The organism is Thermochromatium tepidum ATCC 43061 (assembly GCF_009664085.1).
Lineage (GTDB): Bacteria > Pseudomonadota > Gammaproteobacteria > Chromatiales > Chromatiaceae > Thermochromatium > Thermochromatium tepidum.
Window position 1 is genome coordinate 2613289 of the sequence record NZ_CP039268.1, and the last position, 115343, is coordinate 2728631.

Annotated in this window: 103 protein-coding genes, 1 other RNA gene and 1 pseudogene (2 of these 105 only partly in view); 39 read left to right on the top strand and 66 right to left on the bottom strand. The window is 63.3% G+C overall.

The window, feature by feature from the left end; translation table 11 throughout:
- The 14 genes from E6P07_RS12120 to minE all read left to right on the top strand — a co-directional run.
- On the top strand, positions 1–428 hold the 3' portion of the coding sequence (locus E6P07_RS12120; protein ID WP_153975847.1) for a PilN domain-containing protein. The gene continues 157 nt to the left of window position 1, outside the view; only the last 428 of its 585 coding nucleotides appear in the window; the start codon falls outside the window, past its left edge; its stop codon occupies positions 426–428.
- A gap of 72 nt (positions 429–500) precedes the next feature.
- Positions 501–1100 (top strand): type IV pilus inner membrane component PilO, encoded by a 600-nt coding sequence (locus E6P07_RS12125; protein WP_153975848.1) that lies wholly within the window; start codon positions 501–503, stop codon positions 1098–1100.
- Entirely contained in the window at positions 1100–1618 is a 519-nt protein-coding gene (locus tag E6P07_RS12130) for a pilus assembly protein PilP (protein WP_153975849.1), read from the top strand. The genes E6P07_RS12125 and E6P07_RS12130 overlap by 1 nt, the downstream gene beginning before the upstream one ends.
- A 94-nt stretch (positions 1619–1712) precedes the next feature.
- Complete coding sequence (locus E6P07_RS12135; protein WP_246172845.1) at positions 1713–3956, top strand: type IV pilus secretin PilQ; 2244 nt, start codon at positions 1713–1715, stop codon at positions 3954–3956.
- A gap of 79 nt (positions 3957–4035) precedes the next feature.
- Entirely contained in the window at positions 4036–4560 is a 525-nt protein-coding gene (gene aroK / locus E6P07_RS12140) for a shikimate kinase AroK (protein WP_153975851.1), read from the top strand.
- A 2-nt stretch (positions 4561–4562) separates the two neighbouring features.
- Positions 4563–5630, top strand: a complete 1068-nt coding sequence (gene aroB, locus E6P07_RS12145) for a 3-dehydroquinate synthase (RefSeq protein WP_153975852.1) — start codon at positions 4563–4565, stop codon at positions 5628–5630.
- 145 nt (positions 5631–5775) lie between these two features.
- Positions 5776–5872, top strand: an RNA gene (ffs, locus tag E6P07_RS12150) — signal recognition particle sRNA small type.
- A 71-nt stretch (positions 5873–5943) separates the two neighbouring features.
- A complete protein-coding gene (gene dnaX / locus E6P07_RS12155) occupies positions 5944–7560 on the top strand; it encodes a DNA polymerase III subunit gamma/tau (RefSeq protein WP_153975853.1) in 1617 nt (538 codons plus the stop codon).
- A 139-nt stretch (positions 7561–7699) separates the two neighbouring features.
- Positions 7700–8023, top strand: coding sequence for a YbaB/EbfC family nucleoid-associated protein (locus E6P07_RS12160; protein WP_153975854.1), 324 nt, complete (start codon positions 7700–7702; stop codon positions 8021–8023).
- Between the two features lie 4 nt (positions 8024–8027).
- Positions 8028–8624 (top strand): recombination mediator RecR, encoded by a 597-nt coding sequence (gene recR / locus E6P07_RS12165; RefSeq protein ID WP_153975855.1) that lies wholly within the window; start codon positions 8028–8030, stop codon positions 8622–8624.
- A 24-nt stretch (positions 8625–8648) separates the two neighbouring features.
- Entirely contained in the window at positions 8649–8993 is a 345-nt protein-coding gene (locus E6P07_RS12170) for a histidine triad nucleotide-binding protein (RefSeq protein WP_153975856.1), read from the top strand.
- Positions 8994–9148: 155 nt separating this feature from the next.
- On the top strand, positions 9149–9928 hold the full coding sequence (gene minC, locus E6P07_RS12175; RefSeq protein WP_246172847.1) for a septum site-determining protein MinC: 780 nt from the start codon (positions 9149–9151) through the stop codon (positions 9926–9928).
- Positions 9929–9955: 27 nt separating this feature from the next.
- Positions 9956–10765 carry a septum site-determining protein MinD gene (gene minD / locus E6P07_RS12180; RefSeq protein ID WP_153975857.1) on the top strand — a complete coding sequence of 270 codons (810 nt, stop codon included), beginning with the start codon at positions 9956–9958 and terminating at the stop codon, positions 10763–10765.
- Between the two features lie 3 nt (positions 10766–10768).
- Positions 10769–11047 carry a cell division topological specificity factor MinE gene (gene minE, locus E6P07_RS12185; protein WP_153975858.1) on the top strand — a complete coding sequence of 93 codons (279 nt, stop codon included), beginning with the start codon at positions 10769–10771 and terminating at the stop codon, positions 11045–11047.
- 18 nt (positions 11048–11065) lie between these two features.
- Here minE and dapE read toward each other — a convergent pair whose 3' ends face one another.
- The 3 genes from dapE to dapC are packed head-to-tail and all read right to left on the bottom strand — an operon-like array spanning position 11066 to position 14297.
- The gene (gene dapE / locus E6P07_RS12190; RefSeq protein ID WP_153976227.1) at positions 11066–12205 is read right to left on the bottom strand and encodes a succinyl-diaminopimelate desuccinylase; all 1140 of its coding nucleotides are present in this window, start codon (positions 12203–12205) and stop codon (positions 11066–11068) included.
- A gap of 19 nt (positions 12206–12224) precedes the next feature.
- Positions 12225–13046, bottom strand: a complete 822-nt coding sequence (gene dapD, locus E6P07_RS12195; RefSeq protein WP_153975859.1) for a 2,3,4,5-tetrahydropyridine-2,6-dicarboxylate N-succinyltransferase — start codon at positions 13044–13046, stop codon at positions 12225–12227.
- Positions 13047–13088: 42 nt separating this feature from the next.
- A complete protein-coding gene (gene dapC / locus E6P07_RS12200; protein ID WP_153975860.1) occupies positions 13089–14297 on the bottom strand; it encodes a succinyldiaminopimelate transaminase in 1209 nt (402 codons plus the stop codon).
- A 207-nt stretch (positions 14298–14504) separates the two neighbouring features.
- On the opposite strand from dapC, the gene hemH reads away from it, so the two are divergent.
- Positions 14505–15605, top strand: a complete 1101-nt coding sequence (hemH, locus tag E6P07_RS12205; protein WP_153975861.1) for a ferrochelatase — start codon at positions 14505–14507, stop codon at positions 15603–15605.
- 110 nt (positions 15606–15715) lie between these two features.
- Entirely contained in the window at positions 15716–18334 is a 2619-nt protein-coding gene (locus E6P07_RS12210; protein WP_153975862.1) for a Stf0 family sulfotransferase, read from the top strand.
- 3 nt (positions 18335–18337) lie between these two features.
- On the opposite strand, the gene E6P07_RS12215 is transcribed toward E6P07_RS12210, so the two are convergent.
- The 15 genes from E6P07_RS12215 to rsmG all read right to left on the bottom strand — a co-directional run bounded on the left by E6P07_RS12215 (position 18338) and on the right by rsmG (position 35962).
- Positions 18338–19765 (bottom strand): autotransporter outer membrane beta-barrel domain-containing protein, encoded by a 1428-nt coding sequence (locus E6P07_RS12215; protein WP_153975863.1) that lies wholly within the window; start codon positions 19763–19765, stop codon positions 18338–18340.
- A gap of 48 nt (positions 19766–19813) precedes the next feature.
- Positions 19814–24754: a glycosyltransferase gene (locus E6P07_RS12220; RefSeq protein WP_162008641.1), complete on the bottom strand. Its 4941-nt coding sequence runs from the start codon at positions 24752–24754 to the stop codon at positions 19814–19816.
- 73 nt (positions 24755–24827) lie between these two features.
- The gene (gene glmU / locus E6P07_RS12225) at positions 24828–26192 is read right to left on the bottom strand and encodes a bifunctional UDP-N-acetylglucosamine diphosphorylase/glucosamine-1-phosphate N-acetyltransferase GlmU (protein WP_153975865.1); all 1365 of its coding nucleotides are present in this window, start codon (positions 26190–26192) and stop codon (positions 24828–24830) included.
- Positions 26193–26284: 92 nt separating this feature from the next.
- Positions 26285–26710: a F0F1 ATP synthase subunit epsilon gene (locus E6P07_RS12230; RefSeq protein ID WP_153975866.1), complete on the bottom strand. Its 426-nt coding sequence runs from the start codon at positions 26708–26710 to the stop codon at positions 26285–26287.
- 10 nt (positions 26711–26720) lie between these two features.
- A complete protein-coding gene (gene atpD / locus E6P07_RS12235; protein WP_153975867.1) occupies positions 26721–28103 on the bottom strand; it encodes a F0F1 ATP synthase subunit beta in 1383 nt (460 codons plus the stop codon).
- 65 nt (positions 28104–28168) lie between these two features.
- Complete coding sequence (gene atpG, locus E6P07_RS12240; protein ID WP_153975868.1) at positions 28169–29032, bottom strand: F0F1 ATP synthase subunit gamma; 864 nt, start codon at positions 29030–29032, stop codon at positions 28169–28171.
- A 127-nt stretch (positions 29033–29159) separates the two neighbouring features.
- The gene (gene atpA, locus E6P07_RS12245; protein ID WP_153975869.1) at positions 29160–30701 is read right to left on the bottom strand and encodes a F0F1 ATP synthase subunit alpha; all 1542 of its coding nucleotides are present in this window, start codon (positions 30699–30701) and stop codon (positions 29160–29162) included.
- A 13-nt stretch (positions 30702–30714) separates the two neighbouring features.
- Positions 30715–31254, bottom strand: a complete 540-nt coding sequence (locus E6P07_RS12250; RefSeq protein WP_153975870.1) for a F0F1 ATP synthase subunit delta — start codon at positions 31252–31254, stop codon at positions 30715–30717.
- An 8-nt stretch (positions 31255–31262) separates the two neighbouring features.
- Entirely contained in the window at positions 31263–31733 is a 471-nt protein-coding gene (locus tag E6P07_RS12255; RefSeq protein ID WP_153975871.1) for a F0F1 ATP synthase subunit B, read from the bottom strand.
- Positions 31734–31816: 83 nt separating this feature from the next.
- The gene (gene atpE, locus E6P07_RS12260; protein WP_105074832.1) at positions 31817–32068 is read right to left on the bottom strand and encodes a F0F1 ATP synthase subunit C; all 252 of its coding nucleotides are present in this window, start codon (positions 32066–32068) and stop codon (positions 31817–31819) included.
- 94 nt (positions 32069–32162) lie between these two features.
- Positions 32163–33032: a F0F1 ATP synthase subunit A gene (gene atpB, locus E6P07_RS12265; RefSeq protein WP_153975872.1), complete on the bottom strand. Its 870-nt coding sequence runs from the start codon at positions 33030–33032 to the stop codon at positions 32163–32165.
- Between the two features lie 13 nt (positions 33033–33045).
- Positions 33046–33423: an ATP synthase subunit I gene (locus tag E6P07_RS12270; RefSeq protein WP_153976228.1), complete on the bottom strand. Its 378-nt coding sequence runs from the start codon at positions 33421–33423 to the stop codon at positions 33046–33048.
- Positions 33424–33540: 117 nt separating this feature from the next.
- On the bottom strand, positions 33541–34473 hold the full coding sequence (locus tag E6P07_RS12275) for a ParB/RepB/Spo0J family partition protein (protein WP_153975873.1): 933 nt from the start codon (positions 34471–34473) through the stop codon (positions 33541–33543).
- 27 nt (positions 34474–34500) lie between these two features.
- Positions 34501–35295 (bottom strand): ParA family protein, encoded by a 795-nt coding sequence (locus E6P07_RS12280; RefSeq protein WP_153975874.1) that lies wholly within the window; start codon positions 35293–35295, stop codon positions 34501–34503.
- Positions 35296–35302: 7 nt separating this feature from the next.
- Positions 35303–35962: a 16S rRNA (guanine(527)-N(7))-methyltransferase RsmG gene (gene rsmG / locus E6P07_RS12285; RefSeq protein WP_246172849.1), complete on the bottom strand. Its 660-nt coding sequence runs from the start codon at positions 35960–35962 to the stop codon at positions 35303–35305.
- Positions 35963–36082: 120 nt separating this feature from the next.
- Here rsmG and tnpC point away from each other — a divergent pair, with 120 nt between their 5' ends.
- Positions 36083–37528: an IS66 family transposase gene (gene tnpC / locus E6P07_RS12290; protein ID WP_153975875.1), complete on the top strand. Its 1446-nt coding sequence runs from the start codon at positions 36083–36085 to the stop codon at positions 37526–37528.
- A 75-nt stretch (positions 37529–37603) separates the two neighbouring features.
- Entirely contained in the window at positions 37604–38785 is a 1182-nt protein-coding gene (locus E6P07_RS12295; RefSeq protein ID WP_153975876.1) for an ATP-binding protein, read from the top strand.
- Positions 38786–39140: 355 nt separating this feature from the next.
- Here the strand turns inward: E6P07_RS12295 and E6P07_RS12300 are convergent, their stop codons facing one another.
- The 4 genes from E6P07_RS12300 to E6P07_RS12315 form a co-directional block, all read right to left on the bottom strand.
- Entirely contained in the window at positions 39141–40982 is a 1842-nt protein-coding gene (locus tag E6P07_RS12300; protein WP_211363119.1) for a response regulator, read from the bottom strand.
- A 107-nt stretch (positions 40983–41089) separates the two neighbouring features.
- Entirely contained in the window at positions 41090–42550 is a 1461-nt protein-coding gene (tilS, locus tag E6P07_RS12305; protein ID WP_153975877.1) for a tRNA lysidine(34) synthetase TilS, read from the bottom strand.
- A 26-nt stretch (positions 42551–42576) separates the two neighbouring features.
- Complete coding sequence (locus E6P07_RS12310) at positions 42577–43536, bottom strand: acetyl-CoA carboxylase carboxyltransferase subunit alpha (protein WP_153975878.1); 960 nt, start codon at positions 43534–43536, stop codon at positions 42577–42579.
- A gap of 129 nt (positions 43537–43665) precedes the next feature.
- Positions 43666–44445 carry a metal-dependent hydrolase gene (locus E6P07_RS12315; RefSeq protein WP_153975879.1) on the bottom strand — a complete coding sequence of 260 codons (780 nt, stop codon included), beginning with the start codon at positions 44443–44445 and terminating at the stop codon, positions 43666–43668.
- A gap of 151 nt (positions 44446–44596) precedes the next feature.
- Between E6P07_RS12315 and E6P07_RS12320 the strand changes: the two genes are divergently transcribed.
- The 3 genes from E6P07_RS12320 (at position 44597) to E6P07_RS12330 (ending at position 47007) form a co-directional block, all read left to right on the top strand.
- A complete protein-coding gene (locus E6P07_RS12320) occupies positions 44597–45487 on the top strand; it encodes a carbon-nitrogen hydrolase (protein WP_153975880.1) in 891 nt (296 codons plus the stop codon).
- A gap of 93 nt (positions 45488–45580) precedes the next feature.
- A complete protein-coding gene (locus tag E6P07_RS12325; RefSeq protein WP_153975881.1) occupies positions 45581–46690 on the top strand; it encodes an anthranilate phosphoribosyltransferase in 1110 nt (369 codons plus the stop codon).
- Positions 46690–47007 (top strand): non-heme iron oxygenase ferredoxin subunit, encoded by a 318-nt coding sequence (locus E6P07_RS12330; RefSeq protein WP_153975882.1) that lies wholly within the window; start codon positions 46690–46692, stop codon positions 47005–47007. The genes E6P07_RS12325 and E6P07_RS12330 overlap by 1 nt, the downstream gene beginning before the upstream one ends.
- Before the next feature lie 28 nt (positions 47008–47035).
- Here E6P07_RS12330 and E6P07_RS12335 read toward each other — a convergent pair whose 3' ends face one another.
- Complete coding sequence (locus tag E6P07_RS12335; protein ID WP_153975883.1) at positions 47036–47641, bottom strand: DUF2726 domain-containing protein; 606 nt, start codon at positions 47639–47641, stop codon at positions 47036–47038.
- Positions 47642–48004: 363 nt separating this feature from the next.
- Entirely contained in the window at positions 48005–48433 is a 429-nt protein-coding gene (locus E6P07_RS12340; RefSeq protein WP_153975884.1) for a hypothetical protein, read from the bottom strand.
- A 170-nt stretch (positions 48434–48603) separates the two neighbouring features.
- On the opposite strand from E6P07_RS12340, the gene E6P07_RS12345 reads away from it, so the two are divergent.
- Complete coding sequence (locus E6P07_RS12345) at positions 48604–50943, top strand: coiled-coil domain-containing protein (RefSeq protein WP_153975885.1); 2340 nt, start codon at positions 48604–48606, stop codon at positions 50941–50943.
- A gap of 21 nt (positions 50944–50964) precedes the next feature.
- Here the strand turns inward: E6P07_RS12345 and E6P07_RS12350 are convergent, their stop codons facing one another.
- Positions 50965–51858, bottom strand: coding sequence for a type VI secretion system-associated FHA domain protein (locus tag E6P07_RS12350; RefSeq protein ID WP_153975886.1), 894 nt, complete (start codon positions 51856–51858; stop codon positions 50965–50967).
- 42 nt (positions 51859–51900) lie between these two features.
- On the opposite strand from E6P07_RS12350, the gene E6P07_RS12355 reads away from it, so the two are divergent.
- Complete coding sequence (locus E6P07_RS12355) at positions 51901–54606, top strand: bifunctional serine/threonine-protein kinase/formylglycine-generating enzyme family protein (protein WP_162008642.1); 2706 nt, start codon at positions 51901–51903, stop codon at positions 54604–54606.
- Positions 54607–54660: 54 nt separating this feature from the next.
- Here E6P07_RS12355 and gltX read toward each other — a convergent pair whose 3' ends face one another.
- The 9 genes from gltX to pyrG all read right to left on the bottom strand — a co-directional run bounded on the left by gltX (position 54661) and on the right by pyrG (position 63935).
- On the bottom strand, positions 54661–56076 hold the full coding sequence (gltX, locus tag E6P07_RS12360) for a glutamate--tRNA ligase (RefSeq protein WP_153975888.1): 1416 nt from the start codon (positions 56074–56076) through the stop codon (positions 54661–54663).
- A 111-nt stretch (positions 56077–56187) separates the two neighbouring features.
- Positions 56188–57111 (bottom strand): ATP-binding response regulator, encoded by a 924-nt coding sequence (locus E6P07_RS12365; protein ID WP_153975889.1) that lies wholly within the window; start codon positions 57109–57111, stop codon positions 56188–56190.
- On the bottom strand, positions 57104–58189 hold the full coding sequence (gene truD, locus E6P07_RS12370) for a tRNA pseudouridine(13) synthase TruD (protein WP_153975890.1): 1086 nt from the start codon (positions 58187–58189) through the stop codon (positions 57104–57106). The genes E6P07_RS12365 and truD overlap by 8 nt, the downstream gene beginning before the upstream one ends.
- An 8-nt stretch (positions 58190–58197) precedes the next feature.
- Entirely contained in the window at positions 58198–58677 is a 480-nt protein-coding gene (gene ispF / locus E6P07_RS12375) for a 2-C-methyl-D-erythritol 2,4-cyclodiphosphate synthase (RefSeq protein WP_153975891.1), read from the bottom strand.
- A gap of 87 nt (positions 58678–58764) precedes the next feature.
- The gene (ispD, locus tag E6P07_RS12380) at positions 58765–59469 is read right to left on the bottom strand and encodes a 2-C-methyl-D-erythritol 4-phosphate cytidylyltransferase (RefSeq protein WP_153975892.1); all 705 of its coding nucleotides are present in this window, start codon (positions 59467–59469) and stop codon (positions 58765–58767) included.
- Positions 59466–59768: a cell division protein FtsB gene (gene ftsB, locus E6P07_RS12385; protein WP_153975893.1), complete on the bottom strand. Its 303-nt coding sequence runs from the start codon at positions 59766–59768 to the stop codon at positions 59466–59468. The genes ispD and ftsB overlap by 4 nt, the downstream gene beginning before the upstream one ends.
- Before the next feature lie 62 nt (positions 59769–59830).
- Positions 59831–61111, bottom strand: coding sequence for a phosphopyruvate hydratase (gene eno, locus E6P07_RS12390; protein WP_153975894.1), 1281 nt, complete (start codon positions 61109–61111; stop codon positions 59831–59833).
- A gap of 353 nt (positions 61112–61464) precedes the next feature.
- Positions 61465–62298 (bottom strand): 3-deoxy-8-phosphooctulonate synthase, encoded by an 834-nt coding sequence (kdsA, locus tag E6P07_RS12395; protein ID WP_211363121.1) that lies wholly within the window; start codon positions 62296–62298, stop codon positions 61465–61467.
- The gene (gene pyrG, locus E6P07_RS12400) at positions 62295–63935 is read right to left on the bottom strand and encodes a CTP synthase (RefSeq protein WP_211363122.1); all 1641 of its coding nucleotides are present in this window, start codon (positions 63933–63935) and stop codon (positions 62295–62297) included. Before pyrG ends, kdsA begins: the two co-directional genes overlap by 4 nt.
- A 265-nt stretch (positions 63936–64200) precedes the next feature.
- Between pyrG and fnr the strand changes: the two genes are divergently transcribed.
- Complete coding sequence (gene fnr, locus E6P07_RS12405) at positions 64201–64968, top strand: fumarate/nitrate reduction transcriptional regulator Fnr (RefSeq protein WP_153975895.1); 768 nt, start codon at positions 64201–64203, stop codon at positions 64966–64968.
- On the opposite strand, the gene dnaQ is transcribed toward fnr, so the two are convergent.
- The 3 genes from dnaQ to E6P07_RS12420 are packed head-to-tail and all read right to left on the bottom strand — an operon-like array spanning position 64969 to position 66887.
- Positions 64969–65691, bottom strand: coding sequence for a DNA polymerase III subunit epsilon (dnaQ, locus tag E6P07_RS12410; RefSeq protein WP_153975896.1), 723 nt, complete (start codon positions 65689–65691; stop codon positions 64969–64971). It abuts the gene before it with no gap.
- Position 65692: 1 nt separating this feature from the next.
- On the bottom strand, positions 65693–66133 hold the full coding sequence (gene rnhA, locus E6P07_RS12415) for a ribonuclease HI (protein ID WP_153975897.1): 441 nt from the start codon (positions 66131–66133) through the stop codon (positions 65693–65695).
- Positions 66126–66887: a class I SAM-dependent methyltransferase gene (locus tag E6P07_RS12420; protein WP_153975898.1), complete on the bottom strand. Its 762-nt coding sequence runs from the start codon at positions 66885–66887 to the stop codon at positions 66126–66128. The genes rnhA and E6P07_RS12420 overlap by 8 nt, the downstream gene beginning before the upstream one ends.
- 182 nt (positions 66888–67069) lie before the next feature.
- Here E6P07_RS12420 and E6P07_RS12425 point away from each other — a divergent pair, with 182 nt between their 5' ends.
- Entirely contained in the window at positions 67070–68497 is a 1428-nt protein-coding gene (locus tag E6P07_RS12425) for a transglycosylase SLT domain-containing protein (RefSeq protein ID WP_153975899.1), read from the top strand.
- A 178-nt stretch (positions 68498–68675) separates the two neighbouring features.
- On the opposite strand, the gene E6P07_RS12430 is transcribed toward E6P07_RS12425, so the two are convergent.
- The 7 genes from E6P07_RS12430 to E6P07_RS12460 form a co-directional block, all read right to left on the bottom strand.
- The gene (locus tag E6P07_RS12430) at positions 68676–69737 is read right to left on the bottom strand and encodes an extracellular catalytic domain type 1 short-chain-length polyhydroxyalkanoate depolymerase (RefSeq protein ID WP_153975900.1); all 1062 of its coding nucleotides are present in this window, start codon (positions 69735–69737) and stop codon (positions 68676–68678) included.
- A gap of 83 nt (positions 69738–69820) precedes the next feature.
- Positions 69821–70582: a phosphate signaling complex protein PhoU gene (phoU, locus tag E6P07_RS12435; protein WP_153975901.1), complete on the bottom strand. Its 762-nt coding sequence runs from the start codon at positions 70580–70582 to the stop codon at positions 69821–69823.
- A 19-nt stretch (positions 70583–70601) separates the two neighbouring features.
- Positions 70602–71447 (bottom strand): phosphate ABC transporter ATP-binding protein PstB, encoded by an 846-nt coding sequence (gene pstB / locus E6P07_RS12440; protein ID WP_425505136.1) that lies wholly within the window; start codon positions 71445–71447, stop codon positions 70602–70604.
- A 53-nt stretch (positions 71448–71500) separates the two neighbouring features.
- Entirely contained in the window at positions 71501–72811 is a 1311-nt protein-coding gene (gene pstA, locus E6P07_RS12445) for a phosphate ABC transporter permease PstA (protein ID WP_153975902.1), read from the bottom strand.
- Positions 72804–74195 (bottom strand): phosphate ABC transporter permease subunit PstC, encoded by a 1392-nt coding sequence (pstC, locus tag E6P07_RS12450; RefSeq protein WP_153975903.1) that lies wholly within the window; start codon positions 74193–74195, stop codon positions 72804–72806. Before pstC ends, pstA begins: the two co-directional genes overlap by 8 nt.
- 87 nt (positions 74196–74282) lie before the next feature.
- Positions 74283–75326: a PstS family phosphate ABC transporter substrate-binding protein gene (locus E6P07_RS12455; protein WP_153975904.1), complete on the bottom strand. Its 1044-nt coding sequence runs from the start codon at positions 75324–75326 to the stop codon at positions 74283–74285.
- 121 nt (positions 75327–75447) lie between these two features.
- Positions 75448–75873, bottom strand: a complete 426-nt coding sequence (locus tag E6P07_RS12460; RefSeq protein WP_153975905.1) for a hypothetical protein — start codon at positions 75871–75873, stop codon at positions 75448–75450.
- An 85-nt stretch (positions 75874–75958) separates the two neighbouring features.
- Between E6P07_RS12460 and E6P07_RS12465 the strand changes: the two genes are divergently transcribed.
- On the top strand, positions 75959–77143 hold the full coding sequence (locus tag E6P07_RS12465; protein WP_153975906.1) for a glycosyltransferase: 1185 nt from the start codon (positions 75959–75961) through the stop codon (positions 77141–77143).
- Here the strand turns inward: E6P07_RS12465 and E6P07_RS12470 are convergent.
- The 7 genes from E6P07_RS12470 to E6P07_RS12500 all read right to left on the bottom strand — a co-directional run bounded on the left by E6P07_RS12470 (position 77119) and on the right by E6P07_RS12500 (position 81852).
- Positions 77119–77361 carry a hypothetical protein gene (locus E6P07_RS12470; protein ID WP_153975907.1) on the bottom strand — a complete coding sequence of 81 codons (243 nt, stop codon included), beginning with the start codon at positions 77359–77361 and terminating at the stop codon, positions 77119–77121. The genes E6P07_RS12465 and E6P07_RS12470 overlap by 25 nt on opposite strands.
- 92 nt (positions 77362–77453) lie before the next feature.
- On the bottom strand, positions 77454–78227 hold the full coding sequence (locus tag E6P07_RS12475) for a queuosine precursor transporter (protein ID WP_153975908.1): 774 nt from the start codon (positions 78225–78227) through the stop codon (positions 77454–77456).
- A 7-nt stretch (positions 78228–78234) separates the two neighbouring features.
- Positions 78235–79017 carry a PP2C family protein-serine/threonine phosphatase gene (locus tag E6P07_RS12480; protein WP_153975909.1) on the bottom strand — a complete coding sequence of 261 codons (783 nt, stop codon included), beginning with the start codon at positions 79015–79017 and terminating at the stop codon, positions 78235–78237.
- Between the two features lie 27 nt (positions 79018–79044).
- Entirely contained in the window at positions 79045–79791 is a 747-nt protein-coding gene (locus E6P07_RS12485) for a DsbC family protein (RefSeq protein WP_153975910.1), read from the bottom strand.
- Between the two features lie 12 nt (positions 79792–79803).
- Positions 79804–80286, bottom strand: coding sequence for a YajQ family cyclic di-GMP-binding protein (locus E6P07_RS12490; protein ID WP_153975911.1), 483 nt, complete (start codon positions 80284–80286; stop codon positions 79804–79806).
- Between the two features lie 109 nt (positions 80287–80395).
- Positions 80396–81289, bottom strand: a complete 894-nt coding sequence (gene xerD, locus E6P07_RS12495; protein WP_153975912.1) for a site-specific tyrosine recombinase XerD — start codon at positions 81287–81289, stop codon at positions 80396–80398.
- A complete protein-coding gene (locus tag E6P07_RS12500; protein WP_246172851.1) occupies positions 81271–81852 on the bottom strand; it encodes a methylated-DNA--[protein]-cysteine S-methyltransferase in 582 nt (193 codons plus the stop codon). Before E6P07_RS12500 ends, xerD begins: the two co-directional genes overlap by 19 nt.
- 117 nt (positions 81853–81969) lie before the next feature.
- Between E6P07_RS12500 and E6P07_RS12505 the strand changes: the two genes are divergently transcribed.
- Positions 81970–82404, top strand: coding sequence for a YcgN family cysteine cluster protein (locus tag E6P07_RS12505; protein ID WP_153975913.1), 435 nt, complete (start codon positions 81970–81972; stop codon positions 82402–82404).
- A gap of 17 nt (positions 82405–82421) precedes the next feature.
- Here the strand turns inward: E6P07_RS12505 and E6P07_RS12510 are convergent, their stop codons facing one another.
- From E6P07_RS12510 to E6P07_RS12530, 5 genes and pseudogenes are all read right to left on the bottom strand, one after another.
- Positions 82422–82892, bottom strand: a complete 471-nt coding sequence (locus E6P07_RS12510; RefSeq protein WP_246172852.1) for a U32 family peptidase C-terminal domain-containing protein — start codon at positions 82890–82892, stop codon at positions 82422–82424.
- A 109-nt stretch (positions 82893–83001) separates the two neighbouring features.
- Complete coding sequence (locus E6P07_RS14245; RefSeq protein WP_425505137.1) at positions 83002–83205, bottom strand: zinc ribbon domain-containing protein; 204 nt, start codon at positions 83203–83205, stop codon at positions 83002–83004.
- Positions 83206–83260: 55 nt separating this feature from the next.
- Positions 83261–84100: pseudogene (locus E6P07_RS12520) on the bottom strand (U32 family peptidase); the annotation flags it as partial.
- 410 nt (positions 84101–84510) lie between these two features.
- The gene (locus E6P07_RS12525) at positions 84511–85659 is read right to left on the bottom strand and encodes a ChaN family lipoprotein (protein ID WP_153975914.1); all 1149 of its coding nucleotides are present in this window, start codon (positions 85657–85659) and stop codon (positions 84511–84513) included.
- A 28-nt stretch (positions 85660–85687) separates the two neighbouring features.
- Positions 85688–86821 carry a glycosyltransferase gene (locus tag E6P07_RS12530; protein ID WP_153975915.1) on the bottom strand — a complete coding sequence of 378 codons (1134 nt, stop codon included), beginning with the start codon at positions 86819–86821 and terminating at the stop codon, positions 85688–85690.
- Positions 86822–87062: 241 nt separating this feature from the next.
- Between E6P07_RS12530 and E6P07_RS12535 the strand changes: the two genes are divergently transcribed.
- Positions 87063–89636, top strand: coding sequence for a trypsin-like serine protease (locus tag E6P07_RS12535; protein WP_162008643.1), 2574 nt, complete (start codon positions 87063–87065; stop codon positions 89634–89636).
- A 185-nt stretch (positions 89637–89821) separates the two neighbouring features.
- On the opposite strand, the gene E6P07_RS12540 is transcribed toward E6P07_RS12535, so the two are convergent.
- The 6 genes from E6P07_RS12540 to cysS form a co-directional block, all read right to left on the bottom strand.
- Positions 89822–91768 carry a transglycosylase SLT domain-containing protein gene (locus E6P07_RS12540; protein WP_246172853.1) on the bottom strand — a complete coding sequence of 649 codons (1947 nt, stop codon included), beginning with the start codon at positions 91766–91768 and terminating at the stop codon, positions 89822–89824.
- A 193-nt stretch (positions 91769–91961) separates the two neighbouring features.
- Positions 91962–92357, bottom strand: coding sequence for a type II toxin-antitoxin system VapC family toxin (locus tag E6P07_RS12545; protein ID WP_162008644.1), 396 nt, complete (start codon positions 92355–92357; stop codon positions 91962–91964).
- A complete protein-coding gene (locus E6P07_RS12550) occupies positions 92354–92614 on the bottom strand; it encodes an AbrB/MazE/SpoVT family DNA-binding domain-containing protein (protein WP_153975918.1) in 261 nt (86 codons plus the stop codon). The genes E6P07_RS12545 and E6P07_RS12550 overlap by 4 nt, the downstream gene beginning before the upstream one ends.
- A gap of 102 nt (positions 92615–92716) precedes the next feature.
- Positions 92717–92953, bottom strand: coding sequence for a hypothetical protein (locus E6P07_RS14250; RefSeq protein WP_425505167.1), 237 nt, complete (start codon positions 92951–92953; stop codon positions 92717–92719).
- Between the two features lie 797 nt (positions 92954–93750).
- Positions 93751–94131, bottom strand: a complete 381-nt coding sequence (locus E6P07_RS12555; protein ID WP_153975919.1) for a c-type cytochrome domain-containing protein — start codon at positions 94129–94131, stop codon at positions 93751–93753.
- A gap of 214 nt (positions 94132–94345) precedes the next feature.
- Entirely contained in the window at positions 94346–95731 is a 1386-nt protein-coding gene (gene cysS, locus E6P07_RS12560; RefSeq protein ID WP_153975920.1) for a cysteine--tRNA ligase, read from the bottom strand.
- 184 nt (positions 95732–95915) lie between these two features.
- Here cysS and dxs point away from each other — a divergent pair, with 184 nt between their 5' ends.
- The 4 genes from dxs to E6P07_RS12580 all read left to right on the top strand — a co-directional run bounded on the left by dxs (position 95916) and on the right by E6P07_RS12580 (position 100724).
- Positions 95916–97820: a 1-deoxy-D-xylulose-5-phosphate synthase gene (gene dxs / locus E6P07_RS12565; RefSeq protein WP_153975921.1), complete on the top strand. Its 1905-nt coding sequence runs from the start codon at positions 95916–95918 to the stop codon at positions 97818–97820.
- A gap of 4 nt (positions 97821–97824) precedes the next feature.
- Positions 97825–98601 (top strand): hydroxyacylglutathione hydrolase, encoded by a 777-nt coding sequence (gene gloB / locus E6P07_RS12570; protein WP_153975922.1) that lies wholly within the window; start codon positions 97825–97827, stop codon positions 98599–98601.
- A gap of 282 nt (positions 98602–98883) precedes the next feature.
- Entirely contained in the window at positions 98884–99987 is a 1104-nt protein-coding gene (locus E6P07_RS12575) for a hypothetical protein (protein WP_153975923.1), read from the top strand.
- On the top strand, positions 99984–100724 hold the full coding sequence (locus E6P07_RS12580) for an OmpA family protein (RefSeq protein ID WP_153975924.1): 741 nt from the start codon (positions 99984–99986) through the stop codon (positions 100722–100724). Before E6P07_RS12575 ends, E6P07_RS12580 begins: the two co-directional genes overlap by 4 nt.
- A 15-nt stretch (positions 100725–100739) precedes the next feature.
- Here E6P07_RS12580 and E6P07_RS12585 read toward each other — a convergent pair whose 3' ends face one another.
- Together E6P07_RS12585 and E6P07_RS12590 are read right to left on the bottom strand one after the other, a co-directional pair.
- The gene (locus tag E6P07_RS12585) at positions 100740–101732 is read right to left on the bottom strand and encodes a glycosyltransferase family 2 protein (RefSeq protein ID WP_153975925.1); all 993 of its coding nucleotides are present in this window, start codon (positions 101730–101732) and stop codon (positions 100740–100742) included.
- Positions 101729–103870: a glycosyltransferase gene (locus E6P07_RS12590; RefSeq protein WP_153975926.1), complete on the bottom strand. Its 2142-nt coding sequence runs from the start codon at positions 103868–103870 to the stop codon at positions 101729–101731. The genes E6P07_RS12585 and E6P07_RS12590 overlap by 4 nt, the downstream gene beginning before the upstream one ends.
- A gap of 233 nt (positions 103871–104103) precedes the next feature.
- On the opposite strand from E6P07_RS12590, the gene hypB reads away from it, so the two are divergent.
- The 5 genes from hypB (at position 104104) to E6P07_RS12615 (ending at position 109707) form a co-directional block, all read left to right on the top strand.
- A complete protein-coding gene (gene hypB, locus E6P07_RS12595) occupies positions 104104–104982 on the top strand; it encodes a hydrogenase nickel incorporation protein HypB (protein WP_153975927.1) in 879 nt (292 codons plus the stop codon).
- 99 nt (positions 104983–105081) lie between these two features.
- Positions 105082–105573: a hypothetical protein gene (locus E6P07_RS12600; protein WP_153975928.1), complete on the top strand. Its 492-nt coding sequence runs from the start codon at positions 105082–105084 to the stop codon at positions 105571–105573.
- Positions 105574–105740: 167 nt separating this feature from the next.
- Positions 105741–107777, top strand: coding sequence for a glycosyltransferase (locus E6P07_RS12605; protein ID WP_153975929.1), 2037 nt, complete (start codon positions 105741–105743; stop codon positions 107775–107777).
- Positions 107774–108676, top strand: coding sequence for a glycosyltransferase family 2 protein (locus E6P07_RS12610; RefSeq protein WP_153975930.1), 903 nt, complete (start codon positions 107774–107776; stop codon positions 108674–108676). Before E6P07_RS12605 ends, E6P07_RS12610 begins: the two co-directional genes overlap by 4 nt.
- Positions 108677–108690: 14 nt before the next feature.
- Positions 108691–109707 (top strand): NAD-dependent epimerase/dehydratase family protein, encoded by a 1017-nt coding sequence (locus E6P07_RS12615; RefSeq protein ID WP_246172854.1) that lies wholly within the window; start codon positions 108691–108693, stop codon positions 109705–109707.
- On the opposite strand, the gene E6P07_RS12620 is transcribed toward E6P07_RS12615, so the two are convergent.
- Both E6P07_RS12620 and glmS read right to left on the bottom strand, forming a co-directional pair.
- The gene (locus E6P07_RS12620) at positions 109664–111919 is read right to left on the bottom strand and encodes a DUF1631 domain-containing protein (protein ID WP_153975932.1); all 2256 of its coding nucleotides are present in this window, start codon (positions 111917–111919) and stop codon (positions 109664–109666) included. The two genes, E6P07_RS12615 and E6P07_RS12620, sit on opposite strands and share 44 nt — an antisense overlap.
- Before the next feature lie 215 nt (positions 111920–112134).
- Positions 112135–113967, bottom strand: coding sequence for a glutamine--fructose-6-phosphate transaminase (isomerizing) (gene glmS / locus E6P07_RS12625; protein ID WP_153975933.1), 1833 nt, complete (start codon positions 113965–113967; stop codon positions 112135–112137).
- A 294-nt stretch (positions 113968–114261) separates the two neighbouring features.
- Between glmS and E6P07_RS12630 the strand changes: the two genes are divergently transcribed.
- Entirely contained in the window at positions 114262–115104 is an 843-nt protein-coding gene (locus E6P07_RS12630; protein WP_162008645.1) for an FHA domain-containing protein, read from the top strand.
- Between the two features lie 111 nt (positions 115105–115215).
- On the top strand, positions 115216–115343 hold the 5' portion of the coding sequence (locus E6P07_RS12635) for a hypothetical protein (RefSeq protein ID WP_153975935.1). 31 nt of this gene lie beyond the right edge of the window; 128 of the gene's 159 nt are visible here — the first part of the coding sequence; it begins with the start codon at positions 115216–115218; its stop codon lies beyond the right edge, outside the window.

Here is a 115343-nt window from a genome sequence, read left to right on the forward strand (position 1 = left end):
GTAATCGATACCTCAGGACCGAGATCGCCGTGCTCGACCGCAAGATTAAGGAGATCGAGGAGATCGAGAAGACCAAGGCTGATCTGCTTGCGCGCATGGCGATCATCCAGCGCTTGCAAAAGAGCCGACCTGACATCGTGCGGCTTTTCGACGAGTTGGTGACGGCCCTGCCCGAGGGGGTTTATCTAACCAAGCTCGAACAGTCGGAGCGCTCGATCACGGTCGAGGGGCGTGCTCAATCAAACGCGCGTGTGTCAGCCTTCATGCGCCAGATCGAAGGTTCGCGATCCATAGGCCAGCCTCGTCTGATGCTGATCGAAAACCAGGATAAGACAGGGAAAGAGAGGTCAGGGATAGGTTTCAATCGTTTCCGTCTCTCGTTTGATCAGATCAGTCCGGGACCCGAATCCACCAAGACGACCCAGTAGACGCGCAAACCGGCTACAAAACTCAAGCCGTTTCAAGGTGAACCGACCAACCATCCGAACGGGAGCCGGCGCATGGATCTCAACGAACTCAATCAGATCGAACTAAACAACTTTGGTGAATGGCCGACCCCGATCAAGGTGATCGCCATCCTGATCGCCTGTATTGCCCTCGGCGGTCTGGCCTACTATTACGACACCAGCGGACAGCTCGAACAGCTCGCCCAAGAACAAAAGACCGAGCAGGATCTACGTGTCACCCTGGAGACCAAGCAGCAGAAGGCCGCCAACCTGCAAGCCTATCGCGATCAGTTGGCAGAGATGCAAGAGACCTTCGGGGCCATGCTCAAGCAGCTGCCGAATCGCACCGAGGTCGCTGCGTTGCTCGTCGATGTCTCGCAAACGGGGCTGGCCAATGGTCTGGAGTTTGAGCTGTTCCAGCCCGAGAGCGAGATCCCTCGCGATTTCTACGCAGAGTTGCCGATCCGCATTCGGGTGCGTGGTCAATATCACGACTTTGGTCGGTTCGTCAGCGGCCTGGCCGCCTTGTCGCGCATCGTCACCATTCATAACGTGCAGATCTCTAGCAGCGGCGGTCAGGGTGCAGCAGTCGAACCACTTTCCCTGCAGGCCACGGTCAAGACCTATCGCTATATGGAAGAGGATACGAAGTGATGATCACGCATCGACTCCCGTGGTTTCCCGCTGTCCTGTTGCTGGCCGGCTGTGGTTCTCACGACATGAGCGATCTCCAATCCTATGTACAACAAGTCAACGCGCGTCCGCCTGGACCCATCGAGCCATTGCCAACGATCGAGCCGGTTGAAACCTTTGTGTATGAGCCAGGCGAGCGGCGTGATCCCTTTCAATCCGATGTTCAGCCTGAATCTGAACAGTTGGCTGTGACCGATAATGGGCTGGCGCCCGATCCAAATCGGCCCAAGGAAGAACTTGAAAACTACCCGCTCGATTCGCTGCGCATGGTCGGAACGCTCGAGCAGAATGATACCCGTTGGGCTCTGATCCGGACCCAGGAAGGCATCGTGCATCGGGTCACGGTCGGCAATTACATGGGGCAGAATTATGGTCAGATCATTTCGATCGGCCTAGACGCGATCCAATTGAACGAGATCGTCTCCGACGCACCCGGCCAATGGCGCGAACGCCCGGCCTCGGTGGCGTTGAGTAAATGAGATCCTTAAGGGGGACCACATGAACAGTCCATGTCAGAGAGGCTGCAGGTTCGGAGTCGATCGTTCAAGCGGTGTGGGTTTCTGGATGGTCTCCATGTTGCTCGTGACCCTGGCCATGCCAACACTGGCCGCTGATTTGCGGGATGTGCAATTTGAGGCGCTTCCCGACAACCAGATTCAGATCCGGCTGAATCTAACCGAGCCTGTTGGGCAACCCCAGACCTTTGCGACCGAGTCGCCCGCGCGCATCGCCATGGATCTACCGGGCGTAGACAATCGGCTCGCGAGTAAATCCGTTCCGATCGGACTCGGTCCTGTGCATAGCCTGATCGCGGTCGGGGCCAGCGGGCGCACCCGCGTGGTGCTCAATCTCACTGATCCCGCGCCCTATGAGGTCAGCACCTCCGGCAATCAGATCACGATCAAGGTCGGGGCTCAGGGGCGCACAGTTTCGACGCCAACTTCGGCCCCCGCCGCTACGCAAGCGGTTCAAACCGCTGCGCGGAGCGAGGCACCCGCCTGGAGTCAGCCGCCTCGCGCGCGTCAGACCACCGGAGCTGGACCAGCCGTGCGTGACATCGATTTTCGGCGTGGTGCAAGCGGCGAGGGTCGGCTCATCATTCGGCTGCCGAGTGCTGATACCCGGGTGGCGGTGCGCGAACAGGCCAGCCGGGTCTATGTCGATCTTTATCAGACCTCGCTGCCGCAGCGGCTCTATCGTCGACTCGATGTGGTCGATTTCGCGACACCCGTGACCCAGATCGAATCGCGTCCCAATGGCGCCAACGTCGAGATCGAGGTCCAGACCCAGGGTGATTTCGACTACATGGCCTATCAGACCGATGAACTGTTCACCCTCGAATTCAGGCCGCTCACAGCGGCCGAGAAGGAAGAGATCGCGCGTCAGAAGGTCGTCTATGATGGCGAGCGGTTGTCGCTAAACTTCCAGGATATCGAGGTACGGGCGGTGTTGCAGGTGCTGGCCGATTTCACGGATCTCAATCTGGTGGCCAGTGACAGTGTCGGCGGGAATATCACCCTGCGCCTAAAGAACGTCCCCTGGGATCAGGCGCTCGACATCATCCTCAAGACCAAGGGTCTGGCGATGCGACGGGATGGCAATGTCATACGGGTGGCGCCGGCACAGGAATTGGCGGCACAAGAGCAGCTTGAGATGGAATCCATGCAAAAGATCGAGGAGCTCGCGCCACTTCGGACTGAATTCATTCAGATCAATTATGCCAAGGCCGCCGATATCGCTGCTGTCCTAAGAGGGATCGGGCGTTCGGGCTCGTCGGGTACTGGGGTGCGTCCGATGGCGACCTCGACACGACGCGATCAGGTCGGACCAGCCTTGAACCAGGCCGCAGCGGCGGCCGGTATATCCGAACGCGGTGTGTTGTCGCCGCGTGGGTCTGTGACCTTCGATGAGCGGACCAATACCCTGATCGTACAGGATACGCTCAAGGCACTCGAAGAGGTTCGACGGGTCGTGAGCCTGCTCGATGTACCCGTACGCCAGGTCATGATCGAGTCGCGAGTGGTGATCGCGAATAACAACTTTGCGCGGGATCTCGGGGTGCGTTTCGGTGCCTCAGGTTCGGCGGGAAGTTTTGGTGGGAATGAAATCCTGATCGGTGGTGGCCAGACCGGAAGTCTGGCCGTCGGGGATTATGATGCGGGTCCATTCGGTCTCAACACGGCTGGTACGCGCTACAACTCGATCCTCAAGGATGAAAATGACAATGCGACTCTGATCACCAATTTACCCGCAGCAGCCCCCTCTGGTTCCATCAATTTTCTGATCGGTAAGGTGGGTTCCTATTTGGTCCAACTCGAACTCTCGGCCATGCAACAGGAAGGTCGGGGTGAGATCATTTCAAGTCCGCGCATCATTACGGCCGATAAAAGTCAAGCAACCATCAAGATGGGTGAAGAGATTCCATACCAAGAAAAAACTGGGGAGGGTAATACATCGGTCGCTTTTAAAGAGGCCGTATTACAGTTGAACGTGACCCCGCAGATCACCCCGGATGACCGTATCATCATGGATCTCGAAATCACCAAGGATGCCCCGAACCGCTCCTACACCGTTCAGGAGCCTCCAATCGATACGCGATCGATCAAAACGAACGTCCTGGTCGATAATGGCGAAACCGTCGTCCTTGGAGGTATATTCGAGCGTGAAAAAACCTTTAGTAAAGAGCAAGTCCCTTGGCTCGGCGATGTTCCAGTACTCGGGCGTTTGTTCAAACAAGAGGCGCGCAATGACAACAATAAGGAGCTCCTGATCTTCGTGACACCTAAGATCCTGAAGAGCGATCTAGTTCAAAAATGAGGATCCGATCTCCCATCGTGTCGTATCTTCAATGTATTTAGCCTTATTGAAGTATCTGGAATCTGGCATCCCTCTTTCCATGTTACGTGCACGGAACATTTTCATCGTCGGACCGATGGGCGCAGGCAAGAGTACCGTTGGACGCCAACTGGCCGAGGCGCTGTCTTATACCTTCAAGGACAGCGACCACGAAATCCAGCGCCGCACGGGTGTCGATATCCCCACCATCTTCGAGTTCGAGGGCGAAGCCGGCTTTCGTGCCCGTGAGCGTCAGGTCATTGAGGAGTTGGTCGCCGAGGAGCGGATCGTGTTGGCCACCGGCGGCGGTGCGGTGCTGAATCCGGAGAACCGCCGGGATCTGTCCGCCCGTGGCGTGGTCATCTATCTCCATTGCAGCCCCGAGCAGCAATACGCCCGCACGGCCCGCGACCGCAACCGCCCTCTGCTCGAAACCGAAGACCCGCTCGAGCGTTTGCGCGCGATCATGGCCGAACGCGAACCGCTCTACCGTCAGGTCGCCGATCTGGTGGTCTCGACCGAGAAGCGCGGCACCAGTTCCGTGGTCAAGGAGATCTGCCGCCGTCTCGAATCCGAGGACATCTGACCATGCGAACCCTGACCGTCGAACTCGGGGCGCGCAGCTACCCGATCCACATCGGTTCGGCCCTGCTTGGCGATGTGGAGCTCTATCGTCCACATCTGCGTGGGCCACAGGTGATGATCGTCACCAACGAGACTGTGGCGCCGCTCTATCTAGGGCCGGTCAAACAGGCGCTTGGCAGCCATCAGGTGCGCGAAGTCATCCTGCCCGACGGCGAGGTCTACAAGACGCTCGAAGTCTGGAGCCGGATCTTCGACGCCCTGCTCGCCGAACGCTTCGCACGTGACTGCACCCTAATCGCCCTCGGCGGCGGCGTGATCGGCGACATGACTGGCTTCGCAGCGGCCTGCTATCAGCGCGGGGTCGATTTCATCCAGGTTCCGACCACGCTCCTGGCCCAGGTCGATTCCTCGGTCGGCGGCAAGACCGGCCTCAACCACCCGGCCGGTAAGAACATGATCGGTGCCTTTCACCAGCCGCGTGCCGTCATCGCCGACACAGACACCCTCAACACCCTGCCTGAGCGCGAACTCTCGTCCGGGCTGGCCGAGGTGCTCAAATATGGCTTTATCCGCGATGCGGCTTTCCTCGATTGGCTCGAATCTCACCTGAGCAAGCTGAGATCGCGTGATCCCGAGGCACTGGCATATGCCATCTGGCGGTCGTGCGAGATCAAGTCCCAGCTCGTCGCCGAGGACGAGCGCGAGTCCGGCAGTCGCGCCCTGCTCAACCTCGGTCACACCTTCGGCCATGCCATCGAGACCGGTGTTGGCTATGGCGAGTGGTTGCACGGCGAGGCGGTTGGTGCGGGTATCTGTCTGGCCGCTGCGCTCTCGGCGCGTCTCGGTTGGCTGACCGAGAGCGAGGTCGAGCGCACTCACCGTCTGATTGCTGGAGCCGGACTGCCGACCAGGCGTCCGCCACAACTGGCGCCCGAGCGCATGCTTGAGCTCATGGCCGTCGATAAGAAGGTGCTCGCCGGTCATTTGCGTCTGGTGCTGCTCAAGCGGCTCGGTGAAGCCGTCGTCACCAGCGATTTCGATCACGACGCCTTGGCACACGTCCTGGCTTGAACTGTTGCAGTGATCCTCTTTGGCCTCCCAACCCGAGAGACCCGCAGGCGGATCCGCCACGGATCGTTTGTGTTCCACTCAGCTCTCTGCTAAGCTTCGCCTTCGCTTTGGCGCAAGACGCCAATCTAGTCATCATGGTGACCCGCGTCGGTCCCTTCGCAACGTGAAACCGTGAACCCGGTCAGGCCCGGAAGGGAGCAGCCGCAGCGGTGGCAACGTGTGCCGGGGTGCGGCTGGCGCGGGTCGCCGCCTAAGCCTTTGTTTACCCCGCGATTCCTCATGCCGTCCAGATCCGGACTGATATAATCGCGCCATGTCCTATCAAGCGCTTGCCCGCAAATGGCGTCCCCGTTCGTTCGACGATATAGTCGGGCAGCAGCATGTCGTGCGCGCGCTCTCCAATGCGCTCGACCGTAATCAGCTCCATCACGCCTATCTGTTCACTGGGACCCGCGGTGTCGGTAAGACCACGCTCGCGCGCATCCTATCCAAGGCGCTCAACTGCGAACAGGGCGTCGGCTCCAAGCCCTGCGGGCTTTGTTCGGCCTGTCGTGAGATCGATACCGGACGCTTCGTCGATCTACTCGAGGTCGACGCCGCCTCGCGCACCAAGGTCGAGCAGACCCGCGAATTGCTCGAAAACGTCCCCTATGCCCCGGTGCGGGCGCGCTTCAAGGTGTACCTCATCGACGAGGTGCACATGTTCTCGGGGCATAGCTTCAATGCGCTGCTCAAGACGCTTGAGGAGCCGCCGCCCCATGTGAAGTTTCTACTCGCGACCACCGACCCGCAGAAGATCCCAGTCACGGTGCTTTCGCGCTGTCTTCAGCTCAATCTGCGTCGGCTGTTGCCGGGCGAGATCATCGACCGGTTGCGCTATGTGCTGGAACAGGAAGGGCTGGAGTTCGAGTCCACCGCCCTGCCCCTGCTTGCGCGCGCGGCCGACGGCAGTCTGCGCGACGCGCTCAGTCTGCTCGATCAGGCCATCGCCTTCGGTGGTGGGCGGGTCGTCGAGTCCGAGACGCGCGCCATGCTTGGCACCCTCAGCGGCGATCTGGCGCTCGACATCCTCGACGCCCTGGCCGAGGGTGATGGTGCCGCCGCGCTGGATGCCGTCGAGCGCGTGGCGTCCATGACGCCCGATTTTGCCGAGCTGCTGCGTGAGCTGATCGGGCTCCTGCACCGGCTGGCGCTGATCCAGCAGGTGCCCAAGACCCTGGGCGAAGACGACCCTGATCGTTCGCGTCTGTTGGCGCTCGCCGAGCGGTTGACACCCGAGGATGTTCAGCTCTTCTATCAGGTGGCGCTCACTGGCCAGACTGATCTACCGCTGGCACCCGATCCGCGCAGCGGGCTGGAGATGGTGCTGTTGCGCGCGCTCGCCTTCCGCCCGGGGGATCCAGGCGCGAGACCCACCGAGGCGTCTTTTCCGGATACAGACAGTACGTCGGTCGCCCGACCATCGGCGGATACCCAGTCTGCGCGACCCCTTTGGCTTCAGTCGTGCGATGCAACGCCGCAGACAGCGTCCGGCTCGCAGACACTCGAAAACACGGACGACTGGCAGCGGCTCGTGGCACGGCTATCGGTTGGCGGCATCGCCGACCAGCTCGCTCACAACTGCGCCTTTCGCGACTATCAAGATGGGCGGCTCAGTCTCCAGCTCGATCCGTCCGCCGAGCGTCTGCGTGTGCCGAGCGCCCTGTCACGTCTGAAGGACGCGCTCGAACAGGCACTCGGACGCTCGCTCGAACTAGAGATCAAGGTCGCCCATCCCGAGCAGGAGACCCTAGCACAGCGGCGTGCGCGCGAGGCCGAAGAACGCCGACAAGCGGCGGTTGCACAGATGTATATCGATCCGGTCGCCCAATCGATACGCGATACCTTCGAGGCGGACTGGACGTCGGGCAGTATCCAGCCCGACGATTGATACCCGGCTTTCCGTCTCGCGCCTGGACAGAGGCGCGAGACAAGTTTTAGGCATGATGGTCTCCACTGGAGACGATCGCTCGAATCCCAGCGTCCGGAGCCGCCGGGCGCCTTGTCACAACCCTATTTGAGGTGAACACATGAAGGCACTGGGTGGCCTGCTCAAGCAGGCGCAAAAGATGCAGGAAGACATGCAGCAGGCGCAGGCGCGTCTGGCACAGGAAGAGACCACCGGCGAGGCCGGAGGCGGCCTAGTCAAGGTCACCATGAACGGCCAGCATCAGGCCAAGCGCGTTGAGATCGATCCCTCGCTCATGGGTGAAGACAAGGAGATGCTCGAAGACCTGATCACGGCTGCTATCAATGCCGCTAGCCAGCGTATCGCCGAGAAGGCCAAGGAGACCATGGCCGAGCTGACCGCTGGCATGCCGCTGCCGCCGGGCATGAAGCTGCCCTGGTCTTGAACATGTGGATGAGCATTCGCTCCTGAACCAGCTGATCGAGGCCCTGCGCTGTCTGCCGGGTATTGGTCCGAGGTCGGCGCGACGCATCGCCTTCTATTTGTTGGAGCGCGACCGTGAAGGCGGCGCACGTCTGGCGCGGGTGATGGCCGAGGCGATGGTCGCGATCCGGCGCTGCGCGCGCTGTCGCACCCTGACCGAACACGAGGTCTGCGCGCTTTGCGCCAATCCTAACCGCGACGACTCGCTGCTGTGTATCGTCGAGCAACCTTCGGAGGTGGTGGCCATCGAGCAGGCGACCGATTATCGTGGACGTTATTTCGTGCTCGGTGGACGGCTCTCGCCGCTCGACGGCATCGGCCCGGACGAGCTTGGGTTCGAGGTGCTTGAGGCGCGTCTGCGCGATGAGGCCATCGCCGAGGTCATCCTCGCCATCAGCCCAACGGTCGAGGGTGAGGTCACAGCGCGCTTCATCGCCGATCGCGCCGCCCGTTACGGCACGCGCGTGACCCGTATCGCCCATGGCGTGCCCCTGGGCGGCGAGCTGGAACACATCGACGGCGGCACCCTGGCGCTGGCCTTCTCCGGACGCCATACATTCTGATTAACCTTCGACTGGAACCAACTTATGTCCGACACGATTTTTGGCCGGATCGCTTCTGGCGAGATCCCCGCCGATCTCGTCTACAAGGACGAAGACGTGGTGGCCTTTCGGGACATCAATCCCCAGGCGCCGACGCATCTGCTGGTGATCCCGCGTAAGCCGATCCCGACCCTAGACGCCGCCAAGCCCGAGGATACCGAGCTGCTCGGTAAGCTGCTCTTGGTCGCGGCCCAGGTCGCGCGCGAGGCCGGTATCGCCGAGCGCGGCTATCGCACCGTCATCAACTGCAATGCCGAGGCCGGACAAACCGTCTTCCATCTGCATCTGCACGTCCTTGGTGGGCGTCCCATGCAGTGGCCGCCGGGTTGAACCCTAGGGGCACGCCTTGAATCACTAGGAGTAAAGGCCGACACGGGTTAGCATTGTCCGTCGAAACTGGTACCGGATCGATACCAAACCTGGCTGGAGATCAGGCGCACGCCTCGCTCAACCCCAACGACATGGCCGAAAAACCGACTTCTTCAATGACAGCCGCCGATGGCGGCGGCGCCTTCGAACTCAAGGCCGCCGGTTTTACGCTCCCCATCATCCGCCTGTTCGATACGGATCTGGATACCTTAGCCTCGCGGCTCGGTATCAAGGTCGATCAGGCACCGGAGTTCTTTCGTAATACCCCGGTCGTGATCGATCTGAGCGAACTGCCGCGCAACGGGCCACCGGTTCCCTTGCCCAAACTCATTGGGCTGCTGCGTGGCTATGGCATGATCCCCTTCGGGGTGCGTGGCGCCGATCCCGAGCAGGCCGCCGCCGCCGAAGCGCTCAATCTAGCGGTGTTGAGCGATTCCTATCTCCGGCGCATCAAGTCGGCGGATGAGCTAGAGATCAAGCCTGAACCCGTGGCCGGCAATCTGGCCAAGGTGTCTGAAAAGGCCCAACCGACTCCAGGAACGGCGCAAGCACGCCCGGCTGCCGCCCACTCAGGGTTTATGCTGATCACCAAACCTGTGCGTTCCGGCCAGCGTGTCTATGCCGTCGGTGGGGATCTGTCGATCATCGCGCCGGTCAGCTCAGGCGCTGAGCTGATGGCCGACGGTAACATCCACGTCTATGGTCCGCTGCGCGGACGTGCGCTCGCCGGCATGAGCGGTAACCTGGAGGCGCGTATCTTCTGCCACGACCTTCAGGCCGAATTGATTTCGATCGCCGGACACTATCGTGTCAGCGAAGGTATTCCAAACGAACTGCGCGGTGTCCCGGTCCAGGTCTTTCTGGAGCAGAAGATCCTGCGTATTGAGAAACTCTGAACCTCCACCCCAAAGGAGGGTGTGAACTTGGCAAGAATCATCGTGATCACTTCGGGAAAGGGCGGAGTCGGCAAGACGACCACTGCCGCCGCCATGTCCATGGGTTTGGCTCAGCGTGGTAAGCGCACCGTCGTCATCGACTTCGACGTCGGTCTGCGTAACCTGGATCTCATCATGGGGTGCGAGCGGCGCGTCGTTTATGACTTCATCAACGTCATCAACGGCGAGGCCAATCTCAATCAGGCCCTGATTCGCGATAAGCGCTGCGACAACCTCTATGTGCTACCGGCCTCGCAGACGCGCGACAAGGATGCCCTGACCAAGGACGGCGTGGAACGCGTGCTCAGCGATCTAGGGGACAATTACGACTTCATCGTGTGCGATTCGCCTGCCGGGATCGAGCACGGTGCCTATATGGCCATGTATTTTGCCGACGATGCCATCGTGGTGACCAATCCCGAGGTCTCGTCGGTGCGCGACTCGGATCGGATGCTCGGGATCCTCTCCAGCCGTTCGAAGCGCGCCGAGGAGAATCTAGAACCGATTCGCGAGTATCTGCTCCTGACCCGCTATGATCCGCAGCGCGTAGCCAACGGCGAGATGCTGAGCGTCGATGACGTCCAGGAGATCCTGTCGCTGCGCTTGCTTGGCGTCATCCCTGAGTCCAAGGCGGTGCTCAACGCCTCCAATGCTGGCATCCCCGTCATCCTCGACCGCGAGAGCGACGCCGGTCAGGCCTATAGCGACATGGTGTTGCGTTATCTGGGCGAAGATGTTCCGCACCGGTTCCTCCATCCGGAAAAAAAGGGTCTGCTGAGTCGCATCTTCAAGGGGTGAACCATGGGTCTGCTCGACTATTTCGTCTCCTCCCGCCCCAAGACGATGGGCAATGCCAGTGTGGCCAAGGAACGCTTGCAGATCCTCGTCGCCCATGATCGCGTCGCGCGAGACAAGCCTTCTTATCTTCCGCAGCTCCAGCAAGAGATCCTGGCGGTGATTCGTAAATATGTTGAGGTCGACATGGACGCGATCTCGGTGACCTATGAGCAGGCCGAGTCGCACGAGGTGCTGGAACTCAACATTATCCTCCCCGAGTCGGGGTCGTCGCGCGGAGCCTAAGCCAGGGAGCGCAGCGGATCACTCCGCCCTCGGCAACAGCAGTTGCTCGATTAGGCGCCCATAGATTCGATGTAACTGATCGAGATCCGCGACTGCGATACATTCGTTGACCTGATGGATGGTCGCGTTGAGCGGTCCCAGTTCCACCACCTGCGCCCCGGTCGGTGCGATGAAGCGTCCGTCAGAGGTGCCGCCGCCAGTCGAGAGCTCGGTTTCGAGCCCGCAGACCTCGCGGATGGCCGCGCGCGCGGCCTCGACCAGCTTGCCGGGCGTCGTCAGGAAGGGATGCCCCGACAGACGCCAGGCGAGTTCGTAGTCGAAATCGCCCCGATCCAGGATGGCGCGCACGCGGCGCTTGATGGTCTCGGGGTCGAGTTCGGTCGAGAAACGCAGGTTGAACTGCACCTCCAACCGGTCGGGGATGACGTTCTCGGCACCGGTGCCCATGTTGAGATTGGCGATCTGGAAACTGGTTGGGGGAAAATAGTCATTACCCCTGTCCCAAACCTCGGCGCAGAGTGCCGCCAGGGCGTCCACCGCCGCATGGAAGGGATTCTTGGCCAGATGCGGATAGGCCACATGGCCCTGCTTGCCCTGGATGGTCAGAAAGCCCGAGAGACTGCCACGCCGTCCATTCTTGATCGAATCCCCCAATTGCTCGCGGCTCGAGGGTTCGCCGACAAGGGCATAGTCGATGTGCTCGCCGCGCTGCTGCAGCCGCTCGACGACCTTGGCGGTGCCGTTCACCGCCGGACCCTCTTCGTCGCTGGTGAGCAGGAACGCGATCGACCCCGGATGATCCGGGTGCACGGCCACGAACGACTCGACCGCCGTCACCATGGCCGCGAGCGAGCCCTTCATGTCCGCCGCGCCCCGACCATAGAGCAGCCCATCGCGGATGACCGGGTCGAAGGGGTCCGAGTCCCAGAGATCCAAGGGGCCGGGCGGCACTACGTCGGTGTGTCCGGCCAGACACAGTAGCGGGCCTTCCGTCCCGCGCCGCGCCCAGAGATTCTGGACCTCGCCGTAGGGCATGGGCTCGAGGGTAAAGTCGAGCGCCGCCAGACGTTCGGCGATGAGTCCCTGACAGCCCTGGTCCTCGGGGGTCACCGAGGGACAGCGGATGAGTTCACAGGTCAGTTCGAGCGTGGGCGACATCGCGGCGGCCTCGGGGCGGTCAGATATCACGCAGCAGCTCGTTGATGCCGACCTTGCCGCGCGTCTTCTCATCGACCTGCTTGATGATGACGGCGCAATAGAGGCTATGACTGCCATCCTGAGCTGGCAGGTTGCCGGGGACCACCACGGCGCCGGGTGGGACCCGGCCATAGAGGATCTCGCCGGTCTCGCGGTTGTAGATCTTGGTGCTCTGGCCGATGTAGACGCCCATTGAGATGACCGCGCCCTCGCCGACGATCACGCCCTCGACGATCTCGGAACGCGCGCCAATGAAGCAGTTGTCCTCGATGATGGTCGGGGCGGCCTGCACCGGCTCCAACACCCCACCGATCCCGACCCCACCGGAGAGATGGACGTTCTTGCCGATCTGGGCGCAGGAGCCGACCGTAGCCCAGGTGTCGACCATGGTGCCCGAGTCCACATAGGCGCCGATGTTGACATAGGACGGCATCAGTACACAGCCGGGTGCGATGTAGGCGCCCTTGCGTGCCGTCGCTGGTGGCACCACGCGCACCCCAGCCGCGCGAAACTCGCGCGCGTTGGCATCGGCGTACTTGGAGGGCACCTTGTCGTAATAGTTGGTGAAACCACCCTTCATGAAGGCGTTGTCCTCGATGCGGAAAGACAGGAGCACCGCCTTCTTCACCCACTCGTTGACCACCCAGTTGCCGTCGCGCCTCTCGGCCACGCGCAACTTGCCCTGGTCCAGACGCTCGATGACGTCCTGTACCGCGTCGCGGACATGGGTCTCGACGGTGCGTGGTGTGATCTCGACGCGGCGCTCGAAGGCCTCGAGGATGATGTTCTGTTGGTCGCTCATGATGGGCTGATACCTGTTGGGTCTGTGGTGGTGCTGTTGGACTCAGAGACGTTCGACGAAGGCGCGGATGCGCTTGGCGGCATCGACGCACTCGTCGAGTGGGGCAACCAGGGCGATGCGCACCCGTCCGGCGCCTGGATCATCGCCGTCGATCGCGCGCGAGAGGAAACGTCCCGGCAACACGGTGACGTTTTCCTGCGCATAGAGATCGCGTGCAAAGTCGGTGTCCGGGATCGGCGTCTCAAGCCACAGGAAAAAGCCGCCAGCGGGGACCTCGACCGGCATCGCTGGGCCGAGGATCGCGCTCACGGCGGCGAACTTCTCGCGATAGAGGCGCCGATTGGTGCAAACATGCGCCTCATCGCGCCAGGCGGCGAGGCTGGCGTACTGAGTCGGCAACGACATGGCGCAGCCGTGATAGGTGCGATAGGTGAGGAAGTCGCGGATGAGCCGGGCATCGCCGGCGACGAAGCCTGAGCGTAGCCCCGGGGCGTTCGAACGCTTCGACAGACTATGGAACATTAGACAACGCTCAAAGTCGTGGTTGCCGAGCGCGGCGGCGGCCTGGAGCAGACCGGGCGGTGGGGCGTCGTCGTTTTGATAAAGATCGCCATAGCATTCGTCGGAGGCGATGACAAAGTCGTAACGCTCGGCCAGCTCGATCAATCGGGTCAGGGTTGAAAGATCGAGCACGGCGCCGGTCGGATTGCCGGGCGAGCAGAGATAGAGTAACTGACAGCGGTCCCAGGTCGCCGCATCGACCGCATCGAAATCCGGGATATAGCCATTTTCGGGCCGACAGGCCAGATAGTGCGGCTCGGCCCCAGCCAAGAGTGCCGCGCCCTCGTAGATCTGATAGCAGGGATTTGGCATCAGCACGAGCGGATTGGGCCGGGTGCGATCGACGACGGCCTGGGCGATGGCAAACAGCGCCTCGCGGGTGCCGTTGACCGGCAGGATGTGGCGCTCTGGATCGACCCTGAGCCTGACACCGCGCTCGGGCTGAAAACGGGACTCCAGCCAGTCGGCGATGGCCGCGCGCAGCTCGGGCAGACCGCGCGTGGTCGGATAGACCGAGAGTCTATGCAGATGGGCGATCAGCGCCTCGGCGATCAGGCTCGGCGTCGGATGCTTGGGCTCGCCGATGTGCAGGGCGATCGGATCGCGCTCGCGCAGCGGATCGATCCCCTGCTTGAGCGCGGCGAGCTTCTCGAAGGGATAGGACTGGAGTCGGACGAGATCCGGATTCATCGCTGACGTCAAACCTGAGTGGAGGCGCCGGCCTTGATTTGGGCCGGGACGCTGAACGAGGCCGGCTAGTATAGGCCAAGCCACCTCATGGCTCCATGATGCGACCCGGATACATCCGCTCCGGATCTCCGGTACCATTCGGTCCATACCGACCGACGGTCCGAGCGCCGCGCCCTGCCACCCTTGCCCATAGTGATGTCTCGTCCGATGACCTTCATCAACACGCCCGACTATCGTCACGATACCCCGGAACGGCTCGGGGTCCTGCTCGTCAATCTCGGCACGCCAGACAGCCCGAGTGTGCCGGATGTGCGCCGCTATCTAGCCGAATTCCTCTCCGACCGGCGCGTGGTGGAAATGGCGCGCCTACCCTGGATGTTGCTCTTGCATGGCTGGATTCTGCGCACGCGCCCGGCGCGCTCGGCCCATGCCTATCAATCCATCTGGACGCAGGAAGGCTCACCGCTGCTGGAGATCGCGCGCCGCCAGGCCACAGCGCTCCAGGGCTTGCTTGACGCGCGTCTAGGTGGACCCGTCAGGGTCACGCTCGGGATGCGCTATGGCCGGCCATCGATCGCCTCGGGACTGGCCGAGTTGCGCGCGGCCAATGCGCGGCGGGTGCTGATCCTGCCACTCTATCCGCAATATTCGGCCACCACCGTTGGCAGCGTCTTCGACGCCGTGGCGCGTGAACTGATGCAGTGGCGCTGGCTGCCGGAGCTGCGTTTCGTCAACCAGTACCACGACGAGCCGGCCTACATCGAGGCGCTGGCCGCGAGTGTCCGCGCCCACTGGGCCGAGCATGGCCAGGCCGAACGCTTGTTGTTGTCCTTCCACGGCATCCCCCAGGACTATTTCGACCAGGGAGATCCCTATTTCTGCCACTGCCACAAGACCGCACGATTGCTCGCCGAGACGCTAAAACTGCCTGCGGAGCGCTGGGCGCTGTCGTTCCAGTCGCGTCTAGGCAAGCAGGAATGGCTCAAACCCTATACGAGTGCCACACTCGAAGACTGGGGACGCTCAGGGATAAAATCGGTCCAGGTGCTCTCGCCCGGATTCTCGGCCGACTGTCTGGAGACGCTCGAAGAGATCGCGGTCGAGAATCGCAAACTATTTCTCGAGGCGGGCGGCCAGTCTTATGAGTACATCCACTGTCTCAACGACAAGGCCGATCATATGGCACTGATCGCTGATCTGGTGGTGCGCCATTGCAGCGGCTGGCCTGAGATCGAGCGTCCCGCCGCCGACGCCAATGAGCTCGTCAAACGTGCCGAGCGGGCGCGCGCGTGCTCGCCGAGCGGTTGACCGGCCGCTTTGGTCTGTCTAGAGACATCGCTAGCCTATCGGTGTTAGGGTCGCACCCATCGCGAGAACGCTCGCCCCTCTGCTCAAATGCTTTATCGGGATCCCAAGGCGTGACAGCCGCATCGAATGCCCTCCCCGACTGGTGGCCGCAACGCCTGACGGCCATCGAGCGCCTCGCCGCCTGGGCCGAGGGCGGCGCGCCGCCGGAGGCGCCACTGGAGCTCTTTTTGGAGATCAGCAATCTATGCGATCTCAAGTGCGCCATGTGTCCGACCTTCTCGGGCCTGAGTCCGAGCCGGCTCTATTCGCTCAAGGAGCAAGAACGCGGGCTCTTGGACTTCGAGGCACTGCGGCCGCATCTGGAGTCGCTCCTGCACCAGGTCATCGATGTCCACTGCTTCGGCTATGGCGAGCCGACCCTGCATACCGGGTTCGTCGCGCTGCTGCGGGAGTTGGGGGCCTATCGGGTCCTGATCGACTTCTTCACCAACGGGATGCATCTCGATCAGGCGCTGTGCGAGGCACTCGTTGAGCAGCAAGTCTTTAGCGTCACCGTCAGCGCCTCTGGGGTCGAGGCCGCGGAATACGAGCCGATCTATCTCGGCGGGCGTTTCGAGACCCTACTCGCCGGACTCAGGCGACTTACGGCCTGCAAACGCGCCCAGGGAAGCCGCTACCCGCGCATCGAGGTCAACTCGATCGCCTTCGAGCACCAGGTGCGCCGCTTGCCCGAGTTCGTCGAGCTCATGGCTGATCACGGGGTCGAGGTCATCCATCTCAAGACCCTCCAGACCTTTGAGACGACCAAGGAACTCCGCGGCCATCGCTCGATCCTGCGCCCCTGGGTCGAGGGTCCGATCCTCGAGGAGGCCGAACGACGGGCCCAGGCGCGCGGTCTGATCCTCGCGACCGATCAGTATCTCCAGACCCGGGTCGAGGATGAAGCAGCCTGGCAGGCCGCGCGCGGTGACCTCACCGCCACCCTGCCCCTGTCGGCACTCGCCGAGGCGGCGCGCACGCTCAAGCCCGTGCGCCCGCCTCCGAGTCACAGCACCCATGAGCGTATCGATGCCTGGCATCTGACGCCTAAAGACCTGGAGCAGGTCTTTGCACCCATCGCGCCCGCGGGCGACGCGCCTTTCTATTGCCTCGAGCCGTTCAAGACCCTCTATGTCCGGCGCAGCGGTCACACCAAACCCTGTTGCTTTGCCGACGACTCGGGGCCGTCTTTGGGCAATCTCAGGGAGGTCGATGGCCGGGTGTTATGGCAGGGACGACCCTTCCAGCGGCTACGTGAGGGCATCTTGTCCCAGGGCTATCCGGGTTCAGTGTGCGCCCACTGTCTGAGACACGGCTACGGACCACGCCAGCACGACATCCCGGACCGTTTGGCGCAGTATCGCGACTGGCTGGAGGTCGCCTGGGATTATAGACTCCCGGTCAGACTCCCGACGGCCAGGCTCACCAATGAGCAGATCGTCCAACGCTGGCGCGTGGCCAGCCAGGCAGACGAGTCGCGGCGCCGGCTGCTCGACGAGGTGCGCCGTCTGACACCGTTCGGAATCCCACAGACCCTGGTGGAGGGCCATCTCGACGGTGTGATCTCGGGCATCCTGCACGGCTGGGTGTGGGCCCCAGGGAGTCCGGATCTGCGTCTGGCGGTCAGCCTTAGCCTCAATGGCCAAGCCTGGCAAGAGGTGTGGGCCGATCGGTCGCGCGACGACCTCCGCGAGGCCGGCAAGGGGGATGGCGCCTATGCCTTTATGGTCGAGATGGCGGTCATCCAGGGGTCGGTGGTAATCGAGGCTCGGCTCGCAGGTACCGACTGGCTGCTGGGTCGGCTTCAATACGGCGAGATGAAACCAGCCCCTGCCCCAGAGGTCGCCGTCATTTCAGCCGAGATCCAGGCGCCCGATCCAGACCCCATCCCCTTCCTGCTCGACTACGACCCAGGTCTCCACGAACGCGAGATCCTGGGTTATTTCGCACGCCGCGCGAACGGGCGTCTACGCCCGGCGCTGCCCGATCCGGATCAGCGTCCAGATGCCGTCCTGGTCATCGCCTTTACCAATCGCAGCGGCTCGAACCTGTTGGCCGAGGCCCTGGCGGCGACCGGATTGGTCAACCGGGCGCACGAGGCCTTCAATTTCGATCGGGTCATCGACACCTGCGAGCGAGCAGGCCTAAACGATCTGGCCGGTTATCTCGACCATCTGAATCCCCGTCTCGACGACCCCCCGGTGCTTGCAATCAAATTGAGCTGGGATCAGCTCTTCTTCCTACACCGGGTCGGGGTCATCCCGCATGCTTGGCCGAGGGTGGAGTTCGTCTGGGTCCTGCGCGACGACCTCTTGGCCCAGGCCCTGTCCCATCTGGTGGCCGAACGCACGGGCGCCTGGAGCGGTGCCTATCCAGAACCCGACCTGACCCGCGTGTTGGCGGAACTGACAGCCGAAGACCTGGTGCGCAAACTAGAGGAGATCACCTGGGCACACCGACAGTTTGCTAGCTATTTCGCACTCTATGGCATCGAACCGGTGATCACCGACTACGAGGCGCTGGCCGCCGACCCCGAGGGGGAGGCCCGACGGGTACTGGAGCGGCTTGGATTGATCCCCGCCGGTTGGTCGTGGCGTTTTGATCGCTCGGCGATCACACTCCGCCGGCAGCGCACCCCCGCGATGGAGGCTGCGCTGCGCCGGCTCAAGCGGGCGATCCGCGGTTCATGACCTTCAAAACTCCAGTCGGATGCCCCCGGAGATCGTATAGCTCTCCACGTCCTCGTATCCCAGCAACTTGTTGATCGCCAAAAATGCCGAGCGCCCCTCGGCGAACTGGCCGGAGATCCCGATCCCGAGGTCGAAGTAATTCCGATCCGGATTGGTCGTCGAGATCATCAGGGGGGTCGCGCTCAGATCATTGACGAAGCGGGCATCGATCCGGTCCTGATCGCCCACGAACTCATGGACCCAATCGAGGCTCAGCTGTGGCACCCAGACCCCAACGCTTGAACTGAACGCCTTGGATACCATGAAGCCTAGACGGGAACTGAACGAGGTGTAGGTCTGACGATCATAGGCGATCGCCAGACTACCGCCGGGTGCCGTTGGATCCGACATCCGCTCGCGATAGGAGTCGATCTCAGTGCGCAGGTAGTTCAGGCTCAAAGCGGGCGTGAAGTTGAATGCACCGGTCTCGAGGTTGTAACCACCGCCGAGCGTGGTATAGAAGGTGCCTGCCTCTGGGGTCGAGGTCGCCCGTTGCCGCACCTGGGTCAGGACCCCGCCGACCTGGATGTCGTAATCGATCCGGCGGGTCAGGTCGTAATCGCTGACGTCATACCCGAGCACCCCCTCGACGAAGGCCCCATTGTCCCAATACCGAGTGCCATAAAGACCCAGCCCCCAGGTACTGGTATCCATGTCGCCTTTATTGCGCCAATAATCCGTGCCCCCCGAGGCATAGTTGCCGAACACACCCAGGATCAGATCCTCCTTGAACCGATAGTCAGCGCCTAGCGTAAAGCGCACACCATCCTGATCATAACCCGAGGTGTAGCGATTGCGATTCTGCTCGGCATCGAGATATTTGAAATTGAAAAAGGCACCACCACGCCCGATTTGCAGGTCGCCGCTGGCTCCGCCACCCGTAGCGCCGAGGAGCGGGTTGGACGCATTCAACCTCTGGAAGGGAGGGCCCGCCGTTTGACCGGCGAGACGCAGATTCTCCATACGCAGCGATACCACCCCGATCCCAGCCTTGACCTGCTCCACCGAAGCCGTCCGCGGCGCTAGGATCTGGTCGGGCGTCAAGGTGGTCAGGGTGCGGGCGGTACCTGAGGCATCCTCGGTGCCGCCGACCACCAACAGGGTACAATCCTCCTGGAACTGGGTGCCGACATTAGCCCCACTGCGACAGGCGTCGAAGACCGTCTTGCCTACCCCAACCGTATTGGTGTTTCCGGTCTCCGAAGAGACCTGCTCTAGGGTCGCACCGCTGGCCAAGACGCTCCCCGGATCCGAAGCTGGACTCGCTTGGGGAACGGCAGTGTTGACCACAGAACCGACCCATGACTCTTCGGCGGCCAGATCTGAGGAGTCGCCATAACAGGCCAACCCTAGGATCGCCGCACTGATCGCGGCTTGACGCTTTTTGATCATGATCGTCCTCCCGATTATTAGTTAGGTCTCGATGGTTTGATTGGCGAATCAAGATGGACTCGGAGACAGTGCCTCGATCCAGGCGGGGAGTGCGTCATCCAACATCCAACCGGACTCTACCCAGCGCTGCAACGCGCGGCCTTCGCGGTGCGCGGACTCCAGATCGGCCAGACGCGCGCGCAGGGCCTCGATCCAGAGGGGCGGATGGTTTGGCAGACGCTCGACCGGTGCCTCGCGGTAGGGTTCGATGTCGGTGCAAATGACCGGGATGCCGAGCGCGCCGTATTCCAGGAGTTTGATTGCGCTTTTACAGCGGTTGAAATCATGCAACGCCAAGGGGGCGATCGCAACATCCAACTTGAGCCCAGCCAAGGCGGATGGATAGCGCACGAACTCGACCATCGGCTGCACGATCCGGGCATAGGGTCTGAGTGCATCCGGACACAGGCCAAGAAAACACCATTCGACCTCATCGGCCAGGGCGGCGACCACGGGCGCCAACCATTCGAGATCGGCGGCGTGTTGGGCGGCTCCGGCCCAGCCGACCCGCGGCTTGCGTCCCGAGTGCTTTGCTCGGGCCTGGCCGTCGATCAACCCCTGCCAACGCGCCCGCGGCAGACGATTCGGGACCACCCGTATATCCCCATGGCGCCCGCCGTAGAACTCGGCGAGCAAGGGGGTACTGACCACTAGACGGTCACAGAGCCCGAGCGCCTGGTCGAGACGCCGCTCGAGGTCCGGGTAGTTGGTGTCTCGAAATGGATTCCAGGGTGGAAGCTTGGTGATCAGGTCATCTAGCGAGAAGACCAACCGTGCTTGGGTGTAGCGTCGATAGAGCTCTAAGGCATGCAGATGCCGGTCATGGAGCGCATTGTGCAAAAGCAGGGTATCGGGCGCGAGCCGTTCGAGCTCGACCACACTCGGCGGACGTATCGGCCTGTCGGACGGGACCAGGGCACAACAGGCCAGCCCCTGGGTGCGCAGGCTGGTCAGTGGATCGATCACCCGATAGTGACCACTGCCCCCATGGTCGCCCGGAAACCCCAGCAGACGCGGCACTTCGCAGAGCACCGGATCCCAGGCCTGCTCGATCTCGGTCTCAGGTTGGGCGCTTGGATCGCGCAGGCTCAAGTTCGGGTTGTAGGCCGGATCGCGGGCCAGGCGTGGCAGCCAGCGCTGGTAGAGTCGCGCCACCTCCTCGGCCACCTCGCTCCCCTTGAGCTTGCGGCGGCGATAGCCTTGGAAGCGTCCGCGCCCGGGTTCTGCGACCAGGGTCGCGTGGGGTGTCCAGAGTGTCTGGTAGCCCAGATCGGCCAGGCGCAGACCGAGATCGAGGAGATACCAGGCATTTGGAAACGCCGTCGCATCGAAACCACCCGCCTGCTTGAAGGCCGGTAGCCAGAGGGCGAACGCCTGATCCGAGACAGTGGCGCAGCGCTGTACACAGAGGTGGCGGTTCAAAGACCCGTCCGCCGTATCGCCCAGGCCCTGGCCGCGATGGAGTTGGCCCATGACACCCAGCGGCCAAAAACCCAGCAGCGGGTAGCCCTGCAGGATCCGTCCCTCGGGGTCTAGGATACAGGGACCGACCAGGGCGACCTCAGGGCGATCGATCAGACCGAATAGGATCGTCAGGGCCGAGCCAGGTCGCGCGCGCAGACCATCGTGGACCACCAGCACCCGGTCGGTCTTAAGGGAGCGGATCGCCCGATTCAGGGAATGGGCGATGTTTTCCCCCGACGCGGCCCGCTGCCAGCGTACCGCGCCGACCTCGATCAATGCCTGGGACGGCTTGGGCAGCGCCCCCTTGCGTTGGAAGTCCAATACCAGGATCTCCAATCGTCCGAGCTGAGGACGGATCGAGTCGATCAGTTCGGTGACCGCCTGGACATCGCCCTGGGTGAGCACCAGCAGCGTGGTCCGGGCCTTGGGTAAGACCGGATGGTCGATCCAGTGGATCCAGGGTACCGAGGTGGCGCGAACCTGGGCGCGGGTGCGACGGCGCTCGAGATGGGCGGTGAGGACCTTGGCGATCGCCTCAAACGCTGGTGGAGAGACTGACCGGCTGTCGGCACGATGATAGAGGACGTGCGGGATATGACCGATCGCCGACTCACCGAAGCGATCGGCCACCTTGAGACAGAGGTCCAGGCGTGCGACCTCGATCTGGGGCAGCAGACCGCCGCAGTCCAAAACCGCATCGCGCGCGATCAGACAGAGATCGCCGAGGTAGTCCTGGCAACGCAGCAGATCGAGATCGAAGTCGGGCTTGAAGATCGGGTGATAGCGACGTCCATCCTCGGCGATCCGATCCTCGTCGGTATAGATCAGACGCCACCTGGGCGATTGAGTGATGTGGCCGCGCAGCAGGCCGAGCGCTGCCGGATGCAGCCGATCGCCGGCGACCATCAAGCCGATCCAGTCTCCGCGCCACTCGGCCAGCCGACGATTGACGAGACGGGCGACGGACTGATGGTGCGCGACCCGCAGCCACTGGCAGGCTGGGCGCTGAACTGGCAGCGGGTCAAACCGGCTGACGACCAGACACTGGAGCCCGCGCCTGAGGTTGGAGGGGGTGAGGAGCGAGTCTAGGGTCGCGGCGAGCGCCCCGGGTTCGCGCTCGAACTCGAAGATCACCATCAAGAGCTCAAACCGCTCCTCGGCCTCTCGGCCATAGCAGGGTGATCGATAGACCCCCTGCGACTCCAACCAGCGCCGATAGTTCGGTTCGCCATAGCCCGCCTGCAGGCGTCCCCAGTCCGGGGTGAATGCCTTCAAGAGTGCGCTCGACATCGCGACCAAGTTATCGGACCCAGGCGCTGAGTCCAGGTCAGCCAGGATCTCGCTCAGGTCGGACGACGGCTGAGCGGCGTACCCATCGAGCAACTCGGCGTAGAGTTCGGCATAGTCCAGGACATTGCTCGCCAGCGACTTGACCGAGTGCGCACGCAGCCGTGCCCGGACCTGGCGCAACGGCTCGGGATCCGCGATCAGTCGCTCGATGCGCTCGGCGAGGGCGCGTGCGCTCGCTTCCATGACCAAAAACCCGGTCACGCCATCCTGGATGCGCTCCGGGATCGCCCCGACCCCGAAGGCCAGCACGGGCACGCCCAGTGCTTGAAGCTCGGCGATGGTCAGACAGAAGGTCTCCTCATAGACCGAGGGCACCAGCGCTAGATCGACCTCAGCCGTCAGACGCGCGAGGTCCTGGTGACGATAGACACCCTGGCGGCGCACACCGGCTGCATCCAAAGGCCCCAGATAGTCCGGATCGACGCCACCAAAGTGCAGGATCTCGAGGCAGCACCGCCGTGCTCTCAACAGCCCGATCGTCTCGAGCAGCTTTTCGGCCCCCTTGCGCCGCGACAGATTGGCAAAGACCCCGAGCCGAAAGACCGGGCTGAGACTGGGCTTTGGTGCCCGACCGAGATCCGGGATCCCATGCGGGATGACCCGCACCTTGGCGGCCAGGGCATCGCCATAGGCGCGGCGAAAGCGCTCCAACACGAAACGCGAGGGCGAGACGATCGCGGTGGACGCGGCAAAGACCTCGCACAGCTTGGCGTGCCGGGCGTGCAGATAAAGACGCAGACGATCCGGTGTCTCCTCGGCGGACGAGTGCTGGATCAGACAGTCCAGACACTCGGGGTCAGTGGCCTCAGCGCGTGCCTTGTCGCAGGGCGTCCCATCGGGCCGCAGCATGTCGAACACCGGGCAGAACAGGAAGTAGTCGTGCAGCGACAGCACCACGACGGCCCCGAGCCGCCGTGCGATCAGCGGCAACTCCAGCGTGCCCCAGTGCAACAGATGCTGGACGTGCACGAGTGCGACCGAGCCACCGGCCAAGAGGCGCGCAAAGCTCGACTCCACGACCGCATTGCGCAGGCTGGCGACCTGGCCGAATAGTCTGGGGGTCCCTTGGATCAGGGCCCGCTGATAGGCGAGGACCCGAAACCATTCGTGGTCAGCCACGCAGCCATAGTCCAGATAGGGATCGGTCTCGTCGGGAAAGAGCACCGTGACGCGATAGGTCTCGGCAAGCCCCTCCACCAGGGCGCGCGAATGGAGTTCGGTCCCGCCCAGCGCGTGGTAGGAATGGAGCAGAGAGAGGATGTGCGGTGCGCGGTCACCACGGGCATGGGCCAGACCGGTCAGGATGCGTTCCTGGACCTCGCGCAGCGGATTGAGCTGACAGAAACGCCGGATGAGCCGGTGATAAAACGGCCAGCGCGCCAGCAGGACGGATTCATTGCGACGCTTGATCCACTCCATGCCCGCGATCGTGCCGAAACTTTGTTCCCCCTCGTGATAGACGAAGACATCATCGCAGCAGGCGACCTCGAACCCGGCCTCCCACGCCCGCAGCGAGTAGTCGCATTCCTCGCCATAGCCGCGGTGATAGGCGCGGTGCAGCAGACCCAGACGTTGAATCGCCTCCCAGCGGATCAGCATACAGAAGCCGACCGCGACCGGTAGGCGCGGATAGCGGCGGGCCGAGACGGACTCCACCAGGGCGCCGAAACGATCGATCGTCAGCCCATCCGGAATGGGGTTGTCCCCATTCATGCGCGGGACCGAGAGGATGGTGGCGTTGTTGGAGAGCGGACAGACCAGGGCGATGCGCGGGTCGCTCGCGGCACAGGCGAGCAGCCTTTCGACCCAACCCGCGGTGACGACGGTATCCGAGTTGAGCAGGATCACATCACCGCACGCCGTCGCCAGACCTCGATTCACGTTGCCGACGAAACCGAGATTCTCGTCTGCACGATTGACCGAGACCCGAGGCTCGCGGGACTCCAGTTCATCCAGCCAGTCGAGGAGCCGCAGATCGGTGCTGGCATCGTCGAGGATACGGATCGCGCAGTCGGCGGGTGAATGGGCAAGCACGCTGTCGAGACAGCGCCGGACCGACTCATAGCCGTTGAAGACTGGGATCAGGATCTCCAAGCCCTGGGCGCTCGGCTGGGGGGGCAGGAGTGAATCGTCCATGGACGGAGATGATCGGAGTCTAAGCACCGGCGTGCAACCAGAGACGGGGTGTTTGGAGATCCGCGGATTGCGCTCAGCGCCCCTTGACGGGGCGCTTCCAGCCCGGGACCGTGACCTGACGGGCACGGGCCAGGGTAAGCTGATCGGCGGGGGCATCGCGCGTGATCACCGATCCGGCGCCGATGGTGGCACCTGAACCGACCTCGACCGGCGCCACCAGCGCCGTGTTGGAGCCGATGAAGGCACCATCGCCGATCCGGGTCTTGAACTTGTTGACGCCGTCATAGTTGCAGGTGATGGTCCCGGCCCCGACATTGACCCCGGCCCCGACCTCGGCATCCCCCAGATAGGTCAGGTGATTGACCTTGCTCCCGCGTCCGACCTGGGTCTTTTTGATCTCGACGAAGTTGCCGATCTGGGTGTCGTCGGCCAGCCGCGTCTCGGGGCGTAGCCGCGCAAAGGGACCGATGCGGGCATTGGCCCCGATCTCGGCCGACTCGATGACACAGTGGGACAGGATCTCGGTGTCCGGACCGATGATGCAGTCCTTGAGCACACAATTGGGACCGACCCTGACACCCGCGGCGAGGCGTACCTCACCCGCGATGACGACATTGACATCGATGAAGACATCCGGCTCGGCCTCGAGCCGACCGCGCAGGTCGAAGCGCGCGGGGTCGGCGAGCGTCACGCCCGAGCGCATCAGCGCCTCGGCCTGCTGGCGCTGATGGATCCGCTCCAGCGCGGCGAGCTGGATCCGATCGTTGACGCCCAGGATCTCCTCAGGAGACCCTGGCTGGGTGGTGGCGACTGTCACGCCTGCGCGCGTGGCCAGCTCGATGATATCGGTCAGATAATATTCGCCCTGGGCGTTGTCAGCGTCGATCTGGTCGAGCCAGGACACCAGACGTGCCCGATCGGCGACCAGGAAGCCGGTATTGACCTCGCGGAGCGCGCGATCTGCGGGTGTGGCGTCCCGCTCCTCGACGATGCGGACCAGACGACCTGCGGCACCGCGCAGGATGCGGCCATAGCCGCTCGGGTCATCCAGCTCGGCCGTCAGGACCGCCAGGGGCGTCGTCCTCGCTAGGGCGACCAACCGCCCCAGGGTCTCTGGCCTGATCAGTGGCACATCACCATAGAGCACCAGCACCACATCCAGGTCGGACAGCGCCGGCAGGGCCTGGAGCACGGCATGGCCGGTGCCGCGCTGCTCGGGCTGTTCGACCCACACGCAATCCTCGTCGGCCAATGCCGCACGCACCTCTTCCCCGCCATGCCCATAAACCACCACGACCCGCGCCGGATCGAGCGCCCGCGCCGCCGCCAGGACATGCGCCAACAACGGGCGCCCTGCGAGCGGATGCAGCACCTTGGGCCGACGCGAGCGCATCCGCCTGCCCTGCCCCGCCGCCAGGATCACGACACCTGTCTTCATCGCTCAGACTCCATAAAGAAAAACGCCCCCGTCATCACTGAGCGGGGGCGTCTGTTCGGATCGAACAGACTTGGCGCAGATCGCCGGACCGCTCAGCCACGCTTCATCTTGCGCAGCTTCTCGATCGCTCGCAGCTGCGCCACGGCCTCGGCCAGCTCGGCCTGGGCCTTGGCATACTCGAACTCGGCCTTCTGACCGGCGAGGGCATCCTCGGCGCGCCGCTTGGCCTCGAGCGCGGCGGCCTCGTCGAGGTCGCGGGCGCGGATGGCGGTGTCGGCCAGGACCGTGACCACATGCGGCTGGACCTCGAGCATGCCGCCGGAGACATAGAAATGCTCCTGCTCGCCGTGTTCGTTCTCGATCCGCACGTCGCCCGGACGCAGTCGGCTGATGAAGGCGGTATGACGCGGGGCGATCCCCACCTCGCCCATCTCCGCGGTGGCATAGACCATGGTCGCAGGGCCGGAGTGGATGGCGCCCTCGGCGCTGACGATATCGACGCGGATTGTCATTGCCATGGGAGCCCCCTCAGTTGGCCATCTTCTTGGCCTTCTCGACCGCTTCCTCGATGCCGCCGACCATGTAGAAGGCCTGCTCGGGCAGGTGGTCGTACTCGCCGTTGACGATGGCCTTGAAGCCCTGGATGGTGTCCTTGACCGGCACGAACTTACCGGGCGCGCCGGTGAAGACCTCGGCGACGAAGAAGGGCTGCGACAGGAAGCGCTGGATCTTGCGCGCGCGGTTGACGGTGAGTTTGTCTTCTTCCGAGAGCTCATCCATGCCCAGGATGGCGATGATGTCCTTAAGCTCCTTGTAGCGCTGGAGCGTGCCCTGCACAGCGCGCGCGGTCTCGTAGTGCTCGGCGCCGACGACATTGGGGTCGAGGATACGGCTGGTGGAGTCGAGCGGATCCACGGCCGGATAGATCCCCAGCTCGGCGATCTGACGCGACAGCACCAGGGTGGCGTCCAGGTGCGCGAAGGTGGTGGCCGGTGAGGGGTCGGTCAGGTCGTCGGCAGGCACATAGACGGCCTGGAACGAGGTGATGGAGCCCACACGGGTCGAGGTGATGCGCTCCTGCAGGGCACCCATCTCGGAGGCCAGGGTCGGCTGGTAGCCCACCGCGGACGGCATGCGCCCGAGCAGGGCCGAGACCTCGGTACCGGCCAGGGTGTAACGATAGATGTTGTCGATGAACATCAGGACGTCACGGCCTTCGTCCCGGAAGTACTCGGCCATGGTGAGCCCAGTGAGCGCCACGCGCAGACGATTACCCGGCGGCTCATTCATCTGGCCATAGACCAGGGCCACCTTGTCGAGCACGCCGCCTTCCTTCATCTCGTGATAGAAGTCGTTCCCCTCGCGCGTGCGCTCGCCGACCCCAGCGAACACCGAGAAGCCCGAGTGCTCGACGGCGATGTTGCGGATCAGCTCCATCAGGGTCACGGTCTTGCCGACGCCGGCGCCGCCGAACAGGCCGACCTTGCCGCCCTTGGCGATCGGCATGATCAGGTCGATGACCTTGATCCCGGTCTCCAGGACCTCGGTCGAGGTCGCCTGGTCCTCCAGCCTGGGCGCGGGGCGATGGATCGACCAGCGCTCGGCGCTCTGGATCTCGCCCTGCTCGTCGATGGGGTTGCCAAGCACGTCCATGATGCGGCCCAGGGTCGCCTGACCGACCGGCACCTGAATGGGCGCGCCCGTGGCGGTGACCGCCACACCGCGTTGCAGACCATCGGTCGAACCCATGGCGATGGTGCGCACCACGCCGTCGCCGAGCTGCTGCTGGACCTCTAGCGTCAGACCGATCGATTCGATCTTGAGCGCCTCATAGACCTTGGGCATCGCGCCGCGCGGGAACTGCACGTCCACCACGGCGCCGATGATTTCCACCACGTTACCGGAACTCATAGTCTTTATCCTCTTTGGCCTCACAGCCACTTAAGCGATTCTGTTTTGATCCCGTACCCGGCTGGTTAGACGGCGGCGGCGCCGCTCACGATCTCGGAGATCTCCTGGGTGATGGCGGCCTGACGCGCCTTGTTGTAGACGAGCTGCAACTCACTGATCAGGTTGCCGGCGTTGTCCGAGGCGGCCTTCATCGCGACCATGCGCGCGGCCTGCTCGCAGGCAGTGTTCTCGACCACGGCCTGATAGACCAGCGACTCGATATAGCGCGTCAACAGGGCATCCAGGACCGTCTTGGCGTCCGGTTCGTAGATGTAATCCCAGTGATAGGGCATGGACTCGCGCTCGCCGGCGACGAGCGGCACCAGTTGGCGGATCACCGGACGCTGGGTCATGGTGTTGACGAACTCGTTGTTCACGATGTAGAGCGCATCGATTTCGCCCGCTTCGAAGGCATCGAGCATGACCTTGATCGTGCCGACCAGGTCCTCGATGTGCGGCTGGTCGCCCAGATGGGTCACCTGCGCCCTGACCTCGCCGCCGAAGCGCTTGAAGAAGGCGAGTGCCTTGGCGCCGATGGTGCAGAAGACCGGCTCGATGCCGGCGGCACGTTGCTCCCGGATCTCGGCGACCAGGCGCCGGAACAGGTTGCTGTTGAGTCCGCCACACAGACCGCGATCGGACGAGACGACGATGTAACCGACCCGCTTGCGCGGACGCTCGATCGCCATGAACGAGTGCCGATACTCGGGGGTGGCGTTGGCCAGATGACTGATGACCTGGAGCATCTTCTCCGCGTAGGGACGGGAGGCGGCCATGCGCTCCTGGGCCTTGCGCATCTTGGAGGCCGCGACCATCTGCATGGCCTTGGTGATCTTCTGCGTGCTCTTGATGCTTGCGATCTTGCTGCGGATTTCTTTGGCGCCTGCCATTCATTAAGCTCCCGGCCTCCCGCCGCCAACCATTGGCTGACGGGTCGAGGAGGCTCGATCGATGTCGAGATGCAACCCGCCTGCCGCCAGACCCTGGCTGGGGCAGGGGGCTGGTCGCCGGCGGCTGTTACCAGGTGTTGTTGGCCTTGAAGTCCCTGATCGCGGCGTGCATGGCCTGGGCGATCTCGTCGTTGAAATCGCCGGTCGCGTCGATCTTGGCCAGCAGATCCGCGCGGGTTGACTTCACATAGCTCTGGAGCGCACGCTCGAAGTCAACGACCTTCTTGACCTCGATGTCGTCGAGGTAGCCCTCGTTGGCTGCAAACAGCGAGATGGCCATCTGACCGACGCTCATCGGCGAGTACTGGGTCTGCTTCATGAGCTCGGTGACGCGCTCGCCGCGCTGGAGCTGCTTGCGGGTCGCCTCGTCCAGGTCGGAGGCAAACTGCGAGAAGGCCGCCAGCTCGCGATACTGGGCCAGTGCTAGACGGATACCGCCGCCGAGCTTCTTGATGATCTTGGTCTGGGCCGCACCGCCGACACGCGAGACCGACAGACCAGCATTGATGGCCGGGCGGATACCCGCGTTGAAGAGGTCGGTCTCGAGGAAGATCTGACCGTCGGTGATCGAGATCACATTGGTCGGGACGAAGGCGGACACGTCGCCGGCCTGGGTCTCGATGATGGGCAGCGCGGTCAAAGAGCCGGTCTTACCCTTGACCCGGCCCTGGGTCATCTTCTCGACATAGTCGGCGTTGACACGTGCCGCGCGCTCCAAGAGTCGGGAGTGTAGATAGAAGACATCGCCCGGATAGGCCTCGCGCCCCGGTGGACGGCGCAGCAACAGCGAGACCTGACGATAGGCCCAGGCCTGTTTGGTCAGGTCGTCATAGACGATGAGCGCGTCCTCGCCCTGGTCGCGGAAGTACTCGCCCATGGTGCAGCCGGCATAGGGTGCGATGAACTGCATGGCGGCCGAGTCGGCGGCCGGGGCGGCGACGATGATGGTGTGGTCCATGGCGCCATGCTCCTCGAGCTTGCGCACGATGGCGGCGATCGAGGAGTTCTTCTGGCCGACGGCGACATAGATACATTTAATGCCGGTGCCCTTCTGATTGATGATGGCGTCGATGGCCACCGCGGTCTTGCCGGTCTGACGGTCGCCGATGATCAGCTCGCGCTGGCCGCGCCCGATCGGCACCATGGCATCGATGGCCTTGAGACCGGTCTGAACCGGCTGGTCGACCGACTTGCGCGCGATGACGCCCGGCGCGACCTTCTCGATCGGCGAGGTCCCGGCGGCCTGGATCGGACCCTTGCCGTCGATCGGGTTGCCCAGGGCATCGACGATACGGCCCAGCAGCCCCTCGCCGACCGGGACTTCCAGGACGCGCCCCGTGCACCGGACCCAATCGCCCTCGGACAAATGGGTGTAGTCGCCCAGGACCACAGCGCCCACCGAGTCACGCTCCAGGTTCAGCGCCAATCCGTAGGTGTTTCCAGGAAACTCGAGCATCTCATAGTACCGAGCCTCGGACAGCCCGTGGATGCGCACGATGCCGTCGGTCAGGCTGACCACTGTGCCCTCGGTGCGGGCCTCGGTCTGAAGCTCGAATTGCTCGATCTTCTGCTTGATGAGATCGCTGATCTCGGATGGATTCAGTTGCATGGCGGTGTCCAGTTCAGAATTGCAGGGCATGGGCCAGTTGCTTGATCTTACCGCGCACCGAGTGGTCGATGACGAGGTCGCCGGCACGGATCTCGAGCCCACCGATGAGGGCGGTGTCGGTCTCGAAGCTCAGATCGACCCGGGCGCCCAGGCGCCTTGCCAGCGCCTCGGCCAGGGCCGAGCGCTGCGCCTCCTCGACCTCGAACGCACTGCGCACCAGGACGTGACGCACGCCTTGGTCGGCGACGCGACGCTCCTCGAAGAGGCGTGCGATCTCGGGGATGGCCGCAAGTCGCGCGTTGGCGGCAAGCAGGCGCACCAGATTGGCCGGGCCTGCCGGAAGCGCGTCACCACAGAGGGCGAGCAACAGGTCGCGGATCCGTTCGCGCGGCACGGTCGGATTGCCGATCTGCGCGGCCATGAGCGGATCCGAGGTCAGGGTCGCCAGCAGCGTCAATGCCTCGGACCAGGCATCGACCTGTCCAGACTCCTTGGCGTGCGCGAAGGCGGCCTCGGCATAGGGGCGCGCGATGGTGGTGAGTTCTCCGGCCATGGTGTTCCCTAGAGCTGCTTGGCGAAATCGTCGACGAGCGCGCGATGGGCCGCGATGTCGATCTCTTTCTTTAGGATCTTCTCGGCGGCGGCGATGGCCAGCACAGCGACCTTCTCGCGCAGTTCTTCGCGGGCGCGATTGATCTCGCGCTCGATCTCCGCCTTGGCGGCAGCGATCAGTCGCTCGCCCTCGGCGCGGGCGTCGGATTTTGCCTCCTCGACGATGTCGGTCGCGCGCTTCTGGGCCTGGTTGATGATCTCGGCCGCGTTGGCCTTGGCCTCTTTCATCAGCTCTAGCGCACGCTGCTCGCCGAGCGCCTTCTCCTGGTGACCACGCTCCGCGGCGGCGAGACCCTCGGCGATCTTGGCCTTGCGTTCCGCCAAGGCCTTTATGATCGGCGGCCAGATGTACTTCATGCAGAACCCGACGAACACCGCGAAGGTGATCATCTGGGCAAACAGGGTCAGATTGATGTTCATAGCGTTGCCTCTTGCCCTTGCCTTGGACCTCGTCAGGATGACAGGCGAGTGTCCTTAAGGACCGGCTACAACCGGATGACGGTTTAGGCGGCGAACATCAGGTACAGACCCATGGCGATCGCGATGACCGGCAGGGCGTCGACCAGACCCATGACGATGAAGAACTGGGTACGCAGCATCGGGATCAGTTCCGGCTGACGTGCAGCGCCCTCCAGGAAGCGACCGCCTAAGACACCAATGCCCACACCGGCGCCGACCGCGCCTAGACCGAGCATGAGTCCCGCGCCGATAAACTTGATAGCGGCAGCGAATGCTTGTGCAACTTCGAGTTCCATGAGATCCCCCAAGGGTTTGAGTAAAAAGACGAGCTGTTGATTGACGAAACTGGGCGGGTGTCGCGACCCGAGGGCGCGACACCCGGGCGGACGATCAGTGATGTTCCTGGTGTGCCATGTCCAGATAGACGATGGTCAGCACCATGAAGATGAAGGCCTGCAGCGTGATGATCAGGATGTGGAACACCGCCCAGACGAATTGCAACACACCCGCGGTGCCGGCCAGCAGCAGCCCGCCGCCGTAGAGGAGCGCGATCAGGATGAAGATCATCTCGCCGGCATACATGTTGCCGAAGAGTCGTAGGGCGAGCGAGACCGGTTTGGAGAGCAGGCTGATCCCTTCCAGGATCAGGTTCGCGGGCAGGCCCCACTTGCCGAAGGGTTGTAGGGTCAGCTCGCCGATGAAGCCGCCGAGCCCCTTCATCTTGAGGCTGTAATAGAGCACCAGGATGAACACCATGAGCGCCATGCCGAAGGTGGCGTTCGGGTCCGTGGTCGGCACGATCTTGAGATAGACGTGATGCGGATCGGCGCCTAGGGTGGCGAACAACTGCGCAAACAGATGCGGGATCAGATCGACCGGCACCAGGTCCATGAGGTTCATCAGGAACACCCAGGCGAAGATGGTCAGCGCCAGTGGGGCGACCATGGCGTTTTTATGAGTGAAAGAGCCGCGCACATTCTCCTCGACGAACTCGACGACCCATTCGACGAAGTTCTGTGCCGTGCCCGGCACCCCAGCGGTCACGCGCTCGGCCACGCCCTTGAAGAACCATAGGAACAGCGATCCGAGCAGGATCGAGAAGAACAGGGTATCGACATTGATGGCCCAAAAGCCCATCTCCGCCGCTTCGGCACTGTCATGCGCGAAGCCCAGACCATGTTCGGGATGCCAACCGAGCGTCAGGTTGGTGAGATGGTGCTGGATGTAGCCTTGGGAGGTGAGGGTTTCGGAAGAAGCCATCGATTATCTCTCACTACTGGGTTCGGCTGCCCATTTGAGCGGCAATCAGGGTCGGAATTACTTGGACCAGGAGGTAGGCGCCAAGCAAGGCCGGCATGTTCAATTCGTCATAGATCGCGAACGCAGTCCCGAGGAGCACGAGGATCAGGGTGATCTTCACGACCTCGGCGCTGTAAAAACGCAAAACCAATCTCCCCGGGGTCTGGGCGCGATAAGGACGAAAGACCCAAACCACCAGTAGGGCGTTAGCCAGCCAGCAAGTTCCGGCCCCGATCAGGACTGAAATCGCAACTGGACTGCCGAACGGCAGGGCGACGATGGTCAGGATCAAACCGAAGATCGACTGGGTTTTTAGGACTCTTCGGGCTTGAAGTGCGTTCGGCTGTTGCATTGAATCGACGTGAGTGAGGAAGCTCCGCACTCACAATCCCGCGATTTTAAGTATTCACGAATACAGGGTCAACATCAGTAAACGCCATCGGTTCGGAAGTGCAGCCTCGGTGTTTGATTACTGGATGTGCGCGAGGATGCCGTCGAGTTCGTCTAGGCTGTTATAGGCAATCACCAGTTTGCCTGAGCCGCCCCGACCGTGCTGGATTCGGACTTGAGCACCAAGACGATCGGTCAGGTCGTCCTGGAGTCGGCGGATGTCGGGATCTTCCATCCGCGTCGGCTTGGGAGGCGCATTCGAGGTCTCGGCCTGCTGGAGCCTTCGCACCAGGCGCTCGGTCGCGCGCACCGAGAGTCCGGCGGCGACCACCTGGCGCGCGACCTGACTCTGGACCTCGCCCTTGAGTCCGAGCACGGCGCGCGCATGGCCCATCTCAAGCTGCGACCTCGCCAAAAGCTCCTTGACGTCGGCATTGAGTTCCAGCAGGCGCAGCAGATTGCTGACCGTGGCGCGCGATTTGCCGACCGCCTCGGCGACCTCCTGATGGGTCAGATCGAATTCAGTCACCAGACGTTCAAGTGCGCTGGCCTCTTCCAACGGATTGAGGTCGGCGCGCTGGATGTTCTCGATCAGTGCGATGGCCAGCGCCGTGCGCTCATCGACCTCGCGCACGAATGCGGGGATCTCGCTCAAGCCGGCCTGTTGCGCGGCGCGCCAGCGGCGTTCGCCAGCGATGATCTCATAACGCGCGCCGCTCGCGCTCGGCTCGGCGAGCGGACGCACCAGGATCGGCTGGATCACGCCCTGGGCGCGGATGGAGTCAGCCAGCTCGCTGAGCGCCTCGGGGTCGAAATTGCGCCGCGGCTGATAGCGACCGCGCTGGATGTGTTCCAGCGGCAGACGGCGGATTGTTTCAATGGGTGTCTGGGGCTCGCCACTGGCCGGGTTGGGTCGCGGCACCGGGGTGCGGGCCGCGCCCAACAGGGCGTCGAGTCCGCGTCCGAGTCCTTTCTTACGCGGCGCACTCTTTTGCTGTTCGCTTGTATCCATCGCCTATCGGGATCGATTGAGTCGGGATCAGGCCGCTTCAGCCTGACGGCGTTTTTCGTGACGGCGCAGCACCTCGCTGGCGAGCGCCAGATAGGCGAGCGCGCCACGCGACTGCGGATCATAGGTCAGGACCGACTGGCCATGACTAGGTGCCTCAGCCACCCGGACGTTGCGCGGGATGATGGTGCTATAGACCTGATCCTTGAAATGGGCGACGAGCTGGGTCGAGACCTGATTGGCCAGATTGTTGCGCGGGTCGTGCATGGTGCGCAGGATGCCCTCGATGCGCAGACCGGCGTTGCGGCTCTCGCGTATCTGTTCGATGGTGTCGAGCAGCGAGGACAGCCCTTCGAGCGCGTAATACTCGCACTGGATCGGGATCAGCACGCCGTGCGCCGCGACCAGGGCATTGAGCGTGAGCATGTTGAGCGAGGGCGGGCAGTCGATGATGACCAATTCATAGGCGCCGACCGCCGTGGCCAATACTCGGCTCAGGCGCTGTTCGCGCTCGGGCGAGTCGAGCAGCCCGATCTCAGCGGCGGTCAGATCGGCGTTGGACGGCAGCAGGTCGAATCCGGGTGCGGGCTCGGTGACGCGCTGTAGACAGTCGGCGATGGGCACATCGGTCAGGAGTAGATCGCAGGTCGTATGCTCGATCTGATGCTTGTCGACCCCACAACCCATGGTCGCATTGCCCTGCGGATCGAGATCGATCAGCAGCACGCGGCGGCGCATGAAGGCCAAAGCGGCGGCCAGATTGACCGCCGTGGTGGTCTTGCCGACCCCGCCCTTCTGGTTGGCGATCGCGATGATGTTGACCATGGTCGACTCAGTCACTCCGGAGTTCGATCAGATGACGTGGCGCGTCGAGAAAGGGGATCGTCAGACGATGGACGCAAGGGTTGATCGCGACCCAGCGCCTGTCCTCAGCGGCCTCGTCTGCGCGTCCCTTCATGAGTAGCAGCCGGCCCGGTCGATCGCAGAGACCGGCGTTCAAAACCGGGACGACCGATTCGGCCGCGACTGCACGGCTGACTATGGTACTGAATTTTCGTCCTGGTCGGTACGCCTCGATGCGCGACTGCACCGGCTCGACGTTGGTCAGACCCAGTTCGAGCACCGCCTGACGCACGAAGCGGATCTTCTTGTTGTTGCTGTCGAGCAGCCAGAAGCGGCGTTCGGGCGCGAGGATGGCCAGCGGCAGTCCAGGGAGACCGGCGCCAGTGCCGACATCGAGCACCGTCTCGCCAAATAGGAAGGGCGCGATCGCCAGACTGTCGAGCAGATGCTTGGCGACCATCGCCAGCGGATCGCGCACGGCGGTTAGGTTATACGCCTGATTCCAGCGCGCGAGCAGCCGGAGGAAGGCGATGAGGCGCGCCTGTTGTTCGGGCGTCGGCCTTAGGCCGAGCGCGGCACAGCCTTGGGACAGCCGGTCCTCGATGATCGGCCACTGGGTGGCCTCTGGAGAATGTGCAGCCTGCTTCACGGAAGCTCCGTCGGATCCTTCATGGCGGTCTTGGATCAAGATTTGTAACTGTTCAGGTTCCCCATAAAAGAGTCTCTGATCCGGGTTTAAGAACGGGAAGGACAGCTGACAATAAGCGGCATGGAAAGACTGCCCGATCTTGCTGACCTGACGCACGCGGAGAAAGACGCACTCATTCATCTGCTGTGGGATTGGGTCACCGCGTTGCGCCAGGAAGTCGTCCGGCTGACAGCGGAAGTGACCCGGCTGCAGGGGGAAGTCGCCCATCTGCGCGGGCAGATGGCGAAGAACAGCCGCAACTCGAGCATTCCATCCTCGGCCGAAGGCTTGAAGAAGACGAAGTCGATGCGCAAGCAGGGAAGCCGACCGCCTGGCGGTCAGCCGGGTCATTCCGGTTCGACGCTCAAGCAAGTGGCGCAGCCCGATCACGTGGTGGATCATCCACTGCCCGAGGTATGCGACGTCTGCGGCGAATCGCTCACGGGGCAGGCCACGACCGAAATCCGCCAGGTCTTCGATCTGCCGCCGGTGACAATGGAAGTGACCGAGCACCGGATTCACGCGCTGCGCTGCACCTGCGGCAAACTGCACCGCAGCGAATTCCCGCCCGAGGTCACGGCCCCGGTTCAATATGGCCCCGGCGTCAAGGCGCAGGCGGTCTATCTGACGCAGCACCACATGCTGCCCGTGGCGCGCACCGCCAACGTCCTTGCAGACCTGTATGGTGTGCCGATCTCGACCGGCACGGTTCAGGCCATGATCGGGGAGGCGAGTGAGCGGTTGGCTCCGACGGTCGCGCGGATCGCGGATGCGGTCGCTCAGGCGGATGTCGCGGGCGCCGACGAGTCTGGCTTTCGCGTGGCAGGCAAGCTCAACTGGCTGCACACCGCGGTGACCGACACCCTGACCTGGCTGGGTCTGCATGCCAAGCGCGGCAAGGCGGCGTTTGAGGACTTCGGTCTGCTGTATCGGCTCAAGGGAACGCTGGTTCATGACGGCTGGGCCTCGTATCGGGAACTGACCTGCACCCATGCGCTGTGCAACGCCCATCATCTGCGTGAATTGACCTTCGTCCATGAGGAATGCGGACAAGCGTGGGCCAAGCGCATGATCGATTTGTTGGTCTGTGCCCACCATGAAACGGCGGCCGCCCATGGCCAGCCGCTGACGGCTCTGCGCATCCAGGCGATCCGCACTCACTACGAGGCGATCCTTGCTGAAGCGGCCGCCGCCAATCCAGCCAAACCCGCCAGCGGCAGACGCGGGCGCACGGCGCAAAGCGTGCCGTTCAATCTCTACCGACGATTGCGTGATCATGCCGACGATGTCCTGCGCTTCACGACCGATCCACGCGTTCCGTTCAGTAACAACCTTGCCGAACAAGCGATCCGCATGCCCAAGGTCAAGCACAAGATCGCCGGTTGCTTCCGCACCACCGAAGGCGCTTTAGCCTTCTGCACCATCCGCTCCTACCTCGCCACCCTGCAGAAGCAGCACTTCGACCTCTTCCAATCCCTCATCCAAGTGTTCAAGGGCAACACCCCTCAGCCGAATTTCTCGGGGTAGCTTCCCCGGGGCACCTGAACAGTTACCAAGATTTTACATATTGAAGCTTTTGTATTCGATTTGTAAGATTTGAACATGATACCCCGTCTCGCCCAAACCACCGCCCAGCGTCTGGCGCAAGGCTTCCCGATCCTGACGATCACCGGTCCCCGACAGTCCGGCAAGACGACGCTGGCCCGGACCCTGTTTGCCGATCGGCCCTATGTCTCGCTGGAAGATCCGGAACATCGCGAGTTTGCGCACAGCGACCCGCGCGGCTTTCTGGCGCGCTTTCGTGAGGGGGCGGTCATCGATGAGGCTCAGCATGTCCCGGCGCTCTTTTCCTATCTCCAGGCGCTGGTCGATGAACGCCGGCGGATGGGGGACTTCATCCTGATCGGCTCCCAGCAGTTCGGGTCGATGGCTCGGATTGGCCAGTCGCTGGCCGGTCGGGTCGGACGCCTGGAGTTGCTGCCGTTCTCAGCGGCGGAACTGGCGGCGGCCGGATGGTTGCCGGCGGATCTCGATACGCTGTTGTGGCAGGGTGGCTATCCGCCGCTCTATGACCGTCCCCTGTCGCCGAACGACTGGTTTCCCAACTATATCGCGACCTATCTGGAACGCGATGTCCGGCAGTTGATCCAGGTCCGTGATCTGACGCGCTTCCAGCGCTTCGTGCGGCTGTGCGCGGCGCGCACCGGTCAGCTGCTCAACCTGTCGGCGCTGGCGGCCGACAGCGGGATCTCGCACACGACGGCACGTGAATGGCTCACCGTGCTGGAGGCGAGCTATCTGGTCTGGCGACTGCTGCCCTATCACCACAACTTCGGCAAACGTCTGGTCAAGACGCCCAAGCTCTATTTCCTGGATACCGGACTGGCCGCCGCGCTGCTCGGGATCCGCGAGGCCGGTACCCTGGGCATCCATGCGCAACGCGGGGCGCTGTTTGAGACCTGGGTGGTCAGCGAACTGATCAAACAGCGATTCAATGCCGGACGTCCGCCGGATCTCTATTTCTGGCGCGACAACACGGGGAACGAGGTCGATGTGCTGTTTGCATCCGGCACGCGACTGCAACCGATCGAGATCAAATCCGGCGCGACCTTCGTGCACGAGTGGCTCAAGGCGCTACATCGCTGGCAGGGCTATGCGGGTGATGAGACCTGGCCGGGGTGGCTGATCTACGGCGGTGAGGACTCGTATCAGCGCGAACAGACCGAGATCCGATCCTGGCGATCATTGGCGACGTGCCGTGATTGGCGAGATGAGACGACTTGAAGGGAATCGGGCCGCGCTCATGGGGCCGCGTGTGCGACAGGATCTGACGCCTGGATGAGGTTTACTCAAGGCTAACGGTCCCGGATCGATCCGGGAAGCGGCTTCGGCGGTCTTGCGTGATGCCACAGGGCCTGGATCATCGCTCATAGCCGCTCCATTTCACCTTTATCAAAACCGTGCAAACCGATGATGACATCTTAGATTGTCAGGCATGTATTACCATCGCCTTCAAACTAATCGTTTACGACTGCTGGCACGTTCCTTCTCCGTCGTTGCGGTCATCGGATAAACCGTATCCTGGAAGAAAACCGTCCTCCTGATCGGCTTCGGATGTTCCGACATTCAAGCAATCACCTCAGCGTCCGTCTCGGACCGACAACCATTTGTCCACCATGCCATAGAGCGTCTCGGGCATCACCGGCTTGGTGAGGAAGTCGTTCATGCCCGCCTCCAGACAGCGCGCCCGATCCTCGGCGAAGGCATTGGCCGTCATCGCCACGATCGGCGTCCGGGCGTTGCGGGAATCTTGACGGATACGGTGCGTGGCTTCTAGTCCATCCATGTTCGGCATCTGCATGTCCATCAGGATCAGGGCATAGTCGTTCGCCGCGCTCAGACGCACGGCCTCGGCACCATCGTCGGCGGTGTCGACGCGCAATCCGGCCTCTTCCAGCAAATCCCGCGCGATCTCCTGACTGATCGGCTCGTCCTCGACCAGCAGCAGACGACAACCGACATGGGCGTGCCCGAGGTGGACCTCGGCCTTGGACGGTGCGGTCGACTCGACGCCCGGGACGAACATCGTCGGCTCGACCTTCTGCAGACGTGCACTGAACCAGAAACGACTGCCGACACCAGGCGTACTGTCGGCGCCGGCCTCACCGCCCATGAGCTGGGCCAGTCGCCGCGTGATCGCCAGCCCCAAACCGGTTCCACCATGACGACGGGTGCTTGAGTTGTCGCCCTGTTCAAAGAGGCTGAACAACCGGGGTAACACCTCGGGCTCGATCCCGATCCCGGTATCCTCGACCTCGAAACGCACCAGGGCGCTGGCCGCGTCTTCCTCGACCAGGGTCACCTTGCATCTGATCCAGCCCCGCTCGGTGAATTTGATCGCGTTGCTGACATAGTTGATCAAGGCCTGTTGTAGCCGCGTCGCATCTCCGAGCAGATGGGGTGGGAGTGGGTCTAGTTCGCTGTCGATCCACAGTCCCTTGACCTCGGCGCGCTCGTTCAGCATCGACACCACCTGCTCGACCAGCGATTCGATGTGAATCGGGGCCGACTCGAGCCTGAGCTTGCCGGCCTCGATCTTGGAGATCTCCAGGATGGCGTTGATGAGGTTGAGCAGATGTGTGCTTGCGCCTTCCAACTTGTCGAGCCGCGCACGCTGATCAGGGGTGAGACCGGCTCGACGCATCAGGTGCACCATGCCGCTGATGGCATTGAGCGGGGTGCGGATCTCGTGGCTCATGTTGGCCAGGAACTCGCTCTTGGCGCGGTTGGCCGCCTCGGCGGCGTCACGGGCGGCGGCGAGTTCGGCGGTGCGGGCCGCTACCTGGGCCTCCAGATCGCGCTGGCGCTGCTGCAGCTCGGCCTCGGCGCGCTGCAAGGCCCGTTCGTCGTTGACGCGCTGCTCCTGCGACTGGATCAGCAGACCGAGCAACACCGTGACCGTGGGCATCACGGTGAGATAGGGCAATGCGACCTGCTCCAGAACCCGCGCCTGCCAGTCGGCGGGCAGCAGCGGTATCCAGGCCAGGGCCAGGCCATGCACCAGCAGACCGAAGAGCGTGAGCGTCCAGATATCGATCCGCACGCGACCGGCCTGGTACAGGGCATGGAACGCGACCCCCAGCACCGCCGCCGTCAGGATGGTTCCGACACCCATGTAGACGCCGGGACCGCCTAGCCAGACCCGATAGGCCGCCGCGATCAGTGCGGCCACAGCGGCGGCCAGGGCACCACCGAACAGACCGGCCAGCCCCACCACCACGGTGCGTCCGTCGAAGATCAGATCGGGCATCAGGTGCACGGGATAGAGCATACCCACCAGGGCGACCAGTCCGAAGACCAGGCCGTTGAGGAACTGAACGGACAGGCGCTCGCGCGGCAGGCGCACAATGAAGAGGCTATAGGCCGCCACCAGCGCCAGCAGGAGCGCGGCATTGTGGATCAATTCGGTCAGGATGCTCATCGATTGACTCTTGGACTTCGGGGTCGCCCTTTCGGGACCCTGTGCCCCTGTCCACTGAGATGTTCGCGCCCGGAGGGTTCAGGCCTTCCCGGCCTCGGTGTCGTCGGTCACACACACACATCCAGCGGGCGACCGAATCCCGGCCAATCCGGCTGCCAGGAAAATCCAGACCATGACAGGATCAAGTTTAGACCGATCCCGTCGGCGGGGCCATGACAAGCGCAGACCCCGGCGATGGCGATGAGCCGTTCGCCCTGGAAGATCAGGGGTAGATGTCCTCTGAGCCAGACCGGGACACCGGCCTCCTGGAAGCGCTTTTTTAGGGCGCGGCGCGGTCGGTTCGCCGCACTCCGGCAGACGTCGCCCGTCCGACCGAAGCGAACCTGGAGATCGATCGCCTTCATAACACCCTGAGATGACACTGAAGTGACGGGGTCTCGCATCGCGGTGGGTCGGACGTCCGGCGCGTCAGGGCCGGGATGCCGGCGCCACTCCAACCGCCCGAAGCCTGCCGGTAGCTCTAGGACACCACGCTCGCCGATGATCCGCCAGGGGATAGACGTCTCATTTGGCAGCGGTGGCGGAAGCGGGCGCAAGGCCAGCAGCTCACCGCGATAGCGCCGCACCTCGCAGCCATCCCAGTCGACATACGGATTGGCATCCGGGCGTGCGGCGGGTAGTTCGTCGATGAGGCGCTCGAGGATCCGGCTTGGGGGCAGTCTGAATCCCCGTGTGCTCAGCCAGCGCCGCACCACGGCCTTGCGCAGTGGGCGGTCGAGCCGTGCGAGCGCGGCGAGCGAGAGCGCGCCCGGTTGGAGGCCGCACACCGCGGCCAGCGCCTGATCGGCATAGCGATCGACCAGCTCGACGGCCTCGGCACAATGGCGCGCGCTGCGCGCCAGGGTCGCATCCAGCGACGGCCAGCGCGCGCGTAGGACTGGCAGTACCTGGTGGCGCAGATAGTTGCGGTCGAACGCGGGATGGGCGTTGCTGGGGTCATGGATCCAGTCGAGGCCCTGGCGCTGTGCATACTCAGCGAGCGACCGACGGCTGAAATCGAGCAGGGGTCTGACGAGCCGCCCGGCGCCGAGCGGCGCTGAGACCGGCATGGCGGCCAGACCCTGCGGCCCGCTGCCGCGCAGCAGCGCGAGCAACAGGGTCTCGGCCTGATCGTCGCGATGCTGGGCGGTGAGCAGGAGCTCGCCCGGGGCGAGCAGGCGACGAAAGATGGCGTAACGCGCCTCGCGCGCCCAGGACTCTAGGCTCTCGCCAGGCCCGGGGGATGCACTCAGACGTTCGATCCTGAGCGGGATATTCAGGGCGGCACAGCGTGCGGCACAGTGTTTGGCCCAGTCGGACGAGCGCGCGTTCAGACCGTGATCGACATGCACGGCCCTGATCCGATCGGCTGAGTCTGCGCCCGGCAGCCGCGCGCGCCTTGCGGAGAGCGCATCCAACAGGACGCTGGAATCCAGTCCGCCGCTGTAGGCGACCCAGTAGCACCGAACCGCGCCGAACGGGATGAGGCGCTCCAGCAGCGCATCGGGCGAGAACTCGTTCGTCGTCACGCGGACGCCGGGGTTGGCGGCTCGGCTCAGGCTTCCTTGAAACGCCCGAAGCCCATCAGACGCTTGTAGCGTGCGGCGACCAGTGCATCCATGTCGAGCTTGTCGAGCATCTCCAGACGCGCGAGCAGGGTCTGTTTCAGCGTCTTGGACATGGCGTCCGGGTTGCGGTGGGCGCCGCCTAGTGGTTCCGGGATGATCTCATCGATTAACCCCTGCTCCATCAGTCGATCGGAGGTGATGGCCATGGCCTCGGCGGCCAGCTGCGCCTTGTCGGCGCTCTTCCACAGGATCGAGGCACAACCCTCGGGCGAGATCACCGAATAGGTGCTGAACTGCAACATTCCGAGCCAGTCGCCTACCCCGATGGCCAGGGCGCCGCCCGAACCGCCCTCCCCGACCACGGTGCAGAGGATTGGGGTGCGCAGACGCGACATCTCGCGCAGATTGCGCGCGATGGCCTCGCTCTGACCGCGCTCCTCGGCCCCGACACCTGGATAGGCGCCTGGGGTATCGATGAAGGTCAGGATCGGCAGCCGGAAGCGCTCGGCCATCTCCATCAGACGCAGCGCCTTGCGATAGCCCTCGGGACGCGGCATCCCGAAGTTGCGCAGGATCTTTTCCTTGGTATCGCGCCCCTTCTGATGGCCGATGACCATCACTGGCCGACCATCGAGTCGTGCCAGTCCGCCGACGATGGCGTGGTCGTCGGCAAAGGCCCGATCGCCGTGCAGCTCGTGGAATTCATCAAAGATGCGTCGCACATAGTCGAGCAGATAGGGACGTTGCGGATGGCGCGACAATTGCGAGATCTGCCAGGGTGTGAGCGAAGCGAAGATCGACTCGGTCAGTGCCCGACACTTGGCCTGCAGGCGATCGATCTCCTCCTGGATGTTGAGGGCGTTGCCATGGCCCACCAGCCGAAGCTCCTCGATCTTGGCCTCGAGTTCAGCGATGGGTTGTTCAAAATCGAGAAAATTGAGATCCATGGGTTCCGAGATCGTTTGTCTGAACCGCGCCTGATGGAAGGCTCGCAACCGAGCATCGAGAGGTAAAGGGGCGATAATCTAGCGCACCCCGGTTTCCGAGTACAGCGCGGCACAATCCTGATCCCAGGGTCAGCCGCGTGCCGGCGGCATCCTGAACGACTGGTTCGAACCCGGCCACCATTCTTGCAAATGCTCGGTGGCCCAGCGCAGACCCTGGTTCATCCAGGTCTCCAATCCGGCCAGGACGGCGCGCGGATCGAGGTCGAAGCGCTCCAGCACGCCCTCTACGGGTGGAGCCGTTGCAATCAGGCCGGCGAGCACTGCGGTCATGGCCAGTGTGCTCCAGGGATATTTGAGGCTGATCGGCTTGAGCGCCGTGCCGAACGAACGCTTGACCTTGGCGTTGAACAGATCGACGCTCGAAAACTCATCGAGCACCAGATGGGTCAGATAGCCGAGGCCGATCATGAGACCGGCGGTCCAGGCGCGCTCAGCCGAAGGTTCCCCTAGCCAGTAGGCGAGATTGGTCGTGGCCAAAGACACGACGGCGACCGCTAGCCAAGAATGCCAGACCCCACGATGGACGGTGAGGCTCGAAAAGACCTTTAGGACACCATAACGCACGGTAAAAAAGACCGTGGTCCAGATCACCGCTAGGTCCAGTGGCTGAAAACGCTGGGTCAGCGGCAGGGTCAAGGCGAAGGCCAACAGGGCCCCCAGGACGTTGAACAGCGCGCTGGTCGGCTTGGAATGCTTCAGGTCGATGTCCGGCAGCAGACTGCCGGCCACGCCGAGGACGAACAGAATCGGCATCCGTGACGGTTCGCTCAGGCCCATCGCGTGCATTGAAAGGGTGGCGGCGGCACTGACAAGGATGCCGACATTGAGATGTGTTTGAAAATTGGCCATATGCCTCGCGCTCAGTGCAAACCTCGTGTCCTGGCCAACCTCAGCCCGACGGCGGATCCCGGAGCGATTTTAGCGACAGGGCAGTCCATGAACAAAAATTCGCGGCGCGGCGGATAATGCGCCCCAAGGTTTATCCATGAGGTTCGACACCATGCCCCGTTCGTCACTGACACTCGCACTCGTCCAGCAGTCCGACCAGGGGAGTACAGCCGCCAATCTGGATGACGGCGAGGCCGCCATCCGTGCCGCCTCGATCCGCGGCTGCGAGCTGGTGCTGCTCCAGGAGCTGCACAACGGCCCCTATTTCTGCCAGACCGAGAACCCGGATCTGTTCGATCTGGCCGAGCCGATCCCAGGCCCGACCACCGAGCGTCTGAGCACGCTCGCGCGCGAGCTGCAGCTGGTGATCGTGGGCTCGGTGTTCGAGCAGCGTGCACCAGGTCTCTATCACAGCACCGCCGTGGTCCTGGATACGGACGGCGCCCTGGCCGGGATCTATCGCAAGATGCATATCCCAGACTTGCCGGGTTGCTACGAGAAGTTCTATTTCACCCCAGGTGACCTGGGCTTCAACCCGATCGACACCGCGGTTGGACGCCTGGGCATCCTCCTGGGCTGGGATCAGTGGTTCCCCGAGGCGGCGCGCGCCCTGGCGATCGGCGGCGCCCAGATCCTGCTCGCCCCGAGCGGCATCGGCACTAACCCCAATGATCCGAGCGAGGAACAACAGCGCCGGATCCAGTCCTGGATCACGATCCAGCGCGGACATGCCATCGCCAATGGTCTGAGCCTGGCCGCCTGCAACCGGGTCGGCTATGAGTCCGACCCCAGCGGTCTGACCCCAGGGACGCGCTTTTGGGGCAGTTCCTTCGTCTGCGGCCCCCAGGGCGAGATCCTGGCCCAGGCCGAGGATCAGGCGCCCAAGCTCCTGGTCGCCGAGGTCGATCTGACGCGCACCGAGCCGGTGCGCCGACTCTGGCCCTTTCTGCGCGATCGGCGTATCGATGCCTATGAGGATCTGGCGCGACGCTTCCGTGACTGAGCACTGAGGACCGGGCATTGAGAATCGCGCCTGGAGGCGCGCTATGCTTTGCTCCGACTGCAACCCTGAGGCATCCCCCTGGAGGACCACCCAATGACCCAGACCCATGACCCCAAACTCCTAATGCGTTCGATCATCCAGCGCATCGCGACCGGACCCGAGCTCTCCAAGGACATCACATTGGAAGAGGCGCGCGCCGGGATGCGCGCCATCCTCGACGGCGCGGTCGATCCGGTCCAGGCCGGGATCTTTCTGATCGCACTGCGCATGAAGCGTGAGACCGACGACGAGATGAAGGGCGTGCTGGACGCCATCCGCGAGGCCACGGGGCATGTGGTGGCCGAGGTGGACGAGGTGGTCGATATCGCCGACCCCTATGACGGCTACAACCGCTGCCTGCCGGCCGCGCCCTTCCTGATGCCGCTCCTGGCCGAGTGCGGGGTCGCCAGCATCAGCCACGGCGCGCACGCAGTCGGCCCCAAGTTCGGTGTCACCCATCGACACGTGTTGGAGGCCGCCGGGGTGCCGGTCGATCTGACCCCGGTCGAGGTCGCCGAACGGCTCGCCGAGCCCGAACTCGGCTGGGGCTATATCGACCAGCGTGCCTTCTGCGCCCCGCTGCACAACCTGGTCGAGCTGCGCGCGACCATCGTCAAGCGCCAGGTCATCACCACCACCGAGGTCCTGGCACGTCCCATCCATGGACGCCGCCACACCCATCTGGTGACAGGCTATGTCCACAAGCCCTATCCGCGCATCTATGCCATGCTCGCGCGTCATGCCGGTTTCGACTCGGCGCTGCTGATCCGGGGTGTGGAGGGCGGCGTCATCCCCTCGCTGCGTCAGCAGGGCGTCTGCTTCAGCTATCAGCATCATTCCGAGGAACAATCGTTCGAGATCGACCCGACCGCGCTCGGCATCGAGCAGACGGTGCGCTCGGTCCCCCTGCCCGAGGATCTGCCCCAGACCACCCGGCCGGGCGACGAGATCGCGGTGGCGGTCGATGTCGAGGCCACAGCCCAGGCGGCGGCCGAAGCCGGTCTGGCGGCGCTCGCCGGCGCCAAGGGTCCGACTTACGACAGCCTGGTCTGCACCGGCGCCCTCATCCTCTGGCATCTGGGACGCGAACGCTCGCTGGAGGTGGCCGCCGATCGCATCCGCGACGTGCTCGACTCGGGGCGTGCGGCACGGAGGGTACGCTGATGTCGGATTCATTCGTCGCTGTCGCCGCCTGCGATACCATTCCCGACGGAAAATTCATCAAGGTCAGGGTCGCTGGACGTGCCCTGGTCCTCGCCCATGTCGCCGGGCGCTATTATGCTGTCGAGGACCAGTGTAGCCATGAGGACTATCCGCTCTCCTTCGGATGTCTCGATGGCGATCGGATCAAGTGCTCGCTGCACGGCAGCCGCTTTAGTCTGGAGACCGGCGCGCCGCTCGAGGAACCCGCCGACCGCCCGATCCGGGTCTTTCCGGTAAAGGTGATGGACGGATGGGTGTGGATCGATCCGAGTACCTGACAATTGTATAGGCTTGCCGCGCACCGGGTCACAGGTCGTCGAGTTCGAGATCGGGATCGATCCTAAACCTCGGTTCGTCATCGAACAGCCTATGCTTCATGAGGTCGGTTTTGGGGTCTGGCGTGGATCGGATCCGCCGCGCCGAGGCGGACAGGGCCTCACGAACCCGCGCCTTGACCTCGGCGATCGCATAATGCGGCTGTTCGATCAGACGCACCAGGGGCAGTCCGGCCGCCCTGCAGATCCGGTCCAGCCCATCGCTGGCCGGTGTCTTGCGCCAGAACCGGCGCGGGGTCAGGTTCAAGGCACAGCGTGGGGTCAGGGTCTCGCGCTCGCAGATCAGGACATCAAAACGATAGCGTTCGAGCCGAGCGGCCGCCTGCTCACGCTCGTGTCGCCGCAGACGCGGCGCGATGTCGAACACCTCGGCGGCGCGAACCCGGACCAGCAGGCGGTAATCCGGGCCCAGGATGTGCTCCAGGACCGCTAGCAGGGCAAGCTCCGGCACGTCCAGCAGTGGTGTGCGCAAGACATAGGGTCGAGGACGACGCCAACCCAGCGCCCGCGCCACCTCGATCACCGTGATCAGCAGGATGAGCCCGCCGAGCGCGATCAAGACATAGAAGTGGCCCATTCATCCGCCCATCGATGTCTGAGAAAATCTGGTCAATGTCCGAACCACTCAGTCAGGTTCACGCTGCCGGCGCGGGTGTCCCTGTCTGACCCGGATCGTGCGTGTATTGAGGGTCGCGCCCGGGCAGGCGGGTCGCGACCCGAGCGGTCAAGGTCTTTGGCGGCGTTGCGGTCGTGATCCATGGACGGTGCATGGAGAACCGCCTGACGCTGGTTCTTGATCTGCTGATGCGGCCGGGCCGCCCTGAGCTTGGCCTTCGCTCGGCCTCGACTGCCGTTCTGTTGGCGCACCAGGCCCCGTTGTCTACGCCTTGCGTAGAAGCTAACACAGGCTTTCAAGGCGCATATTAACCCCTGTTGAGCTTCACTTGGCCAGCGGCACCTGGTTCTGGTGATACCAGGCTCGATCCAGCCCCCAGATCACAGAATTCACATCAGGCTGGGCCAGCATGACCTGGACGGCATGCCGCTCGACGGCGCGGAAGGCGCGTTCGGCCTCGGCCACCTCAGGGGCGTCGGCAGGCTTGTCGGCCAGCGAAGGATCGATGCGGTTTAGGAAGGGTCTAAGCGGTACTTCCGAGGCGTGGGGGCTCGTCAGGGTCACAACGCCGTTGAGAAAGAGCAGCGCCCTGAATTTGTAGGGGTATTCGGCGAGCACCGGATCCTGCTCCAGCACCTCGTTGAGCTGCCAGATGCGGGGGCGTAGTTCGTCATTGTGCCAACTTAGGGTCACGATGAGGAAGACCAGGAAGGCAGCAGACGCGAGGATGGCGGTCAAGGTCAGTCGATCCATTGAGTGGGGCCTCTGGGTATTTAAATTGAACATCATGCGGACAAAGGCCAGGCCGATGCAAGCTGCACTGAAGCGAAGCGGTTGCGAATGGCCAAAGGGGCGATCTCTGTGAACAAGTTACACGAGCCCGCTCTCGTCGCGAATCCACTTCTATCCAAAGATCGAGCACCATGACCCTCGAGCACAGCGCCGACCCAGCCTCCCGCGTGCGGCGGATCTGGGACCAACTGCGTCTGAAGCCCTATGGCGACAGTCTGCTGACACCCAGCGTGCGGGTGTGGCTAGGCTTTGCCTGGACCATCATCCTGCTGATGGCAACCCTAGAGGGGGCCGTCTGGGGACTGGTCGGGGCTAGCATCGTCCCTCAGGACAGCACTTGGCTCCAGCCCTTCGTTGGGGGGCTGCTGTTTGTGCTGATCTTCTCGGTCGTCTGGATCATCGATGCCTCGCTGGTGATGTCGGAGCGCCCGCTGATCCGCGCGCGCCGCTGGAACCCGCATGCCAATCAGGGCGTCTTCGCCCTACTTCGCTGGCTGTTCGGTTTCCTGGCCCGGCTGGCCATTGTCGCGCTCTCGCTCTATGTCACAGCGCCCTTCCTCGGCAAGCTGATCCGTGCCGATGACATCCGCAGCTATCATCAGCACCAGGTCGAACAGTACTACGCCGATCGCGAGGCTCAACTCAAGGCCCGGATTGCCGAGCGCACCGCCCAGATCGAGCAGAACCACCGCGCCCGTACCGAACCGCTGGCGCGTGAGATCGAGCGTCTGACCGAATCGATCGCGCGCGAGCGCCAGCGCCGCGCCGAGATCGAGGCCGAGTTCGCGCCCGAGCTGGAGATCCTGCGCCGTGATCTGGCCGCGGCCCAGGCGCGCGTCGGCGACGAGATCCTGGGGCGTGACGGGCGTCCGGCGGGCCGCGGACCCGAGGCGCGCAAATGGGAGGCCAACGCCCAGTTGCTCGCCGACCAGCTCGCGGCCAAACAGTCCGAGCTGGATGCGCGCGTGGGCGAGATCGACCGGCGTCTCAACGACTGGGAGCGCACACTGCGCGAACGCACCGAGAGCCTGCAACGGCTTGGTGATGAACACCAGAAGCGCATCGATGGCATCGCCGCCGAACTCGCCGCCCAGCAGCTCGAGCCCAATCCGCCACGTCTGACCTTCGCCGCCCGCTCCAAGGCCCTCCAGGCACTCCAAAATAGCCCGGAGGAACAGGGTGTGCCGCATTTCGAGACGGTCGAGGGCTTTGCCCAGGCCACGCTCGGCGTGCTCTTTCTGTCGCTGATCGCGCTCAAGCTGTTTGAGCCGGCGGCGGTGCGCGCCTATTACAATGAGACCCTCCAGATGCAATACCTTGCCTATCTGGAGGGTGCACTCGATGACATCCCCGGATTTGCCCCACTCGACGACAGCGGACGCCGGCTCAATCCGGTTGAATTCACGCGTCTGTGGCTGGCCTATGAGAAAGATCCCGCCGCCTTCTTTGCCGAGCGTCAGGCCATCATCGAGGTGCGCGAACCACTCCTGCGCTATCTGGCCGAGCGCGAGCTGGAGCGCGACCGGCTCGCCCATCGGCGCGAGAACCTGGCCGACGAGCTGCTGTTTGCGCGCCGGCGGCGCGAACGCGAGCTGGCGGCCTTCGAGCGCGAACTGGAGATGCGTACCAACCAGCTCCAGGCCCATCTCGCCGCCGAGACCAAGACACTCAGGGATCAACGGCGTATCCAGTTGGCCATCGAGCTTCAGAAGGCGCGTCAGGACTGGAACCTACGCCAGCTGCACGAGGAGGAGCAGCTGCGACGCGAGCGTGAACGCCTAGAACACGAGCATCAACAGGCACTCGCGGCCATCCGTCTGCGCGAGCTCGAGATCGAGCGGATGCGCGAACGTGGCCAGGAGCGTGTCCATCAGTTCGATCTGGCGGAGCAGCTGGCCCATCAGCGCAAGCTTGTCGAGCTGCATCAGCGTCACCAGCTTGAGAACCGCAAGGCCCAGGTGAACGCCGCGCGTGAGGAGTTGAACCGTCTGCGCGCGCTCGAGACCAAGCAGCGCGCCGAGCGTCAGGGTCTGCGCGAAGCCGAACGCAAGCTTGAGCAAGAGATCAGCGCGACGCGCTCGGGTATCGCCGTCTGCGAGGTCGAATTGGCCGAACTGAGCCGGAAGGCGGCGACGCTGCGCGCGCGGCTGGACGCCTGTCACACCGACGAGTTCAGGATCGAGGAGACGCACAAGCGCAGCTTCTGGTCACGCTCGGGACATGCCGCCGCGGGTCAGTCCGCCCGCGAGATCGAGCGCGAACTCAAGGCCGTGGAGAAGTCCGAGCATGCCGAATCCGAGCAACTGGCCAGGCTCAAGGACGCACTGCACCTGCTCGAGCGGCGGCTGGAGTCCGTTGCCGGTGAGCGACGCGAGGCCGAGACGCGACTGGCCGCGACCGCGGCGCGCATCCAGTTCTATGAGGACAGTCTGACCACACTGCTTGCGCCCGAGTCCGTCACCAAGACCTGAGCCTGGGGCCCTCACGCCGCCTCAGCTCGGTCGTTCGGGGGTGTCGCGGTCCTGCATGGTTTCGGCGAGCAACCTCGCATAGGTCGACTTGAAGCCATCCCAGCATCTGGCCTTGTCCTCCACGGACAGCCCCAGATCCGATGACCGGACACCGACGAACCGCCGCTCCAGTTCCGCTGGATCGAAAAGCTCCAACAGCGCACGCCAGGCCGCCCGGATGGCGGCGTTCACTGCCAGTGCGTCGGTCGGGGCCAGGGCGGGCATGGCCTCGGTCGCGCCATCGTCCGGGATCGGTGGTCCGGGGGGGCATGACCGGGTGGCATCCGCCGCCGGCCCCTCGATCAGGGTCGTCGCCGATCCCGTTTCCGCCGGCCTCAAGCCCGCCTGGGTCGCATCGAGCACGGCGGTCGCTCCGAATGGGTCGACCATCACATGCGTATCCGACACACCCTCTGCTGGCGGCCGTTTTGGGCGCGTCCAGGCCGCCGTCGGGGATTCCCCGACCGGATCCGGATTCGGCTCGAACCGCGCCAGCACCTCGGTTCTGGGTTCCTGTTGGCGTCCTGGCGGCTTGGCGTGCGGCACGCTCGAGGATGTCCCGAGCAACACCACTACCTCATAGGGACCGATTCCGATCCGGTCGCCGTCGTGCAGCTCCACCGGTTTTCGCGTCGGGATCGGATCAGGCGCGCCGTTCAGATAGGTACCATTGCGGCTGAGATCTGTCAGCCAGATCTGGCCCGCGCGCGCCTGGATCCGGGCATGGAGCCCGGAGATGACCCGCTCGGGGTCCTCAAGACAGAGATCACAGGTCAAGGCCCGTCCGATGTCGATGCCGGATTCGCTCAACGTCAGCGGGATCTCCCGTGGACGTCCTGAGCCATTACAATGGGTGACGCGCAGTCTCACTTGCATCCCGGAACACCTCTCCTCAATCGAAATCAGCCGCCACCAAGCATGAAGATCCCAGGGTACACCATCATTCGCGAACTCGGCCAAGGCGGCATGGCCACCGTCTATCTGGCACGTCAGGACAGTCTCGCGCGTGATGTGGCGCTGAAGGTGATGAAGCCGCTGGCCATGGCCGGCGATGACTTCACCACGCGCTTTGTCAAGGAGGCGCGCATCATCGCACAGCTTGCGCACCCGCAGATCATCACCGTCTACGACTTCGGCACGGCGGACGGCTATCACTACTTCTCGATGGAGTATCTGCCGGGCGGCACCCTGGCCGACGAGATCAAGCGCGGGTTGTCGGTCGGACAGGCCATCGCCATCACGCGTAAGATTGCCGAGGCGCTCGCCGTGGCCCATGCGCGCGGCGTCATCCATCGCGACGTCAAGCCGCAAAACATCCTCTTTCGCACCGACGGCACGCCTGTGCTCACCGATTTTGGTATCGCGCGCGCCGTCACACGCGACAGCGAGTCGATGCAGCTCACCCGCTACGGCATGGTGGTCGGCAGCCCGCGCTACATGAGCCCAGAACAGAGCCTGGGCCAACCGCTCGACCCGCGCTCCGATCTCTACAGTCTGGGTGTGCTCTTTTACGAGCTGCTGACCCAGCGGCTGCCCTACGAGGCCGACGACGTGGTGAGCCTGGCGATGAAGCACTGCCAGGATCCCATCCCGCGCCTACCCGAGCCACTGGCAGTCTACCAGCAGATCCTTGACCGGCTCATCGCCAAGAAGCCGGAGGACCGTTTCGCCAGTGCCGGTCAGCTCATCCGTGCCCTGGAGGCGCTAGAGGGCGCACATGGCGAGTCCTATGACGCCACCCGTCTGATCCAGCGCCACGAGGAAGCGATCCAGGCGCCTACCCCCGAACCCCATCTCGAACCCAAACCTGAGCCGGAGTCCACGCCAAGGCCCAGGCGGTCGGTCCCCTGGCGCCTGATCCTGGCGTTCGCGATCGTCCTGGCATCCGGACTCGGGGTCTATCTCGGGCTCAGACCGCCGCCAGCCGGACCGGACACAGATCCGACCGGCATCCTCGCCCAGCTTCCACCTGCCCCGCACGAGCGCCCGGCCACGGCCACCCAATACGAGGCCCTGGCCATCGACCATTATCGACGCGGTCAGATCGAGCAGGTCCAGGAGATCATCCGGCTTGCGCTCGCCGCTACGCCGGATGATGCGCGTCTGCTTGCCCTGCGCGGCCTGATCGAGCGCGGGATCGCCGTCGGGCAGCGACTCGATGAGGCCCAGCGAGCACTCGCCGAGAATCGCATCGAGGCGGCCTCACAGGCGGTCGAGGAGGGTCTGCACCTGGATCCGAGTCATGCCGAGCTCCTGTCGCTGCGCACCAGGATCCAGGAACGTCTCGCCACGCGCCGCCGGTTCGAGGCCGAGCGTCGGCTGAAAACGGCGCGTGAGGCTCAGCAGCGCGGCGATCTCGACGGCGCCGAGCGTCTGGTGCGCGAGGGGCTGGCGCTGGTCGCGGACCATCCCGACCTGCTGGCACTGCTGGAGACGATCGCGCAGGCCCGCCAGCGTCGGACGCGCCTCGAACAGATCCAGGAACAGGCCATCGTCCGCTACGACCAGGGCGACTATCCGGGCGCCTTCGCCCTGATCGATGAGGGGCTGGCGCTGGCCCCTGGCCAGCCGGGCCTGACGGCACTGCGCGAGAAGGTCATCGCCACCCTGGTGCGCGAGGCGCGCCAGTATATGGCCCGCGTTGCCGATGAGCGCGTAGACTCGATCAAGGCGCTGCTTGGCCGCTACCGCCTCGACGCCGCTGCCGCACACTTGGAACAACTGCGCGCCCTCGCCCCCGATGACGCCCGGCTCGCCGACTTGAGCGCAGAGCTCGAACGGCGTCGCGCCTTCTTTCCGGTCATGATCGAGATCCCAGCCGGGTGCTTCGAGATGGGCAGCCCGGTGGACGAAGCCGGGCGCGAGTCCGATGAACGCCCGCATCGGGTCTGTGTCGAGTCATTCCGACTCGCGCCCCATGAAGTCACGGTGGCACAGTTTAAGCGCTTCGTCGCCGCCAGCGGTTATCGGACCCAGGCGGAGACCGACACCAGCGATTCGAGGGGCTGTGAGTCTTTCGACCGCAACGACCACACCAATCCCTGGGGACTGAAGCACTGGGCAAGCTGGCGCCAACCCAATCAATATCAGCCCAACGACGATCAACATCCGGTAAGCTGTGTGAGCTGGAACGACGTGCAGGCCTATATCAGGTGGTTGAACAAAGAGACCGGGCACAGCTTCCGACTACCGACCGAGGCCGAATGGGAATATGCCGCCCGTGCTGGGACCTCGAGCGCACGCTTTTGGGATACGACCGCGAACGCCTCCCCCTGTCGCAACGCCAACGCTGCTGACCAGGGTCGGGGTTGGGACTTCGGCTTCGACTGCGACGACGGATACGAATGGGTCGCGCCGGTCGGCCGCTTTGCCCCCAACGCCTGGGGTCTGTACGACATGCTGGGCAATGTCTGGGAATGGACCTGTTCGGAATATGACGCCGACTATCAAGGCGTCGAGCGGCTCTGCGCCCCGCCCGAGATCGACCTGCCACGTGTCATGCGCGGCGGCGCCTGGAACAGTGGCCCAGCGCTGGTGCGCGCGGCCTACCGCAATCGCAACTTCCCCGAGACGCGCTATGCCTTTGTTGGTTTTCGGCTCGCGCTCGACCTGTCAGACGACTAGGATTGCCCGACTCGGACGAGTCAAGGGCGGTGCCTCGCCCAGGATCCAACACCATCAACCCTCGCCGCCATGCTCGGCGATATAGGCGAGCGCCTTGTCGATCCGGCGCAGTGTGGCCTCCTTGCCGACCAGCCTCAGGGTCTCCTCGATCCCAGGAGAGGCGGCACGTCCAACGATGGCCACGCGCAACGGCTGGGCGACCTTGCCTAGATTGAGCTTGAGCTCCTGGGCCACACCCTCGACCACGTGCTTGAGCTGCTCGGATGTCCAGTCCTCGAACGCCAGCAGCTCAAAGGCGGCCCGCAGCCGCTCCAGCGGCTCGCGCGCCGCCTGGCACAGATGCTTCTTGGCCGACTCCGGATCGAAGTCCTCGAAGTCGCGATAGCAGAAGGCACTGATCTCGGCGAGCTCGACCAGGGTCTTGGCGCGCGCCGCCTGCGCCCTGACCACCTCGACCAGATCCGGACCGGTCGCAGGATCGATGCCGAGCTGCCCGAGATGGGGGCTGAGCAGACGTGCGATCCGCGCCGGATCGGATCGTTGGAGATACTGTTGATTGAGCCAGTCGAGCTTGCTGGTGTTGAAGCTGGAGGCAGCCTTGTTGACGTCGGAGAGGTCGAACAGCTCGATCATCTCATCGAGCGAGAAGATCTCACGATCACCATAGGACCAGCCGAGACGCACCAGATAGTTGAGCAGCGCCTCGGGCAGATAGCCCAGGTCGCGATAGGCGATGACGCTGACTGCGCCATGACGCTTCGACAACCGGGTACCATCAGGCCCGAGGATCATCGGGACATGCGCATAGCGCGGCGGCTCCAGACCGAGCGCGCGCAAGATATTGATCTGACGCGGGGTGTTGTTGAGATGGTCGTCGCCACGGATGACGTGGGTGATGCGCATGTCGGCATCATCGACCACCACACTCAGGTTGTAGGTCGGGGCGCCGTCGCTGCGGCGGATGATGAGGTCATCGAGTTCCTCGTTGGCAAAGGGCACCCGACCGCGGATGAGGTCATCGACGATGACCACCCCATCGACGGGATTTTTGAAGCGGATGACGTGAGGATGCCTTGGATCGACCGAGCGGTTGCGGCAGTGTCCGTCATAGCGCGGTTTTTGTTTGCGCGCCAACTGATCGACCCGCAGCTTCTCCAACCGCTCTTTGGAACAGTCACAGCGATAGGCGAGCCCCTTGGCGAGCAGCTCCTCGATGACCTGGTTGTAGCGGTCGAAACGCTGGGTCTGGTAGAACGGTCCCTCGTCATAGTCCAGACCGAGCCAGGTCATGCCTTCGAGGATGGCGTTGACCGACTCGGCCGTCGATCGCTCCAGGTCCGTGTCCTCGATGCGCAAGATGAACTGACCGCCATGCCTGCGGGCATAGAGATAGCAAAAGAGCGCGGTACGGGCGCCGCCGACATGCAGATAACCGGTCGGCGAGGGAGCGAAGCGGGTGCGGACGGTCATGATGTTCCTATGTGGCTCGGGTGGATCAGAGCCCTGAATTCTACACGCCGAGGCCAGCCGCCTGGCAACTTGCACCCAAGCTCGCAGTGATCCGGGGCGGGACCCTGCCCGTTAAACCTGGGCATCGTCATGGGCCGTGCCCCCGTTGGGATCGGTCAGCCTCAACCTGACCCGAACCTCGTTGCCTGCGCCGAGATACTCCAGGTCTGCGAAGGCCAGATGGCGCGCCATGGCGATGCCGCGACCATGGCTGTCAAAGGCGCGCTCCGGATCTAGATCCAGATAACGCCGCCAATCAAACCCCGATCCCCGGTCGCGGATGGTAAGGTCCAGATAGTCGGCATTGCGTTGTAGCTCGATGACGGCATACAGCCCGGCCCGGGCAGGATCGGCGAGTCGACGTTCGATCTCCTCCTGCCACCGACCCTCATCGATCAGGCGTCCCTTTTCGGCATAATCGATCCCGAGATTGCCGTGCTCCACGGCATTGAGCATGAGCTCAGACAGCCCCATGGCCACGGTTTCGGGGTTTGGACACATCTGTGCCAGGGTCGAGGACAGAACCTGGATGTCCTTAAGGGTACGAAAGCGAAAGCGGGCCTGGTCGATCAGATTGAGGGTGGTCTGGAGCCTGTCGCCGATGCGCACCAGATCCTTGCGAGTGCGTCGGTCGTCCAGGGCGGCGTTGACGATGCTGCGCAGTGCCTTGGGGGAATAAGGCTTGGCCAGATAGTACCAGGCGCCGGCCGCCAGTCCCTCGGCGATCTGCTCGGAGCCTCCGGCCGCGCTCTGCATGATGACCGGCAGGTCGCGAAAACGCGGATCGGCCTTGAGACGCCTGAGCACCTCCATGCCGTCCATGCGCGGCATCATGCGATCGAGGATCACGCCATCATAGGCCTGGGGCGCGGCCTCCAGCATGGACCAGGCCTCCAGTCCATCCTCGGCGAAGGCCAGCTGATGCTCGCCCTCCAGGCAATGACCGATGATCTCGAGGTTGATGGGCTCATCGTCCACCACCAGCAATTTAGCCATCGGAACCGTCCTGCCGTTGAAGCTGCTCGAAAGTGTCGAGGATCTCGCGCAACACGCTGGTTGCATAGGATCCGGATGATAGCCCGAATCCGAGGATCAGATCCCCATCGCCCCATTCATGTTCGAGTTGGTCGGGGACCAGACGCAGTGCACGACGCCCCTGATCCAATCCTCGTTCCGCCAGCCGTTCGGGCCAGGGCGTGAATCCAGCCGCGACCTCGAGTTCGAGCGCCTGAACCGCCTGGCGGGTCGGCGGCTCGCCACGGCCCCAGAGCGGACCTGTTGGATGCAGATCGAAACGCGCCGCGCGCTCGTGCAGGGTGTCGTCGAGGGTCTCGACAAGAAAGAACGAATGGCTGCCAGCCAGGTGCGGGCAGTCACCAGGCTGGAGCCGGTCCCAGTTGCTGCGGCGCACGCGCTCGGCCAGCAGTTCATTGAAGATCTGGGCGCGCGCCGCCGAGAGTTGGAGGCCGCGCTGATGGGGCGACACCCGCCTGACCCTACCCGTCAGCAGCGCATGCGCGCGCTGGAGATTGGCGTCGGCGTGACCGAACCGTTGTTCACCGAAATAATTGGGCACGCCACGCGCGCGGATGATCTCAAGACGTGCCGCAAGCGCCGCCGGGTCGAGCCGACAGTCACGGATGCGAATCCTAAACCTGTTGCCAGCCAGGGCGCCGCGCCTCAGCTTGCGCCGATGGGGATAGACCCCGAGCACCTCGATCCCCTGTTTTGCCAGCGCGCCCCAGTCTGGTTCGGGTTCCCCAGTGCGCGGACGCGGCAGCGAGAACCACTGCTCGGCGACGGCCCAACGATCCTTGAGACCGGCATAGCCGACAGCTGCGACCGGCACGCCCGCCGTGTCCGCCAGTCGCCGTGCCACCCATGCGGTATTGGCGCCGGTCTTGCGCACCCGGAGCAACCAGTGATCGCCCTCCCCGTCCGGCTCAAAGCCCAGCACCTCCGTGACCTGGAAGTCTTCGGGCGCGACACGCAGCCGACCCGAGCCGAGGGGCTCGCCATGCGCACGCGGCAGATCACTGAAGGTGGTCCAGCGGGGGAGCGCCGAGGCAGACATCCGAAGATTTAGCCGTCTGCCGTGACCAGCAGCACCACCGCCGCGGCGGCGATCCCCTCACCACGACCGGTGAAGCCCATGTGTTCCATGGTCGTTGCCTTGACATTGACGCGCTTGGGATCGCATTCGAGATCGAAGGCCAGGGTCTCGCGCATGGCCGGGATGTAAGGAGCCAGCTTGGGCTGCTGGGCGATGAGCGTCATGTCGGCATTGTGCACACGCAGGCCCAGGGTGCGCAGACTGTCGATCACCCGTCGCAGCAGGATCCGGCTGTCGATGTCGGCATAGGCGGCATCCGTGTCGGGAAAATGACGTCCGATGTCGCCCAATCCGGCGGCGCCCAGCAGGGCATCGCACAGGGCATGGATCAAGACATCGCCGTCGGAATGGGCGAGCATCCCCTGATCGTGCGGGATCTCGACCCCGCCGAGCACCAGCCGACGACCCGGCGTGAAACGATGGGCATCAAAGCCCTGACCGATCAGCATTTGGGGGGTCTCCAGTTTCCGGCTTCCAGCCTCTAGCGTCCGGTCGTTGGGATGAGCCCGGACGCTGGTGGCTGGACGCTGGCCGTTTCAAGAAATCCGTCCCTGGCGTTGCAGATAGAAGTGCGCGAGCGGCAGATCCTCAGCCCGCGTGATCTTGATGTTGTCGGCATGGCCCTCGATCAGGCGCGGCGCCAGCCCCAGACGCTCGATGGCCGAGGCGTCATCCGTGACCAGATCGCCAGCCTCCAGCGCCTCCTGTAGGGCGCGTCGCAGCAGACCGAGCCGGAACATCTGCGGCGTGTAGGCGTGCCACAGACTGGAGCGATCCACGGTCGTATCGATGCGCTCGCCCGCCCCGGCACGCTTCATGGTATCCCGCACCGGGATGCCGAGCAGACCGCCGACGGCATCGTCGAGCAGGCTGTCGATCAGCCGGTCGAGATCGTCCGGGCGCAGACAGGGACGCGCAGCATCATGCACCAGCACCCAGTCGTCGGCATCGGCCTGTCCCTCCAGGGACGCCAGGGCATTGAGGACCGAATGGCAGCGCTCGGCACCGCCCGGTGCGCGCCTTACCCGGGGATGACCGGCGTAGGCGGTCGCGTCCCAGTAACCATCCTCGGCACCCAGGGCCACCACCACGCCCGCGATGCGTTCGTGGCTGACGAAGAGGTCGAGCGTGTGCTCGATCACGGTACGACCGGCCAGTTCCAGATACTGCTTGGGCACGGCACTGCCCATGCGTCGTCCGACGCCTGCGGCGGGCAGGATGGCCCAGAGTCGTGTCGTCATGGTCGACCCTCCGGATTGGCGGACCTAGGTCGTTCGATGACCTGGATAAAGATCTCGCCCGGCTTGATCATGCCCAGCTCGCTGCGCGCACGCTCCTCGATCGCCTCGGAGCCTTCGCGCAGGTCGTCAACCTCGGCCTGAAGCGCGCGATTGCGCGCGCGCAGCCGCTCCAGCTCGGACTCCTCGAGGGCGATCTCGCGCTTGAGGCTGTGGAGCTCGGCGAGGCTCCCCTCGCCGACCCAGAGCCGGTACTGGAGCGCGCCCAGAAGCAGGGTCAATACCAGGATCAACCAGTACATACGCAAGCTCAGGACGTTCAGGGTCAGGGGACGCCGAACTCAAAGACCCCGACCCCAGGGCCTCAGATCCACTTGTTGAAGGCATCGCGTCCAGCATAGACGGCCTCATCGGCCAATTGGTCCTCGATACGCATCAATTGATTGTACTTGGCCACACGGTCCGAACGCGACAGCGAGCCGGTCTTGATCTGACCCGCGCCTGTAGCGACCGCGAGATCGGCGATGGTCGAGTCCTCGGTCTCGCCCGAGCGGTGCGAGATGATCGCGGTATAACCGGCCTTGTGCGCCATGGCGATGGCCTCCAGGGTCTCGGTCAGGGTGCCGATCTGGTTGACCTTGATCAGGATCGAGTTGGCGATGCCCTTGGCGATGGCCTGGCTGAAGATCCGGGTATTGGTGACGAAGATATCGTCGCCGACGATCTGCACCCTGTCGCCTAGACGCTCGGTCAGGCGCTTCCAACCGTCCCAGTCGCCTTCGGCCAGACCATCCTCGATCGAGAGGATCGGGTATTTGGCGACCCAGTCGGCCAAAAGCTCGATCAGTCCGTCTGAGCTCAGGGTGCGGCGCTCGCCCTTGAGCACATACTGTCCGTCCTTGTACAACGCGGAGGCGGCGACATCGAGACCCAGATAGATGTCGGAGCCGATCTTGAAGCCGGCGGTGTGGATGGCCTCGAGGATGGCCTCGATCGCCGCCTCGTTCGAGGCCAGATCGGGCGCAAAACCGCCCTCGTCGCCGACCGCCGTGGCCAGACCACGCCCATGCAGCACAGACTTGAGCGCGTGGAAGACCTCGGCACCATAGCGCACGGCCTCACGCAGGCTGCCGGCACCGACCGGTAGGATCAAGAACTCCTGGAAATCAATACTGTTGTCGGCATGTTCGCCACCGTTGATGATGTTCATCATCGGAACCGGCAGGCGATAAGGGCCAGTGGCGAGCGACTGATAGAGCGGCAGGGCCTTCTCCTGCGCGGCGGCATGGGCGACCGCGAGCGAGACGCCGAGCAGGGCGTTGGCACCCAGACGCGATTTGTTTTCGGTACCATCGACCTCGATCAGGCGGCGGTCGATCGCGGTCTGATCGCTGACCTCCATCCCGATCACGGCGTTGCGCAGTTCACCCTGGATATTGGCCACGGCGGTCAGCACGCCCTTACCGTTGTAGCGCGACTTGTCGCCATCGCGCAGTTCCAGCGCCTCGCGCGAGCCGGTGGAGGCGCCGGAAGGCACGATGGCGCGACCGATGGCGCCGGCGGCAGTGATGACGTCGGCCTCGACGGTCGGATTGCCACGGGAATCCAGCACCTCACGGGCGCGGACGTCGACGATTTCGGACATGGTGGATGACTCCTGGTTTGCGTCAATACTCTTGTAGCTTTGGTAAGCGGATGCGCGTTTGAGCCCCGCAAGTCAAGCTAAAAACGACCGAATCGATCAAGGATCAGTGATTTTGGGGCGGGTCTATTTCCATTTAGCCACGACATCGAAATCGATGAGTTCCTTCTTTAGATCCGCTTACGAATAGGGCGACATTGAACCTGTGAGAAACCTGGCTCAAGGGCGCCAAGCTCAGTAGCGCTAAGGAAACACTGATTTATTCCATTCGTGGCAAACCTTCTCACGTAACCCATTGATTTTATAGGAGTGGCTTCAGCCGCGATTGAGAGGCACGCGATTTATTCAGCGTTTCCCTAAGGTTGCTCAATGAATCCAGCCGCCTTGACCAAGTGATCGATCTCGATGAGGGTCGACAGCAATTCACGCATCCGCCCAAGCGGCCAGGCATTGGGGCCATCGCTCAAAGCATGGTCCGGATCGGGATGGGTCTCCATGAAAATGCCAGCGACACCCGCCGCGACCGCCGCGCGCGCCAGCACTGGGACGAACTCGCGCTGCCCGCCTGAGCTCGCCCCCTGTCCACCCGGTAGTTGCACCGAATGCGTGGCGTCGAACACCACCGGACAGCCGGTCTCGCGCATCACCGCCAGCGCGCGCATGTCCGAGACCAGATTGTTGTAGCCGAACGAGACACCACGCTCGCACACCAGGATCTGGTCGTTGCCGGTCGCGCGCGCCTTCTCGACGACATGCTTCATGTCCCAGGGTGCGAGGAACTGACCCTTCTTGATGTTGATCGGCCTGCCCTGGCGGGCGACGGCCTGGATGAAGTTGGTCTGACGACAGAGAAAGGCCGGGGTCTGGAGGACATCGACCACCGCCGCGACCTCGCTAAGCGGCGTGTCTTCGTGCACATCGGTCAGCACAGGCACGCCGATGATCGTGCGCACCCCTTCCAGGATCCGCAAGCCCTCCTCCAGGCCGGGCCCGCGAAAGCTTGCCCCCGAGGAGCGATTGGCCTTGTCGAACGAGGATTTGTAGATAAAGGGGATGCCGAGCGTCTCGGTCAGTTCTTTTAGTGCCCCGGCGGTCTCCTGTGCCAGTGCCTCGCTCTCGATCACGCACGGCCCGGCGATCAGAAACAGCGGCCGGTCGAGACCGACCTCGAAACCGGCCAGCGACATCATGCGTTTCGTCCATTGAACTGACACTGCACCAGGGCCGCGCGCACAAAGCCCTCGAACAGTGGATGCCCATCGCGCGGGGTCGAGGTGAACTCGGGATGGAACTGACAGGCGATGAACCAGGGATGATCCGGGATCTCGACGATCTCGACCAGGCGGTTGTCGAGCGACCAGCCCGAGAACCGCAGCCCGGCATCCTTCAGCGTATCCAGATAGGCATTGTTGAATTCATAGCGATGGCGATGGCGTTCGCGGATCTGCGGCTGACCATAGATTGCCCGCGCCAGACTGCCCGGCTCCAGCCGACAATTCTGCCCGCCGAGCCGCATGGTCCCCCCCAGGTCATCATTCTCGGAGCGGGTCTTAACCCGCCCCTGCTCATCCCGCCACTGGGTGATCAGGGCGATCACTGGATGCGGCGTCTGGGGGTCGAACTCGGTGCTATGGGCGCCCACCAGCCCGGCGACATGACGTGCATATTCGACCACCGCCACCTGCATCCCAAGACAGATCCCGAGATAGGGTACCCGCTGCTCGCGGGCATAGCGCACGGCCTGGATCTTGCCCTCGACCCCGCGCTCGCCGAATCCGCCCGGTACCAGGATGGCGTCGAGTCCGTTGAGACAGTCTGTGCCTTCGCGTTCGATGCGCTCGGAGTCGACATAGACGATCTCGACCCGGATCTTGGTGTGCACGCCGGCGTGCGCCAGCGCCTCTGAGAGCGACTTGTAGGCCTCGGTCAGGTTCATGTACTTGCCCACCATGCCGATGCGCACCGACTGCTCGGGATGGTCGAAGCCGTCCAGCACCCGATCCCACTCCGAGAGATCGGCCTCGGGCACCTCGAGCCGGAACTGACGCACCACCAGGTCATCGAGGCCCTGGGCATGGAGCAGCCGCGGGATGCGGTAGATGTTGTCGGCGTCGATGGCCGAGATGACCGCCTTCTCCGAGACATTGGTAAAGAGCGCGATCTTGCGCCGCTCTTCGTCCGGCAGCAGCTTCTCGGCGCGGCACAGCAGGATGTCGGGCTGGATGCCGATCGAACGCAGTTCCTTGACCGAGTGCTGGGTCGGCTTGGTCTTGATCTCGCCGGCGGCGCGGAGGTAGGGCACCAGGGTTAGATGCATGAACAATGAGTTCTCCGGTCCCTCCTCGACCCGCATCTGACGGATCGCCTCCAGGAATGGCAGCGACTCGATGTCGCCCACGGTGCCACCGATCTCGACCATGGCGATGTCGGCACCCTCGGCGCCGCGGCGGATGCTGGCCTTGATCTCGTCGGTGATGTGCGGGATGACCTGCACCGTGCGGCCCAGATAGTCGCCGCGACGCTCCTTGCGGATCACGCTCTCGTAGATCTGACCGGTGGTGAAGTTGTTGTTACGCCCCATCCGGGTACGCAGGAAGCGCTCATAATGGCCCAGGTCCAGGTCGGTCTCGGCCCCGTCGTCGGTGACATAGACCTCGCCGTGCTGGAAGGGGCTCATGGTGCCCGGATCGACGTTGATGTAGGGATCGAGCTTGATCATGGTGACGCGCAGACCGCGCGCCTCGAGCAACGCCGCCAGCGAGGCCGAGGCAATGCCCTTACCCAGCGATGACACCACACCGCCGGTGATGAAGATGAACTTTGTCATAGTGAACGGGGGTCGAGGGGGGTCGAGTAAGCCCGAGGGTCGCGACTCGGATGGCGAGACAAGCTACCAAAATCGCTGCATTGGCTCAATGCGATTCAGCTTCGAGCTTTTGGCCTGGTTTGGCTGGAAACGCGAGGCTGGCGGCCTGATATCGGCACTTGAGTTTGAGAAGGGATCGGGTTAATAACACCGGATCATTGATCCAGATCAAAAACAAAACCCTATCGCCTGCAGCGGGCCAGGCCAAGGAGCGAGGGTAGAAACCTTGAATCAAAACACCGTGATCTCGATCGAATCCATCCGTGTCGCTTGTCGCCAGTGCACACTCTCCTCGCTCTGCCTACCCATGGGTCTGACACCCGAAGACGTCGAGCGGCTCGATGACATCGTCAAGCGCTCCCGTCCGCTGCATCGTGGCGACCTGTTGTTTCGCGAGGGCGACCACTTCCGTTCTCTGTACGTCGTCAAGACCGGCTCGCTCAAGACCTTTACCCCCGGCAGCGAGGGCGGCGAACAGGTGCTTGGTTTCCACCTGCCCGGCGAGCTCCTGGGGCTGGACGCCATCGACAAGGGCCAGCATGCCTGCTCGGCCCGTGCGCTCGAGACCTCGGCCATCTGTGAACTCCCCTTCGCGCGGCTGGAGGAGCTGACCGCGATCATCCCAAGCCTCCAGCACCAGATGTACCGCTTGCTCAGCAAGGAGATCGGCCAGGATACCGACCTGTTGCGCCTGCTCGGCAAGAAGAATGCCGAGGAGCGCTTGGCCGCCTTTCTGCTCAGCTTCTCGCAACGCCTGCACAGGCGTGGACTCTCGGCCACGGACTTCCATCTCAGCATGTCCAGACATGAGATCGGCAGCTATCTGGGGCTCGCCGTCGAGACCGTCAGCCGGCTCTTCACCCGCTTCCAGGACGAGGGTCTGGTGCGTGTCGAACGCAAGCATATCGAGCTGCTCGACCTCCGGGGATTGGAAGAGATCAGCGATGGTGCCGGCGCCGGGCGACGTCAACCGCAGCGCCGGCAGCAGACCTGATTATCCGAGCGCACCGAGCCAGACACAGCTGCCGCTCGCCTTTTGAATCTCCTTAAGCCGGGTCTGATGCGCCTCCAGCTCGCTCGGTGTCGCACGGACCACCCGCAGGCGCGGTCGCTCGACGTCAACGCGGCCTCGATACACCCCTCGCTTGTCATCGCCGATCCGCTCGCCACCCTCACCGTCGAGATACAACGCAACCTGCCCACCGGTCATCGCCAGATAGACGTCGGCCAGGATCTGGGCGTCGAGCAACGCACCGTGCAGGGTGCGGTGCGAGTTGTCGATCCCATAGCGTTTGCAGAGTGCATCAAGCCCATTGCGCTGGCCTGGATGGAGCCGACGCGCGAGCGTCAGGGTGTCGGTTAGGGTGCAGAGATCGGCGATCTGTGGGGCCTCACTGCCACGCCACAGGCTGAATTCGTAATCGAGGAAGCCGACATCGAAGGCGGCGTTGTGGATGATGAGCTCAGCCCCGCGCAGATATTCGATCAGCCGCTCGGCGATGTCGGCAAAACGCGGTTTGTCAGCCAGGAGGGCATTGCTGATGCCGTGCACGGTCTCGGCCTCGGCGTCGATCTGACGCTCGGGGTTGATGTATTCATGAAAGTTATGGCCGCTCGGGCGCCGGTCGATCAGTTCGACGCCGCCGATCTCGATGATCCGGTGACCCTCGCGTGGATCAAGACCCGTGGTTTCGGTATCCAGAACGATCTGACGCATTTCAGTATCCTCCCGTTGGAACACCCAGATTGGCGAGCCGGTCGGCGCGCTCGTTCTCGGGGTGCCCGGTGTGGCCCTTGACCCAGCGCCAGCTTACCTCGTGCTGGGCGAGCGCCTGGTCTAGACGCTCCCAGAGATCGCGATTCTTGACCGGACGGCGATCGGCAGTGCGCCAGCCATTACGCTTCCAGTGCGACAGCCACTCGGTGACCCCGCGCTTGACATAGGTTGAGTCCGTGGTAATGCGGATCCGGGCCGGATACCTGAGCGCCTCCAGCGCCATGATCACGGCCATCAGCTCCATTCGGTTGTTGGTGGTCTGGGGCTCGCCACCCAGTAGCTCCTTCTCGACCCCACCCCAGCGCAGCAACACGCCCCAGCCGCCGGGGCCGGGATTGCCCTTGCAGGCGCCGTCGGTGAAGGCCTCGACCCAATCAGGCATGCCCAGTCCCTCGAGTCGTGGGGCGGATGGCGCCGCCCGGCAGCAAGGCGCAACGACTGGTGCGATAGGGCTTGATCGGGGTTAGTGGCGCGACCCGCTTGACGGCGCGAATGGCATAGAGACCGCCAAATAGCGGCCAGAACCGGCGTCCGAGTGACTCGACGAAGCGACAGATCGCCCCGGCTGGAGTAACAAAGGGGACACAGAATAGGGCCCGCTCGCGCGTCTCGATCTCGAACCCATGCTCGGTCAGCCAGCGCTCGACCTGGATCGACGAACGCCAGCGTCCATTCCAGGGCCGTCGCCGACGGCTCGGCCACCAGAGACGTCCCAGCGCCCACAGACTCAGCGGATCAAACCCAAGAAGGATCAAGCGCCCCTCGGGGATGAGCACGCGCTCGACCTCGGCGAGGATCACACGCGGGCGATCCGAATACTCCAGGACATGCGCTAGGAGAACGACATCGATGCTGTCAGAGGCCAGGGGCAGGGCGCTCGGCTCACCGACGAGGCTCCATCCCTGTGCGGCCTCGGTCGGAGCCGTGCTGGGCAGCAATACGCGATGCCTGATCCGGCTCGTCGCCAAGGCCTCACTGAAATGCTCGCTCGCACCGATCTGTACCAGATAGTAGCCGAAGGTATTGGACAACAGACGTCGTAGACAGTCGTCCTCATACCTGGCTACCGCAGCACCGAGCGCCGTGCGATACCACGCCTGCAAGGGATCGGACTGGTCTGGTGGATCTCTGGTCATGCCTTTGGTCTCATCGGGACGACCATGGTAACCGCGATCATCGCCGCTTGTCCCGACCCCCCAAATCTCTACCAAGCGGATGTTCGTTGTGGAATTCAGAGCGGCCTTTGCGTATGATAACCATACAATTTTAATAATATTTCGCTTAATCAATAAGTTACGTTAATTTAGTCGGGGTTCCCATGCCAAAAGCCAAACCTCTGGGGCCGATGGCCTGCGCCTTATCGGCCCTCACCCTGCCCTTTTTCACTGGTTGCGCGGGTCAAGGCGACCTCGCCAAGCTGGATGGTTCCAGCGACCTGTATGCCGATGTGGTCTCGGCGCGTGAATATGGTTATGTCAGACCCGCCCGTGATGTCAGGCTGAGGGCCCGTTCGCAAGTCTTGGAGGGCGGACGGATCGGCCCAGGAGGGGATCTTTGGCAGCGCGTGCGCGCCGGGATGCGGCTCGATCTCCAGGCCAATGCCAGCATCGATGCCGCGCTCGAACGCTTCCGCCGCAATCCGCGCTATCTGGAACGACTCTCGCAGCGCGCTTCGCCCTATCTATCGATCATCGTCGCCGAGATCGAGCGCCGCGGTCTCCCGATGGAGCTGGCCTTGCTGCCGCAGATCGAAAGCCGCTACGACCCGGCGGCTACCTCCCCCAAGTCTGCCGCCGGCATCTGGCAGTTCATCCCCTCGACCGCGCGCGAAATGGGCCTACGTCTAGATGAGGGGACCGACGAGCGGCGCGACGTGATTGCCTCGACCCGCGCCGCACTGGACTATCTAGAACAGCTCAACAAGCGTTTCGAGGGCGACTGGGAACTGACCCTGGCCGCCTACAACTGTGGCCCGGGTTGTGTATCCTCGGCCATTGAGGCCAACCGCCTTGCGGGCAAGCCCACCGATTTTTGGTCGCTGAACCTGCCGAACGAGACCCAGCAGTATGTGCCGCAGATCCTGGCCGCCGCCAAGCTGGTCGCTGATTCGCGTCGCTACGGCCAGTATCTGCCTGCCATCCCGGATCGCATCGGCATCGACGTGATCCGTTCTAACCAGCCGATGGATCTGGTCAAGGTCGCTATGGACAACGGCGTCAAGCTCGACGAGCTCAAGCGACTGAATCCGGATCTCAAGATCGGGCGCTGGTCACGCCCAACAGTGGCTGAGCTGAACGTACCCCAGGGTCAGGGAGCACGCATCAGCGCCAGCTCACCGGGGATCCAGCTCGATGCTCAGCCTCTCCCCGTGGTCGTCAGCCGCGCTCCACAGGCTCGGATGCCTCTGACGGACACCGACGCCTACAGAGGCCCACGCACCCATACCGTCAGGAGCGGCGAGACACTGGCCGCCGTTGCACGGCGTCATGGCCTGGATCTCAAGACCTTGGCCGAGGCCAATGGTCTCTCCGAGCATGATCCGCTGCTTCCGGGCCAGACGCTCGAAATACCGACCCGTCAGAAGCAGACCCTCATCACGCATCGCGTCCAGCCTGGCGAGTCGCTTACCGGATTGGCGCGCCGCTATCGTGTCTCAATCGAAGAGATTCGGCGCTGGAACCAGCTCGCCGACAATACGCTCAAGAGCGGCACCTCTGTGCGTATTTACAAGAGGGAAGAGGGATAGTTCCTTAAGGAAACGCTGATTGATTCCATTCGTGGCAACACCTTCTCACGTAACCCATTGATTTTTTGGAACGACTTCAGCCGCGATTGAGAGACACGCGATTTATTCAGCGTTTCCTTAAGTAAACGGATCAGGATTTGGGATCCTCGACGGATCGGGTCGCCTTGGCGACCCGACCTCAAACTGCCGGCGCCAGGCTCAGAAAGAAACGCAACATTTCACCTGAGGCATCCGGCCCCTTGGGTTCGGCGAAGGATCCAGCCGGATCGCCGCCGAACCAGCCGTGTCCGCCACGCTCTACCATCCAGAGTTCGGCGCGGATGGATTCGGCGGCGTTCAGATAGCAGGTGCGGGTGTAGTCCAGACCGCCCGCCGATCGCCCCCTCTCGCGTGTGACGCGCGGCTTGTCAGCCTCGGCCAACGCCTGCTCGATGATCAAGGGCGCATTGACCGGATTGACCCTAGGATCCGCGTCGCCCTGAAACACAATCACCGGTACCCCGCCCAGCCTCGGGATCCGCGTCCGGAGGCCGCCAAGGGCTGATGGTCCCTGATGCATGAGCGTCAGCGCCGAGACCTGATCCTGGGCCAGTCCATACGGCAAACCGGAATGCACACCGACGGCGGCGAAGAACGCCGGGTAGATCGCGGCGAGCACCAAAGCCATGGCACCACCCGCCGAGAATCCGGCGACATACAGCCGACAGGGATCGGCACCATGCCGGACGGCGATATCTGCGGTCAGTGCGGCGAGCAGCGCGGCCTCACCATCATCGGAACGCCGATGCTCGGGCAAAAACCAGTTCCAGCAGCCGGCGGCATTGGCTGTGCGTGACTGGATTGGGTAGAGGACGCTGAAACCCAGCGTGTCGGCGAGCCAGTTGAAGCGGGTTAGACGCGCAATGTCGTCGGCGTCCTGCTGACAGCCATGCAACATCAGGATCAACGGACGCGGCGCCCCATCCGTTCCACCCGGCACATAGAGCATGTAGTCGCGCGCCTCCGAACCCTGGATGCGATGTCCACGGATCACGCGCCCACCCCTGGGACCGACATCCTCGATGGACTCGAAGTCGGCGTCGACGCCGCCGTAATGATCGACGCCAGCCGCCTCTGGCTTGGACCTGTCGCGCGTTAGATGCAGGCCATGCTGGATGAGGGCTGTGGCCTCGGCGATGCGACCATCGCGTCCTAGACGCATGGCCTCGGCCAGGATCGCCTTGAGTGTCTCGTTTATCATCGATCGATGGATTGGCGCTTGGACTGAGTCCAGGACAGATTAAATCGTCCAGACGGCGACGTCGATCGAAAACGATGATGCCTTCAGTAACCCCGATGTCGGAGTGTCTCGATCAGGATCTCACGATTGCGATAGCGAACATCCTGACCGAGTGCGACATAGATGACCTGCTCGGCGATGCTGGAGGCATGATTGCCGATGTGCTTGAGGGCCTGAGCACACTGGAACAAGGCAAGGGTCTGACGCGGCACCATGCCGTCGGTTTCCGACTCGTTGAGCAGATCGCTTAGGTCGCGCGCCACCTCTTGGAGCCTTGACTCGTCCTCGAAGATACCCAGTGACTGGGTCACATCGAAGGTGGCGACGGCCTGCACGCTACGCTCGAACATACAGCAGACCTTGTCGTCGAGGCGCTGGAAGGCGAGGCGCAGCGGTTCGACGAGTAGTTCGCCGCCCTGTCCCTGTTGTTGCAATTCTAGGGCTTGATGGGCAATGCGCGCAGCCTTATCACCCGCGCGCTCTACCTCAGCGGCAATTTTGCACAACGCCAGCACGATACGCAGATCTACGGCGGTCGGCTGACGCCGGGCGATGACACCAAACACCTCTTCATCGGCGTCAAGCGAGAGATAGTCGATCAGTGGCTCGCGATCGAGCACCCGATAGGCCTGAATCTCGTCGCCTTCGATCAGGGCGGCGACCGCCGCCTGGGTCTGATCGATGACCCGCTCGCCCATCTGCAGGATGATGGAACGCAGTTTGGCCAGTTCCTGATCGTAGCGGCGTACGGTATGGCCGGTGGTGAGATCACCGCTCGTCCGCCGGTCGATGGCGGTGTCGTTCATCCTGGACTCCACGCCAGATTCAACCGAAGCGCCCGGTGATGTAATCCTCGGTGAGCTTGTGCTGAGGATTGGTGAAGATCTGGTTGGTCTCGCCGACCTCGATCAGATCGCCGAGATGGAAGTAGGCTGTGCGCTGCGAGACACGCGCGGCCTGTTGCATCGAGTGGGTGACGATGGCAATCGTGTAGTTGGCGCGCAGTTCATCGATCAGCTCCTCGATGATGGCGGTGGCGATGGGGTCAAGCGCCGAGCAGGGCTCGTCCATCAGGATCACCTCGGGCGAGACGGCGATGGTGCGGGCGATGCAAAGGCGCTGCTGTTGACCGCCCGACAGTCCGGTGCCGGGTTGATCGAGCCTGTCTTTGACCTCATCCCAAAGACCGGCCTTACGCAGACTGGTCTCGACCAGTTCATCCAGCTCCGCTTTATTATTGGTCAGACCATGGATACGCGGCCCATAGGCCACGTTCTCATAGATCGACTTAGGAAAGGGATTGGGCTTTTGAAACACCATCCCGACCTGGGCGCGCAAGAGCACCGGATCCAGACCTTTGTCGTAGATGTCTTGACCGTTGAGCTTGATCGAGCCGGTGACTCGACACCCGGGGATGGTGTCGTTCATACGATTGAGACAGCGCAAGAAGGTCGACTTGCCGCAGCCCGAGGGGCCGATCATCGACAGCACCTCGTTTTTGCCCAGGTCCAGACTCACGTTCTTGATGGCCTGTTTGGAGCCGTACCAGACATCGACGTTGCGGCAGGTCATGCGCGGGTTGGCGACCGTGACGTCGCCGATCGTCGCCGCGGAAGGTCGATCTTTCGCCAATTCGGCAGCGCTAATGGCACCTGTCGTTGTCTTGTTCATGGTTTCAACCAGGGTATTCATAAACATTCAGCCTCTCGCTTGGGGGTGGCAACCTACCAGCGACGCTCGAACCGACGGCGCAGGAGCACGGCCGCCAGGTTCATGGCGAACAGAAAGGCCAGCAGGACCATGATCGCCGCCGAGGTACGCTCGACGAAACCACGTTCAGGACTGTCGGCCCACAGGTAGATCTGCACCGGCAATACAGTGGCCACGTCAGTGAATCCCTTGGGGATGTCAACGATGAAGGCGATCATGCCGATCATCAGCAAGGGCGCGGTCTCGCCGAGCGCCTGTGCCATGCCGATGATGGTGCCGGTAAGCATGCCGGGCATGGCCAGCGGCAAGACATGATGGAACTGGGTCTGCAAGGGCGAGGCGCCGACCCCGAGCGCGGCCTCGCGGATCGATGGCGGCACTGACTTAAGCGCCGCGCGGCTGGCGATGATGATGGTCGGCAGGGTCATCAGGGTCAGCACCAGCGCTGCGACCAGTGGTGTCGAGCGCGGCACGCCAAAGAAGGTGATGAAGACCGCCAGACCCAAGAGACCGAAGACGATCGAGGGTACCGCCGCCAAGTTGTTGATGTTGACCTCAATCAGATCCGTCCAGCGGTTCTTGGGCGCGAACTCCTCCAGATAGAGTGCTGCGCCAACGCCGATCGGGAAGGACAGCACCAGGGTCAGCAATAGGGTATAAAAGGACCCCATGAGTGCGCCGGCGATGCCCGAAAGCTCGGGTTCACGTGAGTTGCCGTGAGTAAAAAAGATGGTATTGAAACGCTTAGCAATCCGCCCTTCGGCCTCCAGACGTTCGATCCAGCCGATCATCTGATCTTTGACGCGACGGTCAGCCTCGGCGGCCTTGCGATCGATATGGCCCTTGATCAGCATGTCGATGTCAGCGGCGGCCAGGATCCAGAATTCTTGGGTGGTCCCGATGAGATCGGGATCGTCCATCACCTGCTGGCGCAGTAGATCAGCCGCGCCGACGCTGATCATGGAACTGAGCAGGCGTCGCTCGTTCCGCTCGGTCACGTCCGGAAAGCGCGCTTGCAAGGCCTCGCGGATCAATTTCATGTAATCGGCTTGCGCCAGCGTCTCGGGGTCGCGCGTGCCGTCTGGATCAATGGACTCGGCGGCCAACTCGATCGGTAGTCGAATGTAGGTCTGCTGGAAGGCCGTGTAACCCTTGAGGATGATGTCGGCAAACAACAGAACAACGAAGGTCAGACCCAGGATGACTGCCGTGGCACCCAAAAACCGAAACCGGCGCTCGCGTGCGTAACGGCGCTTGAGTGAGGCCTGGACGATGTCGAGGGTGCGACGCGGCCTGCCGGGTGGATTCGAAGTTAATTCATTCATATTGCTCCCGATACTTGCGCACGATCGACAGGGCGATCACATTGAGGGCGAGCGTGACGATGAAGAGGGTCAGACCCAAGGCGAAGGCGGCGAGCGTCTTGGCGCTGTCGAATTCCTGATCGCCGGTGAGGAGGGTGACGATCTGCACTGTCACCGTGGTGACGCTTTCGAGCGGATTGGCGGTCAGGTTGGCCGAGAGTCCGGCTGCCATAACCACGATCATGGTCTCACCGATGGCACGCGAGACGGCAAGCAGGATGCTGCCGACGATACCCGGCAGCGCGGCCGGGATGATGACATAGCGAATGGTCTCGGACTGGGTCGCGCCTAGGGCGTAGGAGCCGTCGCGCAGCGACTGGGGCACGGCGTTGATGACGTCGTCCGAGAGCGAGGAAACGAAGGGGATGATCATGACGCCCATGACCAGCCCAGCGGCGAGCGCGCTCTCTGAGGCCACCTCGAGCCCCATCGCGGCCCCCACCGAGCGGATGAAGGGCGCCACGGTCAGAGCGGCGAAGAAGCCGTAGACCACGGTTGGGATCCCGGCCAGCACCTCGAGGATCGGTTTGGCCGCGGCGCGTACCTGGCGACTGGCGTATTCGGACAGATAGATGGCCGACAGCAAGCCAATGGGCACGGCCACCAGCATGGCGATCACCGAGATCATCAATGTGCCGGTGAAGAGCGGAATGGTACCGAATGCACCAGAGGCGCCGACCTGATCTGAGCGCAGTGCGATCTGCGGACTCCAGTTGGTGCCAAAAAAGAACTCCAGCGGCGAGACCATCTGGAAGAAGCGCAGCGACTCAAACACCACCGAGAGCACGATGCCGAGCGTGGTCAGGATGGCGATCGAGGAGAAGACGATCATGCTGATCAAGAAGATCGACTCGACCCGATTGCGCGCACGCATCCGCGGCTGCGTCCGCAACCAAGCGAAGGCGGACCCACTAAGCGCCAGCGCCAACACGGCCGCCCACATCGCCCACTGGGACACTGACTGGAGCTGGTTGTAATGATCGGCGGCGGCCTGGATCTCGGGTGTCACCTGGGCCGAGACGATATTGCCGGTGGCCAGGTTACGGATATCGTTGATGAGCAAACTGATTTGACCGCTGGAGAGTCCCTCCCGCACCCCCGGGGGCAGACTGTTCGTCACCAGACCAATGATGATCTGGTCCTGAAAACCGATCCAGAGCCCCATGAGCAGCAGAGCGGGAATACCGGCCCAGAGCGCGGCGTAAAGACCATAGTAGGCTGGCAGCGAATGCAGGTGTTTCATCTGGGCCGGGCCGCCTACGGTCATGATGGCGCGCCGACGTCCGAGTTGATAGGCCAAGGTCATAACCGTCAGCACGACGAGCATGAGGATCCAGGAATACATCGGAATCTCGTCTGGGTGTGAAATGCAAAAGCCGATGCCTAAGAGAATCAGGCATCGGCAACACTGCGTGAGGCGTCCTGTGACACCTTACTTGGCGGGCTTCTCCATCGACTTGAGCGACCGAGCCGCCTCGGCGACGGCCTTGCGCTCGGCATCCGGTAGGGCGATCAGGCCCTTGTCAGCCAGGTAGCCATTCGGACCCCAGGCCTTTTCGCTGGTGAATTCCTTCACGTATTCCTCAATGCCGGGAATGGTGCCGACATGGGCCTTCTTGACATAGAAATAGATCGAGCGCGATACCGGGTAGGACCCCTGTGAAATGGTCTCATAGGTCGGGGCAACGCCGTTGATCTTGGCGCCCTGGACCTTGTCGGTGTTCTGATCCAGGAAGCTGTAGCCGAAGATGCCGAGTGCGCTCGGGTTGGCCACCAGTTTCTGGACGATCAGGTTGTCGTTCTCCCCGGCCTCAATATAGGCACCGTCCTCACGGATACCCTGACAGACGGCCTTGTGCTTCTTTTCATCGGACTTTTTGAGTTCCTTGATCTGGGGGATGCTGTTGCAGCCCCCTTCCATGGCCAGTTCAACGAAGGCGTCACGGGTGCCGGAGGTCGGGGGCGGACCCAGCACCTCGATCTTGAGGTCCGGCAGCTCGGGGTTGACATCCTTCCAGGTCTTGTAGGGGTTGGCCATGAAGCCACCCTTGCCATCCGGCACATCCTTGGCAAGGGCCAGATAGACATCCTTGAGACTCAGATCCCAGGCGCCGGCCTTTTTGGAATTGGCGATGACGATACCATCAAAGCCGATCTTGACCTCGGTGATCTCCTTGACCCCGGCGGCCTGGCAGGCCTCATATTCGCTGAGCTTCATCGGGCGCGAGGCATTGGTAATGTCCGGATGCTCGACGCCCACGCCGGCGCAGAACAGCTTCATGCCGCCACCGGTACCGGTCGACTCAACCTTGGGGGTCTTGAATTTGGTGGTGCGACCGAAGGTCTCGGCCACGGCGGTCGAGAAGGGGAATACGGTCGAGGAGCCGACGATGTAGAGGTTATCGCGGGCCATGGCTTGGGCCGATAGGGTGGTTGCGGCCAGGGTCATGGCTGCGGCGATCAGGGACCTGTTCATGGGCTGTAATCTCCTACAAGTGGATGAAATCACACGGAGCTCTATTGTCGCCATGACTCGTTCCCATTGTATGAATAAAAGATGACAATCTTATGACTGCCCCAGCGGCGCGACGACAGGATCAACCCTGATCCCCAGGGATCGACTCCCGCGGCGGACCGGACTCGCCCTGTAATTGTCCCAGCGAACGGATCAGACGCAGACTGGTATTGAAGAAATCCTCCTGCGGCTGCTTCTCGCACAGCGAACCGATACGTAGCATGGCTGCATCCAGCTCGCCGCCCTTGAGCACGTCGTGCCCCACCGCCAGGTTCAGGCCTGTGACCAAGCCCGCCAGCCACTGGCGGTAAAGCCGATATTCCTCGCTGGCGATCTCGACCGGCGTGCCTGGTCCGGGCAGGCTGGCAAGATAGGCCGCGCAACTCTTGACTCCCTGCCCCCAGAGCGCGGGTGCGACGGTTGGCTCGGCCGCATGGACCGGCAAGGGCGCGCTCAGAGCCAGACCGGCCGCGCACGTCAGCCGAACAAGAGAATAATGATCAACCATGGCAAGGTTCCTGAAAAAGGTTGGCCGCGATGACAGCGATTTATCGGGTATGATCGCCGGATTTTTCGGTTTCGAGCAATGAGCCATGCGCGTCTTGAAGATCTCTGATGTCTATTTCCCCCGTGTGACCGGCGTTTCGACCTCGATCCAGACCTTTGCGCGTGAACTCAGCGCCAAGGGGCACGAGGTTACCTTGATCGCGCCCGACTATGGCTCACGTGAGTATTATGCAGGCGCCGACGCATCCTTCGAGATCATCCGTATCCCATCGCGCTATTTGCCGATCGACCCCGAGGATCGCATCCTCCAGCCGTTCAAGATTCGCCGTCTGACGGACACACTCAGGGGACGCGGATTCGATTTGATCCACATCCACACGCCTTTCATTGCCCACTATTCAGGACTCGCGCTGGCTAAACGGCTTGGGTTGCCCGTGGTCGAGAGCTATCACACCTTTTTCGAACAATACCTGCATCACTATGTCCCTTGGGTTCCGGCGCGCTGGATGCGTGGCGCGGCGCGTCATTTTTCGACCAATCAATGCAATGGCGTCGATGCACTCGTGGTGCCCTCGCAGGCCATGCTCGATGTACTCCGGGACTATGGTATCCAAACCCCGGCCGAGGTCATCCCGACCGGGATCGATTTGGATCAGTTCAGCCGAGGCGATGGGCAGCGTTTCAGGGCGTGTTATGACATCCCGCCCGAGCGCCCGGTGCTGGTGCTGGTGAGTCGGCTCGCCTTCGAGAAGAACATCGAGTTCATCCTACGCGCACTGGTCAGGATCAAGACCGAGGTCCCGGACGTGCTGCTGGTGATCGCCGGTGAGGGTCCGGCCCAGCGCGATCTGGAGCAACTGGCCGCGCACCTGGGTCTGACCGACAACACGCGCTTCTTGGGGTATCTCAATCGTGACGGCAGTCTGGAGGACTGCTATCGGGCCGGCGCGGCCTTCGTCTTCGCCTCGCGGACCGAGACCCAGGGATTAGTGCTGTTGGAGGCCATGGCGCTTGGCGTGCCCGTGGTCTCGACCGCCGTCATGGGCACCAAAGAGGTGCTGGGCGATGGACAGGGCGCGCTCATCGCCGAGGAGGACGAGGCAGACTTTGCGAGTAAGGTAGTGCGGCTGCTGAAGGAGCCCGCGCTGCGCCAGCGTCTGGCGCGCGAGGCGGTCGAGCATGCGCGTGATTGGTCGGCCCCGCTGCTGGCCGACCGTCTGCTGAGGTTCTATGAGCGGGTGATTGATCAGGCAAGGACATCGATCAGATGATCAAAGGACTCGGTCGATGCCTGCATCACCTTGGCCGAGGCCTCGACCTGGCGCAGGTTTTCGGTCTGATCGATCAGCGGCTTGCTGATGTCGCGCACCGATGAGCCTTCCGGTGGCCTGACGCCAGCACCCGCGATCTCACTGGCATTCTGACTCAAGCCATCCAGGCCGCGCTGCATCCCCATCCAACCGGCTTGGCCGACGATTCCGGTGATCATTGCGGTTCCTCCGTCACACATCATGGTCTTGATTAAAGATTAGTCTAGACGGACCGAGGGTGCTGGGATCGCGTACCGATGCGCGAGCCGTCTCAGGGTCCGCTCACCTGATCGACCATTGCGCGCTCACGAAGCAGCCGAGAGACCTCATCGCCCAGATAGCGATCGATCAGGGCGTGCCCGAGATAGATCAGGGGTGTGAGTGCGATGGCAATGATGAACTTATAGACATAGTTCACCGTGCCCACCGCGAGGAACAGCCCCATCGACCATTGCTGCGGCCCCAGCACAAAGGCGACATAGAGCACCACAAAGCTGTCGATGAACTGCGAGATGAGCGTCGATCCCGTTGCGCGCGCCCAGAGAGAGCGTTCCCCCGTAAAACGCCGGATGCGATGGAAGACGGCTACATCGACGATCTGACCGATCAGGAAGGCGACCACCGAGCCGATGATGATCCACAGGCTTTGGCCAAAGATGGCACTGAAGGCCGCCTGCATGTCCGGCACGCCCTGCCCGGACTGGATCCCAATCCACCAGTCGGCAGGCGCCAGCCCGATCGATAGATAGGCAAAACCGAAGGCATAGAGGATAAGCCCGACCGTGAGATAAGAAAGCAGCTTCACCCCACGCCGTCCGTAGTATTCGTTGATGATGTCGGTCATGATGAACACCACCGGCCAGAGCAGCACACCGGCGGTGAAGCTCAGTGAGCCAGATTGACCGAAGAGGTTCCAACCGAATGGCGCCAGTCCCAGGGTCGGTTCAAGGGCGAAGATCTTCACACCCAGGAACTCGGCGATCAGGGCGTTGCAGACGAAGAAACCACCGAGGACGATGAACAGCTTGGTCGAGCGGTCGAACATCCGGCCCTCAAACCGCCAGACGCGCCCCGATGCGCAACAGGGCGAGCGTGATGTTGTCGGTCCCGCCGCGCTCATTGGCCAACCGCACCAAGGCATCGGCCGCCGACTCAAGGGTTTCGTCCCCGATCGAGCTCAGAATCTGCATCAGCCAGTCATCCGGAACCAGACCACTCAGCCCATCGGTGCAGAACAGAAAGAGATCACCGCTGTCGATCGCGATCACATCGGACGAAACCGCCACACTTGGCGCCGTCCCCAGGGCGCGGGTCAGGATGTTTTCGCCGATCCCGTAGCGTCGGGCATCCTCGCGCGAGCTGAAAAACCCCTGATCGACGACCTCTTGGATAAAGGAGTGGTCGCGCGAGAGCTGGATCAGTTCATCATTACGCAACCGGTAGAGACGCGAGTCGCCGACATAGGCAAAGGCCAGCCAGTCCAGGCCAACCGCGCCCACGACCACGGTCGTCCCCATGCCGACGCAGGCGTGGTTCTCCTCGGCGTGGCGCAGGATGGCGATATTGGCCTCCTCGACGGCGGCCTGGAGATAGAGTCGCGCCTTCTCGGCAGTAGCGCTGACGCCGACACGCCTGTTGAAGCGATTGGCGATGGTCTCAGTGGCCAGTCGGCTGGCGACATGACCGGCCGTGGCCCCGCCGACACCATCGGCGACCACGACCAGACCAAACTCTGGACGCACGATCACGGCGTCTTCGTTGCGCTGGCGCACCCGCCCCTGATCGGTGCGCCAGGAAAAGTCGAGTGCGAAGGCACTGACAGGCTCGATGTCCATCATGGCGTGCTCGTGGCGGACAGGCGCTCAGTCGCTCGGCTGACCATTGAGCTTGGCGGCCAGGCGCTTGGGCTCGACATAGCCGGGGATCAGCTCGCCACGATCCGTGATGATCGCTGGGGTGCCGCGCAGACCGAAGTCGGCGGCGAGCGCCATGTGCTCGTCGACCGGGTTGTCACAGGTCTTGGAGGGAATCGACTCACCGGCCTTGGCCTTGGTCAAGGCCGTGCGACGGGCCTCTTCGTCACCGGCGCACCACACCGAGACGGCCTCGTCGAACGACTCGCTGCCCTTGCCGGCGCGCGGGAAGAACAGATAACGCACCCGGATGCCTTCCTTCTCGTAGTCGGCGATCTGGCTGTGCAGCTTGCGACAGTAGCCGCACTCGATGTCGGTGAAGACGGTGACGGTGTGCTTGGCGCCCTTGTCACCAAAGATCACCATGGCGTCCTCGCCAACGGCATCGACGAGTTGTTTGCGCGCCTGGGCCAAACGCGGTTCGGTGAGATCCTCGCGCGTCTTGAGATCGACGATTGGGCCGCTGATAAAGTGACGACCATCGGCGGTGATGTACATCAGATTGGGGCCGGCCATGACCTCGTAGAGTCCTTGGATCGGCGCAGGCTGGATGCTGGTGATCTTGAGGTCGGGTGCAACCTCTTTGAGCGCCGCGCGGATCTTGTGCTCGGCCTGATCAGGTGCAGCGAGGGTCAGGCTGCTGGTCGAGCAGGCGAGCGCAGCGGCCATCAAAAGGCGTTGGATGAATCTGTTCATGATCTCGGAACCCTAATCGCGGAAGTTGTTGAACTGTAACGGTAGACCCCAGTCACCGCCACGCAGGAGCGCGATGACCTCCTGGAGATCGTCGCGCTTCTTGCCGGTGACGCGGAGCTGATCGCCCTGGATCTGGACCTGCACCTTGATCTTGCTCGCCTTGACGGCCTTGACCAGTGCCTTGGCGGTGTCTGAGTCGACGCCCTGCTTGAGCCGGATCTCCTGACGTGCACGGCTCAGATTGGTCACGGGTTCGCCGGGATCAAGGCTCGCCAGGTCGATTCCGCGTTTGACCAGCTTCTGGCGCAGGATATCCATCATCTGCTGGAGGTGGAACTCCTGCTCGCCATTGAGCAGGATCCTGTCGTCGCTCAGATCGAAACTGGCTTTGACACCCTTAAAATCGAAGCGGGTACCGATCTCGCGATTGGACTGATCGACCGCGTTGCGCACCTCTTGCAGATCGATCTCGGAGACGACATCGAAGGAAGGCATGACCGGTACACCCTCGGTAGGGCGGTGTAAAGTGACGGATGACTTGAATGTTAACCCATTCGGAGGGGTTGTGGTGTCCTGGGATTGGGGTGCTTTTGGTCTTCAGCCGTCAGCCACGGGGGTGATGGCGAGCATGGAGCTGTTTGAGCCGTTCGCGCGCCACATGGGTATAGATCTGGGTGGTCGAGAGATCGCTATGACCAAGCAGCATCTGCACCACGCGCAGATCTGCGCCATGATTGAGCAGATGGGTGGCGAAGGCGTGGCGCAGGGTATGGGGCGAGAGCGGCTTGCGGATCCCGGCCTGGATGGCATAGCGCTTGATGAGCTGCCAGAAGGCTTGGCGGGTCATGCAGTCGCTACGGCGGGTCGGAAACAGGAAGTCGCTGACCCGTCCGCCGAGGATGTCGAGCCGCGGACCGCGCGTATAGTCGCGCAACCAGTCGCAGGCGTCCTCACCGAGCGGGACCAGGCGTTCCTTGCCACCCTTACCGAGGATGCGCACCACGCCCTGGGTCAGATTCACCTGACCAGGGGTGAGGTTGACCAGTTCGCTCACGCGCAGACCGCTGGCGTAGAGCACCTCCAGCATGGTGCGGTCGCGATGGCCGCGTGCGTCTTCGGTGTCCGGTGCGTTGAGCAGGGCCTCGACCTCGGCCTCACTCAGACTCTTGGGCAAGGGGCGCCCGAGTTTGGGTGCCTCGACACGGGCACTGGGATCGGCCTCGATCAGGCCGCGCCGGCGCAGATACTGATAGAACTGGCGCAGACAGGAAAGCAGACGGGCACTGGATCGCGGGTTGCGGCCCTGCTGGGCGAGCCGGGTCAGATAGTCGAGCAGATCGGCGCGCTCGGCCTCGAGCAGTGCACGTCCGCGCTCCTCACTCAGCCACTGGGCAAAGGCACGCAGATCGGATTGATAGGCCGCGAGCGTGTTCTGGCTTAGGCCGCGCTCCAGCCAGAGCGCGTCGGCGAAACCTTCGATCAGTGTTCGGTCGTCCATCCGGTCTTCAGGGCGGGCGTCGGCCCGAGCGTGCTGTCGGTCGGCGTTGAATACCGTAAAACGCCCTCGTGTTCCAGCAGCCAGCGCTTGATGGCAAGCCGCCGGCCCGTCCGGTCTCCGGCGAAGCCGCCTAGCCCATGCCGACCGACGACCCGATGACAGGGCACCACGATGGGACAGGGATTGGCGCGACAGGCCTGCCCGACGGCGCGCGCCGCACTGCCGAGTTCGCGGGCGATCTCGCCATAGGTGCATGTCTGGCCGACGGGAATGGTGCGCAACAGCGCCCACACCCGTTGCTGAAACCGGGTTCCGTTCAATTCCAGCGGCAGATCAAAGGGGGTGTCGGGCGCGCTGAAATAGGCCTCGAGTCGGCGCGTGATCGAGGGTGGCGGCTCACATCCTGAGGGTGGTGGGTGATGGGTTGGTGGCGGGTCCAGATCGATGCCGGTCAGGACATCGCCCCGCCAATGCAGACCCAACCAACCCAGCGGCGTCTCGATCAGACATTGGGCATCGTCGGATGTCATCTCGCTCTCCCGCGCGTCGATGGCGCTCGGCATCAGGGATCATCGGTAATAGGGTCGACGGACGGGTATACTGGCCTCAGAATCGGTGTCCCGATCCAGTCTCACTGGCCATGATCCATGGCCGCCATACCAAACACGAGACATCGCCCGATGAACGAACGCTTTTGGGAAACCACGCCCCTGAACGAACTGACCGCCGAGCAATGGGAGTCGCTCTGCGACGGCTGCGGTAAGTGCTGTCTGGAGAAGTTCGAAGACGAGGAGACCGGCAACATCGTCTACTCGCGCGTGGCCTGCGCCCTGCTCGATCTGGAGACCTGCCGCTGCCGTCGCTACGCCGAGCGCGCCCGGTACATGCCCGATTGCGTGACCCTCGTCCCCCAGGTGCTGGTCTGGCCCAACTGGCTGCCGGAGACCTGCGCCTATCGGCTCCTGGCCGAGGGCAAACCGCTGCCGAGCTGGCATCCGCTCATCAGCGGCGATCCGGACTCGGTCCTGGAGGCCGGTCAGAGCGTACGTGGGCGGGTCATCGGACCTGAGACGGGCGAGGATCCACTCATGAACCTCATCGACTGGATTCGTTAGCCTTATAGTCGCGCGCTTCAACCCGACTCCAGGACGCGCGTCAGCAGGGCCATCTCGCCGACGGGTTCAGGCACTGGAATACGCACCCGCCAGCCTGAGCCGGGCGCGACCTCCAGCGGCTCGCCGCTCGGGGTCGTGAGCTGCTCCAGCCGGAAGATCCGCTTCCCGTTCGGTGTCATCAGCTCCAGGGTATCACCGAGCGCGAATCGGTTCCTGACCTCGACCTCAACCCAGCCCGGCGCGGCATCCCTCAGGTCGCCGATGAAGATCCGGCGCTGATGGCGCGAGGTGCCATCGCCATAGTTCTGGGTCTCGTCCGGGGCATGGCGACGATAAAAGCCCTCGGTATAGCCGCGATTGGCCAGTCCCTCTAGATCGCGCTTGAGTTCGGGCCTGAAGGGGCGACCGGCCAGGGCATCGTCGATGGCAGCGCGATAGGCCTGAGTGGCGCGTGCGACATAGTAGTGCGACTTGGTGCGCCGTTCCATCAGACTTACTCATTCCTGTTCACACAGGAACAAAGCTGACTTCCTGCTTCGCAGAGGCCGGTTTCGCCTTGAGCGTGCCCAAGGCCAGAGCCCACCTCTCCACAGGCTGTCACCGAGCAATCAGCTTGTCGCTGAAAGGGCTGGCAGCCGCCAACCGAACTCTCGGCCACTTTTTCAGATTGATCGCCGCGTTCACATCGCGGTCGTGGATACTTCCGCAATCCGGACACGTCCACTCACGCACCGACAGCGTCTGAGGACACACCCCTAAGAACTCGGCGGCCTCTTGGAGGCATGACCATCTTGCGGACATGCAGATATTACAACATTCTCGCAAAAAAGTTCAACTATTAACGAAACTGGTCGAGCCCCTCGATCTTGAGACAGTCGATCCCCATGGCCACCAAGCGCTCGACATGCTCGATGGCGCACAGATCGCGTGAATTGAGGATATAGGTGCCGTGCTCGTCCTCGAAGATCGGCATGTAATCGCCGGGGCGTTTGGACTCTTCCAGCAGATAGACCGACTCGGCGGCCGGATGACGCTGTGCCGGCGCGGTCTTGGCCCCGACATCCGCCTTACCCAGACGATACTCCCAGCGGCAGGCGTTGGTGCAGGCACCCTGGTTGGCGTCGCGATGATTGAAATACCCCGAGAGCAGACAGCGCCCTGAATAGGCGATGCAAAGCGCGCCATGGACGAAGACTTCGAGTTCCATGTCGGGACAGGCGTCCCGGATCTCGGCGATCTCTGCCAGGGATAGCTCACGCGAGAGGATGACACGCTTGAGCCCCTGCCGCTGCCAGAAGCGCACGGCGGCGGCGTTGACCGTGTTGGCCTGCACCGAGAGATGGATCGGCAGATCGGGCCAGTGCTCGCGTGCGAGCAGGATCAGGCCCGGATCGGCCATGATCAGCCCGTCTAGCTCCAGTTCGACGATGGGCCGCAGGTCGTCGATGAAGGTCTTGAGCTTGGCCCCGTGCGGCATGAGATTGGCGGCCAGATAGAGTCGTTTGCCCTGTTGGTGGGCCCGCTCGATCCCAGTGGCCAGATTGGCCAGATCGAAGTCGTTGTTGCGCACGCGCAGACTGTAGCGTGGCACGCCGGCATAGACGGCATCGGCTCCATAGGCGAGCGCATAACTCAGATTGCGGAGTGTTCCGGCTGGGGACAGGAGTTCGGGGGTCTTTCGGGGAGTCGGAGTCAAGTTGGTGCTTGGCCTGTGGTGTGGTGCGAGATGGCCGTCATCACGGCCATGTCCGCAGTACGCTACGAAGACTATTGAAGGTGGCCCATCAAGACCCTCGGGCCAAAAGGCTGCCACACGCCTCGAGCGGTCCGTGAACGATAGGACGCTTTCAAGCCCTGGCCCTGTATGGAGGTAGATCTCGGCAAAGCGGGTCGGCGGGTTTTTTAGGGGCGCCGTAAGGCGCGATCGTCGCACCCATCCCTGCCTCAACCACCGCCCCCATCGCGGCTAAAGCCGCTCCTACGGGAGGAGCCCTCATCCCCATCCGTCTCCCTCCGGCGGGAGAAGGGCTTGCTCAGGCTGCCCTGATATCCTAATCATGACCAGTCTATTTTTAAGGGCCTGGTTAATAGGGCCGGATAATAATATCAGCGTAATTCCACCTCGACCCTCAGCCGTTCATCACCACCAAAGCGGCGCGGACGCAGCACCTCGACCTCGGTCTTGGTACCAGGTGCGGCATCAAGCAGGGCGAGACGGATGTCCGCATAGCTTGCGATCGGCTGTCCACCGACCCGGACGAGGCGATCGCCGGTTTGCAGACCCGCCGTTTGCGCGCCGCTGTCTTCGGCAAAGCCATCGATCACCATCCCGCCCTCGGGCGCCGGCTGGCCGAGCAGTATGCCGAGTTTGCCCGTGGGCGGCAGTTCGACCGGATCCGGATAGAGGAAGAAGTCGGCGACACGCGGATCCGGTGTGCGCCCCTGGCCATCGAGCAGCGTGGCCATAGGGACCGGCAGGCGGCGGGCGAGCCGCTTGGGGATACCCTGACCGTATTCGATGTGGCCGTCGCCGCTGATCACGACCAGCGTGCGTTCGGGGTGCTCGGCCAGGTAGCGCGCGGCACGCTCGGCCATGCCCTCGTCCCAGAGGAGCTGGACCTCTAGGAAATGCTCGAAGTCGCGCCGCTGCTCGGGTGGATGGCGATCGAAGACGGCTTTCAGCCGGAGGCGGTAATCCAGGTCCGAACGATCGATTTCGGGCAGACGCGCGCGCTCGGACTCGCTCAGGCTTGCGATGCCGCCGTCGCCGACCCGGCGTGTGAGCTCGGATTCGAGATTGAGCGCAATCAGCGGGACCCGATGGGCACGCGCCAGACGCAGGATGGGACGATAGAGCCGGTAGTCGAAGCGCCAGCGGTCGAAATACTGGGTGCGACGCAGCAGCTCGGCCTCGTCGATCTCACCGACGACATAGGCGTCGAGCGCCGGCTGATAGGGCTGCTGGAACATCTCCATCCCGATCGCCACCGAGCGACCACGCGCCAGCAGACCTTCGATGATGGCCGCCTGGTTGAGATGATCGGCGTAGCGGTCGTGCTGCTCGCCGACGAAGATCACGCGTTTGTCGTCCAGACGCTCGATCAGCGCATCCATGTCGGTCAGATGCGCGCTCTCCAGCACCCGTGTCGGGTTGCCCTGGAGTGACGACATGGGCAACTCACCGGCCAGGGTCAGGTTGCCCGCCATCACGAGGATGAACGCCCACGTCAGTCTGTCATGGATTCGATGCAACATGCGCTACCCCTTTGGGATGTAACAGGATTCAGACCGACGCCGATCTATCCAGCGCCTCCAGATAGGCCCGTGCGCTGCGCATCCATTCGTACTCGGCCACGGCGGCGCGCAATTCGGACGCCGGGGGCGGATGGTCCAGTGTCTCGCGCATCGCCGCGGTCAGCGCCGCGACATCGCCCACCGGCACCAGCGGCCCATGACGCCCGCCGGCCAGGATCTCGGACGGACCGCTCGGGCAATCAGTCGCAACCGCCGGCACACCGAGTGCCAGTGCCTCGGTGAGCACGTTCGGCGAGCCCTCCCAGACCGATGAAAGCACGAACAAGGCCGCGCGTGCCAGATAGGCCGGAAGCTGGGTCTGGAATCCCGGCAGGGCGACATCGGCGTCCAGTCCCAGTTCGGCGATCAGCGCCTCCAGTCTTCTGCGCCCCCCGCCCTCACCCAGGATCATCAGCCGACAGTCGCGCTCGGCCCGGAGACGGGCGAAGGCACGGATCAGGGTCGGGAAGTCCTTCTGGCGCTGAAACCGCCCTGCACCCATGATGACTGGCGGCTGTCCAGGCGCCAGCCATGGATGTGGGCAGGGGGCGGCGGCGGCTTCGTAGAGATTCGGCGTGATGACCGGATTGCGGATGACCCGGATCCGCGTGCGCGGGATCCGGGCGAGGCGCGCCGTGTCCTCGGCCACACCCTCGGAGACGGCGACGATGCTGTCGAGCGCCGGATAGAGCCGGCGGATCGGCCAGTAGCGCAGCCAGCGCTCGAAGGCACCACGCTCGGCCATGGCGGTCGAGAGGTTGGTCCCGAGTCGCAGCACCAGCCGCGTATCTACGCCGCTCAGGGCGCGTGCCAGCACGGCAGCGCGTCCGGCGCGATCCTTGGCTGCCAGAAGGGCGCGCGGTCGGCGCGCGCGCAGATAACCGGCCAGCTCGGGCACGGCCAGCAACGTCTGGCGCGCGTGCAGTCGCACCCGCTCGACCGCTTCCGGACAGTGTGCCAGATGCGGACTCTCGTCACGGATCAACACCAGCTCCACCCGCTCGCCTAGCGCGACGAAACCCTGCAACAGATGGATCAGCATCCGCTCGACCCCGCCTGCGCCCGAGAAGGAGGCGAAGACGGCGATCGGGCGCTGGTCGCTTGATGAGTCCTGAGCGGGCATGAGGTAGCCTGTGGCACGTTTTCCACATGTCGCGCCTGTCCAAGAGACGCGCTATGCTCTCCAGTCAGGGCGCTACGTGGTGCTGGATTCCGGTGAGACATCATAAACCACAGCCGGTCTGCCGAACGCAGTTTGGTGTGAATTGGCGCACGAATCCAGTCCTTGGTCTAACCTTGGGATCACCTGCTCCCGCGATTCACCGAAACCCATGCCTGGGTGTCTCAAAAACAGGAGCCTTGTGATGGACAGAAACACGCTGACCGGGAGATTGATCCCGATCCTCTTGCTGGTTGTCTCAGGGGCCGTGTCAGCGGCTGAGGTTCAGCTGCAACCACCAGGCGTCGCCAACCAGGCGTCATCCACCCCAATATCGACGGTGACGGCACAACAGCTCAGAGGTCGCCTGGGGCTTGCACCATCCTCGGCCGCCGCCACGCTCGCACTGACCGATGAGGACAAAAAGCGCCTGAGCCTGAATGCCGAGGCCGCTGTCTCGGGCAAGCCCTTCATGGTGGGGGCCGTCAAGCCGATCGACATCGCCATCGATCTCAAGCCCATCGATGTCAAGTCCATGGGCGATCAGACCTACTCCTTTGCCAAGGGCCTCGTGCGCGTCGCCGAGGGTAAACTCAACTGGGTCATGCGTCTGGATACCGTCGATTCCAGCGGAACGCGGCTGCTCCTAGACAACATCCAGCTACCGAAGGGCGCCAAGATCCATCTCTATAACGACGCCGGCGACCTGCACAGCTATGCGAACGTCGGTGAGCGCCTATGGACGCACACCTTCACCGGTGATCAACTCTATCTCCAGGTCGAGGTCGCCGAAGAGGATTCGGACGCTGTGCGCTTTACCATCGCCTCGGCCATGCTGCGCTATCCATTGCCACCTGAGTTCTGTCCTAATGCCCCCTGCATCCAGGATGCCTCCTGTGCCACGGCCACCGACTGGCCTGAGATCGACAAGGTGCGCAAGGCGGTCGCCTACATCAACTTCATTGAGGATGGCTGGGGCTATGCCTGTAGCGCTGGGTTGTTGGCCGATACCGACCCGAACACCACCATCCCCTATCTCCTCACGGCCGATCACTGTGTGAATGATCCAGATGTCGCGGCCACGGTCGAGGCCTGGTTCGATTACCGGACACCAGACTGCAATCTTGGCTGTCAACCGGTGCCGCCTGGTACCTTCACCACCCTGGGTGCGACCCTGATCCAGAACTCGTCTGTCGATGATCATAGTCTCCTGCTCCTCGATGAGCCGCCGCCTGCCGATGCCTGGTATCTGGGCTGGACCAGCACGCCCGTGGCCTGGTCCAATGGGGCCATGCTCTTTCGCCTGAGTCATCCCAGGCGCGCACCGCAGTCCTTCTCAACCCATCAAGTCGACAGCGGGATCGATCCAATCCAGTACTGCGCTGCCACGACCCTGCCGCGCGGTGCCTATATCTTCAGCCGCAATGTCGTCGGCGCGGTCGAGCCGGGCAGCAGTGGTGCCCCGCTGTTGACGGCCAGCGGGCAGGTCGTCGGTCAGGCCTATGGGGTCTGTGGCTTCAACATCGACGACTTCTGTGATTCGGTCTCCAACGTCACGGTCGACGGCGCCTTTGCCAATTACTATCAATGGGTGAAGCCCTGGCTGGATCCGGATATGAACAATCTGCCGCTCAGCGTCCACAAGATCGGTGGCGGTGATGGGCGCGTCACGGCGATCGCCGTCCGCGCGGCCGATGACACGCCGCCGGCGACCCAGCCCGATCCCCCCTCGGGTCCGGTGGAGTCCCAGCCCGAATGGCCCTGGCAGGCACGGCTGACCATCAGCACCTGGCGTTTGAATGGCGACTGGACCTGCGGTGGCTCGGTGGTCCATCCCAACTGGATCCTGACTGCGGCCCATTGCGTGGTCGATGACATCGATGGGCGCTTCACCACGGTTGCGCCCTCGGCGATCGAGGTGCGCACCGGCTCCAGCCGACCCGATTGCGGTGGCCAGGTATCCAAGGTCAAGCGGATCGTCAAGCATCCCAAGTTCGATCCCGTCACGGGCGACAGCGACATTGCGCTGCTGGAGCTCAAGGAACCGGTCTGGGCCGAGCCGATCCGCCCCGTCACCTGTGAACGCGAGGAGGCGCTCGCCTGCATCAATACGCGCGGCCTGATCACGGGCTGGGGAAAGGCCGAGATGTGCGAGGCGTCCGGTTATTCGATGACCGTGCTCAAGGGTCAGGAGGCCAGGATCGTCAGCCCCAACGACTGCCGGCAGTATGAAGGGGACGATAGAAACATCCGCATCACCAGCAACATGATCTGCGCACGTTCGACGCCCGCCAATGGCGCCTGTCAACTGGAAGACGGTAGCCCGCTGGTGGTGAGCAACAAGCGCGGCGGCTATGTGCAGGCGGGGATCGTGAGTTGGTCGCGTCCCAATCAGGGCACACTGATCAATCGGATGACCGATCCCAATGATTACACAGATAGGATCAACGATTGCACCCTCTTGACGGATGACCGCGCCGTCTATACGCGCCTGGCCAACTATGTCGACTGGATGGAGACGACCACAGGGCTTGATTTCAGCTCGGACGTGGGGCCGGGCGTGATCGACTGTGGCGGTGTCTGCGTCGGTCGCTATGCCAAGGACACGCGCGTGACCCTGATCGCCCAACCGGATCATGGATCATTCTTCGACGGTTGGCAGGGGGCCTGTAGCGGCAAGGACACTACCTGTGAGGTCAGTATGACCCAGGCCCAGAGCGTCAAGGCGCTGTTTAGACCCATGCAGCCGCGTTCGCTGTGTGCGGCTTGCACGCCCTGATCGGGGATCGCCGGCTGGGCGAGCGCGGATCTCTTGCTCAGCCGGTGGTTTGAAATAAGCTCGCGCTTAGCGCGCACTCGACGGCGAGACAACCGTCACCCGGCCCTCGCGCCTCTGCGGGGCTCGCACGGCTCGCAACGCAACCGACCGGGCTTTGGGGTCGTCGTCGGGCGTCCTGCCCTCCTTCAAGGGGCGCGTCCGGGCACAGGCGGCAGGAATTCGCGCAGGCGTCGCGGCTCCAGCCCAAGCCGCTCGGCATAGATGATCCGGTAGCTTAAGACACGCTCGACATAGTGGCGCGTCTCAGCAAAGGGGATGAGCGCGATCCAGAGATCGGCGTCCATACAGGTCTCGGGCAACCAACCATCGACACGCGCTGGACCGGCATTGTAGGCCGCCGTGGCCAGGGCCGCATGGCCGAAACGGTCTCGCATCCGGGTCAGATAGGCACTGCCAAGCCGGATATTGAGCACTGGATTGAGCAGATCCCAGCGCGAGGGTCGGGCAAGACCCAGTTCAGTGGCCAGTTGTGCAGCGGTCTTCGGCATCAGCTGCATCAGGCCGAGCGCCCCCGCCGGCGAGGCGATGGCATGGTCGAACACGCTCTCCTGACGCATCACAGCCTGGATCCACTCTGGCTCGATCCCGACCTGCCAGGACTCTTCGGCGGCTAGATCGCGATAGGCGAGCGGAAAGCGGATCTCCAGATCGTCCCAATAGCCTGAGCGGGCGAGCATGGCGATGGCCTGATCGTGCCAGCCGCGATCGTGCGCCAGCCGGGCGGCGGCCATGAGTCCTGTCGCGTCCAACCGACCGGCCAGCGTGCGCCATTCGCGCCGGACATCGACCTCGCGCCTGAGCTGGTCGAGCGCGAGGATGCGTCGATAGGCCGGTTCCTGGGCCAGGGTCTGGATCTGCTCGGGCGCAACCCGCACCGGGCGGTGTTCGAGATTGTAGGGCCGATCCAGACGATCAGCCGCCATAAAGCCCCAAAAGCTGCGCTCACGTGCCGCCTCGGTCAGGGTCGCCTGGGCCACCTCGGCCTGCCCAAGGAGCTTTTGGGCCACGCCCAGCCAATAGAGCCAACGCTCGCGCTTGATCTCACACTCAGGCATCCGCTCGATCCATTTGGCCACCCAGTCCCAGGCGCGGAGGCTGATGGCCATGCGCAGACGACGTTCCTGCTCGGGCAGATTGTCTGCATTTGGCGCGATGGCATCCCAGTAGAGCAACCCCAGGCGATCGCCAGATTCGGCCAGCGCACGTCCGACCGCGCCATAGGCCCGCTCCCGGGCACGCGGGTCCTCGTCTAGGATTGGTTCGAGCCGTTGCAAGGCCGCAACCACAGGCGCTGGATCGCGCCCGCCTGCACGCTGCCCGCGGGCCGGCTGCATCATGGTCGCGATCCCGTGCGCGAGGATGGCGGCGCGCATCGGATGGGACCCCTCAGGCGGGTCCTCGCTGAGGACGCGCTCGGGCGTGCGATCGACCCTGAGCCAGAGCTCTAACCAGGGCCGCTCGGACTCGGGTAGTTGCCGACCGATATAACGCGCCAGCCCTGGGTGACCGGCCTCCAGGGCCAGCCGGACGCGCGCCCAGATCAGATCCGTGGTCAGCCGTCCCGCCTTGATCCAGTGCTCGAACACAGGGTCACACTCCTTAGGCTGTGACCGGCCCACTAACCAGATCGGTTCGACCTTAGACAGCGCCTCCTCGGCGCGCCCGGTCTCGATCAGTGCGCGCAGAAAAAGACAATGGCGCTCGATCGAGTCATCCGGACGATAGAGACGCGCATAGTCTGTCCAGCGTCCGGCCTTGGCCAGCCGACCTAGATAGATCGGACGCAACCGTTCGGCCAGCGGGGTATCTGGATAGTCGGAGAGGAAGGACTCGAGGCTTGAGTCCGGCGTCTGGTCCAGATCGCGTGTCAGCTCCATGAAGACCAGATAGGGATAAAGCGGATCTTCGCGCAGACCCTCAGCCAGGGTCCAAAAGGTCTCCAGGTCGCCGCCTTTGAGGGCCGACTCGGCGGCGAGAAAATCCGTGCGGGCGTCGGCGCGGATCTCCAGGGCCAGGGTGCAGGAGACGGCGAACAGCGTAAGGGTTAGGATGGCGGAAGGGCGTGCGGACACAACAATCGCCTCGACAATGACGGACTCATCGATTTGGCCCCTTGAAGGAACCTCTTACATGCGAACGATTATTGTAGTCAGCCTTTCATTTCTGGTCGGTGTCTGCATCGGCGCCTTCCTGGCACTTGGTTTCGTTTTGGGACTGGGGGCGGCGAGTGGGATGCTGATGGGGGCCTAGGCCGGGGTCATGGCATCAATCGCAGACACATTCGATCTTGAGTTCGAGTGCCGGGTCGATCGCCTTCCAGGCCCGATCGGCGGTGAGCGCGGTCGCGTTCAGGCGTTGGGCGAGCGCAAGGCAAGCTCGATCGCCAAGCGAGAGGCCCAGGTGGCGGGTGGACGCGCGCAGGACGCCGGTGGCGAGGGCAAGATCGGCGTCGAAATCCACGGCCTCGATGTCGAAACCGTCCAGAACGATCTCCACATCCGCTCGTGTCATGCCCTGATCGGCACATTTGCTCGCAAACTCGGCCAGATTGACCGACGACATGAAGCACGAGTCGCCCAGCAACGCCGACTCGATGCGAGCTGCACCGGTCTCGCCATAGACTTTGGCCAGCAGGGCCGAGGTGTCGAGCACGTAGCTCACGTGTCGCCGTCCTCGCGTGCCGCTTCGGCGCGCCGTTCGGCAATGAATTCATCGACCAGGGAGCGCCCGGGTTGCGGCGGACAAAATTTCTGGAAATACCTGACCGCCGCTTCCATGCGTGCGCGCTTGGTCGTCAACACGAACTCGCCATCGCGCAGTTCGCCCACGAGCGTTTCACCTTCCGACACACCCAGTGCCCGGCGTACTTCTGCAGGCACGACAACACGGCCGCCTTCTGACATTTTTATTGAATACATGAACAATCATCCATACCCGTATTGATCTGGCAACTTACCCACTGTCTGTCTGATAGACAAGCGTGCGGATGGTGAATTCCCGTTCCATCAGACTTAATCTGCTCAGGCATAAACGAATCTGACGTCCTGCTTCACTGAGGCCGGTTTCGCCGTTGTCTTGCGACAACGGCCAGCCCCTTCCACTCCACGGGCGTGACGTCCGGCAAAACGCGCCGGAGGCGCCGTCGGGACGGCTAGACCATCCGGAAGGGGGTTCCTGGCCGCCTTCAGATCTCGATCTTGGCTTGTACCGCAGACCGGGCAGACCCAGGCGCGCACCGAGCGCGGCAGCCTCTCTATGCCGGTCCTTGACCATGCCGGGCAGCTTCAGGTCCTCGATCGCGAGGATGAAACCTCCGCCTGAGCTCAGACCTGAGCCTGTGCAGGGCACCCTGGCGGATGTTGGCGAGTCGGGCATGGCGCCGGGCGAGCCGGATCGCCGCCGTTCTGCGGCGGGCTAAGCCCTTCTTTCGGCGCGACAGCCGACGCAGGCGAGACAGCAGATGTGGATCGCGCCTTACGGCGCTCCTACCCCAACCACGCCTCCCGTCGGAGCGGCTTTAGCCGCGATTGGGGCGGTTGATGCGGGGATGGGTGTTACGATCGCGCCTTACGGCGCCCCTAACAAACCCGCCGACCCGCTTCGTCGAGATCCACCTTGACAGGGTCAGGGTTCGAAATCGTTCTAGCGTTCACGCCTTCCAGTAAAGACCGCTCGATGCGTGTTGCAGCCTTCTTGCCCGATGGTCTTCATAGACCCTCCGCAAGGAAACCCGCGACTTGAGTCGCGGGAGGAATGGCGGGTGCGCGAAGCGCACCATGTGGTGTATAAGACAGTGTGGTCTCCGGGCGCACGCCGACTGCAACGCCAGTCGAAACCTGGCCCGGATTGGCAGCGGAGCCCCGCTACCAAGGGCGGCTGTAAACACGCCCAATGTTGGGGATGTGGTCAACCATGTTTGCTGCGTCTCACAATAAAGCCTTCGACTTCAGTCGAGGGTTGTTTACGGTCAACCTTATAAATCAGCGTCTACCTCGGGCACGCGAGGCGTGCCCTGTCTTTTGGAATCACATCCGTGTGGCTATTCTGAAGGGTCTTAGTTGTTCTTGGCGCCCTGATTGATCCAACGCTCGATGACGACGAGCTCAGCAGACGGCAAGGGATCCTTGCGGTGCGGCATCCGGATGGATGGATCCACCTCTCCGGCCACCAGACGGTAGAGACTGCTCGACAGGGCGTCTCCTGGAACAACCACGGGGCCGAACCTGGTGCCCTTCATCACGCTGTCGTAGGACTCGACCAGGAAGCCGCTAGCGGCATGGCCCTGGCCATTGGTCAGGTGACACTCGACACAATGCTTCTTGAGAATGGGCTGGACATCCCTGGCGAAGCTCACTTCACCGGAGTGCTTGCAACCACTGAGGGCCACCAGGATGAGGGGCAATCCAACGGCAAAACGGGACAGGTGTTTGTTCATCTTCGATATCTCGTTGTTATAGGACAAAGAACGACTTGAGGTGCAAGCCGATCAGCACTCGGCTCAGTCGACGGCACGACCGCTTTTCAAGACCCACGACATTCATGTGGAGGGCATGGTCGCTGACGACTCAAACATAGACCCGATCGGGCCCATGAAACCATAGATCCAGGCCAAAACTTTGTGTGAACCTGTCCCAGATCGGCGCATTATTTCAGCCAGTCCGTCGCCAAGTCGTGCCCTGGGGGCCATCCTCGAGCACGATGCCGTTCGCCGTGAGCGCCGCGCGCAGACGATCGGCCTCGACCCAGTCCTTGCTGGCGCGCGCGGCGCGGCGCCGTTCGATCATGGCCTCGATCTCGGCATCGCTCAGGCCGCCTGCATCCAAGCCGCTTTGTAGATAGGCCTCGGGATCGTCCTGGAGCAGACCCAGCAGGTCACCCAGCTCACGCAACAAGGCGCCATGTGCCGCCGCCTGGTCCGGGTCATCGGACCTGAGCCGATTGACCTCACGCGCCAGATCGAAAAGCACGGCCAGTGCCTCGGGGGTGTTGAAGTCATCATCCATCGCCGCCCGGAAGCGGGTACGGAAGGGGTCGCCCGCGGCTGGGGCAGACTCGGGCAGCCTGCGCAGTGCGGTATAGAGCCGGGTCAGGGCCGCACGCGCCTGCTGGAGTGCGCCCTCGTCGTAATTGAGCGGGCTGCGATAGTGGCTGGTGAGGATGAAATAACGCACCTCTTCGGGCCGATAGCGGCGCAGGATCTCGCGCACCGTGAAGAAATTGCCCAGCGATTTGGACATCTTTTCTTCGTTGACGCGGACAAAGCCGTTGTGCATCCAGACATTGACGAAGGGCTCGCCCGTGGCGCCTTCGGACTGGGCGATCTCGTTTTCGTGGTGCGGAAACTGGAGGTCGGCCCCACCGCCGTGGATATCGAAATGGTTGCCCAGGGCACAGGTGCTCATCGCCGAGCATTCGATGTGCCAGCCAGGACGCCCCGGTCCCCAGGGCGAGTCCCAGGCCGGCTCGCCGGGCTTGGCCGCCTTCCAGAGCACAAAGTCGAGCGGATCGCGTTTGGCCTCGCCGATCTCGACCCGCGCCCCAGCGCGCAGCTCTGAGGGGGACTTGCCCGAGAGCTTGCCGTAGTCCGGAAAGCGACTGACGGCATAATAGACGTCGCCATTGTCGGCGACATAAGCGAAGCCCTTGTCGATCAGGGTTTGGACCATACTCAGGATCTCGCCGATGTGCTCGGTGGCGCGCGGCTCCTCGGTTGGCGGAAGCACGCCGAGCGCCGCGGCGTCCTCGTGCATGGCCTGGATGAAGCGCTCGGTCAGGGACTGGATGGTCTCGCCGTTCTCGTTGGCGCGGCGGATGATCTTGTCGTCGATATCGGTGATGTTGCGGACATAGGTCACCGTATAGCCGAGCGCACGCAGATAGCGATAGACCACGTCGAACACCACCAACACCCGCGCATGCCCGAGATGACAGTAGTCATAGACCGTCATCCCGCAGACATACATCCGGACCCGGCCGGGTTCGATGGGTTGGAAGGGCGCCTTCCGGCGGGTCAGGCTGTTGTAGATCTGGAGCATCGCGGCGATTTCGGGATGGCGGGATTTGAAATAAACGACAGCAGATTTACATGTTAACAAAGGCGCGGGCTTGGTAGGCGATCCATCTGCGCCCAAACCGGTCCGCCAGACGCGATCGGTCAGGCAACTCCACGACGATTGCACTAAGATATCTCGCCTGTCATCGTAATAGCCGCCAGAGACCATGCCACATCGCACCCTGACCGATTCCGGCGTCGGCTCACCCCGACGTCCGCTCTTGGACTCGATCGACAGCCCAGTCGACCTGCGCGCCCTGTCCGAGGACCAGCTGCCCGAACTCGCCAGCGAGCTGCGTTCCTTTTTGATCGAATGCGTCTCCAAGACCGGCGGACACCTCGCGGCCGGGCTCGGTGTGGTGGAGCTGACGATCGGATTGCACTATGTCTTCAACACCCCGCACGACCGGCTGGTGTGGGACGTCGGCCATCAGGCCTATCCGCACAAGATCCTCACCGGACGGCGCGCTCGCATGTGCACCCTGCGCCAGAAGGGCGGACTCTCGGGCTTCCCCAAGCGCAGCGAGAGCGAGTACGACGCCTTCGGTGTCGGACACTCCAGCACCTCGATCGGTGCCGCGCTCGGGATGGCGCTCGCGGCCAAGCAAAAAGGCGAACGGCGCGCCGTGGTCGCCATCATCGGTGACGGGGCGCTGGGTGCCGGCATGGCCTTCGAGGCGCTCAATCACGCCGGTTCGATGGACATCGACCTGGTGGTGATCCTCAATGACAACAAGATGTCGATCTCGCCACCGGTGGGGGCGATCAGCAACCATCTGGCACGCCTGCTCTCGGGCAAGCTCTACACCAGTGTGCGCGAGGGCAGCAAACAGGCACTCGCCGGGATGCCGCAGCTGCGCCAGTTGGTTGGGCGCTGGGAGGAACACATGAAGGGGATGCTGATGCCCAGCACCCTCTTCGAAGAGCTGGGATTCAATTACATCGGCCCGGTCGATGGGCACGACCTGGATGGACTGCTGCGCACCCTGCGCAACATCCGCGACATGCCGGGACAGCGGCTGTTGCACGTCGTCACCAAGAAGGGACGCGGCTTCGAGCCGGCCGAGGGTCAGCCGGTGATCTATCACGGCGTCGCCCCCTTTGATCATAAGACCGGACAGATCCTCAGTTCCAAGGGTGCGGGACCGACCTATACCCAGATCTTCGGTGGCTGGCTGCACGACACGGCTGCATCCGATCCGCGTCTGGTCGGCATCACCCCCGCCATGTGCGAAGGCTCGGGTCTGACGGCCTTCTCCAAGCGCTTCCCCGAGCGCTATTTCGACGTCGGTATTGCCGAGCAGCACGCCGTCACCCTGGCGGCAGGCCTGGCCTGCGAGGGACTCAAGCCCGTGGTCGCCATCTATTCGAGCTTTCTGCAACGCGCCTATGACCAGCTCGTGCATGACGTGGCGCTCCAGAACCTGGATGTGACCTTCGCTGTCGATCGCGCTGGACTGGTCGGGCCGGACGGTGCCACCCATGCCGGCAGCTTCGATCTGAGCTTCTGCCGTCCGATCCCGAACCTGGTGATCCTGGCGCCCTCCAACGAGAACGAATGCCGACGGATGCTCAAGACGGCCTATGAATATCCGGGACCGGCGCTGGTGCGTTATCCGCGCGGCACCGGTCCGGGGGTGGCCATCGACCCCCAGGCCCCGGCGCTGCCGATCGGCAAGGGCAAGATCCTGCGCGAGGGATCGCGGCTGGCGCTGCTCGCCTTTGGCCCCCTGGTCCAGGCCGCGCTGGAGGCCGCCGCGGTCTTCGATGCCACGGTCGCCGACATGCGCTTCGTCAAGCCGCTCGATGAGGCCCTGATCCTGGATCTGGCCGCCCGTCACGAGCTCCTGGTGACCCTAGAGGAAAACGCGATCGCCGGCGGGGCGGGTAGTGGCGTGGCCGAATTGCTGTCGGCACACGGGGTGGTCAAGCGCTGTCTGCATCTGGGGCTCCCCGATCGCTATGTCGATCAGGCCGAGCACCACGAACAGCTCGCCGAGGTCGGGTTGGATACGCCGGGCATCATCGCCAGCCTGGGCGCCGAGCTCGCACGGCACGAACAGGGGGACTGAGACCATGCTCGAGGTCCAACCGATCCCGGCCTTCGAGGACAACTACATCTGGCTCCTGACCGAAGGGACAGGAAAGGCCGTCGTGGTCGATCCGGGCGATGCCGAGCCGGTGCTGAAACGATTGAGCGACGAACGGCTGACCCTGACTGCGGTACTGATCACGCATCATCACTATGATCACATCGGCGGGCTGGAGGACCTGCTCGCCGCCTTCCCTGAACTGGAGGTCAATGGCCCGGACGACGATCGCATCCGCGCCCTCACCCGGCCTCGGCGCGAGGGCGAGACCTTCGCCCCGGCGGGGCTCGATACGGTGTTCCAGGTGCTGGAGGTCCCGGGCCACACCGCGAGCCACATCGCCTATCTCGGCGCTGGACGGCTGTTCTGCGGCGACACCCTGTTCGGAGCCGGTTGTGGACGGGTCTTCGACGGCAGCTTCGAGCAGCTCGCCCGCTCGCTAGAACGGATCGCCGCCCTGCCAGATGAGACGCTCTGCCATTGTGCGCACGAATACACCCAGTCCAATCTCGGGTTTGCCACCTGGGTTGAACCCAACAGCCCGGCTCTAGTCGAGCGCGTGCGCCAGGTTCAATTCCTGCGCTCCAGTGGCCAACCGACCGTCCCCTCGCGTCTGGATCTGGAACGCGCCACCAACCCCTTTCTGCGCACCCGCGAACCCAGCGTCATCGCCGCCGCCGAGCGCCAGGTTGGACGCCGGCTGACCACGAGCGCCGAGGTGTTCACCGCCCTCAGACGCTGGAAGGACGAGCACTACGACTGAGACGTCCGCCCCGCGGCGATCAGGGGCTCGATCTACGGCGAACCAAGTGCGATTGGGCGGCCCTGCCAGACGGAATCCCAAGGGACCTCCACCTAAGGCGTCGATCCATTGACGCTCTCCACGCCCCTCGGCGCCCGACGCCGGGCATGACGGCCCGGCAACCTCTGCCGGGCCTGGACCAGGCACCCGGCGTCATAGAATTGGCTCGAATTATGCTTTTGAGATCTCAAAGACGCTGCGGCTGACCGCCGGCGCGCCACCACCACTCAATCGAGGTTCATCATGTTCGAGTCGATCGCCGATGTCGTCGTCCTGATCCTGGAGCATCTGGATTCGAACCTGGTCACGGGTCTGTTCGTGCTGCTCATGGTCATGCTCTTCTCACTCGCCCTCGCCGCCACCCTGACCCGACGCGCGGCGGCCTTCCATCAAGCGACCCCGACGTTGCTGACCACACTCGGCATCCTGGGGACCTTTCTCGGCATCGCCATCGGGTTGCTGGACTTCGACGCCAGCCGGATCGAAGACAGCATCCCGCTCCTGCTGGAGGGGCTAAGGCTTGCCTTCATTACCAGTATCGTCGGTATCCTGCTTGCGACCGCACTGCGCCTGACGCAGGTGCTCAAGCGTGACGCCGCCGCAACCACCAGTGGACGTGCGAACGCAGCGACGCTCGATGCCAGCGACCCGATGGCCCTGTTCAGGCTCCAGATCCAGCTCGCCGACGCCCAGCTTACCACCACCCGTCAGCTTGGCGAACAGCTTGCGCGGATGGACCTGCACCTGATCCAGACCCTGGAGCGGCAACACGAGGCGCAACTGGCTGCGTTCCGGGACTTCGCCGACCAACTGAGCGAACTGGGTTCGCGCCAGCTCATAGCCGCGCTCGCCTCTGTCATCCAGGACTTCAACAACCAACTCGCCGCCCAGTTCGGCGAGAACTTCAGTCATCTCGACGCCTCGATCGGCAAGCTGTTGGAGTGGCAGGCGCAGTACCGCGACCACATGGACGCCCTGGGGGCACAACTCGAGCTGGCCGTCGCTGGGGTCGAGCGTTCACAGACCAGTCTCCAGACACTCACGCAGCAGGCCAGCCAGATCACGACCCAGGTCGAGGATCAGCGATCGATCATGCAGGCGCTCAAGCGCGAGACCCTGGAACTGGAGTCGCTGCTCGGCGCTGTGGCCGAATTGCGTGAACGGGCCAAGGAGGCCTTTCCGGCCATCGATCAGCGGCTAAGGACCATGCTGGAGACCATCGAGGGCGCGGTGCTCTCGGGGCTGGAGGCCCAGCAGCGCATCGGACGGCTTGGGGGCACGGCCTCGCCGCTGCCCGCCGCGCGCTTCGGCGCCGGCCATCTGGATCTCGCGAGGGCCTCGGCATGAAGACGATCCCAAACCCCTGGTCGAACGCATTGAGCGCCGCGATTCCAGCGGAGGACGAGGGCCACTGGCTGACGGTCTCGGACCTCATGGCCACCCTGATGATGATCTTTCTGTTCCTGGCCGTGTTGCACATGGTCCAGGTCGAACGGCTGCATCAGGCCGAGACCGAGGTGCGTGTCACCGCCGCCGAGTCGCGTCAGGCCATCTACTCGGCACTGGAACGTGAGTTTCGCCACGATCTGCCGCGTTGGAATGCCGAGCTGGTCGAGCGCACCCTGACCCTACGTTTTCGCGAACCAGACATCCTGTTCGATCGCAACTCGGCGCGCATCAAGCCCGAATTCGAGGCGATCCTGAACGACTTCTTGCCACGCTATGTCGCCCAGCTCGAACCCTTCCGCGACGTCATCCGCGAGATCCGGATCGAGGGCCACACGTCAAGCGAATGGAAGGCGGGTACCCCGCCGCTGGAGGCCTATTTTCTCAACATGGAACTGAGCCAACAGCGCACCCAGGCCGTGTTGCGATTCGCCTATGGGATCGACCTGATCAAGGGTAAGGACTGGTTCCGGGAGCGGGTTGCGGCGGTTGGGCTCTCGTCCTCGCGTCCGGTACTGGATGCGTCTGGGCACGAGGATACCGCTGCCTCGCGCCGGGTCGAGTTCAGTGTCCTGACCAACTTCGAGTCGCGTCTGCTCGAGCCGATTCGGCTGGAATCCGATGCATGGCGCCGATAGAGAGGGGTGTGACGATCAAGGACGATCGGACTCGGCCTGTCTCTCCTCGTGCATCCGCTCGACCGTCCCCTTGATCCGGGCGGCGCGAAAGAGCGCGGCATAGGCGCGATGCAGAAGTTGGATGAAACGCGGGTCGAGTTCCAGATCCTGTTCGAGACGTGCGTTGGCCCAGCGGTCGAGTCCGCGCGCGCTTGCAAGCAGGCGTTCATAATGAGGTGCGATGCGAGCCCACTCGTCCTCGACCCCATCGACCTGGGTCCAGGCGCGCACCAGTGTGTTCGGGTGGCGCTGATAGAAGATCCAGTTTGATCGCCCCTGCAGGATACAGCGGCATGCAAAATCATCGACGCTCAGGGTGCGGATCATGGTGCTGATCGCCTGGGCATCGTAGCGCACGCGCAGGCCGGCCGCGCGCAGCCGAAAGGCGAGTTCGATATCCTCGGCGCCGAAGCGGAACACCGGATCGAACAGACCGTGCTCAAGGAGCAGGGCGCGCTTGCAGGACGAACGTCCGCCCCAGAAGAATGAAAAATCCAGCTCCTGACCGTCCTTGAGCGCGGGGTAATGAAACAGCTGACAGCCTACGCCCGTGATATAGCGCATCAGTGGCGAGCGCGCTTGTTCGTATCCCAGACCCGTATAGCCGAGCACCGCGACCTCGGTTTGAGGATAGCGTCGATGGCTCAGCCAGTGCCGCTCCAGGCCGCGGCTGTCGAGCACGTCGTCATCGTCGAGAAAGACTAAGATCGGCGCACGCGCCAGGCAGACGCCATGGTTCTTGGCCGCCGCCAGGCCCGAGTTCGGCTGGCGGACGTAACGGAGATCGAGCAGTGGTGCGAAGGTCGCGGCGACCTGAGCGGTGTCGTCGCTCGATCCGTCGTCGATGAGCACGACCTCGAACTGTTCCGGGCCGAGCGTCTGGGCACAGAGCGCGCCGAGCGCCCGCGCCAGCAGAGGCGCGCGATTGTAGGTGCAGAGGATGGCGCTGATCAGGGGAGTCCGGCTCATGGGGCGCTCGTGGTCGGACCGGTCAGTGGGTAGGTCAGGTCGGCGATGCAGGCCTCAGACAGGCTCAGATGTGGATGGCGGGCTAAAAACGCCCGCATGGCGTCCTGGGTCTGGGTGTAGTCGTAGGTGCTGACCGGCTTGCGCAGGGCATGTCGAACCGGCACGGCATCGACGATGCCGAGCCAAAGGCCCTGGGCCCCAAGGAGGATGGGCCAGACGAAGTCCAGCCCCCAGCCCATGGGCGCCTCCTCGTCGAACGGCAGGAGTGCCGCGAACCCGTCGCGGCGTAGCGAGAACAGCGGCCCGATCTCGACGAAGCGGGTGCGGCGTGACTCAACGCCCGGGAGCTGATTGACGAATGGATGATCGGTATAGCTGTCATGAGTGCGCGCCGGCTGGGCTAAGGTGAAGTCGCGCGCCTCCTGAATGGCGAGAAAGCGATCGACGAAGCCTGGCGGTAGCTCGATGTCGTCGTCAACCACCATCAGATAGCGATAGCGCTCGATCTCGATCTCGGCGAGCAGCCGGTTGAGCAGCACGAACTTGGGCAGGCGCTCCGGGCTGTGCAGTCGCGTCAAGGACTCCAACTGGGGCGCGGGCGGCTCGTCGCCCTTGGGGCCGACCGATGCCCAATACAGATCGATCTCCCAATCGTGCGAACCGAGCAATTCGCGTGAAATCATCGCGGCATGGTTGGCGATCCCCGGCAGATAGACGCCCAGGATCAGGATACGGCGGTCAGTCTCACGAGGCGGCAGGCTCGCCCTCTGCGCCCCCTCCTCGCGGCTCCAACGTGCGACGGAGCCTGGTTGACCGCCGGTTCCAACACCGGGCACGGAACCTGAGACCGGCTCGGGCGGCGATTCAGTCAGCAGCGCGCGCAGGCGCTCGGCCACCACGGGCATCGAATAGCGCGCCCGCATCAGCGCCAGACCCGACTCGGAGAGACGCGCCCACAGCGTCTCGTCGCGATAGAGCCGCGTGACCGCCGCCGCGAAGTCCGCCGGATCTTCGGCGATCAGGGCGTCTTGCTCGTGCGTCAGACCCATTCCTTCGGCACCGATCGACGTCGTGACCACCGGCAACCCCTGGCTCAGACTCTGGCCGATCTTGCCCTTCATGCCGGCACCATGCCGTAGGGGCGCGACGAAGACCCGCGCTTGGTCAAAGTAGGGCTCGACCTGCGCCACATAGCCGACCACCTCGATGGCGGGTGAGGCCAGTCGGCGGATCGACTCGGGCATCTGGCTGCCGACGATGCGCAGTCGCACCTCAGGCAACTCGGCGCGCACCAGCGGCAGGATCTCGGCAGCGAAATAAAGCATGGCATCGACATTGGGTTCGTGCTGAAAGCCGCCGATGAAGAACAAATCACGCCGTCCATTCAGGGGCGCGGCCCGGTCGACGACCGGATGGACGTTTGGCAATACGTGCACGTCGAGCCTCGGATCTTCCTGGAGCAGACGCGCGCGCTCGTCCTCGGTGATGGCGACGACGCGATCGGCCGCGCGCGCATTGGCCAGTTCGAGCCGGCGATACCGATGCGCGCGTTCCAACAGCTCGGTTGGATCGGCGGCGAAGGCGGCGCCGCGTTCAAACCGCACCCAGTGCAGATCGACCGTGTCATAGATGACCATCGCCTGGGGGGCATACGCCCGCACCGGCGCCAGATAGACCTCGGCGAACTCAGGACGCGAGATCCAGACCTGCTTGTACCGATGCCCCTGGGCGACCAGATGCTCGAGCGCCGCCGTCGGACCGATCAGGGTTCGAATGCCGCGTGCGCGCAGCGCCTCGGCATAGTCCGGGCGCTCGGCCTCGCAATCGCCGATGAAGTCGACCGCCACGCCCGACTCCAGCAACAGATCCAGAATCAGGCGCAGACGATAGGACCCGGAGTCGAGATCGGGCGTCGGCGGTTTCCAGTCGATGACGAGCAGCCGGTCGGCCGGCTCATCGAGCGGCGGCAGCAGGACGCGCCAGTCACCGTCCCAGGCCGGTACATCGAGCACGGCCATCCGACGCGACCCGAGAGCCGCGAGCGGTCCTTGCAATAGCCAGTGTTTGATGCGCCGACGCCAGTGGATATCGATGGGCAGGGCGCGCCAGAGCTGACGCAACAGATCGATCGGACTCATGTCGCGTCGGACAATCGCACAGCTTTGAAAGACATGGAGAGACTCTTAAATACGCATCTGATCGTCGAAACAGGCCTGCCAATGGTGGTGTGAAGTCTGCCTAGAATCGCAACGAAACGCCAGTGATGACGCAGCGCGTGCATCGATCCGCCGCTCAGGGGGCGTCACAAAGGGGCTAACCCTCGCTTGCGTGATGGCGTACACTGGCCCTTTGTCTGGCAGGGAGACTCTTCATGTGCAATACCTGTGGCTGCAACATCACTTCCAGTAACGAACATCTGATCCAGGGCGACGGGCGTCACGCCCACACCGCCGACGGTAAGTCCGCCGTCGCAGTGCTCCAGGGTCTGCTCTCAGAGAACGATCATCAGGCCGCTCACAATCGCGAACATCTGGATCATCACGGTGTGCTGGCGGTGAATCTCATGTCCTCGCCCGGCGCCGGCAAGACCAGTCTGCTGGAGGCGACCATTGAGGCGCTCGGCCAGGAGCTGCGCGTGGCGGTCATCGAGGGCGATCTTGCAACCGAGAACGACGCCGCGCGCATCCGTGCCAAGGGCGTTTTGGCGATTCAGATCACCACCGGCAGCGCCTGCCATCTCGATGCCCACATGATCCACGAGGCACTCCACCGACTGGATCTTGACGGTATCGACTTGCTTTTCATCGAGAACGTCGGCAATTTGGTGTGCCCGGCCAGCTTCGATCTGGGTCAGCACCTGAACGTCATTCTGCTGTCGGTCCCCGAAGGCGACGACAAACCGGCGAAGTATCCGGTCATGTTCCGTGCGGCCGACCTGGTGCTCTGCTCCAAGTCCGATCTACTTCCGTTGATGCCTGAGTTCGATCCAAAACGCGCCGAGCATCATCTGCGCGCGCTTGCCAGCACGGCGCCTTTCGCGTGCGTCTCAGTGCGCTCGCGCGCGCACCTGGAACCCTGGTTACACTGGCTACGCGACGAATGGCGGGTCCAAGGCGCGCGGCTAGAAACCCAGGGCGCGATCCGTCCGGGTCGGCGGCACGAGGGCGAACACCGCTCGGATCCGACAGGCACCTCCGTCCCCAGATACCAGGATCATCACCACCATGAGCCATCACCCACACACGGCTGATCGGCTTATCCAATCACGGATGTCAGACGAGCGGCGCCTATCGCCGAGGTATCGCGTCAGGATGACCGAAAAAACCATAAAGCCCGATCTGGAGGATTCATGTCAGTGTCCGTACAACGCAAACACGCCCTCTCCATCCCAGCCTTGAGCGCCGCAGCCGCCATCCTGGCCTATGCACCTGTAGGCCAGGCCTTTAATTTCGGCGATATGATGAATCCAAACCGCTGGTTCGGTGGCGGCGACCGTTACAACGACCGCTATGACGATCCCTACTGGGGTGGTGGACCCTATGGTCCCGGCCCTTACAGCGGCTATGGTTATCCAGGCGTCTATGGCACCCCCTATGGTCTGCCCTATGGCGCACCAGGATTTGTCGTGCCGTCTGCCGGCTATGGGACCGCCGCGCCCCCAGCGCCCACGACAACACCGGCACAATCGACGCCGACTCAGTCCAGGGTCGATCCGGGTGAGGTCGAGGCGCTCAAGCGTCGAATCGAGGCGCTAGAGTCGCGCCAAAAGCAGGATCAGCCTAAACCGCAGACGTCCGAATGGCCGGCGCCCTCCTCCTTCAGACCCATGAATCAATACTGATCCGCGTTCCAACCATGCCCGGAACACCGAGCCGTCCTCGTCGGTCCATACCCGGTCACGAGAACAGGCGCTGGGCTCCGAGTGGCACGGTTGGGATCGCCCCCTGACCTCGCATGTTTCAGTACGCCACACCGGGTTCAACCAGCGCCTTGGACGACTCGCCCTGAATGACTATCGTGCGCGCCCAGTCCACGAGTCTCCTTGAGATCGCCCTGCGCTACCTGCCGCGGATGCTCCATGTGCTGCGCACCGAGGGGGTGGTTGTTCTGCTGCGTAAGCTACGTCGGCGGCTGAATATCCGTCCGTTGGCGTCCGGGGGACCACCGATCCTGCTCGCGCTCAAAGAACCCTTTGACCCTATCGCCTTTCCGCGTCATGCCGAACCGCGCATCTCGGTCGTCATCGCGATCCAGCGATCGCTGCGGTCCATCCATCATTGTCTTGCGGCGCTCGCCGGTGCCGAGACCCGGACCGCGTTCGAGGTCGTGCTGGTCGCCGGGACGGTCGATGATCGAACGCGCCAACTGGCACGCTATCCAGGCACGCGCCTGATCCAGGCGACGAACGCCTCCGGACTCGCCGCCGTGCTCGACCAGGGGGCACGTGCGGCCCGCGGCGAGTTCATTGTCTTTCTGAGCGACGACACCCAGGTCCAGCCCGGCTGGCTGGACGTGCTGGCACAGAGCTTCGCGGAGACGCCCGACGCCGGCATCCTCGGCTGCCGTCTGCTCTACCCCGATGGACGCCAGCGCGAGATCGGGCGTCGGATCGATCCAGATGGATCCATCCATCGGCTAGGCCGGCTGGGCGACCCAGACCAGCCCGCCCACGGCTACCGGCGCGCGGTCGATGCCTGTTCACCCGCCGCGCTCGCGATCCGCGCCGAGCTGTTCCAACGTCTGGACGGTTTCGACCCGACCCTGATCGAGGCCGATGACCTGGCGACCGACCTGGCCTGCCGCGCACGCGCCCAGGGATGGCGGGTCTACTGTCAGCCGCTCTCGCGTGTGGTCCGGTTCGGATCCATCGACGAGCCCCGGCTTAAGCCGAACCCTGGACTTGTCCCCCGGGCGCAGATCGGATCCGAGGGGGTGCTGAGGCGCGTGCTGGTGGTCGACAGCTACATGGTCACGCCCGACCGCGAGTCCGGCTCATTGCGCATGCTCAACCTGTTTCGCATCCTTCAGGGACTTGGCTATCAGGTGACATTCGCCGCCGCCAATCTGGAAGCCCCTCAGCCCTATGTCGCCGACCTGCAACGTCAGGGGGTCGAGGTGCTCTATCGCCCCCATGTGCGCTCGATCAGCCGACATCTAGCCGACGAAGGTGCGCGCTATGATCTCGTGATCCTGAGCCGGGCTGATGCCGCCGCCCAGGTCATGGGTGCCGCGCGGCGCCACTGCACGCGGGCGCGGATCGTCTTCGACACGGTTGACCTGCACTTCCTGCGTGAACAGCGGCTTGCCGAACTGCGCGGCGACCGGGGCACGCGCCTGCTCGCCGAGGCGCGCAAGCGTCAGGAATTGGAATTGATGCGTCAGGCTGATCTGACCCTGGTGGTGAGCGAGGCCGAGCGCGACTTGCTGGCCGTGGAGGCGCCGGACGTCAATGTGCGTGTGATCTCCAATATCCACCAGATCTTCGGCTCGGCCAACCCGCCCGAGGCAAGGCGCGATCTGCTCTTTATCGGTGCCTTCTCGCATCCGCCCAATCGCGACGCCGTGCTCTTCTTCTGCGACGAGGTCATGCCACGACTGCGCGCGCGTCTGCCCGGGATCCGGCTCAAGGTCATAGGCTCAGATCCACCGGACGAGGTACTGACGCGGGCCGGGGACACGACCGGCGTCGATGTGCTAGGCCATGTGCCGGACGTCGCGCCCTTTTTCGCCGCTTGCAAGCTCTCGGTGGCGCCGCTGCGCTATGGCGCTGGGGTCAAGGGCAAGATCAATCAGAGTCTCGCCTACGGCTTGCCGGTCGTTGCCACCCGCTTGGCGATCGAGGGGATGCACCTGGTCGATGGCGAGTCCGTCCTGGTCGCCGACACGCCCGAGGCCATGGTCGAGGCCGTGATCCGTCTGCATCTGGATCCTGCGCTCTGGCGGCGGCTGTCTGCGGGCGGCCTGGCGGTGATGGAGGCGCATTTTAGTTTCGCGGCGGCCGAGCGGGCCGTGCGCGCGGCACTCGTTCCGGAGTTTAGCCCTTGACCGATCTTGATTCCCTGTCTATTCCGTCCGTCAGCGTGATCCTGGTCAACTATAACGCCGGTCCATGGCTCACGGAGGCGGTGGGTGCCGCGCTTGACTCCAGCGTTGCGGTCGAGGTCATCGTCAGCGACAACGGGTCAAGCGACGAGAGCCTGGAGCGGCTGAGACGGGTCCATGGCCGAGACGCGCGCCTGCGGATCCTGGAGAACGGCGCCAATCTCGGTTTCGCCGCTGCCAACAACCGGGCACTGTCCCTGGCACGTGCCGAGCGGCTGTTGTTCCTCAATCCCGATTGCCTGATCGCGCCGGATACGCTCGAGCGTCTGATCCACTATTTCGACGCCCGTCCCGATGTGGGGATGATCGGGTGCCTGGTGCTCGATCCGGACGGGAGCGAACAGGTCGCCTGTCGCCGCGCCATTCCCGATCCCTGGATCGCGCTGCGGCGGATCCTGCGCCTGGATCGTTTGAGCCGCTCGGCGTCCGGGCGGTGTCTGGACCAACGCCATCAGCCACGACCGACCGCGCCGGTCGAGGTCGAGGCGATCTCCGGCGCCTTCATGCTGACGACCCGCCGAGCCCTGGAACGGGTCGGCCCGCTCGACGCGGGCTATTTCCTGCATTGCGAGGATCTCGACTGGTTCGTGCGCTTCCACGAGGCAGGTTTGAAGATCCTGTTCGTGCCGGACGTCAGTGTCACCCATCATAAGGGGGCCTGTAGCACCGGCGATCCACTGGCCGTCGAGCGCCACAAGCATCGCGGTATGGTGCGCTTCTTTCGCAAGCATCAGATGCAACGCCATTCGCGACTGTTCGGCTGGCTCGTGATCCTCGGCATCTGGGCTCACTTCGGACTCAGGGCGGTTGCGATCTGGCTCGGATCCGGGGGCCGTCGATGACGAACAGGACACAGGTGTCAGAACTCGGCCCCGTCCTGGTCACCGGGGCGACCGGCCAGGTCGGGCGTCGTCTGGTCTCTGCCCTGCTCGCCAGCGGACATCCGGTGACCGTCCTGACCCGCGCCCCCGCGTCGGTGCGACGGCTGTGGCCAAACCACCGGGTTGGGGTCCATGTGGGCGATCTGACCGAGGCCGAGACGCTCGCCGGTCTCGGTGCCGGGATCCAGACCCTCTTTCATCTGGCCAGCTATACCCCGCGTCCCGAGGAGCCGGATCTCTACAACGCCCCCGGGCACTGGCGCGTGACCGCCGAGGGCACGGTCAATCTGGCGGTGGCACTCGCCGAGGCACCGATCGAGCGGTTGATCTATGTGAGCACCGTCAAGGCGATGGGAGATCAGGCAGGTTCGCTCGGTCGTCCGGCCAGCGCCGCCATGCCTCCGGAGCCGGACTGTCTCTATGGCCGGGCCAAGCTGGCCGCCGAGCGGCAGCTTCTGGCCTTCGGCCGGGCGCGTGGGATCAAGGCGAGCGTGATGCGCCTGCCGATGGTCTATGGGCTCGACGGCGCCGGCAACCTCGCCCGCCTGGTCGAGGCCGTGGCCGCTGGACGCTTCCCACCCTGGCCGCGTCTCGACAATCGGCGCTCGGCGATCCATGTCGATGACGCGATCGCCGCCGCGCTCTTGATCATACGTCACCCAGAGACCGGCGATCAGACCTATATCGCCACCGATGGCCGGACCTATTCGACCCGCTGGATCTATGAGCGGACCCTGTCGGCGCTGGGGCGTCCCATCCCGCACTGGACTGTGCCGCTGTGGGTGCTGCGAGGCGTCGCATTCGCTGGCACGCTGGCCGAGCACAGGCTCGGGCGCCGGATGCCGCTGACGCGCGAGACGCTTTCAAAACTGATGGACGATGCCTGGTACGACTCCAGTGCGCTCAGGGCACTGGGGTTTGCGCCTCGACATGGGCTGGAGGATGAGATCAAGCGCCTGGCGCAGCGACTGGAGACTGGACCCGCTCCATGAGCCGTGTCACGGCGCGTTCGGTCAGTGGATTCTGGCTGAGCAGACGCGCGGTTCCCTTGCGCAGATGCGCCGCCAGACTCGCAGCAGCCAGGGTCATGGCGTTCTCGCCCTGACGATTGGTGAAGAGATAGACGCCCTTGAATTCGCTCACCCAGTTCAAGCGCAGGGTATGGCGGGTTCCTCGTTCCGTTTGGAACTCGATCCAGGCCCCAGGCTCAAGCGCCCGCACCAGTTTGAGATGGGGGTCGTCGTCCGGCAGCGTGCCGGGACGACCGGGAGGCGTCGGCCTGGACGGCGGCGTCACTGTGGGCTCAGGTGTCGGACGTGCGGTTGAAGACGGCGACGACGCCACCTCGCTCGTCACGGCACCTTCTCCCCGTAAGGCCGCCACATGACGCTGGATGAGCACATTGAAGAACTCACTCCACGCCGCTTCCTGACCCAGGCGCGCCAGTCCCGAACGCAATCCCTGGATCAGGCGCGGTAGCAGACCGATGAAACGCTCACGATCCGCTGGATGGATCTTTGGCTCCAGGCTCCAGATCAGATCATCCATGAGCTGGATCGCTTGGGTCCATTCCGCGTCCGTCGGTCCCTGGCGCACGAAGATCTCGCTTAGCACCTGACTCCAGCCGCGCTCCAGAAACTCCACAATCAACCCCGGAACCCCGGGACGGGTGACGCGCCTTTGGACCTCGGCGGCGACATGGGTGGCGGCCAGATCCTGGCGCTCGCGTCGTGCAAGTCCGGCGACCAGTCCGACGGCACGGTCACGCGACTGAGTCTCCTCCTCGGCCAGAAAGGCTTCGAGTCTCTGGACCTGCTCGGCCAGGATCCCGATATCGGACTCGAATCCCTCGATCACGCTCGTGACGACCGAGCGAATCATGTCCAAAAACCTCGGCTGCTCGTCTTCTCCTCGTCCAAGTCCTGCTTGGGCGATGAGATCGAGCAGACGCCGCGCCGGATGTTGGCGATCGGAAAAGAATCCCTTGTCGAGCAGGGCGACCTTCAACACCGGAATCTGGAGCTTGGCGATTTCGGCGCGCACTGCCGCCGGTAGATCGGGATCATCGAAGATCGCCTCGAAAAGCATGGCCACGATGTCGATCGTCATGGCATCCAGCCGGGGCGATCCCTTGGCCATGGGTGTGGCGCGCAATTGAGCGATGGCATTGCTGGCCCAGGGGTCAAGGGGCGCCATCCCCAGACCCGGTGCCGCCCCTGGAATCAGGGGTCCGCGTTGCAGACTGCTCAGCGTCTGCATCAGTCGCTCGTGCTCGAATGGTGTGAGCGTACTGTCAGCAACCGCGGCAGACACGGCAGATCCGGCGACAGTAGGCGGCAACACCGGATAGCCGGGGGGCGGCTGTAACAAACTGACCAAGCGCGCAAAGATATCAGCGGGCGGGAGCGGCGGTCCGCTTGACATCGCCGTGTCTGTGGCCGGCCCCCTTGGCGCGGACGTCGAACCTGCAAGGTTTGACTGGACAGCGGTTGTTTGCGGTCCACTCAGTGGGATCTTGGGCAGGATCCCAGACTCGATCAGATAACGATTGATCTCGTTGTAGATCTCGGGAAGTTCGGCCGATGTCTGGCGCTCGAACACCTGCATCAGAAAGATCGCCAGCTCACGGCTGGCATCCAGGCTGGTGAGTGCCTGGAACAAGGCGCGATAGAGGGTGATCGGGTGCAGGGGATTGTCTTCCGGCGTGATGCGCGCCCCATTCAACAAGACCGCCAGACGTCGATCGAGCGCCAACAGAGGTTGGGCACAGTTGAAGGACGCCCGCGTCGTCAGCTTGGAGAGCGCCAGATCGACTTCAAAGTCTTCTTCGTCGACCAGCTTGAGTTCCTCGGGCACTCTGGTCGGCATGGGTGCATCCGGGCGTCCCAGGCATTCGATGGCCTCATTGAAGCGCTCCACATAGGCTGCGCGGAAACGCTGCAACAACAGAGGCGTGCGATTGGCAAGCAGAGATACAGCGTCGAAACACAGCTGACGCAGACCCTGATCAACTGCTTGATCCATCATATCGAACAATTCATCGTTCGCGCGTCCGACGTGGCGCGTGAAGACAGCCAGCACCGTATCGATCAGACGCTCTCGACAGGTCTCGAGAATGGATACGGTCTCAGCCCGTCTGACATCGGGGGAGCTGGCCTCCCGCGCCCCAAAGGGGATGACATTCGAGTTGGGTTGTTTGATCATGACAAAGGACGCAAACCCTTGGTAATAAATCGTGTCACGAGTTTTAAGGGTCTAGAAGATGGATCGAGGATGGCCGGACGCCCCAACGTCTAAATGGAGCTGACACCGGATTCGAGAGGCGGTTTACCGAGAGTCAAGTTTAGAAACCTGGGCCAAGTCTGTTTGCCAACCCCGTCACACTCCGGGCAAAAGTCCTCGTCTTCCAAGCGTCGAGACTATTCCACGGTCACCGACTTGGCCAGATTACGCGGCTGATCGACATCCGTGCCCTTGAGCACGGCGACATGATAGGCCAGCAGCTGCAGCGGGATGCTGAAGATCAGCGGATCGATCAGATCATCGGTTTCGGGCAGACGCACGATCGTCAGGCCCTTGGTCTCCTCCAAAGGTACCTGGAAATCGGCGAAGGCGATGAGCTGACCGCCCCGGGCGCGCACCTCCTCCAGATTGGACTTGAGCTTGGCGAGCAGGATGTTGTTGGGCACCAGGGCTACCACTGGCATCTGCTCGTCGATCAGGGCCAGGGGACCGTGTTTGAGCTCGCCTGCGGCATAGGCCTCGGCGTGGATATAGGAGATCTCCTTGAGCTTGAGCGCACCCTCCATGGCGATCGGGTAGTGTTCGCCACGCCCGAGAAAGAGCGCATGCTGTTTGTCGATAAAACGCTCGGCGAGCGCGGCGATGGTCGCATCGAGTCGCAGCACCTCATCGATCCGCCCCGGCAAGCTGCGCAACAAGGCGACCAGCCTGGACTCAGTCGCCGCATCCAGCTGGTGGAAGCGTCCGAGCGCGATGGTCAGGAGCAACAAGGCCACCAACTGGGTGGTGAAGGCCTTGGTCGAGGCCACCCCGATCTCGGGCCCGGCATGGGTGAGAAAGACCAGATCCGACTCGCGCACCAGTGAGCTCTCGGGCACATTGCAGATGGCGAGCGTCGCCAAATAGCCCAAGTCCTTGGCACGGCGCAGTGCCGCCAGGGTATCCGCGGTCTCACCCGACTGCGAGAGGGTCAAAAACAGCGCCCGCTCGGGGACGATATGCCGCCGATAGCGATACTCGCTCGCCACCTCGACCTGACACGGCAGACCGGCGATCCCCTCGATCCAGTGACGCGCCACCAGGGCGGCATGGAAGCTGGTCCCACAGGCCACGATGGTCAGGGCCCGCGCCTCGGCGAAGAGCCCAGCGGCCTGGGTCCCAAAGATCTCCGGCAGGACGCGATCGTCCATCAGACGCCCTTCCAGGGTGTCGGCGATGGCGCGCGGCTGCTCGAAGATCTCCTTCTGCATATAGTGCCGATAGGGACCGCGTTCGGTGAGCTCGGGTGAGACCGTGGAGAGCCTGAGCGGGCGTTCGACGAGCCGGCCAGACCGATCCCAGATACGGACCTGATCACGGCTCAGCTCGGCCAGGTCGCCATCCTCCAAGAAGATGAAGCGATTGGTGACCGGCAGGAGCGCAAAGACGTCTGAGGCGATGAAATGCTCGCCGAACCCGACCCCGATCACCAGTGGACTGCCGTGGCGTGCCGCGACCAGGTGGTCGGGATCAGCGGCATCGATGACGCCCAGCGCATAGGCCCCGCGCAGACGCTGGCTGACCTTGCGCACGGACTCGACCAAGCTGAGTCCGCGCCTCAGTTCGGCATGGATGGCATGGACGATGACTTCGGTATCCGTTTCCGAGGTAAAGACATAGCCGTCCGCCCGCTGCTGGTCTCGCAGCTCGTTGTGGTTTTCGATGATGCCGTTGTGGACCAGGGCACAGCGCTCCCCGCTGAGATGGGGGTGTGCATTGTGGGTCGCAGGCTCGCCGTGGGTCGCCCAGCGCGTATGGGCGATGCCGAGCGTGCCCGACACCGGATCGGCGGCGATCAACTCGGCCAGGCGCGCGACCTTGCCGAGCGTGCGCCGCCGCTCGAGCCGACCCGAATCGCCGAGCACGGCCAGCCCGGCCGAGTCATACCCACGATACTCGAGCCGGCGCAACCCTTCCAACAGGATGGCTGCGACCGGGCGTTGAGCAATGGCACCGACGATTCCGCACATGATGACAGGAGGCTCCTGATTCGAATAGGGTTGACAGCCTAGTCAGTCGACAGCGGGCTGTAAATCGATTCCACTCGATCCACCCCTTTGGGTAGCTCGGGCAGGTCAGGGCTGGATGCACCCATGCACTCGCCGCCTCGCCACGCGGCACTACAGATCCATCGTCTCAGGAACTACACTGGGATCCGGAACGCGCACGTCAACAAGTGACCTGCCGAACGTTGACGACGCTTCGCAATGACTAAAAAGTAGTCTAGGGTTTTCCGTGTCATTTAATTGAAAAGTGATAATGACGTGACGAACACTTTCATACTGAAGTCCCTTGATGGTAATACAACGCTTCACCTGCAACAGAAAGAATACGTTGTGGGCCGAGGGTCGAACTGTGATGGTATAGTCGCGCACAATAATGTCTCACGGCGCCACGCACTATTTCGGGTAACGCCTGAGGGGGTCACCGTGCAAGATCTAGGGTCCACCAATGGCACCGCGGTCAACAACCAACGCATAGCCCGCGAGACTCAGATCCGTCCGGGGGATGTGATCACTCTAGGCACGATTTCATTCTGCCTTATGGTCGAAAAGGATCCCAACGAAACGGTTCTGATGCAAAACCTGTCCGGTGTGTTGAAGGAGGCTGAAAATTCATTCGTCGAGGAGGTGATTTCAATAGGTGGAGAGACCATCATCCGTGAAAAATTTCCGACGCCGCCGGGTTGGGTGAATGAGGGCGAAGACGTTACCTCAGGAGCCTCAAGACATCGCGCCAGTTCCAGGGCGGTCGAGGCTTTGCTGACCAGATGCCAGCAAGACCCAAACAATGCGGCAGCCTTGGTCGTTCTGTCCGGAGCCGAGAAATCTCGTGTTGTTTGTCTTGCCGTCACAGCCAATCAGCAACGCTGGACTATCGGACGCGATCACCAGGCGCAGATCCAATTCACAGACCCCGGAGTCAGCCGCCATCACGCCGAACTGATTTATGAATTCGGTATATGGCGCATAGAAAACAAAAGCTCAAAAAACCCTGTCTTGGTCAATGGTTCCCAGATGCCTTCCATGCTACTGAATCATCGGGATGAAATCAATTTAGGTGGTGTTTTAATGGTCTTCTTTGTAATTGATAGGAGGTCTACCTGAGGAAACACGGATCAAACTCACTCGCCCCGCTTGCGGGGGAGCGGTTTAGTGTGAGGGGCTAAGCGACGGCGCGCTGTGATATCTCGGCTGCGGGGTCGGTGAGCCCGTGGCGTGGACCTTCATCGAGCGCGGCTGGACGGTGGGGGTCGATTCTGTCAGGCCATGCTGGAGTTGGCTACAGGGGCCTGCCCACCGATGGAAGGCATCCAGGCCGACAGGCGCGAGGTCGAGTTTCCAGC

Bases quoted from the DNA above. Each gene is read 5' to 3' on its own strand.
- E6P07_RS12125 (WP_153975848.1), top strand. From the start codon at position 501: ATGGATCTCAACGAACTCAATCAGATCGAACTAAACAACTTTGGTGAA.
- E6P07_RS12130 (WP_153975849.1), top strand. From the start codon at position 1,100: ATGATCACGCATCGACTCCCGTGGTTTCCCGCTGTCCTGTTGCTGGCC.
- E6P07_RS12135 (WP_246172845.1), top strand. From the start codon at position 1,713: ATGTTGCTCGTGACCCTGGCCATGCCAACACTGGCCGCTGATTTGCGG.
- aroK (WP_153975851.1), top strand. From the start codon at position 4,036: ATGTTACGTGCACGGAACATTTTCATCGTCGGACCGATGGGCGCAGGC.
- aroB (WP_153975852.1), top strand. From the start codon at position 4,563: ATGCGAACCCTGACCGTCGAACTCGGGGCGCGCAGCTACCCGATCCAC.
- dnaX (WP_153975853.1), top strand. From the start codon at position 5,944: ATGTCCTATCAAGCGCTTGCCCGCAAATGGCGTCCCCGTTCGTTCGAC.
- E6P07_RS12160 (WP_153975854.1), top strand. From the start codon at position 7,700: ATGAAGGCACTGGGTGGCCTGCTCAAGCAGGCGCAAAAGATGCAGGAA.
- E6P07_RS12170 (WP_153975856.1), top strand. From the start codon at position 8,649: ATGTCCGACACGATTTTTGGCCGGATCGCTTCTGGCGAGATCCCCGCC.
- minC (WP_246172847.1), top strand. From the start codon at position 9,149: ATGACAGCCGCCGATGGCGGCGGCGCCTTCGAACTCAAGGCCGCCGGT.
- minE (WP_153975858.1), top strand. From the start codon at position 10,769: ATGGGTCTGCTCGACTATTTCGTCTCCTCCCGCCCCAAGACGATGGGC.
- dapE (WP_153976227.1), bottom strand. From the start codon at position 12,205: ATGTCGCCCACGCTCGAACTGACCTGTGAACTCATCCGCTGTCCCTCG.
- dapD (WP_153975859.1), bottom strand. From the start codon at position 13,046: ATGAGCGACCAACAGAACATCATCCTCGAGGCCTTCGAGCGCCGCGTC.
- dapC (WP_153975860.1), bottom strand. From the start codon at position 14,297: ATGAATCCGGATCTCGTCCGACTCCAGTCCTATCCCTTCGAGAAGCTC.
- hemH (WP_153975861.1), top strand. From the start codon at position 14,505: ATGACCTTCATCAACACGCCCGACTATCGTCACGATACCCCGGAACGG.
- E6P07_RS12215 (WP_153975863.1), bottom strand. From the start codon at position 19,765: ATGATCAAAAAGCGTCAAGCCGCGATCAGTGCGGCGATCCTAGGGTTG.
- E6P07_RS12220 (WP_162008641.1), bottom strand. From the start codon at position 24,754: ATGGACGATTCACTCCTGCCCCCCCAGCCGAGCGCCCAGGGCTTGGAG.
- glmU (WP_153975865.1), bottom strand. From the start codon at position 26,192: ATGAAGACAGGTGTCGTGATCCTGGCGGCGGGGCAGGGCAGGCGGATG.
- E6P07_RS12230 (WP_153975866.1), bottom strand. From the start codon at position 26,710: ATGGCAATGACAATCCGCGTCGATATCGTCAGCGCCGAGGGCGCCATC.
- atpD (WP_153975867.1), bottom strand. From the start codon at position 28,103: ATGAGTTCCGGTAACGTGGTGGAAATCATCGGCGCCGTGGTGGACGTG.
- atpG (WP_153975868.1), bottom strand. From the start codon at position 29,032: ATGGCAGGCGCCAAAGAAATCCGCAGCAAGATCGCAAGCATCAAGAGC.
- atpA (WP_153975869.1), bottom strand. From the start codon at position 30,701: ATGCAACTGAATCCATCCGAGATCAGCGATCTCATCAAGCAGAAGATC.
- E6P07_RS12250 (WP_153975870.1), bottom strand. From the start codon at position 31,254: ATGGCCGGAGAACTCACCACCATCGCGCGCCCCTATGCCGAGGCCGCC.
- E6P07_RS12255 (WP_153975871.1), bottom strand. From the start codon at position 31,733: ATGAACATCAATCTGACCCTGTTTGCCCAGATGATCACCTTCGCGGTG.
- atpE (WP_105074832.1), bottom strand. From the start codon at position 32,068: ATGGAACTCGAAGTTGCACAAGCATTCGCTGCCGCTATCAAGTTTATC.
- atpB (WP_153975872.1), bottom strand. From the start codon at position 33,032: ATGGCTTCTTCCGAAACCCTCACCTCCCAAGGCTACATCCAGCACCAT.
- E6P07_RS12270 (WP_153976228.1), bottom strand. From the start codon at position 33,423: ATGCAACAGCCGAACGCACTTCAAGCCCGAAGAGTCCTAAAAACCCAG.
- E6P07_RS12275 (WP_153975873.1), bottom strand. From the start codon at position 34,473: ATGGATACAAGCGAACAGCAAAAGAGTGCGCCGCGTAAGAAAGGACTC.
- E6P07_RS12280 (WP_153975874.1), bottom strand. From the start codon at position 35,295: ATGGTCAACATCATCGCGATCGCCAACCAGAAGGGCGGGGTCGGCAAG.
- tnpC (WP_153975875.1), top strand. From the start codon at position 36,083: ATGGAAAGACTGCCCGATCTTGCTGACCTGACGCACGCGGAGAAAGAC.
- E6P07_RS12295 (WP_153975876.1), top strand. From the start codon at position 37,604: ATGATACCCCGTCTCGCCCAAACCACCGCCCAGCGTCTGGCGCAAGGC.
- E6P07_RS12300 (WP_211363119.1), bottom strand. From the start codon at position 40,982: ATGAGCATCCTGACCGAATTGATCCACAATGCCGCGCTCCTGCTGGCG.
- E6P07_RS12310 (WP_153975878.1), bottom strand. From the start codon at position 43,536: ATGGATCTCAATTTTCTCGATTTTGAACAACCCATCGCTGAACTCGAG.
- E6P07_RS12315 (WP_153975879.1), bottom strand. From the start codon at position 44,445: ATGGCCAATTTTCAAACACATCTCAATGTCGGCATCCTTGTCAGTGCC.
- E6P07_RS12320 (WP_153975880.1), top strand. From the start codon at position 44,597: ATGCCCCGTTCGTCACTGACACTCGCACTCGTCCAGCAGTCCGACCAG.
- E6P07_RS12325 (WP_153975881.1), top strand. From the start codon at position 45,581: ATGACCCAGACCCATGACCCCAAACTCCTAATGCGTTCGATCATCCAG.
- E6P07_RS12330 (WP_153975882.1), top strand. From the start codon at position 46,690: ATGTCGGATTCATTCGTCGCTGTCGCCGCCTGCGATACCATTCCCGAC.
- E6P07_RS12335 (WP_153975883.1), bottom strand. From the start codon at position 47,641: ATGGGCCACTTCTATGTCTTGATCGCGCTCGGCGGGCTCATCCTGCTG.
- E6P07_RS12340 (WP_153975884.1), bottom strand. From the start codon at position 48,433: ATGGATCGACTGACCTTGACCGCCATCCTCGCGTCTGCTGCCTTCCTG.
- E6P07_RS12345 (WP_153975885.1), top strand. From the start codon at position 48,604: ATGACCCTCGAGCACAGCGCCGACCCAGCCTCCCGCGTGCGGCGGATC.
- E6P07_RS12350 (WP_153975886.1), bottom strand. From the start codon at position 51,858: ATGCAAGTGAGACTGCGCGTCACCCATTGTAATGGCTCAGGACGTCCA.
- E6P07_RS12355 (WP_162008642.1), top strand. From the start codon at position 51,901: ATGAAGATCCCAGGGTACACCATCATTCGCGAACTCGGCCAAGGCGGC.
- gltX (WP_153975888.1), bottom strand. From the start codon at position 56,076: ATGACCGTCCGCACCCGCTTCGCTCCCTCGCCGACCGGTTATCTGCAT.
- E6P07_RS12365 (WP_153975889.1), bottom strand. From the start codon at position 57,111: ATGGCTAAATTGCTGGTGGTGGACGATGAGCCCATCAACCTCGAGATC.
- truD (WP_153975890.1), bottom strand. From the start codon at position 58,189: ATGTCTGCCTCGGCGCTCCCCCGCTGGACCACCTTCAGTGATCTGCCG.
- ispF (WP_153975891.1), bottom strand. From the start codon at position 58,677: ATGCTGATCGGTCAGGGCTTTGATGCCCATCGTTTCACGCCGGGTCGT.
- ispD (WP_153975892.1), bottom strand. From the start codon at position 59,469: ATGACGACACGACTCTGGGCCATCCTGCCCGCCGCAGGCGTCGGACGA.
- ftsB (WP_153975893.1), bottom strand. From the start codon at position 59,768: ATGTACTGGTTGATCCTGGTATTGACCCTGCTTCTGGGCGCGCTCCAG.
- eno (WP_153975894.1), bottom strand. From the start codon at position 61,111: ATGTCCGAAATCGTCGACGTCCGCGCCCGTGAGGTGCTGGATTCCCGT.
- kdsA (WP_211363121.1), bottom strand. From the start codon at position 62,298: ATGATGTCGCTGGCCGGTTTCGAGGTCGGTCTCGACCGGCCGCTGTTT.
- pyrG (WP_211363122.1), bottom strand. From the start codon at position 63,935: ATGACAAAGTTCATCTTCATCACCGGCGGTGTGGTGTCATCGCTGGGT.
- dnaQ (WP_153975896.1), bottom strand. From the start codon at position 65,691: ATGCGTCAGATCGTTCTGGATACCGAAACCACGGGTCTTGATCCACGC.
- rnhA (WP_153975897.1), bottom strand. From the start codon at position 66,133: ATGCCTGATTGGGTCGAGGCCTTCACCGACGGCGCCTGCAAGGGCAAT.
- E6P07_RS12420 (WP_153975898.1), bottom strand. From the start codon at position 66,887: ATGACCAGAGATCCACCAGACCAGTCCGATCCCTTGCAGGCGTGGTAT.
- E6P07_RS12425 (WP_153975899.1), top strand. From the start codon at position 67,070: ATGCCAAAAGCCAAACCTCTGGGGCCGATGGCCTGCGCCTTATCGGCC.
- E6P07_RS12430 (WP_153975900.1), bottom strand. From the start codon at position 69,737: ATGATAAACGAGACACTCAAGGCGATCCTGGCCGAGGCCATGCGTCTA.
- phoU (WP_153975901.1), bottom strand. From the start codon at position 70,582: ATGAACGACACCGCCATCGACCGGCGGACGAGCGGTGATCTCACCACC.
- pstB (WP_425505136.1), bottom strand. From the start codon at position 71,447: ATGAACAAGACAACGACAGGTGCCATTAGCGCTGCCGAATTGGCGAAA.
- pstA (WP_153975902.1), bottom strand. From the start codon at position 72,811: ATGAATGAATTAACTTCGAATCCACCCGGCAGGCCGCGTCGCACCCTC.
- pstC (WP_153975903.1), bottom strand. From the start codon at position 74,195: ATGTATTCCTGGATCCTCATGCTCGTCGTGCTGACGGTTATGACCTTG.
- E6P07_RS12455 (WP_153975904.1), bottom strand. From the start codon at position 75,326: ATGAACAGGTCCCTGATCGCCGCAGCCATGACCCTGGCCGCAACCACC.
- E6P07_RS12460 (WP_153975905.1), bottom strand. From the start codon at position 75,873: ATGGTTGATCATTATTCTCTTGTTCGGCTGACGTGCGCGGCCGGTCTG.
- E6P07_RS12465 (WP_153975906.1), top strand. From the start codon at position 75,959: ATGCGCGTCTTGAAGATCTCTGATGTCTATTTCCCCCGTGTGACCGGC.
- E6P07_RS12470 (WP_153975907.1), bottom strand. From the start codon at position 77,361: ATGATCACCGGAATCGTCGGCCAAGCCGGTTGGATGGGGATGCAGCGC.
- E6P07_RS12475 (WP_153975908.1), bottom strand. From the start codon at position 78,227: ATGTTCGACCGCTCGACCAAGCTGTTCATCGTCCTCGGTGGTTTCTTC.
- E6P07_RS12480 (WP_153975909.1), bottom strand. From the start codon at position 79,017: ATGGACATCGAGCCTGTCAGTGCCTTCGCACTCGACTTTTCCTGGCGC.
- E6P07_RS12485 (WP_153975910.1), bottom strand. From the start codon at position 79,791: ATGAACAGATTCATCCAACGCCTTTTGATGGCCGCTGCGCTCGCCTGC.
- E6P07_RS12490 (WP_153975911.1), bottom strand. From the start codon at position 80,286: ATGCCTTCCTTCGATGTCGTCTCCGAGATCGATCTGCAAGAGGTGCGC.
- xerD (WP_153975912.1), bottom strand. From the start codon at position 81,289: ATGGACGACCGAACACTGATCGAAGGTTTCGCCGACGCGCTCTGGCTG.
- E6P07_RS12500 (WP_246172851.1), bottom strand. From the start codon at position 81,852: ATGCCGAGCGCCATCGACGCGCGGGAGAGCGAGATGACATCCGACGAT.
- E6P07_RS12505 (WP_153975913.1), top strand. From the start codon at position 81,970: ATGAACGAACGCTTTTGGGAAACCACGCCCCTGAACGAACTGACCGCC.
- E6P07_RS12510 (WP_246172852.1), bottom strand. From the start codon at position 82,892: ATGGAACGGCGCACCAAGTCGCACTACTATGTCGCACGCGCCACTCAG.
- E6P07_RS14245 (WP_425505137.1), bottom strand. From the start codon at position 83,205: ATGTCCGCAAGATGGTCATGCCTCCAAGAGGCCGCCGAGTTCTTAGGG.
- E6P07_RS12525 (WP_153975914.1), bottom strand. From the start codon at position 85,659: ATGTTGCATCGAATCCATGACAGACTGACGTGGGCGTTCATCCTCGTG.
- E6P07_RS12530 (WP_153975915.1), bottom strand. From the start codon at position 86,821: ATGCCCGCTCAGGACTCATCAAGCGACCAGCGCCCGATCGCCGTCTTC.
- E6P07_RS12535 (WP_162008643.1), top strand. From the start codon at position 87,063: ATGGACAGAAACACGCTGACCGGGAGATTGATCCCGATCCTCTTGCTG.
- E6P07_RS12550 (WP_153975918.1), bottom strand. From the start codon at position 92,614: ATGTATTCAATAAAAATGTCAGAAGGCGGCCGTGTTGTCGTGCCTGCA.
- E6P07_RS12555 (WP_153975919.1), bottom strand. From the start codon at position 94,131: ATGAACAAACACCTGTCCCGTTTTGCCGTTGGATTGCCCCTCATCCTG.
- cysS (WP_153975920.1), bottom strand. From the start codon at position 95,731: ATGCTCCAGATCTACAACAGCCTGACCCGCCGGAAGGCGCCCTTCCAA.
- dxs (WP_153975921.1), top strand. From the start codon at position 95,916: ATGCCACATCGCACCCTGACCGATTCCGGCGTCGGCTCACCCCGACGT.
- gloB (WP_153975922.1), top strand. From the start codon at position 97,825: ATGCTCGAGGTCCAACCGATCCCGGCCTTCGAGGACAACTACATCTGG.
- E6P07_RS12575 (WP_153975923.1), top strand. From the start codon at position 98,884: ATGTTCGAGTCGATCGCCGATGTCGTCGTCCTGATCCTGGAGCATCTG.
- E6P07_RS12580 (WP_153975924.1), top strand. From the start codon at position 99,984: ATGAAGACGATCCCAAACCCCTGGTCGAACGCATTGAGCGCCGCGATT.
- E6P07_RS12585 (WP_153975925.1), bottom strand. From the start codon at position 101,732: ATGAGCCGGACTCCCCTGATCAGCGCCATCCTCTGCACCTACAATCGC.
- E6P07_RS12590 (WP_153975926.1), bottom strand. From the start codon at position 103,870: ATGAGTCCGATCGATCTGTTGCGTCAGCTCTGGCGCGCCCTGCCCATC.
- hypB (WP_153975927.1), top strand. From the start codon at position 104,104: ATGTGCAATACCTGTGGCTGCAACATCACTTCCAGTAACGAACATCTG.
- E6P07_RS12600 (WP_153975928.1), top strand. From the start codon at position 105,082: ATGTCAGTGTCCGTACAACGCAAACACGCCCTCTCCATCCCAGCCTTG.
- E6P07_RS12605 (WP_153975929.1), top strand. From the start codon at position 105,741: ATGACTATCGTGCGCGCCCAGTCCACGAGTCTCCTTGAGATCGCCCTG.
- E6P07_RS12620 (WP_153975932.1), bottom strand. From the start codon at position 111,919: ATGATCAAACAACCCAACTCGAATGTCATCCCCTTTGGGGCGCGGGAG.
- glmS (WP_153975933.1), bottom strand. From the start codon at position 113,967: ATGTGCGGAATCGTCGGTGCCATTGCTCAACGCCCGGTCGCAGCCATC.